This is a genomic window from Breoghania sp., from assembly GCF_963674635.1.
GTDB lineage: Bacteria > Pseudomonadota > Alphaproteobacteria > Rhizobiales > Stappiaceae > Breoghania.
In genome coordinates this window covers 4,226,371-4,341,713 of sequence record NZ_OY771475.1, presented here as the reverse complement: position 1 = coordinate 4,341,713, position 115,343 = coordinate 4,226,371, and the positions used below count along the sequence as shown (strand labels likewise).

The window sequence follows — 115,343 nt, the reverse complement described above, 5'->3', positions numbered from 1 at the left end:
CGTTCGGGCGCGCCGCCGCATTCTTGTCAGCGCCCTTGAGCGAAACTTCGCCCTCGTCGCTCACATCGGTGGCGGAGGAAAAATTGGCAATCCGCGGATCGCCTTCACCGGCCAGCCGATCGCTGGACGTGGCCACCTTGCCGGTGGCGAGTTTGGCGGCCGCCTGTTCATCGGTGCGCGGCATTGCGCCTTTCGGACGCATCAACACCGGCTCATCTGCCGGATCGCTGTCAGGCGCATCCCCAACGGCCGCTTCGCCATCGCCCTCACCAGCCTGCCCGCCGGCGATGCGTTGAACGGCCTTGGCGGCGGCGGCGCCGAGCGCGCTGTCATCAGCCTCAGCAGCATTTGCGCCGGCATTCGACGTCGTCGCACTGACATTTGCGCGCGTCGCCTTCAAGGAAATGAGCGCCTCGTCCAGAGCCTCATCGTCAACCGTGCCAGAACTTGCCGTCTCCATACCACCGACAAGACGCTTCTGCGCGCGGGCGGCCAGATCATCCCCGCCATCGGCCGCGGCAGCTTGCCGTCCATCGACAGCCGCCTGGTCACTAGCCGGGGTCGCTCCGGATGACTGGCGAACGGCATCCCCCTTGCGATCCGACAGGAGCGCACGCAGGGCCGCTTCCAGATCCGTTTCGCCATCCGTCGCGCCATTGGTTGCGGCGTTGGTCGCGGCTGCGACCTCATCCGCCGACAGCGCCGTCAGCGCGGCCTTCGCCTCGGCCTTGGCCGGACCGGCATTGCCCTGCGCGCCGTTCACAAGCGGTTTTTCGCCATCACCAACGGAACCTCCATCAGCGGCCTTCCCGCGGGCCGCGCGGTTCACAGAGGGAAAGAACGTCGGCAACTCCAGCTCGCCCTCGGCATCCGCCGCACCAGCCTTGCCGGCCGCGAGCGGATCGACACCCGCGCCGTCATCATCCGCCACAGTGACGATGCCAGCCTCACCCTCGACAGGGGCGGGAACGGTCACCTCGGGTGTCACGGCAAGCCCGGACGCAAGCGCCGCTGCCAGAACCTCATCCGAGGTCTCGCCTTCTGCCGGCTCCTCGCCGTCGTCAGCCACCTCGCCCGTCGCCGGATCGACAGCGACGTCAGCGGACTGAAGCACCGCCTGTACGAAAGCCGTTTCAGGCGTTGCCAGCCCCTCAGCCTCATCGCTCAGTTGCAGCGTGATCCCGAAGCCTGTAGCTGCGCTCTTTCCGGAATTGGCCGCCCCATCGGCTGCAATCGCCGCAGCCCCAGATTGGCCCGCATTGCCGGTGGCCGCGCCCTCATTCGACATCACGCCGGAAAGCTGGGCTGCGAATTGACCCGAGGCCGCCTGCGGATTGCCGCTTGCGGCTGCGCCAAACCCGGACACCCCCGCACTGGACGCAAAACCGCCCATGGCAGGATCGATCGACATCATGGTTTCAAATGTCAGCACGGCAACCTCACACTCCATCTCCGGTCGCAGCTGGCACGAACGGAATGACCTCCCCCCTTCAAGCAAGCCAGGGGCCAAACCGAAAATTGGCCGTTTTCTGCGGATTTGATGCGGGATGAAGCGGAAAATTCAAGCCGTGGAGGGGCAAACTTTTCCCAAGCAGGCAAAGCTTGCCGGGTACCTCAGGACCCAATTGGCGCGGCGGCTGACTTTGAGTATAGTGCGCCCAAACAAGCCGCCCCTATTGAGAAAACCCCGACTTTTCCTAAATAGACGGCATATGCGCACACTCGCGCCTGGAACGATCAGACGAGCGCCAGCACAGATCGCCAGCTGCGTCGCGCCGCCAAGAGGCGGCTTTCGTTAACCGGCCGAAAACCCATGGAGTGGCCACGGATGCTGAACAGCCTGGATCTTCCCGGCCGGCCAGAAGATACGCGCGTCGTCGTTGCAATGTCCGGCGGCGTCGACAGTTCGGTCGTTGCCGGCCTCCTCAAGCGACAGGGATATGACGTCGTCGGCGTAACGCTGCAGCTTTACGACCACGGCGAAGCGATCCACCGCAAGGGGGCGTGCTGCGCCGGTCAGGACATTCACGATGCCCGCCGCGTCGCCGAGACCATCGGAATCCCCCATTACGTGCTCGATTACGAGCAGCGCTTTCGCGAGGCCGTGATCGATCCCTTCGCCGCCAGCTATATCGCGGGCGAAACCCCGATCCCTTGCGTGGCCTGCAACCAGACGGTCAAGTTCCACGACCTGCTGGACACCGCCCGCGAACTGAATGCCGACGTTCTGGCGACCGGCCACTACGTGCGCACGCGCCTCTTCGATGGCCGCCGCGCCATGTTCCGTCCGGTCGACCTGGAGCGCGACCAGAGCTATTTCCTCTTCGCAACCACCCCGGAGCAGCTCGATTTTCTGCGCTTTCCGCTGGGCGGCATGACGAAGCCGGAAACCCGCGACCTTGCCCGCGAACTGGGGCTTGAGATCGCCGACAAGCATGACAGCCAGGACATCTGCTTCGTCCCGCAAGGCCGCTATACCGATCTCATCAACAAGCTGAAGCCGGGGGCTGCGGAAAAGGGCGAGATCGTTCACGTGGACGGGCGTGTGCTCGGGCATCACGATGGCATCATCAACTACACGATCGGCCAGCGCCGCGGCATCGGCGTTGCCGCGGGCGAGCCTCTCTATGTGGTCCACCTCGATGCCGAACGCAGCCGCGTGATTGTCGGTCCGCGCGAGGCGCTGATGACCCACCGCATTCACCTGCGCGACGTCAACTGGCTGGGCGACACGCCGCTTGAGACCCTGCCCGCGGAAGGCATCGAGATCTTCGCCAAGGTGCGCTCCACGCGCCCGCCGCGCGAGGCCCGCCTGCTGCGCGAAGGCGACGATATCGTGGTTGAGCTCGATGGCGGCGAACATGGCATCGCGCCGGGTCAGGCCTGCGTCTTTTATGACAGCGACGGCGATGCGGCGCGGGTGTTCGGCGGCGGCTGGATCGACCGGACAGAGCGCGCCCGCGAGGCGGAAGAAGCTCTTGCCGCCTTAACCGAGGAACCGGAGGTGACAGCGCACGGATGATGAGAAGCGAGACACTGCCCGACAGGCTCCGCAAATTGGGCCAGCGCCTGAAGCACACCATCGACGACCGCAATGGCGGGCTCGATGACGCCGCCATCCGCGCCGCCTATGCGCGCTGGGCCCCCATCTACGACATGGTGTTCCGTGCACCGCTTTACTGGGGCCGCCGCGCAGGCGTGAAGCGCGTCAACGAGTTTACCGGCTCGGTTCTGGAAGCCGGCGTTGGAACAGGCATGGCCCTGCCGCATTACGGCAAACACCTGAAGGTCACCGGCATCGACCTGTCGGAAGCCATGCTCGCCAAGGCGGAAAGCCGTGTGCGTGGCGGGGGGCTGGAAAATGTCGACGGCCTTCTGGCGATGGATGCGGGCAATCTCGCCTTTCCCGACGCCTCCTTCGACGTGGCCATCGCCATGTACGTGATCACCGTCGTGCCGGATCCGGTCAAGGTGATGAAGGAACTGGAGCGTGTCACCCGGCCGGGCGGCCACGTGATCCTGGTAAACCACTTTTCCGCCGAAGAGGGCCTGCGCGCCCGCGCCGAGACCTGGCTGGCGCGTTATGCGGACAAGGTGGGCTGGAACCCCGTCTTCGCGAAGGAACGCGTCCTTGGCCACACCAATCTGGTGCTGGAAGAAGACAGCAGCATCCCGCCCTTCGGTCTCTTCACGATGATGACCTTCAAGAAGCCCGAGCTTTGAGGCGGCACACATCCGGAGCCGGGCGGGACCGGCCCTGACGCCCCCTCCCCTTCCCGCCTCCATGCAGTGCCCCCCCAAAAAAGCTGCGGGAATGTCGCCTCTCGCCGGTTTCCGCCGCTCGTTTCCTTCCGCGCGGAAACGCAATTGCCGCAGGCTCTCTGCCTCGCAAGGGCGGTTTTCACGGGCCTGCTCATATAAGCATTGAGGCATGACCGCGCGGTCCCGGCGGGCATGTCGTGAACAACTTGCTTTCAATTCAACCCGACGCTTGACAGGCAAAGCGTGGCTCCCGTATATGCACCACACCGTCGGTTCACCCGGCGGCCACGACGCGCCCACCTCTTCTTTTCGAAGGCACAGCGGCGCTGGATGGCGGAGTAGCTCAGCTGGTTAGAGCAGCGGAATCATAATCCGCGTGTCGGGGGTTCAAGTCCCTCCTCCGCTACCAAATTTCTTCCTTACTCTGCATAATGAATTGCCCCATCGCGCGAATGCGATTTGCGATGCTCTCCGCGCCTCGTGCAGAGTCCAAACGAGCCATGCTCCGAACCTGTTCCGCTTCATACGCCCGTTGACGCGCGTGGAGATGTAGAACACCTTCCCGCCTGTGCCCGACACACGCAGGTGCAAGCCGGGCAGCAATTGGTCGAGCACCTCATACCGCTTGTTGACGGCAGGCGGCAGCGCATCGATGGTCTTGGGTGTCAGGCGTCGTTTCATGACGCAGAAATTAAGATCGAAAAATCCGCGTGTTAGGGTATGGTTTGGGGTGGTTTCGATTGGATTGGCTTTGAAAAAAATTATTGGAGGTGTCGTCTACGACACCGAGACGGCGGAAAATATCGCAACTGGTAGCCACAGGCATGAATTGTCGGATGCTTGGTGGCGGCTCTATCGCACATCTTCCGGAGTCTTTTTTGAGGTGGTTGCCGACCACGACGGGGTTGTCACTGAGTTTGTTCCGCTTACCGATATTCAGGCTCGTCGTTTTCTCGAAGTGAACGCGAACTCACTTGTGGAGAGATATTTTGGCCCCATGCCCGAGGCAAAACGTTCTTTGTTTTCTCGAAGAACTGTAATTTCCGCAATTGATGTTCTGGAAATTAAACTGACGAAAGCAGAAATAAGCTCGCTGTTTATAGATTTTGGGTCGGAAATATATCAACATCTCCCTGAATGCGGTAGTGCAAAAATTCGTATGGTGGAGCTTAAGAAGTTCATAGATCGAAATCCTCTTAGTCAGGTTGACGGGAATATAATTGAAAATGAGTTGGTCGAACGAGCTATTCGGCTTTTACCTGCACTGGAGCTGGAATATCCTTGGTTCTCCGTGCCACATTCGCGACCAGAATTTGACCGTTTGAGGCATGCATTGGGTCAAGATGGCTTCGTTATTTCCGACGGGGAGCTACGACGAGAATTGCCATCTGATGTTGGTTTGCCGGCAATCGAGGCGGACTTGGTGAGGCTCTTAGACAAGCACGGGCTGGTCGTCGCGAAGGGACACCTCGATCAGGCGCTAAAAAACCATGCCGCTGGCAATTGGGCGGCGGCCAACAGTCAGATCCGTTCCTTCATGGAAAGTTTGTTTGATGAACTCGCGGTCAAAAGCGACGGTGCTGCTGCGAGCAAGAAGCCCGGCCAAGAGCGCCGTAGCCACTTAGCCAATTTGTCCCCGCCATTACTTGATCGCGCCCTCAACGAATGGGGTGACAATGGAGTGGGGTTCATCAACGGCCTTATGGCGCGCTTGCATCCGCAGGGGTCTCATCCCGGCCTATCCGGTGAAGAAGACAGTACATTTAGGCTACATATAGTGCTTTTAACCGCGAATTTTTTTCTTCAGAGATTTGATCGCGAAGTACACTAAACAACTTCCAAATCACGAGAGAGGGGCAAATGAGCAAGTCCGATGGAGAAGGTGGTGCATTCCTTGCAATTCCCGGTTCCGTGACAGATTTTGCCAAAGGCTTGCGCGAGTTGGTTGCTTGCCTTCGTGAGTTGGCAGCATTGGTACAAGATGGCCACAAAGTCGTTTCTGGCGAGCTACGTTCTCACCGATCTAGGAGCGCGGCCAGAAATTTAGATGCACTCGCATTTTCACCTAAGGGTGCGCGTCAGTTTCTTGATCGAATAGCAGAAGGCAACGGAACTTCCGCGGACATTGAAGGTATCGACGCTGGGCTTAGTGTTACAGCAGATAGCGTTGAACGGAGTATGAGGGAACTTAGTGTATATCGTCAGGCGCTTCGTGAGACATGCGGTATGGTGGCTGCTGAAAAGCTCGATGAAATTATCTACGGCAAGTTTGGCAAGGAGGGCTTGCGGCGCTCGCTAGCGCTTATAGTAAGCCTTGGGCGAGGGCAAAAAATATTGCCACAAGAAGTTGTAATGAGAGCTGTTGAGGCCAAAGAAACAATCGTCAAGCTGAACGCCCAGATCGCGGAATTGCACGACTTGGTGCTGAATGTAGCGCAAGACAAGGGAGGCCGCCGTGCCGATGAAGCGTGAAGATGAAGAGACTAGCATATTCAATAGCCCTAAGCTTGATGACCTATGGCGCAAAAGTGATACTGCAGCGAAGCGCCTACAGAGGATTTCTGATGAGATGGCCAAGCGTGCCGAAAATTGGACTAGGTACGGAGTAGGAAATCGGGCAGCAGACAAAGAGCTATGGATTTTGCATGAGGACGCAATTGATAGAGTTATTCAACTAGGGGATGATCTAGAAAAGGCGGCAGTTGACGCGGGGATTTTGCGCCGCCCGGAGAAATGATTTCGGCTTGCATAATCACGCCATGTGGTCGTCGGCAATTGGGTTGCAATGGGGGGCATTTGCCGGTGGGCTTGAATGCGCCGCTTTGAAAGTCCTTGCAAAAGTTTGGCGACCCTTTTCTGAACACGTTCAATCGATCTGTGAAGCAACGCGGGTCGGACTGCGTCTAAATTATTGATATTTAAGGCTTTATCATAATCCGTGTGCCGGGGGTTCGCATCCTTCCTTCGCTACCAACTTCTTTCCCCAAAGAGACAGACCTGCATTCGAACGTGGTGCGCTACGTGCGACGACTATCGCGCACCATTAGCCTCCAACTGCCATGCAGTTTCCCAGTGGTGCAGCCAGCCCGTCATCGTGATGAAAGCCGGAAATTTCCATCATCCGGCGGTCCAAGCCTGGGGGGCAACGTCAGCTGCCTACGCAAGTGACCAGGCGAGCCTGAACTGCAACATTGGCGCCTGGGAAAAGGGCGGGACGATACAACCCGCGACCACGCAGGACATACCCGGGCCCCTGGGGCACATCGGGGTCGACTGGAACGAAGTCCATGATTTCGGAACGGGATCGGATTTCAGAAAGGGAAAGCCGAGGCCCGATCATGGGTTTGGATATCCGCCTCGCAAAAGCCGGGTTCCGTTGCCGCTTTTCGCAAGATGACTGTCTTCGGAATTCTCAGTTCAGATCTTTAAGCAGCCTGCCGTGTCGCCTGGTCTGCTCTATGACCTGCGAAAACGTGCGATATCCCCGTGACGACAGGATTGGCAGCATCCTGCAAAGCGCCTCGGCGGTGACCTGCGCATCGCCCAGAGCCGTGTGCCTTCTTTCTTCAGGCACCGTTATGCCGAGCCGCTCACAAAGAGCATCCAGCGTGTGCTTTTCGCCATCTCCGAACACAACGGCGGACAGGAGTACCGTGTCGAGGATCGGATGATCCCAATCCAGGCCGAGCGACTTGCCGTGCCGGTTCAAAAACGCCATGTCGAAGGGGGCATTATGGGCGACGATCACCGCGTCGCCTGCAAATTCGTGAAATCTGCACACGGCCGCAGCCGCATCCGGCGCATCTGCAACCATATCGTCGGTGATGCCGTGGACCCTGGTCGAGGCCGGCGGAATGCTGCGGCCCGGATTGATGTACATGTCGAGATATTCGCCTTCAATGACCTTCCCCTTGACCACACGAACGGCACCGATCTGGACCAGTTCGTCCTTATGCGGCGTCAATCCCGTGGTCTCCGTATCAAAGACGACGAAGGTCAGGTCCTCGATCGGCCTTGTCTCGATCTCGTGCTCTCCCTCGTGTTCGCTGAGGTCGAAATCGTAGATCAGCGGGCGTGCGGATTCCGGCGAAATGCGCGCTTGAGCCGCCTCGATCAGGATCATGTATCCGGACGCCTTGCTGAGGCGCTTCAAGCGGAGTTCGAAAGTCAGATCTCCCCGGGCACAACGAACCTTGACGATCGCCTCGGTGCGCTTTTCTGAAAGTTCCTGACAGGCAGCCCTGAGTTCCGCCTCATTGAAATACTCAAAGATGGACGCGTTCAGTCTTGGAACGCGCACCTGCCCCAGAACATCCGCAGCCTGCCCATCGTAGAGCACGATCCGATGAGCCGGGCTCACCAGCACGATGGCCACCGGAATCTCGGTCAGAAGAAGGGCCAGGTGCTCCCTTTCCGCCATCAGGTTGGCGATCTTCATCGCCAGAACGTCCTCGGCTTCGGCCGACACCTTGGACAGCTGCCCGGCTACGGCTTCAATTGCCGGAGACAGGTCGCCAAGATAACGCGCCTGATGCGTGTCCAGGCTGACATCGGCATCGGTGTGCGCACGCACCCGCAGCGCGGCTGCCATGCGCTCGATGGGCTTGGCGACGTTTTCGTCAAACAACAGCCAGACCCCTGCGGTGACCGCAAGAATACCGAAGCCCGACAGGACGCCGGCGAAGAGAAACCCCGCGCCCCTATCGGCTTCGCCGGCCCTGAAATAGCCCAGATAGAGCGATGCCGCGACTAGTCCCACACAGGCGGCGGCTACGCCTGCAAACAACAGAAAGATACGCAAACGCAAATTGAGCCCAAGCAGCATCATTTCGTACCGCAGATCGTGCCGGCAAGCGGATCGTCCGCCGCCACTTCAACCCAGTCTGCCCCCCGGATCTCGCCATTCGCCTCGAAGGTCGCCCCGTCATCGAGTATGGCGCGTCTGAGCCCCGCGCAGTCCGCCAGCACGCTCACATGGCTGACAGGTGACCAACGCCCGAAGAAAAAGACATCGGCGAGCTTCAGGCCCTGTTGCCCTGAATGATGTCGCACTGAGGCTGTATCGACAGCTGCGAACCGTTCAATGATCGGCCAAAGGTAGGTCCAGGGCCGGTATACCGCCCGCCCCTCAACGGTCTGTGCAACGACAAGGGTATCGGGCAAACCGCCGCTCGTTCGGGAATACCAGTCATATTCGTTGAAGATTGCGGTTGCGATCATCCCCAACCCGGCGGCAGCGAGTGCGAGCCAGCGGGGCAAACGCCCGCCGACCGCCCTGTTCACCAGCATCACCACTCCGGCCGCGGCGACCCCGGCAACAAGCGCCGCAATCAGCTCCATCAGCATTCAGCGTCTCCCGTGCCGGGGGCCGCAGTGATGTCCTCCCTGCCCTGCACTTCATGCTCCTTCTGGTTCACCCCAACACGCTCCGTCCGTGCCCGATTGCCGACTGCATTGTCTTGACGAGGACGAAAGCATCCCTGAGATGACTTCGCTCGAAGTCCGAGAGAGACGACGGCTGCAGAAAGTTGTCGGGCCGCAGCCCCTGCTTGATTTGCGCGGACTGGTGCAGCAGTCGGGTTTCGGCGATCAGATCGTAGGCATCAAGCAGATCACTCGCCCCCGATTGGCTCAGCTGCCCGGTTTCACGCGCTTCGATCAACCTCGCCCGGGTATTGACCGCACCGATCCTGCCCTGCAAGGCATGAATGCGAGCCAGATCGACAATCGGCACGACGCCCTGAAGCTTCATGTCCAGAGTGTTCTTGTGTTCTCCAGAGCGGATCGTCGCCAAACCGCGCAACAGGTTCAGAGGCGGAGCGTGCTTGAGCGAATTGCCGATCAGATGTGCCACGAAGATGGAATTTGCGCTTGCCGCCCTGAGCGTCGCTTCCTGCAGATCCTCAAACAGGGGCCGATGCCCCCCGATCGGGCGCAGGTCGAACATGACCGAACTCAGCATCTGCGCCTCGGGATCCGGTTTGTCGATCCAGCCCTGGAAATAGCCTTTCCAGACGCGGACCGGCTGACACCAGCGCGGATTGGTCGCCATCATGTCGCCCGGGCAAAAGACGTAGCCGCAGGAGTTCAGTCCTTCGGAAACGAACTTTGCAAGTTCTGCGAAATACCCCTCCCGGTCCGCGTCGCTCACCGTGTCGTCCAGAAACAGGCAATTGTCCTGATCGCTCACGCCGGTCTGCTCCTGCCGCCCCTGAGACCCACAGGCCAGCCAAAGGTAGGGCACCGGTGGCGGACCGAGTTCCTTCTCCGCGAGTGCCAGAAGGCGGCGCGTCGATGCGTCGGCAATGTCGGTGATCAGACGCGTGACCACGTCGTGCCGGGAGCCGCCGGCCACAAGCTGCACCAGCAATCCGGGTATTCCGGCGGTCACCTTCGCCATCTCGTCTGCCGAGCCCGCCTGAGCAATTTCGCTCACCAGACTTGCGGAACTGACGGCCTGGAAGCGGGTCAGATCGGACTGAGTGATCATGCCGACCGGCCGCCCTTTCTCAACGATCGGCAGATGTCCGATGCGGTGTTCCATCATCAGATGCAGCACATCCGACCCGAGAGCATTGGGCGCAAGCGTCACGGGATGAGAACTCATCACCGCTGCGACGGGGGTGTCAGGCGAAAGTCCTTCAGCCAGCACCTTTCCCGCAAGGTCCCGCGTCGTGACAATCCCAACAAGAACATCGGAAGGGTCCGTGACGCACAAAGAGGAGACGCGCCTGTCGCGCATGGTGCTGGCGACCTGCCGCACTGTCGCCTCGGGAGAGCAAGTAATTGGATCGGTTGCCATCAGCGTTTCCGCGAGGCTCGTCGCAATGTCGTTGGGACGCGCTTGCGACCGGTTCGATCGATCGAAAAAGCGGGCAAAGATCCGAAAATCCGCGATTAGGCTGTTCACGACTTCTCGCGGCAGCACCAGCAGGACGGTGCCCTTGTCCGCCCGTGCAGTTGTGACCGCCAGCCCGTTTTGAAAGAGCCCGCGTTCACCGAAGGAATTGCGTGGTCCGAGATGACTGACGGTGACGCCGTGGCCGTCCGCAACCTCGACCGACCCTTCAAAAATCAGAAACAGGCCCGGAAGTTCGTCGCCGTATTCATAGACAACGGTATCCTCATGGAAATCCAGCACGCCCAGTTTGCCGGCGAGTTCGGCCTGCTGCTCGGGCGGCAGTGTGTCATACGGATGGACGGTCGAAAGCAACCGGAGGATTTGCTCGAAACTCGGGAGCATGCTTCAGGCCCTGCTAAAACGAAGTGATCCTGCCCGGTCAAACCGGGCAGGACAGTTCATCCAGATGTTTCAGCCTCAGTGTTCCTGAGCAACACCTGCGCCGCGCGGGATACGGACGCTCGCGACGAGCTCCTTGATCGCTTGCGGCGTATCCTTGGTCATTCCGGCGACAACGTAGGCCACCGTAAAGTTGACCACGGCTCCGATTGCTCCGAACGACGTCGACTTGATCGTGCCGAGCAGCGGGTCTGCATCCGTGAAGCTGTTTGTGCCCGGAATGAAGAACCAGCCCTTGTGCAGGAAAATGTAGACAAGGGTAACGGTCAGGCCTGCCAGCATGCCCGCGACAGCGCCCGTGTTGTTGATGCGGGTCGAGAAGATTCCCATCATCAGCGCCGGGAAGATAGACGCCGCCGCCAGCCCGAAGGCGAGCGCCACTGTCTGTGCCGCAAAGCCTGGAGGATTGAGCCCCAGATAGGTGGCAACCGCGATGGCGACCGCCATGGCGATCCGGGCGGACAGGAGTTCGCCCTTTTCCGTGATACCCGGATTGATCGCGCCCTTGATAAGATCGTGGGACACGGCCGAAGAGATCGCCAGCAGCAGGCCTGCGGCGGTCGACAGCGCGGCGGCCAGCCCGCCCGCGGCGATCAGACCGATCACCCAACCGGGCAGGTTGGCGATTTCCGGGTTGGCCAGGACGAGGATGTCACGGTTGAAGTTGGTGAGCTCGTTGCCCTTCCAGCCGTTCTCCGCCGCCTTGGCCTGCATGGCCTCGGACTTGTCGTTGTAGTACTGGATCCGGCCGTCACCGTTCTTGTCTTCCCAGCCGAGGAGACCGGTCTGCTGCCAGGTTTCCATCCAGTCGTAGCGGGCGTCGTTCTCGATCATCTCGACGGAGACCGCTTCTCCGTTCGTGCCATTCGGCCACATCATGTCGGTGATGTTCAGACGCGCCATTGCACCGACCGCCGGGGCCGTGATGTAGAGCAGGGCGATGAAGACCAGCGCCCAGCCGGCGGACCAGCGAGCGTCGGACACCTTCGGCACCGTGAAGAAGCGCATGATCACATGCGGCAGGCCGGCGGTGCCGATCATCAGCGACAGGGTGAACAGCACCATGTCGAGAGTATCACCATGGTGAGCGGTATAGGAGGCAAAGCCGAGTTCGGTCACCACCTGATCGAGCTTGGCCAGCAGCGGTTCGCCGCTAGCCACGTCCGTTCCGAACAGACCGAGACCCGGGATCGGGTTACCGGTGAGCTGCAGCGAGATGAAAACCGCAGGGATCGTGTAGGCGGTGATCAGCACCACATACTGTGCGACCTGGGTGTAGGTCACGCCCTTCATGCCGCCGAACACCGCATAGGCGAACACCACACAGGCGCCAATCAGCAGGCCGGTGGTATTGTCGACTTCCAGGAAGCGACCGAAGGCGACGCCGACGCCGGTCATCTGGCCGATCACGTAGGTGGTCGAGGCAACGACCAGGCAAATGACGGCCACGATGCGGGCTGTCTGGCTGTAGAAGCGGTCGCCGATGAATTCGGAAACCGTGTATTTGCCAAACTTGCGCAGGTAGGGCGCGAGCAGCAGTGCCAGCAGCACAAAGCCGCCTGTCCAGCCCATGAGGTAGGTGGAGTTGTCATAACCGGTGAAGGCGATCAGGCCGGCCATGGAGATGAAGGAGGCCGCAGACATCCAGTCCGCGGCGGTCGCCATGCCGTTGAGGACTGGATTAACGCCCCGTCCGGCAGCATAGAATTCGGAAGTCGAGCCCGCGCGGGCCCAGATAGCAATACCGATGTAGAGCGCAAAAGAACCGCCCACGAACAGCAAATTGATTGTAAACTGATCCATCTGTCCCCAGCCCTTATTCTTCGTCCACGCCGTGTTCGCGGTCGAGCCTGTTCATGCGCCAGGCATAGAAGAAAATGATCGCCAGGAAGACCACGATCGATCCCTGCTGAGCGAACCAGAAGCCTAGATCGGTCCCGCCGACTGAAATACCGCTCAGGAGCGGGCGCAGCAGGATGCCGAATCCGAACGAGACCAACGCCCAGATGACGAGGCTGACCACGATGATGCGCATATTGGCCGACCAATAGGCGTTGTTTGATGAGTTTTCAGACATGTTGTCTCCTCCACTTGACACCGCCGGTCCAACAAACTGAACACGCCGGAGATCCGGTTCGTCCGAAAACGGCAGCTCCAAACAAACCCGTATCGGCATGACCTCTCGCCGGAGGAAAAGCTCAGGCCGAATGGAGACACACAGACGCGACCTGTCAGCCGGATGCCATTCTGGCACTCGTCCACGTCCTAGAGCGCGTTTTTCTCAACAGAGAAGAACCCCAACGGATTTCGTTCAGGTCGTGCAATTTTTCATCGAAACCGGCAGACGGACACTAGCATCAGCGACAATATGCGCAACGCTACTTAGGAAGTACACCCATGGTGCATACCTCCCCCTAAGGCATGCCCGTGAAACCAATGTGTCTTGGGAGCGAGGAGCAGCCATGCAGCGAGCATCGCCTCCGGTCCGCCCCCAGCTGCACCCGCACAGTTCATGTCGTTACGGCACCACAACTCATTGTCTTATCGAGAGCATTCTTGCAGTGCATTGCACAAGACTCGTACTTGACCTGGGAGCCCGATCGTCCGAAATTCAAGCCAACCGATACTTCAAATTCGACTACTTAAAAACTAGGAGCCTCATCAGATGTATGACAAGTCTCTTCCCGATGTGACGTTCCACACCCGCGTGCGCGACGACTCCATCGGCGGCTCGAACCCGTTCCGTTGGGAAGACAAGACCACTGCCGACTTCTTCGCCGGCAAGCGCGTCGTTCTGTTCTCCCTGCCGGGCGCGTTTACGCCGACCTGCTCGACCTACCAGCTTCCCGACTTCGAGAAGCTCTATCCCGAATTCAAGGCCGAGGGCATCGACGAGATCTATTGCATCGCCGTCAACGATACCTTCGTGATGAACGCTTGGAAGAAGGCACAGGGCATCGAGCATGTCGAGGTGATCCCGGACGGCTCCGGCGAGTTCACCCGCAAGATGGGCATGCTCGTGTGCAAGGACAATCTCGGCTTCGGCATGCGCTCCTGGCGCTATGCGGCCATCGTCAATGACGGCAAGGTCGAGCAGTGGTTCGTCGAGGAAGGCTACTCCGACAACTGCGAGACCGACCCCTATGGCGTCTCCTCCCCGCAAAACATCCTCGAGAAACTGCGCGCTGCCAACAATACGAAAGCTGCGTGAACCATCGCACGCACGGCCGGTCATATTCCTGAGCGGCCGAAGACGCCGTGACCGACACGAGAAAAGCCCCGGGCCTTCTGGTCCGGGGCTTTTCGTTTTCAATCACCGACATGCGGCATGGAAAGTTGGGCGACTGCCTCAGTTGCGGCGCGCGGCGTAGCAATCGGGGAGCACGCCATCGGCGTTCCGTCTCACTTTCCGAATTCGAACGAGATCCATCGAATTCACGCGCATCAACGTGCGGAGAAAAGTGCGCTTGCAACCGTCCCACACTCAGCCTGTGCATGGGGCCGCCTCGCACTGTCGGATCGCTCTTGCGAGATCAAGGACTTGTCGCTCACAAGCATCGAGCGACACAGTGTGATAGTAGATCATCAACCCGGGGCGGGGCGGCGTTTTCAAGTAGGATGAGGAAAGGGCGCGGACGAGAAGGCCAGATTCCTCTGCACGTTTGGCGATCGTGACATCATTGTGATCCTCGCGCAGAAACAAAGTGGCAAAGACTCCTTCACTCTTTTTGGTGATTTCGAGCTTGTCGGATAGATATTGCTCTGCTTCTTGGAAGAAAACGTTCCTCAGTCGTTCATAAGCTTTCCAAGTTCGGCGAATATAGGGGTCTATTTTTCCCTCCTTCAAAAATTCCTCAAGTACAAGCTGATTCAAAACAGATGTCTCGCGATCTATAAGACTTTTCAAGCGCGCAAATGCATCGACCATTGATTTTGGCAGAACTATGTAGCCAAGGCGCAACCCCGGAAAGAGTGTTCGGCTAAATGAACCCGTATACAAGACTTGTCCCGAATTGGATAAAGTGAATAGAGATGTTTCTGCGCAGCTCTGATCGATGGACTCACTTCCGTAATCGTCTTCGATGATCCAGGCCCCATTTCGCTCGGCCCAAGCCAATAGCTGCAGCCGCCTGTCCAAGCTCATTTTAACTCCGAGCGGATACTGAAAGGACGGCGTAATATAGACAGCCCGGGCGGGAGGTGCGCGCTCGACAATAAGTCCATGATCGTCGACCGGCACAGGAAGAATGTCGAGTTTCTGGAAGCGCAAAAGATCGACTACGTTATGGTAACAAGGGTCTTCCACGATAATTCTATCGCGCGCCTGCAAGAGAATGTTTATTGCCAGGTAGATCGCCTGTTGAGATCCAGACGTAATAATAACCTGTTCAGCGTCGCACAATATACCGCGGCGCTTTGCCAAATGATACGCAATTTGTTCACGCAGGGTCGGTTGTCCGAGTGGGTCCCCATATCCGAGCAGGCGGCTCGGAAACCTGCGGAGTGCATTTTTCGCAGCAAGGTTCCAATCCTTCCTGAATTTCTCGGTTTCAACCACAAGCGACGTGATCGGCGCACCACAGTCATGGTTGTCGCTGGACGTAGCGCTGGAACCACCACTCGCCTGTACGCTCTTCATAGCACCATGAAGGTGTGCCGGCCTCGGTGCGACGTAGGTCCCCGATCCTTGGACCCGGACCAGCAGGCCCTCTTGCACCAAGGCACTGTAGCTCTCCTCAACAGTGGTCCGTGAAACTCCATTATCCAATGCCAAGCTGCGGGCGGACGGCATCCTCTGGGTCGGAGACAGCCGCCCCTCGGTCAGAAGTGCGACCAACTGTGCTCTAAGCTGTTCGTGTAGCGGAACTGAATCTGACTTGTCGAAGCGGAAACGGAGTGAAGGTGCAAGACCGCGACGCTCAAAAGTGGTCATGTCAAAAACCTCAAGTATGGTTCTTACAAATTTTTTAAGTCGACATTAGCGTTTGCTCAAGCGGTTCCATTTTGGATTGAACATGTTGCAATCGATTGCTCAGTACCGACCAGTGACGGCCAAAAAGCTCACCGAATCGCGATACTGGGAAAATTTGAGTGAAGGTTACCGGAAACTGTTTGTGGTCGCCTCCGAAGTTCTTCCCTTTCGCGTAAATGAGTACGTCCTCGAAAAATTTATCGATTGGAGCGCTCCCGAAGACGACCCGATGTTTCGGCTGCTCTTTCCGCAGGAAGGCATGCTGTCAAAAAGCCAGTTTGACCGGATTGAGGCAGCGCAGAAGGCCACGTCAGCTGAGCTCCACGAAGCGGTGAGAGTTGTCCGGGGAGAGCTCAATCCGCATCCGGCAGGTCAAATGACGGACAATATCCCGACGCTCGGCGAAGATATTGTCGACGGAATACAGCATAAATACGCGGAAACGGCATTGTTCTTTCCCGGAGCCGGTCAGACCTGTCATGCTTATTGCAGTTTTTGCTTCCGTTGGCCTCAATTTGTCGGCGAGCCGGCGTGGAAAATACAAGCGCGCGAAGCAGAGCAAGCCGTGTCCTACCTTCGGCTGCACCCAGAGATTACCGACATTTTGATCACTGGTGGCGATCCGCTGATCATGAATTCTAAGAACCTGCGGCGGTATGTGGAACCTTTCTTAAGAGTCGACAGCCTCAAGACGATCCGGATTGGCTCCAAAGCTGTAACCTACTGGCCGCATCGCTTTCTCGCAGATGCGGATGCTGCCGAACTGCTGTCGTTATTTGAGGAGATTGTTGCTGCGGGGAAATCGCTGGCATTCATGGCTCATCTAACGCATTGGCGAGAACTTGAGCCGCCGGAGGTGAGGTCGGCTATATCTGCCATTCGCGCGACAGGTGCAACAATTCGCACACAGGCGCCTCTCCTGAAGCACGTCAATGACGATCCCGCAGTCTGGGCTAAACTCTGGACCGACTGCACCGCAATGGGAATCCACCCCTATTACATGTTTGTCGAGCGCGACACCGGACCCTGCGGTTATTTTCGCGTCCCGCTTTGGCGGGCCCATGAAGTCTACTCCACTGCGATATCGCGGGTATCTGGTTTGTCACGCACGGCGCGCGGACCGGTTATGTCATCGCATCCTGGCAAGGTGATGATTGACGGCATTGTTGAAGTGCATGGACAAAAAGCGCTCTCCCTGCGGTTTCTTCAAGCCCGCAATCCAAAATTTGTCGGCCGTGTATTCCTGGCAGAGTTTGATGAAACGGCGAGCTGGCTGGACGATTTAAGGCCTCTAAGCGGCGGCAAATTCTTTTTCGAGACGACAGAAACGTCAGTTGAACCTCTGGTGGTGCAACGGGCGGCACCAGAGAAAATTGCGGGAAGTGTTCATGCTTGACAAAGTTGTCGACAGCACGTGCGCTGAGTACGAATTTTCGAGAGCAGAAAAGCGCGATATTAAGGCGCTTGCGCAGAAATACGGCAGCCACGATTTTTATCGTGATCCTGCATGCGAGCACGAGGATTTCTGCGCCGATTTTGCGGCCGTCACGTCGGCAGAGCTCTACGAACTTCTGGCCTCGATGAGCGAAGGCCGGGGGCCAGATGTTCTCGTCCTCAAGGACGTGCCTATAGACACCCCCCTCCCCGATTTGGGCAGCCTGGACCAGAATGTAGGGGCGAAGGGACGTATCAGCGAAACGGTATTATCGGGCCTGACGGCGCTGATGAAAGCAAAACTGCAACGCGAGCCCAGTAGTCACCAACCGGACTTCCTCCAGCAGATTTATCCAGTCGATAAATTCGGAAGTGAATCCTCCGGCCGGGGGCGAGCCCCATTGCCCTTTCATGCCGAAAACGTATTTCTTCAGGCGCCACCAAGTTTCCTTGCGCTGCTCTGCTTGCAAGGGCAGAGCGGGGTTTTTACCGAATATCTGCCGGTTGCTGATGTTCTGGACAGGCTCACGCCCGCAAATCTGGAGCAACTGAAGGCGCCCATATACAGCGTTCGAAGTGGCGATGGATTTCAGGCTAGAGCGCTGGATGAAACGCCCGTGCTTGATGCCATCGCCAACGGTTGGACAATATCTCGAATATACGAAGAAGACCGTATTCAAACCCGCGATCCTGCAGGGCGCTCTGCGGTTCATGCGCTGAAGTCAGCGATTGTTGAGGCCAAAGCCTCATGCGTCCGCAGCGTTGAGATGACGTCAGGTACCGGGCTTTTGATCGCAAATGGTGTTGCTAAGGGCAGGTACGGCGGTGTGCTGCACGGCCGGAAAGGGCAGATCGCGCCCGAAACCCCGTCCACTCCAATTGGTGCGCGTCGCTGGCTGCAACGTGCCTGTATTGAAATCAAATATCTTTGAAGAGCTGAAATTCTCAGAATAGGCCTTTGCAAAAATGAGTATTAGTCCGATTTTTAAGAAAGACCTTTTGGCAATTGGTTGCGGGCCCTCAAATCTGAGCCTAATGGCTTTATGGGTAGGAGCCGGACAATCTGGGGCCACAATCCTCGACCGCTCTGCGAATTTTACATGGCACAGCGGAATGCAATTGCCTGGCGCCGAATTGCAGGTTTCTTTCTTAAAAGACCTTGTAACTCTCGCCGATCCGACAAGTCCATATTCTTTTCTTTCCTATTTGAAATCTACTGGCAGCATATACCGAACTCTTGTTGCAAGCAGATACTCAGTTAGCAGAAGAACTTTCGAAAAATATTACACATGGACCGTCAAAAAGCTCGCAGTCGCAAAATTTAACACCGAAGTGGTTGCGATCACCTTAGGGAGAGACGGGTTTCATGTGGAAACCAATTCAGGGCGATATATTGCGAACAATGTTTCGGTGGGCATCGGCAAGACGCCCTACGTCCCCAATTTCGACGATCCGGATCGCTCCCGATACCACTCCTCGAATTTCGCGGAACACGCGTCCGCAAGTTATGCAGGGCGCGCAATCTGCGTAGTTGGCGGAGGCCAATCAGCAGCAGAAATAGTTGAGTATCTGCTAAATCTTCCCGCTCCCCCCGCGACAATACATTGGATTTGCCGCCGTCCGATGCTGCTGCCACTGGACGATTCACCTTTTGTTAATGAAATTTACACCCCTGCCTTCGCCGAATATTTCTACAGTTTGCCTGAATCAGCTCGTGCGCAGCTCAACGAATCCCTGAAAATGACGAGCGATGGGATTTCGTCGCGGACGCTGGAGGGTCTCTACACGCGGCTTTATCGCAACAGTATCGAAACAGAGGATCACACAAGAGTTCACCTCAAATGCAGCTGCGATATTTTAAATGTTACAAAGCAAAGCGAAGGAAATCTCAAAGTTATAACTCGCAATAAACTGACTGATTATCGCGAGGAATTTAACTGCGACAGAGTTCTTTACGCCACGGGATACAGATACGAAACTCCGGCTTTTTTGGACGGCCTCGCAAGTTTGCTGACTTTTCTGCCCAGCGGCGAAATTTGCTTGAACGAAGATTTTTCCGCGCGTCTGAAAACGTCCACGAAGGCCCGCCTCTTCCTCCAAAACGCTGGTGTGAGCCAGTATGGCCTGGCTGATCAAAATCTCAGCTTGAGCGCATGGCGAAGTGCGAAGATCGTAAATTCCATCTTGGGCAGGGAACACTACACCCTTGATCAAGAAAGCGTCGCAACGAGCTTCCCTCTTAGCCAGCAAGGCGCGCCGCAGAGTCGAAAGTTTGCAGTATGACAGATCAAGCAATTTTCAAATCGGACCCTCAGAGAACTTTCATAATCCTGATAATAGAGAGAATATTTCACGCCATCTGCATGGGGTCCGCGGCACTTCTTCCCTTCTACTTCCTGGGAAACGGGTTGGATGAAGTCTATTTCGGATCAACATCTGCCATAAGTTCTGTTGTCGCGATAATTATTATATTGGTCTTGCCATATATAATGAAAAAAGTGCGTGTGGAGAAAATAGCCCTCGCAAGCGGGATCTTTTTTGTGTCGGGATACACGCTTTTGTTCTATGGAAATCAGCAGCCAGAGAGCCTAAAGATCCTCGGCTTTGTGTGCGTGCCGCTGATTTCGGCAGGCTGGGTTACGCACTTCACTTTGGGATCTATCAAAGTCTCAGCAGCGTCATCCGACACAACACGGCAGCAAAACTTCATGGTCTACGCTGCCTTCAGCACATTGGGCATCAGCTTGGGACCGATCGTGGGCAAGATGGTGCTGTCAGTTGACGATAGCTTCTCATACCTATTCGGCCTGCTAGTTGCCCTGTCTTTGATGGGGTTTATGGCATCGTTAACCACCGGCGGTTCGGCTGATGGTTTGTCCTCTCCGACAGCAAGCGAAACATCCCGGACAGTTAGCATCGGAAAAATTCTGCAGTCTCCGGCCTCGTTTTTCGTATTCATGGTTCTTCTGCAAAGCGCAATATTCACGATTATCATTAACTTCCAAGTCGTTTTCGGCGAGCAGAATGGACTGAGTTCTTCCGTATTCTTCACGTGCTGGGCAATTGGAATTATGGTGCCGCGCCTCGTATTGGGCGGCTGGATCGCCAAGCGAGACAATCGGATTGTCCTTCCCATCTTGACAGCGTGCCTCGGCATTTCCCTATTCGCCTTGGCTGCAGGGCCATCATCGAACCTTCTATATGGGATGGCCGCCGTCTCGTTGGGTGTTTTCTACGGCCTCTCCTATCCGATCGTTCAAGCTGAGACCGTAAAATATGCCACGGTTTCTACGCGAAGCTTCTTTTTGGTCGCTTTCAGCCTAGCGTATTTCATCTCGTATTACGTGACCCCGCTGGCGGCCGGCGTTCTCGTATCCGCCCATGGCTACAATCAGCTCTTTTTCATCGCGGGATTGATCGCCATGTCCATGGTGGTGGCCGAGTTTGGGTTTTATCGCTCGCGCTATTCAAAACAACGCACCTTATGACGAAGCATATTGCAATCATTGGTGGCGGTCGCGTTGGCGCCGCTATTGAGGCTGTCACCGCTCGATTGGGGGACTACCGGGCCATGGTCATCGACCGGGTGGACGCCCCCTATTGTGCGCAAAGAATGAACAGTGAAACGGAGCTATTTATCTCCGGTGATACTGAGAAAATAGCATCCGCGCTGAGCCGGTTCTTTTCCAACACTCCAGCCAAAAACTGTGCGGTTGTTTTCGCGCTTTCCCATGTGGAGGCCTATCCTCTGCTTGTCCCATTGGACCTGCGTCTCTCGCAGGGAATCCGTTTTTTGGTCGTGGGAAGACCCGCCGACATCGACCCGGCAGCTTTTGTCCGGCGACCTATCCATTTCGGAGCCGGGCTTGAGCCTGGCCTGACGGAAGCGCTGCTTCAGGTCCTGCACAAGAAGATGGGCGTGCCCGACCGCATCGAGACCTATTGCGGCGGCCTGCCTCGCACTCCCTCGCCCCCCGCCTGGCATGAAATGAATTTCGCCACGGAAAGCGCATTCATCAACCGAACAGGCCTCGCGCGCATCAATGGATGTGAAGTGAAGCGCCCTCGGTTTGACACCCGAGAGCAAGTGCTCTTTCCCGACTTTGGGGTCCTGGAATGCTACGATGACGCTTTGTTGCCTGAGACGTTGCGCGAGCCGAGCCTCAGCACTGTTCCGACCTTGCACCAACGGACGCTGCGCTGGCCGGGTTTTGCAGCATTCGCACTTTCCGACCTAAGTCCGGACGAAAAAGCAGCCGCCGTCACACCACGGGGCGAAGACGTCGTGTTGTTGGCTGCGCGAGCCCAGAAAGATCATCGGCAATGCGAGATTGTTGTGCGAACGGATCCCTGTTCGGGATTTTCAGCTATGGCATGGGCGACGGCACTCGGTTCCATCGCCGCTCTCGTTGCCGGAATGCGTATTGAACATCCGGCGCGATGTATTTTTCCGGCGGCGGATCGAAGCGATTTCGTCTTTTCTTGTTTTGAGGACATCGTCCGGCAACTTGGCCCCAACGGAAGCGGAACCAGCATTTGCTGGACCGGCAGTCACCCGACACAACGCATCCTTGAGGAGGGCAGTTGCCATGACTGATATCCTGCTAAATTCACGCCGTACTCGTCGTGAAACGTTTCATGCAAAACCGGACCCCACCCAAAGGGGGGCGACGAACCCATTTGAAGAACAAGACAAGGTTAGCGTGCGGCTCATCACCTATCCCGCAGGCTCAATCACCGAATACCACAATCACAACGATATAGAATTCTGGACGGTGATCTCGGGAAGTCTACGCATTTGGATGGACGATCATCAAATCGAATTGAATCAAGGAGACTCCATTCGCGTCGAGCCTTTGCAGTTTCATCGCATCGAGTCTCCCAGAGAAGACACCATCATGCATGCTGTTTGGTGGACAGATGCCGCCTATTTCGCCGATGCTGCGGAGCAATCGCTGGACGCGAACTTGGATGGCTGCAGCCCGGTGATCGTGCAGCCGCCGATGATTACTCCGAACGGCGAAATGCACCTTGGGCATGCCAGTGGGCCATTCCTTCAAGCTGATTTTGCGGCACGTGCATTGCGTTCAGCCGGCCGAGAGGTGCTGCACCTGCAAGGTTGCCAGGGGCATCTGCAATATCTACGGATCAATGCGGAAAAGCATGGCGGCGAGTTCTATGAAGTTGCAAGGCGATATACTGACAGTATCCGGGAATCGCTGGGGCGGCTCAACATAGATTTCGACCTGTTTCTGGAATGCGAACAACCCAAAACCTTCGATTCGATTTGCCACCGCCTGCTCTCACGCCTGGATGAAGCAAATTTGCTAGCCGAAATCGAACGTGACGCTCCCTTCGATGAGGAAATGCAGGAATTTCGCATCGAGGCATTGGCCAAGGGTGTCTGCCCCCATTGTCAAAGTGCCGGGGCAACATCCGAGTGCGAGAGTTGCGGTGCGACGGTCACAGACGCTGACCTCGGGGAGGTTACTGATTATCAAGGCAAACTTGTTGTCCGGCGAAAGCTGAAGCGGTTGTTTCTACGCACTGAGTTGCTGCGTGATGCCATACGGCAATATGCAGCTTCGGCACTTTTACCCACCCGAGCCCGACTTTACATCGAAAAGTGGTTGGCAGGCCCTTTGCCTGATGTTTGCCTCTCCAATCCGTACTCTGAAGGAATTGCGGTTGCTCGGCCTGGCTTCGAGGACCAGAAATATACAGACGTCCTGGAACGCGTCGTTCGCTACCTGTTTGCTTTGGAAACGTTTGGCGCGCGTCATTATGGCGTGTCTCGTTTCGAGGAACTTCGGCCTGAGCAGATTCCGACAACAGTCGCACTTTTTGGTGCGGATAATGCGTTCGGTCGTCTCGTTCTGTTCCCTGCCCTGATGATTGTCCTCGGGCTCGGCAAATCGGCGCCGCGCATGGTCGTCATGAATGAGTTCTTGCTGTTGAATGGCGAGAAATTCTCTACTTCCCGGAACCATGCTGTCTGGGTCAATGAGTTCATTGATGGGACAAATGCAGATCCATTCCGCTTCTACATTGCCCGCAATAGCCCCGTGGGGCAGCAGGTCGACTTCTTGCCACAGGAATTCGACCGCTGGCTTACAGATCATTGGCAGGGCCGGATTATTGGCACCCTTTCGGGAGCGCTGGCTTTTCTGCGGAAAAACATGACCTCTCGATCGATACCGATGCCGGGGGCTTGGAGCCGGGATGATGTGAACATGTACATGGCGACAAAGGCAGCCATGGCAGCAATTCGAAATAGCTTCGATTTGTCTGTTTTGGATTTCTCAGCCGCCGCCCGGCATGTGGAATCCCTGGTGGATGGGCTTTCCCGGTATCTTCATTCCGCACAAACGCGCTCGGACAAGATGTACGCTCACTCCGCGCCCCAGTTCCGAACAGAGGCACGTCTGGTTGCCGCGACTCTCGTGACTATTGGTGTAGCGATCGAACCCATCGCGCCGCGCTTCGGAAAGCATATACTATCGCAATTCCCGGGCACTTGGCGCATTGACACGTGGTTCCCGGCCGACTTCTTGACAACTGATTTGACGCTTGGTTCGACTGTAGAATAACTGGGCTGAGGCATCGCTGTACGATGCAGGCCGCGACGTTGAGCGCCTCAAATTCCTTTGGGCAACAAGTGTTTGTCTTGGCCAAAACCTGGGTAGATGCCGCGTTGACCGAATGACCGTGACGACCGATCTCCATGATGCGGAGACGCAGGCTGAGCTGCTGCACGCTGCTGAACTCACCGCCGTCTGGGTGCCGGACGAGGCGCAGGAGCGGTCCGAGATGCGGTGCGTTTAGGATGCGCGGTTTATGGCGGACAGGATTACAATAATGAATCCGCAAATCTGGCCGCACTTGGCTTGGTGGGGTCGCAGTTGGCATGGACTTGGAGTGCGGGCGGCAAACCCAGCAATAGCAAAGCGAACCCAAACCTGTTGACCATCGAGTGGGCTGCATGAATTGCAGCAGCTGAGCCGCGCGATTTCTCGGCGCTCCTCGCCGCAAGCCATCGGTCAAGCGTCCGGCCTCCGGCGGCGCAACTCTGACGCTCTAACTGTGGAGCCTCAAGAGGCTGTCCCCGGTCAGATTGAGGCGGCTGATTGGCGGCTTTGAGTTTAGGCTGCCATGAGGTCGGTGCCAATTGTGGCGGTGTAGCCAGACGGTTAAGACAGCCCCCCTGCATTCGGAGCCTCCCCTGCTGCTGCCCCAGGCCAAGAGGCTGCCCAAACCACTTATCTGAGGCCGATCAATAGATCCGGACGCCTCTTCGCGTCGAAGGGTCATCACCCATGATCAGATCATAGAAACCCATCTTCTTGCCTAAATAACGAGAGCCTTCTGAAGTGAGATGGTTGGAATCGGCATAGAGATAAACGTCTCCAACTGTGGCGTGGCACGTCGCCTGATCACATAAGGCTTTCTCCAACCGAACAACCTTCATACTCAACTCCAGAGATCTATATATTTTATCGATGTTGCCTTGGTACCTGACAACGTCTTCTATAGGCATGGAGCACTTTTCGATTTCCCCACCATAAGCTCGCGCCCGATAGAGACAACGCCCCACCGGCATGCCCGTCGCGGGCGGTGAGGTGAACAGAACGGGCTTCATCCCCTGGCGGCGGATCCAGTCGGCCGTTCGCATTAGCTTGTCACGTTCCTCTCCCCCGTCACTTGAAGCAGCAGGCTCGTCCGAGCCGGAATTGAATTTCGAGGTGTGCGAACTCAAACGCATGGCAAGCACAACGTGGGTGACGGAGGTCTGATTGGAGAGCCACGCCTTTACGCGCCGATTGAAGTCGCGGCATGACAAAGCATCGCTTGTTTCCGGGGCACTGGTGGGATTCGCATCCGGTGGGCAAGAGGGCTTGACCAACTGGATCAATGATACGTCCGGCTTGGAAGCCAGAATGCCGTCCACGAGTTGGCGCGCATGAGAATCTCCCCAAACGGCAATCACAGGCGCCTCACCGGTCTTACAGAACGAGTGCTCATCGACTTCACCATCGCAATGCTCACTTAACCCCGGCGACATTCGCAATCTGCGATCAAGCTCCACCATAATCGGGTTTCGAAACGGCAGCCCATGCTTGGCCTGAATGACGGTGAAACGCGCGCCGGCGATCAGCAGGATCGTAGCAGCGAGTGCCAAGCCTCCGACCTTGAGCGTCGTAGCGAATGCCTGCCGCCGGATCGGGCGTTCCAGAACCAGATAGGTGATCCAGGACAACGCAAGGGAAAAACCGATAAGAACACAGTAATCCCAGGTCGACAGGTTCTCTTGCCCGAACCGTATCCTCGAGAAGGCGAAGACGGGCAGGTGCCAGAGATAGAACGAGTAGCTGAGCAACCCGATGCCGACGAAGGGACGGCTCGCAAGCACGCGTCCAGCAAACGAGCGTTGATCGGCAAAGGCGATTACCAGCATCGCGCCGCCAACGGGAAGGACCGTCCAAAGGCTTGGATATCGAAATTCCTCGCCGAGCAGGAAGATGGACACAACAATGAGCAGGACGCCAGCCCCTGCCCCTATTTCTGCAACCCCGCGGGAAGCGCCCCCGGGCCTTACGCCCTTTGTCGCGAGAAAGGCCCCGGCGAGCAATTCCCACGCCCGGGTCGGCAACAGGTAATAGTTCAGCAGGGCATCTGTCCGGGACATGTACTCTGCGAATACGAGGCTGCTCACAAGAAGGATGAGTATGCTCGGCAGCAGGCGCGACCGCCACCAACGCCAGACAGCGAAAAGCAGCAGTGGAAACACCACGTAGAACTGCTCTTCAATGGCGAGGCTCCATGTATGGAGCAGCGGACGCAATTGCTCTGCTGCATCAAAATAGCCGCTGCCCGACAGATAGCGAATATTCGATCCGAACAGTGCGACCGCCACCACGTCTTTGGCGAACTCGCGCAACTGCAGCAACGACATCCACTGGTAGGCGAACACGAATGATGTCAGCAAAACCGCAAGGAGGGCGGGAATGATCCGGCGAATTCGCCTGTCATAGAACCTCAGAAGCGAAAACGAACCTTTGGAGAGATCGGCAAGCAAGATGCTCGTGATGAGATAGCCGCTGATCACAAAGAACACATCGACGCCGACGAAACCTCCCTTGAAGGGCACCAAGCCCGCGTGAAACAAGACGACGGGAACGACAGCCAGCGTCCGTAAGCCGTCGATTTCAGGGCGATAAGCCAGTTTCATCAGTAGAAATTCCAAGATTAGCAGATTCCGCGTTTTACGGAATTGCCATGCGATCTTCTACCCTTTGTGGAGGCTCCGGACGATATTTCAGTGCCTTCTTTAAAATGGGAAAGAGGCTGTCCTCCTGATCTGCTCTAGGGAAAATCGAATTGCGCGACATCTCTGGTCGTTCCACTCAGGCCAGAGCCTATTCCAAACTGAATTGATTCACGGGAGAAACGTCAGGCAGCGGCGCATCGCAGGGTTTTCAGAGATGAAACCGCGATTGCGTCGAGATTGCGAAAGTCTTCTCGATCTCCGTCAGTTGCACTCTATGAAGTGAGTGACGGCTTGCAGCCGCGTGGCGATGAGCTCGGGGGGAATCGCGGAGGAGGCGTTGGAAATTGCAGGCGCCACGCCATTCTGCATCAGGAAGAGCTTTGCGATCTCTCCACGAACGGCGAAGTTCACGTTCTGCGGAATATCGCCGATGTACTTAGACACCAGCTTCGCATCCAGTTTGGCCACAACGACGCCAATCAGCTCTCCGCGCGCATTCACGACGGGACCGCCGGAGTTGCCCGGTTGAATAGGTGCGGAGATCTGCATCTTTTTCGTGTCATCGAGCATGCCCTTCGCGCTTGTCACTGCGCCTCGGGTCACATTGAGGCCGCCCAGCAAGCCGGCGAGCGGGTAGCCGGCTACGGTTACGTCGGCATTGAGAGGCGCCGGCAGCGCAGCGAACCTGACGAAAGCCGTCGCGTCTCCACCTGCCACCTTCAGCAAGGCAAGGTCGAAGTCCTTGTCCGAGCCAACGAGTTTGGCGGGGGTTCCGTCAACGGTGATGTCGCGGCAATTTCTCACCACGTGATTGTTGGTCAGGATCATGCCGTTAGCGGTTACGGCAAAGCCTGTACCCGTCGTGCCGCGATCGGTCTCCGGAGGTGGCGCCGGAACATCGTCGCGGCCGAGTGGATTCTCGCGATGAACCTGCTTTTCTTTGCGTTTGACCTTCACACTTGAATCGAATGCACGGACCGCTTCTCCCAACTCGCCGTCCGCCGGAAGGCGTATCGGATGCCCCCGTCCCTTGGTTATGCTCCCGGCAACCGCCGCGAGAGTTGTCATATAAGACGCATGAATCGCTATCGAACTCCACCTCCCGTGACGTTGGTGATCGGATCGCAGATAGATTGAAACACCATCACGGTTTTTTCCGAACGAAATCATGAGATCTTTTTTTCGAATTTTATAGGTCGAGACAGGATGCATTCTAAGAATGCCTGCGTGAGCGGCACTCGTTTCATTTGTATTATCATTTGTTAGAAGGTATCTTATTTTCCATTCGAAAGAATCTATTGTTATCCCTCCATAGCCTCGCCCGGTTTTTTTCCGAATATGACGGAACAAGGAAGGAAATATTCAAATTTGGAAAGAACTTTCGTGTCCATCCTCCGGCTCTCAAAACGCTGTTCGTGAAAGAACCAAGTCCTGCCACGGCGAACCGGGGAATGTCGGAAGATATGGGTAAATCGTATTTCTCGACAAAACGGACCAAAGCCCGAGTGCTGGCCCGCCCCCATTTGCCATCGATCATCCCGTCGTATTCGCCGTGGAATGCGAGACCGGTTTGGAGAAAGCGGATCTCCGCGGATGTCAGTTCCCTCGGATCGAATGGCTCCTGCAACTCGTCGCGGGTCCAGGCATTAGCTCGAGTGACAACGAGTATCGTGGCAAAAACTATAGGAATGAACTTCAGAAAACGTCGTATCATCTCACCCGCCCTCCGACCAACCGTGATATCAAGGCAGGCCTGCCCTTTTCCGTGGACTGCTGTGGCAGTAGAGCCGGATCAAAGGATTGTTTCAACTGTCCATTTTGCGGCAGGCAGGCGCAGAAGCTGCGATTTCCGACGCATTGGCGAAAAATGCAAAAATGCCTATTGGACATGATGTCCTGTGGGGCTTAGGGCTGCGGCCCGCAGGGAGGACGCCGGGGGATATGAACGGCGATTGTATTTCCTGTTTGTGGATTGTTTCTTCCGTGGCCGGGACGGAGCGTGTCGATGACCGAAGCCCCGCCGTTCTTCCGGTAACTTGAAGACACAAGGAGCTGGTCTTGGGTCTCATGCGGCCTTGGGTATCGGTGCCATTTCCACGGCGAACTCGCTTGGCATCATAATGTCGAGCGACGAACGAGGTCTTTGCCGGTCCTCCTCCTTCAAGCTGCCGTCGCAGCTTTCGTGGAGGCCGTTCTGCATCGGTTTGCCGGGTGCGATGCAGTGTCAGTCGGCGTCGATTGCCCGGCAACACGCAATCCGGCAAGCAGATCTGCCGCCCTTCGCGACAGGCAGGTGGAACCGGGCGGATCGGCGCCCCAATCCGGCACCGCGGCGAGGAACGGGACGGCCCGAGCCTACTGACCGCATCCTGCCCCGCCACTGGCGCGACCGTCTTCGGCAGCGAGGAGCGTCGCGACGATCGAGCCGTCGAGGGCCTCATAGTCGGCAAGGCCGATGGTCTCGTAGAGCTCAGCTCGCGTCTGCATCTGCTCCAACATGGCTCGTGTGCTGCCATCCCGCTTCAAGGTGGCGTAGAGATCCGCCTGCGCCTTGTTGGCCACACGCAGGGACGAGACCGGCCAGATCACCATGGCAAAGCCCATTGCCTCGAATTCGTCGGCAGTGAAAAACGGCGTCCTGCCAAACTCCGTCATATTGGCGAGCAGGGGCACGCCGGGCAGTCGGGCGGCGAAGTCGCGAAACATCTCCGCCGACGTCAGAGCTTCGGGGAAGATCGCGTCGGCACCCGCCTCCATGTAGAGCTTGGCGCGGGCGACCGCCCCGTCGAGGCCTTCGCTGGCCGCCGCATCGGTGCGGGCGATGATGTAGAGATGACGGCGTGCTTTCGCCGCCGCGGCCACCTTTGCTGCCATATCCTGCGGTGCGGCGAGCTTCTTGTCGTTCAGATGACCGCATTTCTTGGGCAGCAACTGGTCCTCGATATGGACCGCACCGGCGCCTGCATCCTCAAAGGTGCGCACCATGTGCATGACGTTGAGCGCCTCGCCATAGCCGGTGTCACCATCGACCAGCAACGGCAGACCGCTTGCCCGCGCGATCTGCCGAATGAAAAAGGCAACCTCGTCGACGGTGATGATGCCGAGATCCGGCAGGCCCATCTGTGCGGTCATCGCCGCGCCGGAAAGATAGAGCCCCTGAAAACCGGTCGCCTTCGCCTGAAGGGCCGCCATGCCATTATGGGCACCCGGCAACCGCGCGATGCCGCCCGCGTCAACGAGCGCGCGAAAACGCGCACCCGCAGGCTCGTGGGCAAGATCAGATGAAACGAGATAGGGCATGGTCGCTCCTTCAAGCGGCTTTCGAACGCGGATCGCTTGTCCCGCGCCGATCGATCGGCACGAATTTGCGAAGCTCCGGTCCGGTGTAATTGGCGGAAGGACGAATGATCTTGTTGTCCTGGCGTTGTTCGATGACATGCGCAGCCCATCCCGCGGTACGGGCGATCACGAAGAGCGGCGTGAACATGGCCGTCGGCACGCCCATCATGTGATAGGAAACCGCGCTGAACCAATCGAGGTTGGCGAACATGTTCTTCGTCTCCGCCATCACCGCCTCGATCCGGTCGGCGATGGTGAACATGCGCATGGACCCGGCTTGCGCAGACAGATCCCGCGAGATCTCCTTGATCACCTCGTTGCGCGGATCGGCGATCGTATAGACCGGATGACCGAAACCGATGACGACCTCCCGGGCGGCCACCCGTTCCCGGATATCGGCCTCCGCCTCCTGTTCGTCGCGGTAGCGTTTCTGGATCTCGAAGGCCGCTTCATTCGCGCCGCCGTGTTTGGGGCCACGCAACGCGCCGATGGCCCCGGTAATGGCCGAATAGAGATCCGACCCGGTTCCGGCAATGGCGCGCGCGGTAAAGGTGGAGGCGTTGAATTCGTGCTCGGCATAAAGCACCAGCGACGCCTGCATCGCCGCCACATGTGACGACGCCGCAGGGCGACCGTGCAGCAGGTGCAGGAAATGGCCGCCGATCGTCTCGTCGTCGGTTTCAACCTCGATGCGGCGACCGTTCTGCGCATAGTGATGCCAATAGAGCAGCATCGAGCCCAGTGAGGCGAGCAGCCGGTCGGCGATATCGCGCGCGCCGGCCGGATTGTGGTCGACCGCTTCGGGCAACACGCAACCGAGCGCGGAGACGCCGGAACGCATGACATCCATCGGGTGGGTCGCCGCGGGCAACAGTTCCAGCGTGCGCCGAACGGCTGCGGGAAGACCGCGCAAGCCTTTCAGCTTCGTTTTGTAAGCGGCCAATTCCGCCGTGGTGGGCAGCTCCCCATGGACCAGCAGATGCGCAACCTCCTCGAATGCGCAATGGCGGGCGAGATCCAGAATGTCGTAGCCGCGATAGTGCAGGTCGTTGCCGCTACGCCCGACGGAACAAAGGGCCGTGTTGCCTGCGACGACGCCGGACAGGGCGACGGACTTCTTGGGCTTCGGTGTACTCATGACGCGCCTCCTCTCGCGATAAAAGTCATTGGGTAAAGTCGAATAGTCCGCTTGATGCAGCCGGGCCGAGCCGTTCAGGGGCAACCGTGACCGTAAGCCCGGCCAGTTCATCGGGGCGCAACGCGGTCAGCCGCTCCACGGTGGCGATAAAACGGTCCTGTTCGCTCGCCTCGACAATGCCTTCGGCGAGCGTGCGGAACTTGGCGACATAATCGGGGCGGGTGAACGGGCGGGCGCCAAGCGGATTGGCATCAGCAATCGCCAGTTCGTCCTCAAGCGTCGAGCCGTCCTTGAAGGTGACAACCACGCGACCGCCAAAGGCCTTGGTCTCCGGATCGCGGCTGTGATAGCGCTCGGTCCATACGGGCTCTTCCACGGTCGAGATCTTGTGCCAGAGGGCAACGGTCTCCGGGCGCTGGGCACGTTCCGGCGCATAGGAGCGCTCGTGATGCCAGCCACCGTCCTCAAGCGCCACGGCGAAGATGTACATGATCGAATGATCGAGCGTTTCACGACTGGCGGTCGGGTCGATCTTCTGAGGGTCGCCCGCGCCGGTTCCGATCACGTAGTGGGTGTGGTGGCTGGTGTGGATGACGATGCTCTCCACACCCGTGAACCCATTGGCCCGCTCGCGGATCTTCGGCCCCATGCGGCGGGCGAGATCGATCAGCGCCTGGCTCTGGTATTCGGCCGAGTATTCCTTCGTATACGTCTCCAGGATCGCCCGCTTGGCTTCGCCGGGTCCCGGCAACGGCACCGTGTAGTGCGCCTGCGGACCGCCGAGCAGCCATGCGATGAAGCCGTCCTCGCCCTCCCAGGCCGGAGACGGCGCACCTTCCCCGCGCATTGCCCGGTCGACGGCTTCCACCGCCATCTTGCCGGCAAAGGCCGGCGCATAGGCCTTCCAGCTCGAAATCTCGCCCTTGCGCGACTGGCGCGTGGTCGTCGTCACGTGAAGGGCTTGTTGCACCGCCTGGAAGATCACGTGCGTGTCCAGCCCCAGTGCCGTGCCGATACCGGCGGCAGCCGATGGTCCCAGATGGGCGATATGGTCGATCTTGTGTTCGTGCAGGCAAATGCCCTTCACCAGATCGACCTGAATTTCGTAGCCCGTCGCGATGCCGCGGGCCAGAGCTGCACCGTCGAGCCCGCAATGCTGGGCAACCGCGAGGATCGGCGGGATGTTGTCGCCGGGATGGGAGTAGTCGGCGGCAAGAAACGTATCGTGGAAATCGAGTTCGCGTACGGCCACGCCATTCGCCCACGCCGCCCATTCAGGGGAGATCCGCGCGTCCGGCGAAAGCCCGAACACGGTGGCGCCGGGCCTTGCCGGGTGCGCTTGCGCCTGCGCTCTTGCGCTGACAATCGGGTGACGGGCGAGAGAGGCGACCGCGACCGACGCATTGTCGATGATGCGATTGCCGATCATCTCCACGACATCGTCATCAAGGGGGACATCGTCGCTCGCCACGGATGCGATCTTCCAGGCGAGCTGATCCTCACGGGGGAGCATCTCTGCGGAACGGTAAGTGCGAACGGCATGTGGGATCACGGGTGGAGGTCCTCCTGTGGGCAAGCGTCGGGCTTGAAGTTGGCATCGGGGGCAAGGGGCGTTGGGCGTCCGTCGCGGTCGACAGCGACCATGACGAAATTTCCGCTTATGGCCGGATAGCGGGAGCCGTCGGCCAGATCCTCGGCGATAACGTCGACACAGACGGTCAATGACGTCCGTCCCTCCGCCGCCACACGCGCCCTGATATCAATCAGATGACCGAGCTTCACCGGCTTGCGAAAGTCGATGGCGTCGGATTTCGCCATCACGATGGTGCGCCTGGCACGACGTGAGGCGCAAACGAAAGCAGCCTTGCCCATCAGGTGCAGGGCATTGGCTCCATAAAGCGTGCCGTAGTGATTGGTCTGCTCAGGCAGCACCAGCTCAAGGAACTGGATTTCGCCCGACTGACTTTCGTCCGACCGGGCCTCGACAGCGGCAGCGTCCACCCGCTTGCTCCTTCGCGTTTGCTTGGTATGGCGAAGCTATAGCGGGGGCGGACGATCGGGGTAAATGACTGAAAATGAAACGAAATGCGAAGGGATAAGGCAAATCTGCGAAGCGTGCGAAGAGGGCGGAACAACGCGGGAGCGGCGCGCGGGAGATCGGTTTGCCACCACTTGCTTCGCTCCTGCCAAGCGCGGAGCGGGTAGGCTTTCATGTGCGCAAGCGTTTGTCCCCGACGGGAACCGCAACTCAGTCCATTGTCGCGCCATTGGCTGAATAGGGGGCGAAGCGCGTGCTGTCGCTATCGGCGACGATGGGCTTGCCGAACATCGGGAACGCGCGTTGCGGGCAGCCTTCGCGCGGGCAGATCTTGCATCCCGCCCCGATCGGGGTTGCCGCGCTGGGATTGTCGAGATCGAGCCCGTTGGAATAGACGAGCCGTCCCGCATGCTGGATGTCGCATCCAAGCGCCACGGCGAAGATCTTCTCCGGCGCGCCATAGCGCCCATACCCGCTCTTGACCGTACGCGTGATCCAAAGATAGCGCCGCCCGTCCGGCATTTCGGCAATCTGGGTCAGGATTTCGCCCGGTCGGTCGAAGGCGGAGTGCACCTTCCACAAGGGGCAGCTGCCACCGATCTTGGAGAAATGGAAGTCGGTCGCGGACTGGCGTTTGGAGATATTGCCCGCCCTGTCCACCCGCAGAAAAAAGAACGGTACGCCGCGTGTAGCCTGTTTCTGGAGGGTGCTCAGCCGGTGGCAGGTCGCCTCGAAACCGACGCCGAAATGACGGGAGAGCCAGGCGATGTCGTAGCCGTTCTCCTCCGCCGAGCGCCAGAACTTGCGATAAGGCATGATCAGGGCACCGGCGAAATAGTTCGCCAGTCCGATGCGGGCAAGCCTGCGGCTTTCGTCGTTGGAGAAGGCGCCGGTCTCCACCAGTCGGGAAATCTCCGGCGTTGCCTCCAGAAAGCCCAGTTGCGTCGCGATCTGGAAGGCGCGCTGTCCCTCCTGCAATTCGCGCGAGAGATAGAGGGTTTTCTCTCTGGCCTCGAAACGGCGCAGCCAACCCGCTTCCCCCGCCTCGCTCATCGTCACCGAAATCCCGTGCCGGTCGCGCAGGCGTCGCTCCAGTCCATCGCCCGCAGAGCCGATCACGAGCCCGGCGTTTTCAAACAGGGCCTCGGCCCTGTCATCCAGACCTTCAAAGAAGTTCCGGTTATCATAGAAGAAATCCCGCACCTCCTCGAAAGAGGTGCGCGTCGCGGTGACGGGGCCGTTTTCGCCGGAACCCAGAACTTGAGACTTGGCGAGTTCGTCGGCCTCGCGATAGTCGCGGTAGAGCTTCAGGAAGCGGCGCGCGACGGCAGGCATGTTGTCGACAAGATCTCGCAATTGGGAAGCGGGAACCCGTTCCTGGCTGGCATCGCCCTGAAACGCTTCGCGCAATTCGGCCAGCAGCCGGGCATCGCCTTCTTCGGAGAAGAACTGGATGTCGAGCCCAAACTCGGCATTGATCTTCAACAAGACCTGCACCGTCAGCGGGCGCTGGTTGCGCTCCAGCTGATTGAGATAACTCGGTGAGATTTCCAGCCGCTGCGCAAGTGCCGCTTGCGTCAGTCCTTGCTGCTCACGCAGTTGCCGGAGACGTCCTCCCAGGAAGGCCTTCTTCATTTCGATCCTTTGCAACCTTCGCAAAACGAAGGCAATTGCTTTGCAAATCTTGGCTTTTTCAGCCGTTTGCGAATTATGGATTGCGAATATTGTGTCGGCAAGCCGCATGACCAAGATCGGGAGGATCGCCATGAATGACAATGTGGAACCTCAACGCAAGGACCGGGGAGCCCGTTTGCGTTTTCCGCGCAATGGCGGGGCCTTGCGACATGCGGTGCAGGAAGACGCAAGGTTTCTTTATTTCTCGGCCGCCGACGGCGACAGCAGCTGGGCAAGCGCGCCGGGACAGAGCTTTCAGGGTCAGGAGGAGTGACAATAATGACCAGGACCTATCGTGAAATCCGTAACGATCTCATGCGCCGCTATCCGGAAGGGGAGATGCCGGGTGGTGTGTCGATCGACGACATCGTGCAGCTCAGGCTGCAGAACACCTTCGACACGCATCTCGACATCGCCCGGGAAATGGCGAAGGTGATGCGGAACGACATGGCAGCCTATGATGCGGATCCGAGCCGATTCACGCAGTCGCTGGGATGCTGGTCCGGCTTTCACGCCCAGCAGATGATCAAGGCGGTCAAGCGCCAGCGCGGCACCGCCAAGGGCGTCTATGTCTATCTGTCCGGCTGGATGGTGGCGGGCCTGCGCAACCGCTGGGGGCACCTGCCGGATCAGTCCATGCACGAGAAGACCGCGGTCGTGGATCTGGTGAAGGAAATCTACACCTCGCTGCGTCAGGCGGATGAGGTCGCCATGAACGACCTGTTCAAGGCTCTGAGTGCTGCGCGGGAGGCCGGCAACGCGCAGGCGGAAGCCGAAGCCATCGCGGCAATCGACGCGTTCGAGACCCATGTCGTGCCGATCATCGCCGATATCGATGCAGGCTTTGGCAACGAGCACGCCACCTATCTGCTGGCCAAGGAACTGATCAAGGCTGGGGCCTGCTGCCTTCAGATCGAAAATCAGGTCTCCGACGCCAAGCAGTGCGGTCATCAGGACGGCAAGGTCACGGTTCCGCGCGAGGATTTCATCGAGAAGCTGCGGGCCTGCCGATTGGCCTTTGAGGAACTGGGCGTGGAAGAGGGCGTCATCGTCGCGCGCACCGACAGCCTCGGTGCCGGGCTGACCCAGAAGGTGCCGGTCAGCCAGGGGGCGGGCGACCTTGCCTCCGACTACATCAAGTGGCTCAAGACCGAGCCGGTGACCGCCGATGCCCCGGCCCGCGACGGTGAGCTTCTGCTGGCGCAGGACGGCAAGACGGTGCGTCCGGTCAGGCTGGCAAACGGCCTCTTCGCCTTCAAGGAGAATACGGGCCGCGAACGGGTTATTGAGGACTGCATTGCCTCGCTCTCGCAAGGCGGCGCGGATCTTCTGTGGATCGAAACGGCAACTCCGGACGTTTCCGAAATCGCTTCGATGGTGGAGGAAATCCGCAAGGTCGTGCCAAACGCCAAGCTCACCTACAACAACTCGCCGTCCTTCAACTGGACGCTCAACCTGCGCAAGCAGGTGCGGGCGGACTGGATCGCGCAAGGCAAGATCGGCGAGGACGCCTATCCGGACGGGACCCGGCTCATGTCGCCGGAATTCGACGAGACCGATCTCGGGCGCGAGGCGGACGAGCGACTGCAGAACTTCCAGAGCGATATCGCCACGCGGGCGGGTGTCTTCCACAACCTCATCACCTTGCCGACCTTCCACCTGACGGCGAAGGGCATGGACGAACTCTCCAACGGCTATTTCGGCAAGGAGCGGATGCTGGCCTATGTGCGCAACGTGCAGCGCGAAGAGATCCGTCGCAGCGTCTCGGCGGTGAAGCACCAACATGAGGTTGGCTCCGATCTCGGCGACACCTTCAAGGAAATGGTCGGCGGCGAGCGCGCACTGAAGGCCGGAGGCGCCAAGAACACGATGAACCAGTTCGAGGCGGCCTAAGGCCACCTCACGGGGAACCAGTTCGAGGCGGCCTGAGGCCACCTCAGGGGGAACCAGTTCAAGGCGGCCTGAGCCACCGTGAGAAGGTTTCATCTGGCTGCGGGACGGGTGGCAGCATTCGCTCCCTCCCCCAATGGGAGAGCTGTCTTGTCGTCATGATCCGCCTTGAGCCGTGAAACGCTCGCGAGAGACCTGTCCGGGGTCTCTATTCTCGGATGAAGACGGCCCCGACCGGATGCGGTCGGGGCCGTTCATGTTCAAGCCTCTGTCGGCGATCGGCGCTTGATCCGCACCGGACACCCCCTCGCCTTATCCAGTCGGACATGCAGCCTTGAAATTGTGAGATAGCGACTGGATTACGCTGCTTTTCCTGTTCGCTGCGAGCTCCCCGCCCCCAAAGAGGCGGGGAGCATTTTCCATTGACCCAGATGCCGGGCTAGAGCAGGATCCCGATCCACTCTGCGAGGGGACGCAGCGTGTTGGGGGGAAAACAGTGAAGCAGGCGCGCAGAATCGACACCATGTGGGTTGCGATCATCGCCGCCTATATGCTTGTCGTGCAGTCGCTTGTGGGTGCTGTTGCACTGGGGCACGGGCCGGAAACCGTAGCCCTCGACTTTTTCGGCAATCCGATCTGCTCCAGCAATGCAGGACAAACTGCCCCCGCATCGGACAACGACCGCTCCAAGATTCCAGACTGCTGTCGCGGCGGCACATGCGTTGCCGGCCATGCATTGCCGGGTCGGATCGACACGGTCTCGATCTCCTTCGCTTTTCCGTCCCATATCGAGCGCCCGTTGATCGAAGCAACACTGCCGATCGTTCTCAGTCGCTCCTATTCTCCAGCGCAACCGCGCGCGCCACCTCTCCAGACCTGACGTTCCCCTCTGGGCGTCAAGGCGCCGGGGCAACGCTGCGCGTCGCCGCCGGCGCACAATCTCTGAAACCACACAATCCAACACCTGAACGCTCGGCTGGCTTTCCGCCGCCGAAACACGCGCGACCGTTTGGCCGAATGCGCGCGGCTGCGCGTCTCAACCGAACACTCTGGAGAAAACTCATGTCGAAGTCCCTCACTCTCGCCGGCGCCATGTTGGCTTTTGCAATCACCTCCGCCTCCGCCCATGTGACGCTTGAGCAGAGCGAAGCGCCGGTCGGCTCGACCTACAAGGCAACCTTCCGCTTGCCCCATGGCTGCAGCGGCAAGACGACGACCGCCGTACGCATTCAGATCCCGGAAGGCTTCGTCGCGGTCAAGCCGATGCCGAAGCCCGGCTGGACACTGGAAAAGACACACGGAAAGTACGAAAAGGCCTACGACTACTATCACGGTGCCAAGCTGACCGAGGGCGTGAAGGAAGTGTCCTGGAGCGGCGGCAATCTGCCCGACGACGAATATGACGAGTTCGTCCTGCGTGGCATGCTGACGGACGGCTTGCCGGCAGGCGAAACCTTCTATTTCCCGGTGGTCCAGGAATGCGTCGACGGCGCCGTCACCCGCTGGATCGAAACGCCGGCGAAGGGTGAGGCCGAGCCGGATCACCCGGCTCCGGGTCTGAAGCTGCTGGAAAAGGCCCACAGCCACCACTGATCGCGCAAAGCGGATCCGGCCAGCGCGAAAGCGCGTGTCGGATCCGCAGCCGAACACGGGCGCGGGCCACGTCTTCCCGCCCCCCCCCTTTTCACCGACATGAAGTGCCCTTAGGCGCCGCCACGCAACGCGGTTTTCTCCAGAGGCTTGCCCGCCATGGTCAATATTCTTCGCGGCCTTTTCCCGCTTGTGTCCGCGGCCTTGCTGCTGGTTGTCTTTGGATCCGTCAGCCCTGTTGCGCAGCAGGCGCATGCCCATGCCGCGCTGACCAGCACCGAGCCCGCGGATGCCGCCATTCTGAAGACGGCCCCAAAGCGATTTCTGCTTCAGTTCAACGAACCCGTCGCCCCGCTAGTACTGCGTCTGGTGGCACCGAGCGGTGCCTCAACGGAGCTTAAGCGCTCCACTTTACGAGATACGACGCTCGACATCGAGGCGCCGGCCAATCTCGCCGAGGGCACACATGTCCTGTCCTGGCGTGTCGTTTCACAGGACGGCCATCCCATTGGTGGCTCGTTGATCTTCTCCATCGGCACCCCCAGTGCGGGCGCTGTCGGGTCGCAAACAGCGCCGGACTGGTCGGTCCGGATCGGCTATTTGCTCGCGCGCGCCATGCTCTATGTCGGGCTCTTTCTCGGCATAGGCGGCCTCGCGGCCACGTCTTTCCTTTTCGCGGCTGGCACTCAACCCGCGCGGCTCTACACCCGCCTGTTGGTACTTGGCGCGACGGGCGGTGTCGTCTCGCTCGGATTTCAGGGCCTCGATGCACTCGGCGCGCCGCTCACCCAGATCGTCTCGCCCGCTCCCTGGCTGGCTGCCTTAAGCACGAGCCTGGCACCCGCCGTCGGCGTTGGGCTTGCGGCCTTAGCTCTGGCCGCCCTTGCTCGATCCCCTACATGCACAGCGATCGCCAAGGGCACGCTCGCGCGCCTCCTGATTACCGCGGCAGCCGTCGTCGCCTGCCTGTCGCTGACGTTGAGCGGCCACGCAGCGACGGCAGACCCCCAGGCGCTGATGCGGCTGGCGGTCTTTATCCATGCAGCGACGGTGCTGTCCTGGATCGGCGCCCTGCCGCCGCTCGGTCTCGCGCTTCGCAGGCGCGATCCGCAGGCATTGCCTGCGCTCGACCGGTTCTCGCGCGTCATTCCGGTCGCGCTCCTCCTCCTCTTTGCAGCGGGGCTTTTCATCGCCTGGGTTCAAGTGCAACAACCGTCCGCGCTGTGGGACACGGCCTATGGCCGGGTGCTGCTCGTCAAGCTGAGCCTCGTCGCTCTGCTGCTCATGTTTGCCGCCCATAACCGCTGGCGGCTCACCCAGCCCGTCCTGCGCGCGCAGCAAGCGCCAACACGTCGGCTGGTGCGCATGATCGCAATCGAGACCATGCTCGCTGTCTGCGTACTCTGCGTCGTGACCACATGGCGCTACACGCCGCCACCGCGATCCCTCTTGCAGCTGAAGGCGCCTCCCGTCTCACTCCATATCCATAGCGAGGCGGCGATGGCGACGCTATCGCTCGACCCAGGCCAGGTGGGGGAGACATCCGCATCAATCGAACTGCTCACAGGCGACTTCGCACCGCTCATGGCCGAGGAAGTCGACCTCGTGATGGCCTGCCCGCACGCCGGGATCGAGCCGTTCCGGCGTAAGGCCCAGCGGCAAGATGAGGCAATCTGGACGATCCCCGAACTGGCGATCCCCGTCGCCTGCAATTGGACCGTGCGGATCGAGATCCTGGTCTCTGCTTTCGAACTCCGGAAGCTCAAGGGCAGGATCGAGATTGACCGCGAGACCAAGCAACGGGCGTTCAGGTGAGCAGCCCCAAGCTTCGTCGATACCCTCGGACGACACTGCCTGCTGCCATTCGAACGCCCAGATGCCAGCATCCCGTTGCTGACGGGCTTGCGCTTGGGGGTGTAGAGCTTCAAGGACCCAGCCCAGTCCTGCAGGTGAACTGCGACCGCTGATCGGAATTGGCCAGAACCTTGCCATTCGGCTTTCGACGCCATACCGCCATGCGCCACGCCTGCAGCGCGATATCAGTGCCTGGCCAGCCTTACAGCGACCACCGATAACGATCGGAAGGACCATGCGCCGGGACGGTTCAGGCGGATGCGCGCAGGATGAGATCGCCGCGCAGCAGACAGCACAACGGCCCCTCGTCCCCCGTATCATCGAGACGGGCGATGAGCTTGTGCATGGCGGTGCGCGCGATCTCTTTGCAATTCTGCGCCACGGTTGTCAGCGGCGGACAGGTGTAGCGCGCAAGTGGATGATCGTCGTGACCGGCGATCCGGATGTCGGACCCTTCCGCGTGCCCGACCCGCAACCCCGCCTCCCAGGCCGCCAGCAACGCGCCGAAGGCCAGGCGATCATTGGCACAAAGGACGGTTCGTGGACGATTGTGCGAGGCGAGCGCAGCGGTCATCACCGCGTGTCCCACCCGTTCGAAGTTCCAGGTCGTTTCCTTCGGCAGGTCCAGGAATACCGGTTCGGCCCCCACCGCGCGCATGCCCGCGGCATAGGCGCGTCGGCGCGCGCCCGCGTTGCGATTAACCTCGGGCATCCCCAGGAAGGCCGGAGGCTCGCCGGAGCGGCACAGATAATCGACGATCAGGTTGAAGCTTTGCCCGTTTTCCGTCCCCACGAAGGGGGCGTCATGGTCGGGGCGACTGTCGACATAGACAAGCGGAATGCGCGCCTCCAGGCGGGCGAGTTCGGTGTTCGTCTCACCTGCCCCTATTGGCACGACGATCGCGCCGGCCACGTTCAGCGACTGAAGGCGTCCGATCGCCTCCGTCTCCCTCTCCCGCTGTCCGTTCGACGTCAGCACGAAAGAGAAATAGCCCGCCCGCTCGGCGATCTCCTCGATGCACCGGGTCAGTTCCATGTAGAACGGATCGGAATTGTCGGGAATGATGACCCCGAGCACGCGGGTCCGGCTGCGCTTGAGGTTGGAGGCCAGCAGGTTCGGCCGAAATCCGGATTGCTCGACCGCCGCCTCGATGCGCGCGCGCGTCTTGGCGCGCATCGAGACAGGGTCGTTGAAATATTTCGACACGGTCGGCCGGGACAGACCGACAAAGGCCGCGAATTCCTCCATCGTCCGGATACCGGTCCCCTCGTCGTCGCGATCCTTCGTGCTGTCGTCGCCCTCCAACCCTGTCAAACTCCCTCAGTCCCTGCAGGCAAAGATATAGTCGTCTACCAGATCCTCGACCGCAGCAAGAGCAAGTTCGCGCGCCTTCGGTGCGAGACGACCGGCACGAACGTCAGCATAGCGCGCGCCCAGATAGGCGCTGATCAGGGGTTCGGGGATCTCCACGCCGTCGAGCAGGGCGAACAACGCCCGTTCCGCTTCCTGCGCCGCCGGTGCGGGCCAGTAGTAGCGGATACGGTCCGAGTAGGAGAAGTGCCGCATCATGGCGCGTTCAGTCTCGTCGCCCTCGTAATAGCGATCCCAGTTGGCCGGATCGGCCAGCATGACCCCTTCCATGGCCTGGCGCAGTGTCTTTTCGCGCGCACCGGGAAACAGTTCCGAGGCGATGATGTCGAGACCGTAGAGCGCCTCGCGCCAACGGAAGGTAAGCCCGGGGCCGACCTTCAGGATGGCAAAGCCGTCGCGCACCAGCGCCCGCAGGTTCGCGCGCGTCTGATAGTCGGTGGAATGGGCCTCGAAAACCAGGCCGGACATATCGGCCAGCGCCGCGCTCAACGACTGCGCCTTGGCGCTGTCATAGTCGATCACATTGTGATTGCCGTATTCGACACCCGGCTGCACAACTAGGCCCACGACCCGCGAAAAGGCATCCGAAAGCCCGCGCGCGCCGAATGCGGCCTCGTGGATCTTGCGGGTCGTTTTCGCGGCCTCCGGATCGGTCAATTCCAGTTCGTCCAGCTCTTCCGTCGCCCCGCCGGGAACAGGAACCTCGGTGCCGATGATGTAGACCGGCGCAGGCACATCGCCGCCAGGCAGATTGGCCTCCGCGACCTCGGCCAGACGCGCCGCGCGCTCAGCCGTCTCATCGTCGCTCAGCGCCACCGGTTCGCCCTTGCAGCCCATGGAACAGTCCAGGTGCAGCTTGGTGAACCCCGCCGCCGCGAAGGCCGCGATCATCCCTTCCGCCTTTGCCATCGCCTCGTCCGCAGGCAGGGCCTTCCATGGGTTGGGGCCGAGATGGTCGCCAGCGAGAATGAGTCGGGAGCGGTCGAAACCCTCGCTATCCGCCAGTCCGAAAACGAGATCGCGATAGTCGGCCGGTGTCATGCCGGTATAGCCGCCATCCTGATTGACCTGGTTGCAGGTCGCCTCGACCAGCAAGGGCAGGCCGGTCGGCGTGGTCGCGCGCATGGCGGCGACCAGAACCTGCGGATGGGCCGTGCAGATCGAGGGGATGCCCGACGCGCCGTCGCGTCCGCGCCAGTCGGAAAGGTCGTGGAGAATGTTCGTCGGCATCGCTTACCTCGTACGGTCTTTCATGAATTGATCGAGTTCGGCACGGGTCGCCGCCCCCTCCATCGGCCCGACCTTCGTCACCGCATGCGCGCCCGCCGCATTGGCATAGGCGAGCGCCTCCTCCACCGAGTGTCCCATAAGCCACATCCCGACAAAGGCACCGCCGAAGCAGTCGCCCGCACCTGTCGGATCGATTTCCTCCACCTTGAGCGGCGCCACATCCGTGCGCCCGGTGGCGCAGAAGTGCGAGGCTCCCTTTGCCCCGCGCTTCACAACGATCTCCGGAATGCCCCGCGCCAGCAGGTCCTTCACCGCCCCATCCTCGTCCTGCGCTTCGGTGAAGAGGAAGATCTCGTCGCCCGAGGGCAGGAACACGTCCGTCTGCGCCAGAACCTCTCCAAGAGCGGAGCGCAGGCCCGGCGTATCCAGGATCTCCGGCCGCAGGTTCGGATCGAAGGAGAGCGTCCCGCCTTGCGCCTTGATCCGCGCAATCGCTGTCTTCAGCAGTTTCGAAAGCCCCGGGGAGCTGAGCGCCGTGCCCATCACGTGAATATGCGATGAGGTGTCGATCACCGCTTCCGCCTCTGCCGTCAGCTCCAGCTGGCCGCAGGCGGAATGTGCGATGTTGAACACGAAAGCGCGCGAGCCATCCTCGCGGTAGCGCACGAAGGCAGAGCCCGTCGGCGCGCCATCCTCGGCGATGGCGATGCCGGCGATGTTCACCCCGTCGGCCGAAAGCCGGTCGAGATTGACCCGCCCGAAATCGTCGGCCCCGACGCGCGAGATGATCGCCGCCCCCGCGCCGATACGGGCCGCCTGGTCGACAAAAATCGCAGGCGCTCCGGAGGGGAACGGCCCGATCAGCGGTTGCGCGGCGCGAAACCCGTCGCCTTTTGTCGTGGCAACGATCTCGACGAGAACCTCGCCGACGGTCAGAAGCTGCTTGTCAGCCATTGCTCAGACTTTCCGACGCTTGGAGCGCACGTCGAGCCAGACGGCGAATACGATAACAAGCCCCTTGACGATCAGCTGGTAGAAATAGGGAACGGACAGCATGTTCATGCCATTGTTGAGCGCGCCGATGATCAGCGCGCCGATCAGCGTTCCGATCATCGAGCCCGTTCCGCCGGACAGCGACGTGCCGCCCAGAACGGCAGCGGCGATGGCGTCGAGCTCGTAGCTCATTCCGGCGTTGGTCTGTGCCGAATAGAGGCGTGAGGACAACAAGATGCCGGAGATCGAGGCCATCAGACCGGAGATCATGAAGATCACAATCTTCATCCGGTCGACCTTGATGCCGGAATAAAGCGCCGCCTCGCGGTTGCCGCCGGTCAGATAGGTCTTGCGACCGAAGGTGGTCTTCGACAGCAGGATGTGGTTGGCGATGAACAGCGCCACCACGATCCAGATGATGATCGGCACGCCGAGGAAGCTGTTGGCGCCGATGGCGGTCCATGTCGGGTCCATGATCATCGCCGGAGCGCCATTCGTCGGCAGGCTCACCATGCCGCGGTAGATGCTCATCGTCGCAACGGTCACGATGAAGGATGGCAACAACAACCTGGCCGTCAGGAGCCCGTTCACGCCGCCCATCAGGATGCCGGACACCAACGTCAGCATCAGCGCCGGTGTGAAGCCCCACCCGAGCCCGATCACCTGTGCCCCCACCATACCGGCAACCGCGATGATGGAGCCGACGGAAAGGTCAATCTCGCCCAGCAGGATCACCCAGGTCATGCCGAAGGCCGCAATGGCGATCACCGCCACCTGCTGCAGGATGTTCATCAGGTTCGCCACCGACATGAAGCGCGGATTGGCGATGGAGAAGATCACACACAGCGCGACGAGCGCGAGGAAGATGCCGCCATATTGGCGCATCATGGTCTTGAGGGTGGCCATGGGATCGGCCTTGTAGACGGATGTCTCGGTCATTTCTTCTGTCCCGTAGCAAAACTCATGACGCTTTCCGGTGTCAGGTCGGCGCGCGGCATAATCGCCTGGACCCGCTTTCTGGACATGATCACCACACGATCCGACAAGCCGAGCACCTCGGGCAGATCGGAGGAGACCATGATGATCGCGGTGCCGTCTGCGGCCAGTTGCCGGATGATGCGGTAGATCTCGAACTTGGCGCCGACGTCGACGCCGCGTGTGGGCTCATCGAGGATCAGCACACGTGGCCGGGTCATCAGCCACTTGGCGAGCACGACCTTCTGCTGGTTTCCGCCAGACAGCGTACCGGCTGTCGTCTCGATGGAGGCGGCGCGTACGCCGAGCCGTGTGCTTTCCTCCTGCGCGCATTCTCCTTCGCGTTGCTGGTTCAAAAACCCGCCCGAAGAGACGCTGCCAAGCGCCGCCATTGTGATGTTGGCGCGCACGGCGTGGGCCAGCACAAGGCCCTCTTCCTTGCGGTTCTCGGTCACGAAGCCGATGCCCTGACGGATGGCGTCGGAAGGATCCTTCAGCGCCACCTCGTTGCCATCGAGCCGGATTGTGCCCTCATACCAGCGCATGCCGAACAGCGCCTTCATGACATCGGATCGGCCCGAACCGACGAGACCGAAGAATCCCAGGATCTCGCCCGGCTTGACCGAAAAGCTCACATCCTGAAAGACGCGTCCGCTGGAAATGTGCTCCACCTCCAGGATCGGTGCCACATCCTGCCCCGGTGCGTCGCCGACGCGCGGCGGATAGATCTCGTTTATCTGCCGCCCGACCATCAGCGCGATCAGTTCGTCGATGGAGGTCTTGTCCTTTTCCAGCGTCGCGACGTACTCGCCGTCGCGCATCACCGTGATGTCGTCGGACAGCCGCATGATCTCTTCCATGCGGTGCGAGATATAGATCACCGCCTTGCCCGCTTCCGTCAGCCGACCGACGATCCGGAACAGGATTTCCGCTTCCGCATCCGACAATGACGACGTCGGCTCGTCGAGGATCATGATATCGGCGTCGTGACTGAGCCCCTTGGCGATTTCGACCAGCTGGCGCTGGGCGATGGACAGATCACCGACACGGGCGCGCACATCGATCGGCAGACCCAGCTCACGCACCAGCGTCTCGGCCCGCTCCACCAGCTTGCGCTCGGAAATAAAACCGAAGCGGCTCGGCTCACGGGTCGCGAGAATGTTCTCCGCCACCGTAAGCGTGTTCACCAGGCTCAGCTCCTGAAACACGATCGCCAGACCGCGGGCCGCGGCCTCCTGCGGCGAGCGGGGCGCGAACGGCGCGCCACCCAGCAGGATCGTCCCCTCGGTGGCTGGCTGAACGCCCGCCAGGATCTTCATCAGCGTGGATTTGCCCGCACCGTTTTCGCCGAGAAGCGTGTGGACCCGCCCCCGACGCACGTCGAGCTCCATCCGCTTGATCGCCGTGATCGGTCCGAAGGTCTTCTTCACATCGCGCAGAGACAGCACGACGTCATTCGGGGTCTCGGCCACTCCGGGCACCCTCACATTGGTCTGATAACAAAAGCCCTCCGCGACCAGATACGCATATCCGGCGCGGAGGGCAAAAAGCTCCGGCGTGCCGTCTTACTTGCCGGTATAGACACCCGGCTCGATCGGCTGCTCGGCCGGAACGTCTTCGCCGTTCATCACCTTGATCGCGGTGTCGACGGCCTGCTTGCCCATTTCGCCCGGGAACTGCTGGATGACGCCGACCATGACGGGATCACTGTCGACCGCGTTGCGTGCCTCTTCCATGCCATCGAAGCCGATGACCTTCACCTTGTCCTGGAGGCCCTGGGACTTGACGGCGACGGCAGCTGCCAGCGCGGCATCGTCACCGAAGCCGAAGATGCCGGTGATGTCGGGATGCGCCTGCAGCATGTTCTGGGCAACCGCCAGCGCTTCGGCGCGCGTGATGCCGGTCTGCTGGGCGACGATCTCGATCTTCGGAGACTTCTCAAGCGCCTTCTTGAAGCCCTCGACGCGGGCGACCACGGACTGCACGGTCGGGTAGTCGATGATCGCGACCTTGCCCTCACCGCCCAGAACCTTGGACATCAGCTCGCCGGCCTTCACGCCACCGGCGTAGTTGTCCGTGCCGATGTAGGAAGTCACGTCGATGCCCTTGGCCGGCACATCGACCGTCAGCACCTTGATGCCCGCCTTCTGCGCCTTCATGATCGCCGGCAGCACGCCCTGGCTGTCGACCGGCGAGATCACGATCACATCCACACCCTTGACGATGAAGTCCTCGACATCGGCAAGCTGCTTGCTGAGATCCTGATTGGCGATGGAGACCTCCAGCGACACCTTCTTCTCCGCCGCTTCCGCCTTCATGGCATCGGCAAGCTCAATGTAGAACGGATGCTGCTGGGTCAGAAGCGACGCGCCGATCCCGTCGGCCCAGGCCGAAGTAGCGGCAAGAAGCGCAGCGCCAGAGATAAGAACGGACTTGAGAACGCGTGAAATGGACATCTGTCCTCCCTTCGCATTTGTGGACATGCGGCGAGATCATCACACGACCTCCCCTCGCATAATTTTCTCGCGATATCATTTTAATTTACTCGTGTAAAATTAATTGGGCAAACGCGCGACAAGATCGCGCGGGACTTGTCCACATCCCGGCGGCGGCAAGGCCGCCCAGAGGGGCGCGCCCACCTCCTCCCGGAACGCGCGGAGCAAGAGGCGCGTATCGGAGGCTTCCAAAGGCGGAGAAAAGACCGCCCATGTCAGGCAATTGAAACAGGAGTTGGCGCGGAATTCCGGGGCGTGCAGGCGCGGCCACCAGCGGGAAAACCCGCATTCATTCCCAGCCGATCAGACCCGAAGGTTCGCACATGATTTTCGGCGATCCCGGTCATCCGCCCAAAGCGTCACTTGCTTGACGCCAAAAGCACGGAATTGACCCGGATCGCCTCAATGTTCTAATCGCCAGCTTTCAAGAGCCGCCGCTGGTCGGCAGGCTCAGCTGTTGAGAAACTCATTCATCTTGTCATAGACAAAGGCGCACTCTTCAGGAACCAGATCTTCCAGGTTCATGAAAGTATGGATCATGCTCTCCATATTGACATGGTGCGCAGCAACGTTGGCGGCGATCAGCTTTTCACAATAGGCCTTGCCCTCGTCCCGCAAGGGGCAGAACTCCGCCGTCACAACGAAGGTCTCCGGGAGTTTTCTCGTGAAGTCCCCATAGAGCGGCGAGGCCGCCTTCCGGCATTCTCCATTCTTGAAGTAATTGTCGAAGTACCAGGCGACCTTGCCCGCCTGAAGCAGATAGCCGACCGCATTCTCCTCCATGGATTTGGTATCCATGGTGTAGTCAACACTGGGATAGATCAGGAACTGCTTCTTGATCTTGACGCTTGCGTCAAACTGGGCAAGCCCGGAAACGCTCCCGCACAACGCACCGCCACCTGAATCGCCAGCGATGGAAAGCTCACGCTTGAATTTCATTCCACGCGCGGCGAGCACGCCGAACGCTCCCTTGAGCGTGGCATAGGCGTCATTGACACCTGCGGGATAAGGGCATTCAGGCGCGAGCCGATATTCCGGCGCAATGACAATATGTCGTGTGGCCAGTGCGATCTTGCGGCAGATCGGATCATAAACCGTGACGCTGCCGGCCATACCTCCACCGCCGTGGTAGTAGATCAGGACCGGCAGTTCTTCTTCCGGTGCCGGGTTGTAGATGCGAACCGGGACCTGGTAGCCCTCCGCCGGAACGATGTCATCCTGAATGAGCGCGACCTCCGGGATCTTGGTGACATAGGTCGCGGTGAGGTTTGCCAGCCCCTCGCGAGCGTTCGTCGCATTGGGCTTGAATCCCGCTGCCACAAGCTTGGCAACCGTCGCGTTGAGTTCTTCCAGATAGCCTTTGAGCTTCGGGCTTACTTCACGCATCGTCTTGTCGCTCCCTTATGCTTGTTTTTCGGAAAGTTTCAGCTCTGCCTGCTTTTCGCTGGGCTCAGGCAAAAGGAAGCTGGCCACAAACAACGTCGAGGAAAACGCTATGGCGAAAACGGCTGAGAACATGACCGAACCGGTCGTATCCGCGATAACTCCGGAGATATACATCAAGATAGTCTCGATCAGATACGAGACGGACCAGAACATCGCGAACACGACTGAAATACGGCCCGGTGTCATTCCCGGCATTTCGTAGGGCAGCGTGAGAAGACTGGTCATCGGCACGAACATCAGAAACCCGGCAAGGAAGGCGCAGATATAGGCGATCGTTGCATTGCTCGTGAAAGCCATCGCAGCCGCAAACAGAGTCATGAACAATCCGGACCACCGGAGCACCGGAACGCGCAAGGTGAAGCGCTTGGCCGCAATGATGCCGACGATCGTCCCAACCATGCCGGCAGAGATCATGATCGAAGACAGGTATTTCGCCTCCGCCGCAAAATTCGGAACGAGCGGGAAGATCGCGAACACAGAGATATAGCAGAACAGGATACCGGAATAGGCAAAGGGAAGCAGCCAGTTGACCGGTTCCTTGACACCCTCCTTGAAGCCATAAGTCTCAGGCGCCTTGCCCTCGTCCTTGTTGCCGGACAGTGCGAAATCCTCCGACACAAGCATCCAGAGCACCAGCAGAACGAAACTTGCAGCGGAAATGCCGATGACGACATTCTGCCAGCCCCCCAGACGCGACAAGAGAGCGCCGGTGAAAAGAATGGCCAGCAGGTTCCCCATATTGAAGGCGGCCGCGTTGATACCATTCACGATCGGACGCTCGCCCGGCGTGAAGTAGTTCATGACCACCGGGTTCATGTAGACGATGATAAACGCGCCCCCGAAGCCCATGATCAGGCGGCTGAAGACATATAGCGGATAGTTCGTAGCAAACGCGCCCAGTATGCCAGCCACGATCAGAAGGGATGCGAAAGCGAAGGCTTTCTTGGGTCCAAGCTTCACCAAAAACCAGGCAGCGACCAGGTTCCCGATGATTTTCGCAATCGTGATCGCATTTGTCATCCAGGTAGCAGCAGCAATTCCATCAACCTGGTAAAAGGACATAATGTCCTTGGTCATCATATTTCCCGCGACCCATGACATTGCGAATAGCGCATATGTCATGAAGACCACGAATTCGATAATCGGCTTTCTGAGCATTGCTGGAACCTCTCTAAGCTAGATCTGTTTTTCTAGTTCCAGCAATGATTCTTATATGATTTGGAGCCTTTCCATTTTCCCGTTTTCAGGAAGATTAATTGACAGAAATACAATAATCATCAATGACCACGCTGATATTCGCGATATAGGCCCTAGCGGCGCCCCATGTCAAACGGCGCGCCATCCTTGTATATCCGCGGCAAACAGCGATCGCGGATGTCCGAACCGCGAGGAATATCCGGTGCTGCGCGCCGACATGACGCACAAGAAAGACCGGGATGGGCAAGCACTTTCTGTGCGCATCGCCTGAGCAACGCAAACATCCTCGCGGAAGCATTCCCCGCGAGGATATTGACGTTTTTCCGCGCGATCTGAGCGATGCGCCATTCCGAGCCTTCAGACGGCGGAAAGCCGCCTCAGATCCAGATCCTCGTCATAGTCGACACCTTCGAGGAAAAACCCGTTGAGCTTGAGGAATTCGCTTTTGTAGCCCTCGTAGTCGCCCAGTTCGCGGAAATTCTCCGGCGTCATGCGATCGACAATCTCACGGACCTTCTCCTGCACATCGGCGCGAAGTTCCCAATCATCGACCCGCACAAGACGGCTCTCGTCCGTCACAACCTTGCCGCCCCCGCTATAGACACGATCAGCATAGAGGCGCTGCATCTGCTCGATGCATCCCTCATGCAACCCCATCTCCTTCATCACCTTGAAAAGCGCCAGGATGTAGGGCGAAAAGGCGGGAATGAAGACGCTGGCCTTGGTCACCAGCGCCTTGCAGACAGCGACATGGGCTTGCCCGCCAATCGATTTCATCTTCGCATCGAGCTTGTCGGCCGTGGCATGCAGGTGCTGCTTGGCATGCCCCAAGGTTCCTTCATGATAAATGCGATAAGTGATCTCGGATCCGATGTAGGAATAAGCAAAAGTCTGGCAGCCTTCGCCAAGGACACCCTCTTCCATCAGGAAGGAAATCCACTCCTCCCAATCCTCGCCACCCATCACCTTGACGGTATCTTCGATCTCTTTCTCGCTGGCTGGCTCAAGCGTGGCCTCTTCGAGCCGGTCTTTTTCAAGATTGACGGTGTAGCCCTTCAGCGGCTCCCCGACAGTCTTGATCGAGGAGCGGATCAACGCCCCGCTTTCCGGATCGGGCCGGACACCCGTGGCAAGGGAATAGACCACCAGATCGACACTGCCGCCGAACTCGGTCTTGATGTAATCGACGACCTCACGGCGCATCTCCGTCGAAAAGGCATCTCCAACAAAGTTCCTGGCGATAAGCCCCTCTTCTTCCGCCTGACGAGAGAAATTGATCAGGTTGAACCAGCCTGCCGTCCCGACACCCTTGTCCGAAGGCCCGCGCTCGAATGCAACGCCGATGCTGTCGGCGCGCGCGCCGCCGAATGCCAGAGAAATGCGGGATGCCAGACCGAAACCGGATGAAGCCCCCAGAACAAGAACCTTCTTCGGCCCGTTCGCGATCTGCCTCGCCTGGCGAACATAGTTGATCTGGTCCTTGACCGCCTTGCCGCAGCCGACCGGATGGCAGGACTTGGCGACCTGCCCCTTGATGATAGGTTCGATAATCATGGTCTACTCTGATTTTGGGAGCTGATCGTCCAACTCGGGATGCTGGCCAGGAGAGCGCCAGCCGATCGGAACATGCCCTAGGAAGTTGCCGGCGGCCGTACCGTCGCGGTGCCTTCGATGACGACTTTGCCGTCCTGATTTTTGCTTGTGGTCTTCAGGTGAACGATTTTCTTTTGCATGTTTATTTCGATCACTTCGACTTCAGCCCGCACTGTATCGCCGATGAAGACAGGGGCGACGAACCGCAACGACTGGCCCAAGTAGATCGTGCCCGGGCCAGGCAATTGCATGCCCAGCACACAAGACGTCAGGCCAGCAACGAGGATGCCATGCGCTACGCGTTTGCCGAAAATACTCTTCTCCGCGGCGACATTGCTGACATGGACGGGGTTTGTATCGCCGCTTATCCCGCAGAACATTGCTATTTCGGCTTCACCAATGGTCTTCTCGAACCAGGCTATCTGGCCCACCTTCAACTCTTCCAGCGTGTAACTCATCGCAACCTCGCCAGTCGTCATGTATCGATGATCGGAATATGTTGCCCGACAAGTGGAGGAGAGGCGCAACAATCCCGTGTGAGACGTTTCAGCTGTTGACCGCCGGACGCAGAACCAGATTCAAAGCCTCGTTGCGGAACAGGCGGGCATCCATTTCCTGGAGTTCCGGACTAATCCTCGGCGTGAAATCCATCTGACCGAGCACATCTTTTTCCAGGTCTACACCTGGAGCGATCTCGGTAAGCTCAAGACCTTCTTCCCCCAGCCTGAATACTGCGCGCTCGGTGATATAGGTTACCGACTTGCCGGTCTTGCGGGCACGGTCACCAGAGAAGGTGATCTGCTGAACGGACGATAGAAACTTCCGGATTTTGCCATCCTGAAGAATGGTGAACGTGCCGTCCCCGGTTTCGAATTTCAGCCCACCGGCAGTGAAAGTGCCGCAGAAAAAGACCTCTTTGGCATTCTGGGTGATGTTGATGAAACCACCGCAGCCAGCGATCTTCGGCCCAAACCGGGAGACGTTGATATTGCCCCTCGCATCGGCCTCGGCGAGCCCGAGAAAAGCCAGATCGACCCCGCCTCCGTCATAGAAGTCAAACATCTGATCCTGGGTGATGATCGCATCGGGAAACGCGGAAGCGCCAAAGCTCAACCCACCGGCCGGGGTGCCACCGACAGCGCCCGGCTCGACCGTGGCGATCATCCGACCGGTCACCCCTTCCTCGTCGGTCACCTGCGCGATGACTTCAGGAACACCGATGCCGTAGTTGAGCACGGCCCCTTCGCGCAGCTCCAGCGCGGCCCGGCGGGCGATGACCTTCTTGGCATCGAGCTTGCGGACCGCCGACGCCTCGCAACCGCGCTCGCCGCGCCCGCAAAAGGCCGGATTGAAGAGTTCGGAGAAGGTCTGCATGTGATCCTCTCCGTCGGCGACGACCACGGCATCCACCAGAATGCCCGGAATTCGAACCTTTTGCGGGTCGAGGGCTCCGTGCTCAACGACCTGCTTGACCTGAACGATGACCTTGCCGCCCATGTTGGTCACCAGCTGCGCCGCAGCCAGATTCTCAAGGATGAGACACTCATCCTCCATCGTGATGTTGCCATGGGTATCGGCAGTGGTGCCGCGCAGCAGCGCCACGTTGGCATCGATCCGCTTGTAGAAGAGATACTCTTCGCCGGCGATCTCCATCACCGAAACCAGATCGTCTCTGGTGACCGAGTTGATCTTGCCGCCCTCAATGCGCGGGTCGACAAAGGTCCCGAGCCCGACATGCGTGAGCGTACCAGGCTTGCCGGCGGCGCTGTCGCGGATCATGTGGGCGATCACCCCTTGCGGGAAATTGTAGGCCTCGATTTCCTCGCGAACCGCCAGATCCTGCAATTTCGGGATAAGGCCCCAGTGACCTCCGATCGCACGCCGAACCATGCCGGGATGAGCGAAATGATTGTTCGCCCTGTCCTTGCCGTCGCCCTGCCCCGCAGTGAAGTACAAATCCAGATTCTTCGGAGATCCTGTCTTCAGAAAGCGGTTCTTGATCGCGATTTCGACCTTCTCCGGGACGACAGCTCCAATGAAACCTCCCAAGATAACCCGATCGTTATCTTCTATCAGCTCAGCCGCTTGCTCCGCGGTCAATATTCTTACTTGCATTGCTCGACCACTTATTGGAAGGCGCGCAATTTTGTTTCGAAAGCGCCTTTGTTTTTCAAAGCAATGCTAGGTACCTTCGCTTCACGAGGAAACAGACAAACATCCAAAATAGAATTCCGCAAACGGGACAATTGTCCCGCTGCAACAACAATTCCGCCCCCCCTCAGCTCTCCTCTTCATCGATCTCGCGGGTACGTCGGATCAGGAAATCCTTGAAATTGGTGCATGACAGCGGCATCTGGCGCCGCTGGCGGTAGTAGAGATTGAGCTCGAACTCCGCATCGAGATAATCGCCGAGGATGGCCACCAACCGGCCGTCGGCCAGTTCAGAACGCAGGATGTTGTGCGGCAGGTAGGCCACCCCACCTCCCTTCAGCGCCACTTCCTTGATGAATTCGCTGTCCTCAACCTCAACCGTCTGGGCGATGTTCACCGCCGAGTATTCGCCCCCCTCGTGGAACACCCACTTGTTGCCTCCAACCAGCGTACTGGCAAACAGACAGTTGTGACGGCCCAGATCCTCCGGCACGGTCGGCATGCCGTAGCGGCTGGCATATTCCGGCGAACAGCAGGCGACCAGCGGATAGCGCAGGAGCGAGCGGCGTATCAGAAGACTGTCTTTCTCCTGAAAGCCGTCATAGATCGCTTTGGCGCGGATAACGAAATCGACCTTCTCGACCATGTCGACCTCGTAGGCCGTCTCGATCACACGGAAATTCACCTGCGGATGCGCGAGCAGATATTCGCCGACGATGCGGCTCAGAAACCGCTTGGCATAGAGCGGGGTGGAGGCGATGACGATCGTTCCGCGCTCTTCCTGCCCGAAGCGCTGAAGCTCCGAGAAGATGTCCTCGATCTCCGCATTGACGCTATTGAAGCGGTTGTAGAGATGCTGCCCCGGCTCAGTCGCAACCACCTTGCGGGTCGAGCGCTTGAGAAGGCTAACCCCCAGCTTTTCCTCCAGCTCGATGATCCAGCGGCTCCCGGCACTGGGGGAAATGCCATAGAGGCGGGCGGCATCGGAAAAAGATCCGGTACGCACGACATTGAGAAAATAGACCATCTTGTCGAGCATGGCGCAATCTCTCCTGCGGGCAGGCAAATCGATAAATCTCCTGAGATTTCAGGAGCAACGACCGAAAAGGGGGAGCGCTGGCGGCAGAGATGAGGCGGGGAGGTTTGGGGCTCGCCAAGGCCATGAGGAACTTTTCTTCCCCCCCATGAGCCAGAGTGCGCACGAGGGCCAATCCCATTTCGGCATTTGTGTTTTGCTGACCCGTCTATAACCATCTGCCCCCCTTTCATGTCAATAATTCGAGCCGCGGCATGTGTGCACGTATAAACGCCGTGAGGCACAAAAATAGAAGATCGAATTATGTTAAAAGACAAAATCTGCATCGTAACCGGCGGAGCTCAGGGCATCGGGCGCTGTATCGCGGAGGTATTCGCGGCTGAGGGCGCGAAGAAGGTCTTTGCTTGCGACATGAACATGGACATAATGTCCGACTATGAAAACAGATTTTCGAACATCGAAGCCGTCGAACTCAACGTTTGCGACCGAGATGCAATTTCTGCGTTCGTCACCGATGTGAAGGACACGTACGGAAGAATCGACGTCCTGGTGAACAATGCCGGCATCACCCGTGACAATCTGCTTGCGAAAATGAGCGAGAAGGATTGGGACATGGTGGTCGACGTGAACCTCAAGGGCGTGTTCAACATGACCCAACACGTCTCGCCGGTCATGATCGAGAACGGCGCAGGCTCTATCATCACCATGTCCTCCGTCGTCGGCACGGACGGCAATATCGGCCAGACCAACTACGCCGCCACCAAGGCCGGCGTTATCGCGATGACCAAGAGTTGGGCCAAGGAGTTCTCCCGCAAGGGCGCCCAGGTGCGCGCCAACTGCGTTGCACCCGGCTTCATCAAGACACCGATGACCAAGGATCTGCCGGAAAAGGTCATTGCCTACATGGAAGGCAAGACCCCTCTCGGCCATATGGGCGAACCTGAAGACATCGCGCAGGCCGCGCTGTTCCTCGCCAGCGACCGTGCCCGTTTCATCACCGGCCAGTTGCTGAAGGTCGATGGCGGCCTGGTGATCTGAAGCGCCACCGCCAACAGCCGCCTTTCACATTGGAGGCGCGATCGACGCCGCGACAAGCGACGCTCCGGGCATGCTTTTGGGATCCCCGCCGCAAGGACCAGTCAACGGCTCCGAAGCCAATTGAAGATCCACCGAGATCCTCAATTGGCCAATCGGAAGCGGCGCTCCTCCAATCAGCAAAGCCCGGACCACGCGGCTGCCGCGGTACGGATCATGACGTGCCGACAGCAGCTCGCTGGTCAAACAATGGGCTGAGGCGGGATCTGGGGTATTTTCTGTCGTATCAACTGCCGGACCCGGTGGACCGCCGGAGACGGCTCAACCCCACGCAGATAAATCAGCGAATAGGGCACCACAGCCATGTCCCTTCCCGCGTCCAGGCAGCGAATGCGGCCGCCGAAAGCGTTTGGAGATGCGTAGAAATTGGCTGCGGATCGGGCGATCGGCGCGATCGCGTTGGTTTCGCAGATGATCGCAAGCGTCAAAAGCATCGATGACGTGCTCAGGATACGCTCCGGCGGCCGATAGCCGTTGCGCAGCAGATATGCCTCAACCGTTCGCCGCAGCAGCCCATCCTCCGGCTGCATCACCCAGTCATAAGCCAGACAATCCTCGACCGAAGGGTTCGGATGGCGGGAGAGCGGATGCTCCAGACGAGCAATGAGCGAGACGGGTTCGGGCCCGATTTCATTGAGTGCGACTGCGTGTGTTTCCATCCCGTCAGGCACCCGGCCGATATAGAAATCAAGATCACCGGCCAGCAGCGCATCGCCAAGCCTGTTGCTGGTGTCCACGAGCACCGAAAGCTCGATTTCGGGATAGGTCACGCGCAATTCGCGGATCACCGGCAACACCAGCTGCACGGCAGGCCCCGTCACGCTGCCGATACGCACCGCGCCGCGCTCTCCGCTTTCAATGGCGGCGATTTTCTGCTGCACCGCATCGAGACCGCGCAACGTCTGGCGCGCCTGCTCGGCCAACGCCTTGCCTGCCGCCGTCAGGGTCACACCGCGCGCATGGCGGTTATAAAGACGGGAGCCGACCGTCCTCTCCAGATCGGACAGCAGGCGCGAGGCGGCAGGCTGGGTCATCGCCACCTGCGTGGCAGCGCTGGAAACCTGGCGGGTTTCAGACAGGGCCAGCAACAGCCGCAGCTGCGACAGCCGTAGCCCGCGCCGGATCAACTCGTCGCGAGCGGCAAGACCGCCTTTTGCCGAAGATGCCGTGTCCATATGCGATATACCAAAACTAGTATAACAAAATCGATATTGCGTATTTGATTGTTATAGCCGGAAGGCGCAAAGTGCAACAATTACGGATTCCGGAGGGGAATCCCTGAATATGATCCTGCGGACCGCATCAACGGCGGAACCGACGGGACCGGGAGGAAAAAATGAATTTGACCAGACGCGCCTTCGGCGCGGCCGTTATTTCCATTGCGCTTGCTGCGCCTGCTATTGCGCAGGACAAGGGATATGTCGGCATCGCCATGCCCACCAAGTCGTCCGCCCGCTGGATCGACGACGGCAACAACATGGTGAAACAGTTCGAGGCGGCCGGTTACACCGCCGACCTGCAATATGCCGAAGACGACATCCCCAACCAGCTCGCCCAGATCGAGAACATGATCACCAAGGGCGTGGATGTGCTTGTCATCGCGGCGATCGACGGCACCACGCTGACAAGCGCGTTGGCCAATGCAGCGGCCGCCAATATCAAGATTGTCGCCTATGACCGGCTGATCCGCGACAGTGGCGATGTCGACTATTACGCCACATTCGACAATTTCAAGGTCGGCGTGCAACAGGCCGAAACGCTTGTGGCGGGACTGAAGGAACGGTTCCCCGACGCCCGCCCATGGAACGTGGAGCTGTTCGGCGGCAGCCCAGACGATAACAACGCCTACTTTTTCTACAACGGCGCCATGTCGGTGCTGCAGCCGCTGATCGACGAAGGCCAGGTCGCCATTCCCTCGGGACAACGTGGCATGGATACGGTCGGGACGCTGCGGTGGGACGGCTCGGTCGCGCAGGCGCGGATGGATAATCTGCTCTCCGCCTATTACACCGACCGAAAGGTCAACGGGGTGCTTTCACCCTATGACGGCCTTTCCATCGGCATCATCTCCTCGCTGCAGGGCGTCGGCTACGGCTCAGGCGACATGAAGATGCCGATCATCACCGGCCAGGATGCAGAGGTTCCCTCCGTCAAGGCGATCCTGCGCGGGGCGCAATACTCCACCATCTTCAAGGATACCCGAGAGCTCGCCCGCGTGACCATGGGCATGGTGGACGCCCTGCTCACCGGCGGCACACCGGAGATCAACGACACGAAGACCTATGACAATGGCGTCAAGGTCGTCCCCTCCTATCTGCTGGAACCGGTGCCGGTGACGGCGAAGAACTGGGAGAGCGTGCTGATCGAAAGCGGGTACTACACCCGAGACCAGATCCAGTAGTCCGCCGCCCATCCGCTGCCCCCCATTCCGCGCAGGCGTCCGCAAGGGCGTCCGCGCGGGACGAACCGGGTCGCAGGTCGTCGTTTCAGCTTCGGCTTCTTGAAATCGATCGACAGCCGCCTGGGCTGGGCGCCATGCGTTGCCCCGCCCGGATCCGGCGCGCCGGGGCCCGCCCCGGCTTGCGATGAGCCGCCATAGCCGACCGCGTGCGCCCGACTGTTTGCGCCCGACCGCTTGCGGCGGATCTCTTCGAAAAGACGCGAGACTGTGATGTCACCGATCCTCGAAATGCGAGAAATCACCAAGGAATTCCCGGGCGTCAAGGCGCTCGATCGGGTGACCCTGTCTGTTGACGAAGGCGAGATCCATGCCGTCGTCGGCGAGAACGGGGCGGGCAAGTCCACGCTCATGAAAGTGCTGTCCGGTGTCTATCCGCATGGCAGCTACGAGGGCGAGATCGTCTTTGACGGCGCCCCGCGCACCTTCCGCTCCATCCGCGACAGCGAAGATCTCGGGATCATCATCATTCATCAGGAGCTGGCTCTGATCCCGCTCCTGTCGGTGGCGGAGAACATCTTTCTCGGCAATGAGCGCGCCCATGGCGGCATTATCGACTGGCGCGAGACGCACGAGCGGGCCGTCGAGCTTCTGGCCCGCGTCGGCCTGAAGGAGAACCCGGAGACCATCGTCGAGCAACTCGGCCTCGGCAAGCAGCAGCTGGTCGAGATCGCCAAGGCGCTTTCGAAGAACGTTCGTCTCCTGATCCTCGACGAGCCGACCTCGTCGCTGAACGAGAGCGACAGCGAGAAGCTTCTGGATCTACTCGTCGACTTTCGCGCCAAGGGCATCACCTCGATCCTCATCTCGCACAAGCTGAACGAGGTCTCGAAGGTCGCCGACACGATCACCGTACTGCGCGACGGGGCGACGGTGGCGCGCATGGCATGTGCCGACGGTGTCGACGAGGACGAGATCATCCGCAACATGGTCGGCCGGTCGCTCCAGGACCGCTATCCGCCGCGCGGGCCGGGTGAGCCCGGCGAGATCGCGATGGAGGTCCGCAACTGGACCGCTTGCCACCCCCTCCACCCCGGACGGCGGGTGGTCGACGACGTCAGTTTCCATGTCCGCAAGGGCGAGGTCCTGGGCATAGCCGGGCTGATGGGGGCCGGGCGAACGGAACTCGCCATGAGCCTCTTCGGCCGGAGCTATGGCCGCGACATCTCCGGCGAGGTCGAGATCAACGGCCGGCCCGCCGACGTCTCCACGGTGCAGCGGGCCATCCGCTCCGGCATCGCCTATGCCACCGAAGACCGCAAGACCTATGGCGTCATCCTCGACGACACCATCCGGCGCAACGTGCCGCTCGCCAACCTCCCCGCGGTTGCTCGAAACGGCATCGTGGAGCGCCACCGGGAGGCGGAAGTGGCCGAAAGCTATCGCGACCGGCTGGCGATCAAGTCCGCCTCGGTCGAACAGGCCGTTGTCGACCTGTCGGGCGGCAACCAGCAGAAGGTCGTGCTCTCCAAGTGGCTCTTTGCTGATCCGGACATCCTGATCCTCGACGAGCCGACCCGGGGCATCGATGTCGGCGCGAAATTCGAGATCTACACCGTAATCCGCGACCTCGCCGCCCAGGGCAAGGCGATCATCGTGATCTCGTCGGAACTGCCGGAACTGCTGGGGATTTCAGACCGCATCTACGTGATGAGCGAAGGCCGGTTCGTGGGTGAGATGCCAGCGGCCGAAGCGAGCCAGGAGAAGATCATGGCAAGGATTGTCCGTTCCGCAGCGGAGACGGGAGCACAGGCATGAGCGACACGACAACCCCCATCCGCCTGTCGAGCGCCAGATCAGGCGAGAGCGCAGCCGCCCCCAGGTCGGGCTGGCATTTCCTCAAAGGTCACCTTCGCGAATACGGCATCCTCATCGCGCTGGTCGTCATCATGGCCTTCTTTCAGGTCGCGACCGACGGGATCCTTCTGAAGCCCGTGAACCTGACCAATCTCATCTTGCAGAACTCCTACATCGTCATCATGGCGGTGGGCATGCTGCTGGTGATCGTGTGCGGGCACATCGACCTTTCCGTCGGCTCCGTGCTGGGCTTCATCGGGGCGCTGGCGGCGGTGATGATCGTGCAGTGGGACATGCCGTGGCCGGTAGCGAGCCTTCTGTGCCTGGGCGCGGGCGCGCTGATCGGCATGGCCCAGGGCTTCTGGGTCGCCTATTTCCGCATTCCTTCCTTCATCGTCACGCTTGCCGGCATGCTGGTCTTCAAGGGGTTGACGCTGTGGCTTCTCGCCGGTCAGTCCGTCGGCCCCTTCCCGCCCCATTTCAGGCTCATCGCCTCCGGCTTCGTACCCGACATCTTCGCTGGCGAGCACCTGAACCTGTTTTCGCTTCTCATCGGCATCGCGGTGGCCGGCCTGCTGCTGTGGCTCGCCATGCGCACCCGCGCCCAGCAACGCAGCGTCGGTGCGGAGGTCGAGCCCTTCGCCTTCTTCGCCGCGCGAAACCTGCTGATCTTCGCAGCCCTCGTCTACATGTCATGGCTCATGGCGGGGTTTCGCGGACTGCCAAACGTCTTCGTCGTCATGGCGCTCTTGATCGCGATCTACGCCTTCCTGACCAACCGCACGACCTTTGGCCGCCGCATCTATGCCATTGGCGGCAACGAGAAGGCGGCGTCCCTATCGGGCATCAACTCCAAGCGCCTGACTTTCCTGACATTCGCCAACATGGGCATGCTGGCCGCGCTCGCGGGGCTTGTCTTTGCCGCCCGCCTCAACACGGCAACGCCGAAGGCCGGTGTCGCCTTCGAGCTCGATGTGATCGCGGCCGTCTTCATCGGGGGCGCCTCCATGTCCGGCGGTGTCGGTACGGTCGTCGGCGCCGTGGTGGGCGCCTTCATCATGGGGGTCATGAACAACGGCATGTCGATCCTCGGCATCGGCATCGACTGGCAGCAGGTCATCAAGGGGCTCGTCTTGCTGGCCGCGGTGATCTTCGACGTCCTGAACAAGCAGAAGGGGTGAAGCCATGCTGCTGTCCCAATACTCTCGGGCGGATGGAACTCCGCAGATCGTCGTTCGCGAGGGAACAGAAGCCTATGAGGTGAAAACCGACCTGTGCCTCTACGCGCTCGCGCGCGACTGCATCGATACGGGCCAGCCGCTGCGCGAGCGGATCGCCGCGCTCGGCGTCCGCGACGCGGTGGACATCGAGGCGCTTTACGCATCCGGCAGACTTCTGCCGCCGGTGACCCATCCCGACCCTGCGCATCTCCACATGACCGGCACCGGGCTCACGCATCTGGGATCGGCGTCTACGCGTGCGGAAATGCACAAGGCAGCGCAAGAGCACGAGACCGACAGCATGCGGATGTTCCGGCTGGGTGTGGAGGGCGGCAAGCCTGCGAACGGTGCGGCCGGGGTGCAGCCGGAATGGTTCTACAAGGGCAACGGTTTCTCGCTCGCAGCTCCTGGCGCCCCGCTGGAAGCGCCCGAATTCGCCGAGGACGGCGGCGAGGAGCCGGAAATCGCCGGGATCTATCTCATCGCGCCGGATGGAACGCCGGTGCGGCTGGGCTGGGCGCTGGCAAACGAGTTTTCCGATCACGTCATGGAACGGCGCAACTACCTCTATCTCGCCCATTCCAAACTGCGCCCCGCGGCCATCGGCCCGGAACTCTTGATCGGCGAGCTGCCGCAAAGTGTCGAGGGCCTCTCGCGCGTCAGGCGGGGCGACGAGACGATCTTCGAACAGCCGTTCCTTTCGGGCGAGGCCAACATGAACCATTCGCTGGCGAACCTGGAACACCACCATTTCAAGTACCGGCTGTTCCGCCAGCCGGGCGACGTGCACATCCACATGTTCGGAACGGCAACGCTCTCCTTCGCCGCAGGGATCACCCCGCGCGACGGCGACGTTTTCGAGATCGAGGCGGGTCCCTTTGGCCTGCCCCTGCGCAATCCCCTGTCCTTCACGCCGCTCGCAAGTCCCGAGCCGCGCATCGAAATCCGCACGCTGTGAGTGACCCGATGCCTTTTCAACCGGCGGCATGGCCCCGCAAACTCAGATCGCAGGAATGGTACGGCGGCACGTCGCGCGACAACATCTATCATCGCGGCTGGCTGAAGAACCAGGGCTACCCGCACGACCTGTTCGACGGCAGGCCGGTGATCGGCCTGCTCAACACCTGGTCGGAACTGACGCCCTGCAACGGCCATCTGCACGAGCTGGCGCAGAAGGTGAAGGCAGGCGTCTGGGAGGCTGGCGGATTTCCGCTGGAGGTGCCGGTTTTCTCGGCCTCGGAGAACACGTTCCGTCCGACCGCCATGATGTACCGCAACCTCGCCGCCATGGCGGTGGAAGAAACGATGCGCGCCCAGCCGATTGACGGGGCGGTTCTGCTGGTGGGGTGTGACAAGACCACGCCGTCGCTGCTGATGGGTGCGGCCTCCACCGACATCCCCTCCATCGTCGTCTCAGGCGGCCCGATGTTGAACGGCTGGTTCCGGGGCGAGCGGATCGGATCAGGCACGGCGCTGTGGCAGATGTCGGAGGACATAAAGGCGGGCAAGATCAGTCGGGCGGATTTCCTGGAGGCCGAACAGGCGATGAACCGGTCTTCGGGCACCTGCAACACCATGGGCACGGCCTCCTCCATGGCCTCCATGGCCGAGGCATTGGGAATGGCGCTGTCCGGCAATGCCGCCATTCCCGCCGTCGATGCCCGCCGACGCGTGATGGCGCAAATGACGGGACGGCGCATCGTGCAAATGGTCAAGGACGACCTCAAGCCCTCCGATATTCTCACCAGGCAGGCGTTTGAAAACGCGATCCGCACCAATGGCGCGATCGGCGGCTCAACCAATGCGGTGATCCACCTTCTGGCGCTTGCCGGCAGGGCCGAGGTGCCGCTGACGCTCGACGACTGGGACCGCCTCGGTCGCGACGTGCCGACCATCGTCAACCTGATGCCGTCGGGCGACTATCTGATGGAGGAGTTCTTCTATGCCGGTGGCCTGCCCGTCGTCTTGAAGCGCCTCGGCGAGGCCGGGATGCTCAATCGCGAGGCGCTAACGGTGTCGGGCAAATCCATCTGGGAAGAGGTCAAGGATGCGGAGAACCGGAACGAGGATGTGATCCGACCGGCGGAGCGGGTGCTGACCTCGTCGGGCGGGATCGCCGTGCTGAAGGGAAATCTGGCGCCGGATGGCGCGGTGATCAAGCCTTCTGCCGCCTCCCCCCACCTGATGAAACACCGCGGCCGCGCCGTCGTGTTCGAGGATATCGACGCCTACAAGGCGCAGATCGACGACGAGGCTCTCGACATTGACGAGACCTGCGTGATGGTTCTCAGGAACTGCGGTCCGAAGGGATATCCGGGCATGTCGGAAGTCGGCAACATGGGCCTGCCGCCCAAGGTGCTGAGAAAGGGCATCACCGACATGGTGCGCATATCCGATGCGCGCATGTCCGGCACCGCCTATGGCACGGTGATCCTGCATGTATCGCCGGAAGCGGCAGCGGGCGGGCCGCTCGCCATCGTGCGCACCGGCGACATGATCGAGATCGACGTGGAAGCCCGCTCCATCCACCTCGATCTGTCATCCGACGAGATCGCCACGCGCCTGGCCCAATGGCGCGCGCCGGAGGGACCGCCAGCCCAAGGCGGCTACACCCGCCTTTATTACGACAGCGTCGAAGGTGCCGACACGGGTGCCGATTTCATCTTTCTCAAGGGCCGCCGAGGCCGGGAGGTACCACGTGACAGCCACTAGCATCGCGCTTGTCGGCATAGGCAAGATCGCCCGCGACCAGCACGTCCCCGCGCTGGCCGCCTCGCCCGCCTTCGAACTGGCGGCGACCGTCAGCCGATCCGGCGGCGTGGAGGGCGTGGAGAATTTCAACAGCGTCGAGGCGCTCGTCCGCGACCGTCCGGATATCCGCGTCCTCAGCTTCTGCACACCACCGCAGGTCCGTTATCCGGGAGCGCGCGCGGCCCTTGAGGCGGGCTGTCACGTTATGCTGGAAAAGCCGCCAGGCGCCAGCCTGTCGGAAGTGCATGCGCTTGAGGCGCTGGCATCCGACAAGGGCCTGACACTCTTCGCCACATGGCATTCCCGTCACGCGGCCTCGGTCGCGCAGGCAAAAGAGTGGCTCGCCGACAAGGCGGTGAAATCGGTCAGGATCGACTGGAAGGAAGACACCCGCGTGTGGCATCCGGGACAGCGCTGGATCTGGCAGGCAGGCGGGCTCGGCGTCTTCGATCCGGCGATCAACGCCTTTTCGATCCTGACGGAGATACTGCCGGTGCCGGTTCATGTGAGCGGCGCGGAACTGCGGTTTCCGGGCAACTGCGAGACGCCGATCGCGGGAGAGGTGCGCATGGATGGCCCCTGCGGACCGCTGGTCATCGCCGATCTCGACTTTCTCCACGAGGGCGATCCGTTCTGGCGCCAGACCTTCGAGACCGATGGTGGCACGCTCACGCTCGACCAGGGCGGCGCAATCATGGAGATCGACGGGGCAAGGCATGCCGGGGAGGATTGGAAGAAGCCCGGCATCCACGGCGAATATGACGGGCTCTATGCCAAACTCGCCAACCTTCTGAAAGCCGGGGCCTCGGAGGTGGACCTTCGTCCGATGACGCTGGTCGCCGACGCCTTCACACTCGGCCGCCGCCTCGATGCCCCGGACTTCTTCGATCCCGCGCTCCAGGAGACTTGATATGCTGGACAATATCCAACTCAGCGGAAAGCACCTGATCGCAGGCCAATGGGTCGAGGGCGGGACGGAGTTCAAATCGGATCCCGTGACCGGCTCTGCGCGAACGGTCTGTTCGGGCGGTGCGACCGAAATCGACAGGGCGGTCAGGGCTGCGGAACAGGCCTTCGCCACATATGGTTGGAGTGAGCGGGAAACCCGCGCCCGCTTCCTTGAGACCATCGCAGACGAAATCGAGGCCCGGGGCGCCGCCTTGACCGCCCTTGGCGCAAACGAGACCGGCCTGCCGAAAGCGCGTCTGGAGGGCGAGCGGGCCCGCACCACCGGCCAGCTCCGGATGTTCGCAGCCCACATCCGCAAGGGCGACTATCTCGACAGACGCCATGATGTGGCGCTGCCCGACCGCCAACCGCTGCCGCGCCCCGATTTGCGGTTGATCCAGCGCCCTCTCGGCGCCGTCGCGGTATTCGGCGCGTCGAACTTTCCGCTCGCCTTTTCCACGGCGGGCGGCGACACGGCAGCCGCGCTCGCTGCCGGTTGCCCGGTTGTCTACAAGGGACATCCCGCCCACCCGGCCACGGGCGAGTTGGTGGCACGTGCCATCGAAGCGGCGATCGAAGCCCTTTCGTTGCCCGCAGGCACGTTCGGTTTCGTTCAGTCCAACACAAATGAAGCCGGCGAGGCACTCGTGCGCCATCCGTTGATCCGCGCGGTCGGCTTCACCGGGTCCTTTCATGGCGGCAAGGCCCTGTTCGATATTGCCATGTCCCGACCGGAGCCCATCCCGTTCTACGGAGAGCTCGGATCGATCAACCCGGTCTTCGTCTTTCCTGCCGCACTGGCGGCGCGTGGCAGGGAAATCGGCGCCGGTTGGGCCGGGTCGCTCACCATGGGTGTCGGTCAGTTCTGTACCAATCCCGGCATTGTCGTGCTGCCGCAGGGCCCGGATGGCGATGCCTTCCGAGACGCTGCGCTGCGCGCGCTTGACGAAATCGCGCCGCAGCCGATGCTGACCCAAGGGGTCGCAAGAGGATACGCAGACGCCGTTGCCCGCGTTGCCGCAACCGCGCGCCGCTTGACCGAGGCCAAGGTGCCCCCTGCCCGTTGTGGCGCGCCGGTCGTCTTCGAGGTCACGGACACCGAATGGCTGGCAACCCCGGACCTCGCACAGGAGATGTTCGGTCCGGCTGCGATCCTCGTGCGCACCGCGTCACCCGAAACGATGATGCGCGTGGCGAAATCCTTCTCCGGCCAGCTTACGGCAACGGTGCAGATGGACGCAGAGGACACCGAGCAAGCGCGTAATCTGATGCCGGTTTTGGAACGAATGGCGGGACGGATCCTTGCCAACGGGTTCCCGACGGGCGTCGAGGTGGCCGACGCCATGGTGCATGGCGGCCCGTTCCCGGCCTCGACCAATTTCGGTGCGACGTCGGTCGGCAGCCTTGGCATCCGCCGTTTTCTGCGGCCGATTTCGTTTCAGAACCTCCCCGAGGCCCTCTTGCCCGCCGATTTGCGAGACGTCTGAGGAACCGTCTTCGGGGAAGGAATACCGGCGGCGGATGGTCCGTTGCCGGCGGACAGGGCGTGAGGAGGAGAAGCGCCCGAGATCCCAGGGAGGAAATAGCATGAAAACCATTTTGACAGCGGTCGCGCTTGCGGCCTTCGGCGCGTCAGCCGCCTTCGCTCAGACCGTGGGCTTTTCGCAGATCGGATCGGAATCGGGCTGGCGCGCGGCTGAGACGACCCTTACAAAACAGCAGGCCGAGGAGCGCGGGATCACCCTGAAGTTCTCCGACGCTCAACAAAAGCAGGAAAACCAGATCGCAGCCATTCGCTCGTTCATTGCGCAGGGCGTGGATGCGATCCTTCTTGCCCCCGTTGTGGCAACGGGCTGGGACAGCGTGCTGAAAGAAGCCAAGGAGGCGGAGATCCCCGTCATCCTGCTCGACCGGCAGGTAAACAGCGACAAATCGCTCTATCTGACGGCGGTCGGATCGGATCTCGTGCATGAAGGCGAAGTCGCAGGCCAATGGCTGGTCGACCATGTCGCGGGCAAGGAATGCCGTGTCGTGGAATTGCAAGGCACCACAGGATCATCGCCGGCGATCGACCGGAAGACCGGGTTTCAGAACGCCATTGCGGGTCACGACAACATCGAGATCGTGCGCAGTCAGACCGGCGACTTCACCCGCGCGCAGGGCAAGGAAGTCATGGAATCCTTCCTGCAGGCTGAAGGCGGCGGGCAGAACATTTGCGCGCTCTACGCCCACAATGACGACATGGCCGTCGGCGCCATTCAGGCCATCAAGGAAGCCGGTCTCAAGCCGGGCGAAGACATTCTGATCGTCTCGATCGACGCCGTGCCGGACATCTTCAAGGCAATCGCGGCGGGCGAGGCCAACGCGACAGTCGAACTGACGCCGAACATGGCCGGCCCAGCCTTCGACGTGCTCAAGGCCTACATGGATGACGGAACCACGCCTCCGAAGTTCATTCAGACCGAGTCGAAGCTCTACACCCGGGCCAACGATCCCGAAGGTGAGTACGAGCGTCGCAAGAACCTCGGTTACTGACACCGGCATGATCGGCGCGGCGCCTTTTCAACGCCGCGCCGACAAGGACAATCCCACACGAAGCGGACAGTTCCGAGATGCTCCTGACCATTCGCTCACTGACCAAGACTTTCCCCGGCACCACGGCGCTTGACGCGGTCGATTTCGACCTGGCGGCTGGCGAGATCCATGCGCTTTTGGGGGAGAACGGCGCGGGCAAGTCCACCCTCATCAAGTGCCTGACCGGAGCCTACAGCCGTGACAAGGGCGAGATCTGTCTGGAGGATCGGCCGATTTCGCCCCGCTCAACCTCAAAAGCGCAGGAGCTGGGCATCGCGACAGTCTTCCAGGAGGTGAACCTGCTGCCAAATCTCACCGTTGCGCAGAACCTCACCTTCGGGCGAGAGCCGACCCGTTTCGGCATGGTCGATACACGGGCCCAGCGGCGGCAGGCGGAAGCGATACTGGAGGGCTACGCGATGGACATAGATGTCTCGCGCAACCTTTCCGACTATTCCGTCGCGGTCCGTCAGATCATTGCCATCGCCCGTGCCGTCGCATTGTCGGGCAAGGTTCTGATCCTTGACGAGCCGACCGCAAGCCTGGATGCGCGCGAGGTAGAAACCTTGTTCGACGTCGTCCGCGGGCTACGGGATCGCGGGCTTGGCATCATCTTCGTCTCGCACTTCCTCGATCAGGTTTTCGCATTGACCGACCGCGTCACCGTTCTGCGCAACGGCCGAAAGGTGGCGAGCGAGCGCACCTGCGATCTCGACCGGATCCGGTTGATCGAGCACATGCTGGGTCATGCGCTGGAAGAGGAAGTCGTGAAACATGGCAAGACCCATGTGAGCGCGGGGCGCAAGCCTGAGCTCCTGCGGTTCAGGAATTATGGTCGCCGCGGACACATCGAGCCTTTCGAATTATCGATCGCAAGGGGAGAGGTGCTCGGCCTTGCCGGTCTGCTGGGCTCAGGGCGGACCGAAAGCGCGGAGCTTCTCTTCGGTGTGGTGGAGGCCCAGGGCGGCACGGCACGGGACGAAAGCGGGCCGTTCGATCTCTCCTCGCCACGCGCGGCCATTGCCGCAGGCTTCGGCTATGCACCGGAAGAGCGCAAGGAAGACGGCATCGTCGCAGATCTTTCGGTGCGCGAGAACATTGCTCTCGCGTTACAGGCCCGCCGAGGCTGGTTCCGCCGTCTTTCGAAATCCGAACAGACCCGGCTGGCGCAAGACTATATCGCCCGCCTCGACATTCGCACCTCGGGACCGGAGCAAGCCGTTGGCGAACTTTCCGGCGGAAACCAGCAGAAAGTCGTCCTCGCACGTTGGCTTGCCATGAACCCGCGCTTCCTCATTCTCGATGAGCCGACACGCGGCATCGATGTGGGCGCGCATGCCGAAATCCTGCGGCTGATCCAGCAGATGACCGCCGACGGCATGTCTGTCCTCATTATCTCCTCCGAGCTCGATGAGCTCATCGCCATATCGGACCGGGTCATTGTGGTCCGCGATCGTCGGCATGTGGCGGAGCTGACGGGACAGGAGATTTCCTCAGACACCATCGTTCGTGCCATCGCCGCTCGGGAGGCCGAAGGGCAGGACATCGGGGAGGAAGCCGCATGATGACCACCTTGCGTCGGATCCTGCCTCAGCTTGTCACCCTGGCTGCGCTCGTGGCCCTCGTGACCCTGTTCTTTCCCGATTTTCTCAAGATCGAGATCGTGGACGGACGCTTTGTCGGACCGGTGATGGATGTCCTGAAGCGCGGTGCGCAGGTCGGGCTTCTCACCGTCGGCATGACCCTGGTCATCGCGACGCGGGGCATCGACCTGAGTGTCGGCACGGTCATGGCGATTGCCGGTGCCGTCGCCGCCTGGTCGATCACACATGGCGCGACACTCGGCGAAACGTTGGCGCTGGCCCTGCTGGCGGGGGGCGCCGCAGGGCTTTGGAACGGCTGTCTCGTCGCTTTCGTAGGGATCCAGCCGATTGTGGCCACCCTGATCCTGATGACCTCCGGCCGCGGCATCGCCCAACTTGTGACAGAGGGACGGATCCTCACCTTTTCCAACGAAGGTCTGGCGTTCTTCGGGTCCGGCAATCTGCTCGGCATCCCCACGCCTGCGGTGATCTGGTTCGCGACGGCGCTCGGCCTCGCCCTTCTCATGCGGCGCACGGCCCTGGGCCTGTTGATCGAAGCGGTCGGCGTGAACCGGTCCGCATCTGCGCTTGCCGGCGTCAATTCCACAATCCTGCTGATCGCGGTTTACGTTGCCTCGGGCCTGTGCGCAGGCCTCGCAGGCATCATTTCGGCGGCCGACATCCGCGGTGCGGACGCCAACAACGCCGGCCTCTGGCTGGAACTCGATGCGATCCTGGCGGTGGTGATCGGCGGCAACTCGCTGCTGGGCGGGCGCTTTTCCATTGCCGCCTCCCTGCTCGGCGCCCTCATCATCCAGACCATCGACACCGGCATCCTGCTGGCGGGTTTCCCTTCCGAATACAACCTCGTCATCAAGGCCGGGCTGGTGCTCATCATTCTTGTGCTGCAAAGCCCGAACCTCGCGCATCAATGGCATGGCCTGAAGGGGGCAATCCGAGACCGACGCGCAGAGCTTCCCCTATCCGTGAAGGCACCCGGACAATGAACCCGCGCCTCTATCCTCTCATTGCGACGATCGCGATTTTCCTGATCGCATGGGCCATATGCGTGATGCAGTTCCCCTACATGCTCTCCACACGCGTGATCGGCAACCTGCTGACGGACAACGCCTATCTCGGCATCGTCGCAGTCGGCATGACGATCGTGATCCTCTCTGGAGGGATCGACCTTTCCGTCGGCTCCGTCATCGCCTTCTCCGGTGTTTTCATTGCCGTGATGCTGCGCGACACGAGCCTTCATCCCGTGATCGTCTTCATGTTGCTGCTCGCTGTCACAACCGGTTTCGGCGCGGCCATGGGCGGTCTTATCCACGCGCTCGCCATGCCGCCTTTCATCGTGACACTGGCCGGAATGTTCCTCCTCAGAGGGCTGGCCTACATCCTGACCATCGATTCCGTTCCTATCGATCACGCCTTTTATGGCTCCCTCGATAGCGCCTACTGGCTGATGCCCGGAAAAGGCCGGCTTACCCTGATCGGCGCAGCAATGCTGGTTGCGGTTGCGCTCGGCATGATCGTGGCCCATCGCACCCGCTTCGGCGCATCCGTGCTCGCACTTGGCGGGGGCGATGCAACGGCACGATTGATGGGCGTTCGCGTCGGACGCACGACAGTCGCGATCTACGCTTTTTCAGGCTTCATGGCCGGGCTTTCGGGGATCGTCTTCTCGATCTACACCAAGTCCGGCTACCCGCTTGCCACTGTGGGAACGGAACTGACCGCGATTGCGGCCGTCGTCATCGGCGGGACCCTCCTGACGGGTGGAGCGGGCTTCGTTTTCGGTACGCTGATCGGTGTGCTGACCATGGGGCTGATCCAGACCTACATCGTCTTTGACGGCACATTGTCGAGCTGGTGGACCAAGATCATCATCGGCCTGTTGTTGCTGGCGTTCATTCTGCTCCAGAAGAGCCTTCTGCGCCTTTCCACCATCGGCGGATCATCGGTAGCGAGGCAGTGACATGACGGAGGTTTTTGACGATCGCCCCTGCGAACTGGGCGAGGGCGCCTTCTGGCACCCGGAGCGGCGGCAGTTCTTCTGGTTCGACATCCTGGGACGCAAGCTGTTATCTCGCACCGCGGAGGGCCCTGTAAGCTGGGATATGGGCGAACACGCCTCCGCAGCCGGGTGGATCGACCGGGATGGTCTCATCGTCGCAAGCGAGACGGGGCTTTATCGGTTCGACATCCCGACCGGCGAGCGCACACGCCTGGCCGCACTGGAAGAAGACCGTCCTCAGAACCGCTCCAATGACGGGCGCGCCGATCCGATGGGAGGCTTCTGGATCGGCACGATGGCGAAAGAGGCCGAGCCGGAAGCCGGCGCGATCTACCGCTTCCATGGCGGCAAGATCCACCGGCTTTTCGACGGGATTTCCATTCCGAACGCGATCTGTTTCACCCCGGACGGACGACGGGCCTACTATGCGGACACGGCGCGCCGCAAAATCTGGACCGTGGCACTCGATGCGGCGGGCTGGCCATCCGGCAGTCCGCAGATTTTCGTCGATCTGCGAGAGGAAGGGCTGAACCCTGACGGTGCCGTGATCGACGCGCAGGGCGCGCTATGGAATGCGCAGTGGGGCGCAGGCCGTGTCGCCCGCTACCTCCCCGATGGTCGGCTCGACCGCACGATTGACATCCCCGCGCGCAACGCCTCCTGCCCCTGCTTCGGCGGCACCGCGTTTAACCGTCTCCATGTCACATCGGCGCGGGAAGGATTGACGGATCCAAAGCCGGACGACGGTCGCACCTTCATCCTTGATCCGGGCGTGAAGGGATGCGCCGAACCGCGCGTGACCCTCTGATGGACCGCGATATCTTCGGTGTCCTTCCCGACGGGCGGGAGGTGGAGCGCATCCGGCTTACAGCCGGAAAGCTTGAAGCGTCGGTTCTGACCTGGGGTGCAACCGTGCAGGATCTGCGCCTGGCCGGACGGCCCATGGTCATCGGCGCAGATCACCTTGATGCCTACCTTGGCGACCTGCTCTATGCAGGCGCAATCGTCGGTCGCTTTGCCAATCGGATCGCGGGGGCGCGGTTCAACCTGGACAACACCACCTTTCACACCGACCCGAACTTCCGAGCGCGCCACACCCTTCACGGCGGACACGGCGGCACAGGCGAGCAGCTGTGGAGACTGGATCGCGCAACGACCGATCAGGTGCGCCTGAGCCTGTGTCTGCCCGATGGGCATATGGGCTTCCCGGGTGAGCTGACCGTCGCCGCCACTTATTCTGTGGAACCGCCAGCAACTCTGCGCATCCGGATCGAAGCGCGCACGACGCGCGCCACGCCATGCAGCTTCGCCCATCACGGCTATTTCACCCTTGATGGGAGCGGCGACATCAAACGTCATCGCCTGACTGTCGCGGCGGACCATTACCTGCCCGTGGACCAGGACCTGATCCCGACGGGGCAGATCGCCAGTGTAGAGGGCACCGCCTTCGACTTTCGCAAGCCGCGCGAGATCGGAAGCTTCGGTTACGACCATAATTTCTGTCTGAACGACAGCGACGGGACATTGCGCGACGTCGCTCTGCTTGAAAGCCCCGAAAGCGGCATCTCGCTTGCCGTATCGACCACGGAGCCCGGACTGCAGATCTATGATGGGGGGCATCTGGAAGGAGCGCGCGCCTACGCAGGAACCCCGCTCAAGGCCTGCCCAGGTCTGGCTATGGAAACCCAGGCTTGGCCCGACAGCCCGAACCAGCACCAGTTTCCGCCCTGCATCCTGCGCCCGGGGGCTGTCTACAGAACCGAGACATCCTACCGGTTTTGAAGGCGCGTCCGCGGGAGCGAACGGGCGCTCCGGATCACGACGACGCCTTGCCGGGCGGGAACATCGCCTTTCGCCATCGACACCATCGTCAGACTATCGAGCGCCGTTCATCTGTCCATGGGAACTGCCATGAGACGAATGGCGAGCCGCTCGTCTCTGGTTCTCGATTGCGCGAAACAAAAAACCCCGGCGCCATCGGCACCGGGGTTCGCTTTTTCCTTGAGGACAGACTGCAGCCTGTCCACTCGCTCAGAACTTGAAGATCAGGCGCGCCGAGCCGGAGTTTTCGGTGGCGTCCTCGCCAAACTGGCCGGTGTAGTCCAGGCCAAGCGTGGCGTTGTCGGAAACGTCCACCGCGAGCCCCGCGCCCACAACGGCGACATCCTCAGCGATCGGCGCTCCTTCCACCGTGAAGGTCGAGCCACCCGCCAGGCGGTTGGTCGAGGTCGGCGTCGTGTCGCCGAAGGCGTGACGCCAGCCGGCCATCGTCGTGATCCGCGCGGAACGCCCGTCACCATATGTGAACCCGGTCACCGCACGAAGCCCCAGCGTCGTGAAGGTCACGTCGTTGGTCGAGCCGTCGATCGTCAGCGCCGAGGCGCCGCCCGCCTCCGTGTAGCCGTCCGTGTCCGTGGAGACATAGTTCAGCCCCGCAAACGGCTCCAGCTGCAACCACCTGTTCTGGCCGAGCGTGCTCGGGTCGAACAGGTCGAAAACGTAGCCGATCTCGCCGAAGACCTGCGCCGTGCCGGCATTGGTGGAACCTTCGATGTGTTCGGAAACCGCGCCGACCACGACGTTGCGGGTCGTGTCGATGTCGTGCCAGATGTAGCCTGCGCCGCCCGACAGGCGGAAACCGCCCAGCTGCGTGCCTGCGTAGATGCCGACCTGATAGCTGTTGGCATCGCTCGACGAGCCCAGCGCATCGACATCGTAGTTCGACGACTGGTAGCCGAGATAGGCGCCGACGCGGGCCATGCCGACCTGGGTATCGGCACCGAACATGGCGCCGACGGTCGAGCGGTCGACGCTTGCGGTGTTCGCGGTCGCGTCGATGGACCCGATCGAGCCATAGGCCCGCATCCACACCGAATAGGCCTCGCCGCCCAGACCGGCCGCATCGCCGTGGGTTGCGACCGCGATGCCGGGCGCAGGCGCCCCGCCCGCGTCGAAGGCCTGGTTGATACGGTTGACGACGGTGGCACCGGCGACATTGGCGTTTTGCGTCATCGTCCCCTGCATCGAAGCCGTCTGCTCGCCCGAGAGCTGGTTGTAGGCGTTGCGGGCCTGCCCTTCCGACATCCCCGTAATCTCGTGAACCAGCGGATTGGAGCTCGGCGCTCCCTCAAGCGACCGCGACACGGACCGTTGGTTCGGCGTCACCGCCACGCCCGACAGGGCCACGTCGTTACGCGTCAGCGTCACGCCGACCGTCTTGTCCGTGTAGCTCAGCGCCGCGTCGAGATACGCGTAATCCTCGTCGATCGTATCGAACTTGCCGGTCCGCCCGCCATCGGCAGTGAGGATCGTATAGGTGGAGCTGTTGGGCGCGGTGCCGGTCGCGACAATCTTCACAGTTCCCGACAGATTGGCCGTGCCCGTCACATGAACCTGGGAGGCGACATCCTTATCGAAATCGACCCCAGTGGCGAGGCTGCCGTCACTTGCGATTACAAGGTCACCATCGATCGTCAGGGTTCCCAGGCTGTTTCTCAACCCCGCGCCAGCGACCAATCCTCTGCTGCCGACCGTAACGTTGCCGATCACCGTGCCGGAACCCGTGAGGCCGGCCACGCCATCCGACGCGCTCACCTGGAAGCTTGTATCGGCGCTGCCGAGCGATCCCATGACGTAGAGGCCACCACGAGAAACCCTCACATCGCCGCCAAAGCCGGAATTGTCGCCGGTCAGGACAAGAAAACCGTCCCCCACCTTTTCCAGGGTCGGCACCGACCTGGCCGACGGGACCAAAGCAATGCCGCCGCTTGAGACGGACAGAACCGATCCAATCGTGACGGTGGCTCCACTATCGACGTTGATATAGCCGGTGGAGCCGGCATGCGGGGCAATTTCCAGCGTGCCTCCGGTCAACTCATAACCGTCGGTCTTGAACTGCAGCGTATCAAAGGCCTGCGTGCCGTCCACGGTCACCGTACCGGCCGTGCCGGAGAAAACCGCGACGGAGCCGACATAGGACCCGTTGATCTCCGCCTCGCCGGGCTTGCCTGTCCAGTTGGTGCCGGCACGCGACCATGTGCCCGAACCGCCGTCGACCGTGCCGTTGCCGGTCGCATCCGCGCCATCCCAGAACTGCAGCATCTGGCCGTCGGCCAGCACCACCATGTTGACCTGGCCATTGATGCCGGTTTGCAAGGTGCCGATGGCACCGCTGACACCGGTGACATTGACCGCGCCGTAGGCGCCCGAGAGCGTGCCACCATACTGGTAGAGCTGGTAATAGCCGGCGGACCCGGCCGTTGCATTGAGCGTGCCGCCAAGCTTCAGGTCGCCGCCGACCTTGACGAGATCGTTCGACGCTCCGCCGACGACGCCGGCCTGGCCGAGTTCGAACGTGGACGTGGAACCGCTGTCCAGCGTGAGATTGCCGTTGATCGTCAGCGTGCCGGGGCTGTTGCCCGCCGACAGGGTGGTGCCGGAGGAGAGCTGGACATCCCCGCCGATCGTGCCGGAGCCGCCGAGGGTGCCATTGACAATTTCCAGCGAACCGGTGAAGCCGGAGCCGTCTCCGTTGACGAGAAGCGTGCCGCCGAACTGATACAACTCGCCACTGCCGGAGAGATCCCCCGAAAGCGTAAGGGTCTTGCCGTCCGTAATTGCCAGGCTGGAACGCGCGCCGGACGCTACGTCGATGGCGTTGGTAAGGGTCGTTGACCCGGTGACCCCCAGCGTGCCGGTGCCGCCAAAAGCGAGGTCGCCGCTACCCAGATTGTCCCGGCTCGCAATCGACAGAGAACCTGCGGAAATCGTCGTGGTGCCGCTGTAGGTGTTGGTGCCGGAAAGAATGAGCTGGCCGCCTCCGCGCTTGATCAGATTGCCCATACCTCCGATGTCGCCGTCTGCCTTAAGCCACGTGCCGTCGACATTGATCGTGCCGGAGCCGCCGTCCACCAGAACGATGTTGTTATCGACAAGGACGGCCTCGCTTGCGTCCAGATAGAGCGTAGCGTCGTCCAACCTCAACGCACCGGCGCCCAGGTTGCTATCGCTCTCGATCACCAACGTGCCGCCGCGGACAGTGGTCGTGCCGCTATAGGTGTTGGTGCCGCTCAGCACCACGACGTGATCGCCGGCAATTTCCAGATCGCCGCTGCCGGAGATCGTGTTGTCGAGCGTGAAATCAGCATCCGTTTCGAGCGACAACGCCCCGGAAATGTCGATGCCGCCGACGAGGGTGCCGCCGGACTGAAGTGTCAGCGTGTTGTTGCCCCCGGTGAATTCGAGCGCGTAGCCACGCGTCGAGCCATCGCCCGACAGGCCGCCGAAAATCTTGCCGGAATTGGTGACCGTCAGGTCGGAGCCCTTGATGCCGCTGCCGCCCGCACCAAACGCCCCACCGGAACCGCCCACACCGCCAACAATAATTGCGCCAGCCTCGTTGACCACAGTCACACCGGAGGCCGTGGTGTACAGGCCGACGCCGCCGTCGCCGCCACCGCCCGCAGCACCGCCTGGGGAGGCGCCGGAACCGCCTTGACCGCCCGTGCCGCCCGTTATCGTCGCGCTGTTGGTGATCGTTGCAGCGCTATCCACAACAACGCCGTAACCGCCCTCGCCGCCGCCGCCGCCCCCGCCGCCGCCCGCGTCGGAAACTGAGCCGCCGTTTTCGCCATCGCCGCCGTCACCGCCCGACACATCGCTCGAAATGCTTGTCGCGGATCCAACCGACTGACCGTGCGTCCCGCCGGTTCCGCCAGCCCCACCTGCGCCTCCATTTCCATCTGTATGGGGACCGCCGGCTCCGCCAGCCAGACCTCCGGCCCCGCCACCACCTCCACCGCCGGCGCCGTCGTTCAAAAAGCTTCCGGGAGCCGCGCTGCCGCCGCCGCCAGCATTGCCGACTTCGCCGCCGGTCCCGCCAACGCCACCGGCCGAACCATAGCCCACCCCGCCTTGTCCGCCATTACCGCCCGCGGCATAGGCCGCGCCGCCGGCCGCGAGCGTGACGACGAGCGCGGTGGTGAGCAGAAGCTGCGCGCGCCGGCGTCCGTGCGATGATCCCGGCGCCCGGCTTCCACCGCCCGCCGCCCCAGTTTCACCCTCGCCCAAATGCCAAATTCCGCGCATGTTTCTTGCCCCTCAAGCCAATCAGAATCACAGACTGGCGATCCGGCGCACCGTTGGCGGAAGCACTCGAATAGACCATCTGCAAGCTGACCTTGATTAGAGAGCTTTAAATGCGCTGTCAAAATGGAACGGACAACCTAACGTTGATAGAATATCCGTCATAATAATAGCGTCTTATTCATGTATATATCCGTTAATATCATATAATATTATGCGAGATTGATATCCATCAATATGATTATACATTTATCGCTGGTTTCTTTTGGAATTATCATTTCAATAAGTTTCGTATTCCGGTGACCGCAAGGAAGTTCCGCTAACAGCTAAGCCGCAGGTTGGGAAACGACAACTTCCGACAATCCGATTGTTGCCGGAATGACGCAAATGTATATTTAAATCATAAATATGGCGCACGCCCTCCACAGGGCACGGCAGCGGGAAAGCCTCGCAAATAATCTGCGCATTAATTCGGTTTTCCGGCCAACCGTGGTTTTTCAGCACCACACGAGCCCCGTGTCTGCCCCAAACCTCCTCGCGACGCAACGCGCGAATTTCGTTCAATGGCCGACTGCGCAAGAAGTCGATCGATATGCGTGAGAACGTCCATAACGTTTCGGCCCACGCAGGCCCGCCACGGCCCATGTTCGAAGCGACTGTCATTGATCAATGATCCCGGTATTCACCTCCCGCTTCCAACGGGCATTTTGATCAGCCGACCACTTGGATCGCTCCCGACAGTCATGACGAGCGGAAAAGACGGACAGAAAGAAACCCTCCCCTTGCGGCAGGCGCGCCATAGGCGTTTGATAGTTATGCTGAGTCTCAGTTTTCTCAACGTGAGTAACCCGAGGGCGCATCGGCAATGCCCACATTGGCTTTGAGTGGATTGGCTTTAAGTGGAAAGGTCGTGGCGATCCGCGGCGCGGTGGTGGACATCGCCTTTGCCGGAGGTGGTCTGCCGGCCATCAATGACGCGCTGATCATCGAGAACCCGGATCGCGGAGCCGTGCTCGTCGAGGTTCAGGCCCACCTCGATGGTCAAACGGTGCGCAGCATTGCCTTGCAGGCGACGGCGGGGCTCAGGCGGGGCGATGATGTAACCCGCTGTGGCCACCCGCTTGAGGTTCCCGTCGGCACCGCGGTTCTCGGGCGGCTTCTCAACGTGGCGGGCGAAGTCGGCGACGCGCTTGAGCCGCTGGCGGAGAAGACGCCGAAACTTCCGATCCATCGTTCTCCACCGGACTTCAGCGCCGAGGATGGACGAACGGATCTCTTTCGCACGGGCATCAAGATCATCGATCTGCTGACCCCTCTGGCGCGCGGCGGCAAGGCCGCGATGTTCGGCGGCGCAGGCGTGGGCAAGACCGTTCTGGTGATGGAACTGATCCACGCAATGGTCGCGGGTTACGAGGGCATTTCGGTTTTCGCGGGCGTTGGCGAACGCTCGCGCGAGGGCCACGAGATGCTGAGCGACATGCGCGAAAGCGCGGTGCTGGAGCGCACCGTGCTCGTCTACGGGCAGATGAACGAGCCGCCCGGCGCGCGCTGGCGGGTGCCGATGACGGCGCTGACGATTGCGGAGTCCTTTCGAGATGACGAGCATCGCGACGTGCTCCTTCTCATGGACAACGTCTTTCGCTTCGTTCAGGCGGGTTCGGAGGTGTCCGGGCTTTTGGGCCGGATGCCGAGCCGGGTGGGCTACCAGCCGACGCTGGCGAGCGAGGTCGCGGCCCTTCAGGAGCGTATCGCCTCCGCCAACGGCCATTCGATCACCGCCATCGAGGCAGTCTATGTGCCCGCCGACGATTTCACCGATCCGGCGGTAACCACCATCGCCGGCCACGTGGATTCCATGGTCGTGCTGTCACGCGCCATGGCCGCAGATGGCATGTATCCCGCCATTGATCCGATCGCGTCGTCCTCCATCCTGCTCGATCCGCTGGTCGTGGGCGAGGAACATGAGCGCGTGGCCAACGAAGTCCGCCGCACCATCGAGCACTACCGCGAATTGCAGGACGTAATCTCGCTTCTCGGCATGGAGGAGCTGGGACAGGAGGACCGGCTTCTGGTGGAGCGCGCCCGTCGGCTGCAACGGTTCCTGACCCAGCCTTTCACGGTGACGGAGGCCTTCACGGGGATTTCCGGTTGCTCGGTGCCGCTTGAAGACACGCTGGAAGGCTGCAGGGCGATCCTTTCCGGCGAGACCGACGACTGGGACGAAAGCTCGCTCTACATGATCGGCACTCTGGAGGAGGCCCGCGCGAAGGAAGAGGCCGCGCGCAAGAAGGGGGCGGCCGAATGAGCGAAGGCCTTCACCTCACCATCACCACCGCGATGGAGGTGCTCGTCGACGCAACGGGCGTCGCCTCCGTGCGGGCGGAAGATGAAAGCGGCGGGTTCGGGATCCTGCCGGGCCACACCGAGTTTCTGACCGTGCTCCCCGCGTCCGTGATGCGATGGCGGGACGAACGTGGCGCGCTCCACTTCTGCGCCTTGCGTGGCGGGATGCTGACGGTGCGCGGCGGATACGATGTCTCGGTTGCCTGTCGTCAGGGGCTTCTGGGAGACGACCTTCACGAGCTGGAAGCGGAAGTGGAGAAACTGCGCGCCGAAGAGAAGGATGCAGCGCGCAATGCGCGGGCCGCCGACATGCGGCTTCACGCCCAGGCTGTGCGTCAGCTCATGCGCTACCTGCGGCCCGGCGATACGGGAAGCTTCGATCACCCGCCCTCCATCGTTGCCGACGCCAGGCAGGACGGGGGCGAGCCATGATCCTGAAAGATCGCGACCACATGGCCGAGGCCGCACGGCGCACGGCGACACGCGAGGAGATGAGCCGAAGGGCGCCCGAACCCTCGCTTGGCAACCGGCTCGGTCAGATCGGCATTCTCGGCTGGGCCATCGTCATGCCGATGCTCATCGGCATTTTCCTGGGGCGCATGGCCGATCGCGGCTTTTCGACCGGCATCTTCTTCACCGCGCCTGCAATCCTGATCGGGGCGGCCATCGGCTTCTACTCGGCCTGGAAATGGATGCACCGCCAATGATGCCTTTTCTCACCTCTCTCCAGACCCTTCCTCCCCTTGCAGGCGGTTTTTTCGGCCTGCTGATGGGCCTTGCGGCGGGGGTACTCCACTTCGCCAGCCTGAAGCGGGTGGCCGAACTTTATACCGGTGGCGGGCCGATCGGGCGCACGCTCGCCCTGCATATCGCCCGCTTCGCGCTGATCGTCGCGGTTCTGGTCCTGCTGGCGCTCATCGGTGCGCTGCCGCTTCTGTCAGGCGCGCTGGGCATCCTCATTGCGCGCGCGCTCGTCCTGCGTTTCACGAAAGAGCCCGCCTGATGGAAAGCCCGCTTGTCCTTGAACCGCTCTTCCATGTGGGGCCGGTGCCGATCACTGCGCCGGTGGTGGTCACGTGGTTCCTGATGCTGGGGCTGGCTTTAGCCTGCAGGCTCGCCACGCGGCGGCTCAGCCTCCTGCCCGGCAAGGTGCAGACCGTGCTGGAGCTTTTCGTCACCACCATCGACGGCCAGATCCGCGAGACGATGCAGCGCGCGCCCGGCCCCTATCGCACATTGATCGGCTCGATCTTTCTCTATGTGCTGCTGGCGAACTGGTCCTCGCTCATTCCCGGCATAGAGCCGCCGACCGCGCATCTGGAAACAGACGCTGCCCTCGCCCTCATCGTTTTCGCCGCAACCATCTGGTTCGGCATCTCCACCCGCGGGCTGAAGGGCTATCTCTCCACCTTTGCCGAGCCTTCATGGGTGATGATCCCGCTCAACCTGGTGGAACAGATCACCCGCACCTTCTCGCTGATCGTGCGCCTTTTCGGCAACGTGATGAGCGGCGTCTTCGTGATCGGCATCATCCTCTCCCTTGCGGGCCTTCTCGTCCCCATCCCGCTGATGGCTCTCGATCTGCTGACCGGCGCGGTACAGGCCTACATCTTCGCGGTGCTCGCCACCGTCTTCATTGGAGCCGCGGCCGGGGAGGCTCCCGATCAATCCTCTCACAAGGAAAGCCCAAGCCCATGACGGAAAATCTCATCCAGATCGTCAGCATCCTCGCCGCGGCCATCGCCGTCAGTTTCGGGGCCATCGGGCCGGCGCTTGCCGAAGGAAAGGCGGTCGCCGCAGCCATGGACGCCATCGCCCGCCAGCCGGAAGCCGCGGGCACGCTCTCGCGCACACTGTTCGTCGGTCTCGCCATGATCGAGACCATGGCGATCTACACGCTGGTGATTGCGCTTCTGGTGCTCTTCGCCAATCCCTTCGTCCAATAGAAACGGTCCCGGCCATGCAACTGGACTGGTGGACACTGCTGCTTCAGACGGTCAACGTCCTGATCCTTTTGTGGATCTTGTCGCATTTCCTGTTCCGGCCGGTCGCAAGGATCATCGCCGAGCGTCAGGCGGCTGCACAAGCCGAGTTCCAGCGTGCGAAAGACGAGCATGCCAAGGCGGAGGCCGAGCGCGAGACGCTGCGAAAGCTGGCGCAAGAGACAGCATCCAAACGGGCGGACATCCTGTCCCGCGCCGAAGAGGAGGCGAAAGCGCAAAAGAAAGCCCTTCTGGAGGATGCACGCGCGCAAGCCGACGCGGCGCTCGAAGCCACACGTGGCGAACTGGAGCGCATGCGCGACGCGCAAGCGCGGGCACTGTCGGACGCCGCGGGTGCGCTTGCAACCGACATCGCGGCCCGGTTGCTCGACCGGCTTCCCGACGAAGCGCGCATCTCCGGCTTCATCGAGGGGCTTGCGGACGCCGTCATCGACCTGCCGGAGAGCACCCGCAAGGGGATCGGCATGACCGGCCCGGTGCCGATCCGCACCGCACGGGACCTGACCGCTCAGGAAGCCACGCTCCTCAAGGAACGTCTTGCACAGGCTGTCGGACATCCGCTCGACATCACCATCACCGCGGACACGAGCCTTCTGGCGGGCCTCGAACTCGATGCGCCCAAGGCCATCGTGCGCAATCATCTGCGGGCAGATCTCGACCGCATCCGGCAGGAGTTGGACGCACATGAGTGAGCAACAGCCGCTTGCAGACTGGCTCGACAGGAGCCGTACGCGACTGCGCCGCGCCAATCTCGGCCCCGACGCGCAAGCCATCGGGCGTGTGGTGCATCTGGCTGATGGCATCGCGCGGATCTCCGGCCTGCCAGACGCCCCGCTGGGCGCGCTCGTTCGTTTTGAAAACGGCCATTCAGGTTTCGTGCAGGCGCTCGATCGCGACACGCTCGATGCGGTCATGCTGGATGACGCAGGCGCGGTATCAGCGGGAAGCCGCGTCGTCGACACCGGCGAGGTGTTGCGGGTGCCGGTGGGCGAGGAACTCCTGGGCCGTGTCGTGGACCCGCTGGGACGCCCCCTCGATCAGGGGGCTGAACTGGAAGATCTGGAACGCCACCCGGTCGAGCGGCCTGCGCCTTCGATCATCGCGCGCGACAAGGTTTCCCATCCGGTGGAAACGGGTGTTCTGGTGATCGACAGTCTGTTTGCGCTGGGACGCGGCCAGCGCGAACTGATCCTCGGCGACCGTGCCACCGGCAAGACCGCGCTGGCGGTGGATGCGATCATCAACCAGAAAACCAGCGACGTCGTCTGCGTCTATGTGGCTGTGGGTCAGCGCACCACCGCCGTGGAACGGGTGATTGCAGCGGTACGTGAACATGGCGCACCGGAGCGTTGCATTTTCGTTATTGGCAACGCGGCCGCCGCACCGGGCCTTCAGTGGCTGGCGCCTTTTTCGGGCATGACAATGGCGGAGTACTTCCGCGACAGGGGTCAGCACGCCCTCATCGTGATCGACGACCTCACCCGCCACGCCGCCACCCACCGGGAGCTTTCGTTGCTCACCCGCGAGCCTCCCGGTCGCGAAGCCTATCCGGGCGATATCTTCTATCTTCATGCGCGGCTTCTGGAACGTGCGGCCAAGCTCGCCGAGACGGAAGGCGGCGGCTCGCTGACGGCACTGCCCATTGCGGAAACCGATGCAGGCAATCTTTCCGCCTATATCCCGACCAATCTCATCTCGATCACGGATGGACAGATTGCCCTCAGCACACGCCTTTTCGCAGCCGGTCAGCGCCCCGCCGTGGATGTGGGCCTGAGCGTCAGCCGTGTGGGCGGCAAGGCGCAGAGCCCGGCGCTTCGCAAGGTGTCAGGCCGTATCCGTCTGGAATATGCCCAGTTTCAGGAACTTGAAATGTTCACCCGTTTCGGTGGCATCACCAATCCGCGCGTCCAGAGCCAGATCGCGCGCGGCGAACGTATCCGGTCACTCCTGACCCAGCCGCGTTTCGCGAGTTTGCGCGGCGTCGATCAGGTAGCCCTGTTGAGCGCGCTAGGCGAGGGAACGTTCGACACCATTCCTGTCTCCGGCCTTGGTCCGCTCCGCAAGGCCTTGCCCGGATGGCTGGATGCCCATGCGCCGGAAATCGTCGCAAAGATAGGCAAGGACGGCACGCTGGACGAGGCCCAACACGCCCGGCTTTCCGCTCTCGTTGCCGATCTCGCCCGCACGATCCTGCCGCAAGGATCGACCGGCAGCGAAGGCGCGTCCCCATGACCGGAAGATTGGCCCAGGTCGAGGCGCGGATCGAGACCGTCGGCAAGCTCTCCACGGTCATCAATGCCATGCGCAGCATCGCAGCCGCGCGCGCGCAGGAGGCACGTACGCATCTCGACAGCATTCGCGCCTATGCCGAGACCATCGGCGCAGGCATCGGGCAGGCCCTTGCCTGCCTCCCGCAAGATGGCGGCCCGCCGGTCCACCACGGTGGCGACGGGCGGGAGGCCCTCATCGTCCTGTGCGCGGAGCAGGGTTTTGCGGGCGCCTTCAGCCGCAAGACGCTTGATGCCGCGGGGGCCCGGCAGCATCGCGCGAAGAATGAGAACCAGGAGTTGCTCATTGTCGGCACGCGCGGCATGAGCGCGGCAGAAGAAGACGGGCTGACAATTCAATGGTGCAGCCCGATGATCTCTCACCCCTCGCAGACGGGCGCGCTGGCGGACCGCATCACCGAAGCCATCTATGAACGCCTCGCCTCCGGCGACATCTCGCAGGTCTCCATTGTCCATACGGTGCCGGGTCTGAGCGCAACGCAGCAGATCCTCAAGAAACGCCTGGTGCCCTTCGACTTTTCGCGATTTACCGTCGCACACACGTCCATCGAACCGCGTCTGACGCTGCCGCCGGATCGGCTGTTCGCACAACTGGCGCAGGAATATGTCTTTGCGGAATTGAGCGAGGCAGTGATGCTCTCTTTCGCGGCGGAGAACGAGGCTCGCATGCGCGCCATGCTTGCCGCCCATGACAATGTCACAGAAACGCTGCAAGACCTCATCGGCACGTCGCGCCGCCTCAGACAGGACGAGATTACAAACGAAATCATCGAGCTTGCCTCCGCAGGCACGCAATCGCGTCCTGTCTGAGCCGCGCTTGCCTTGCAGGCTCCTTGTGGCCCGCCTTCACCGATCTGCGCCGTTCCAAGCATCAAACGCAGCCCGGTCTCATCAAGTGACCGCATGAGACAATGCCATGCTCCGCACATTGCAAGTTCATGCGTCGCCCACCTCCCTTTCGCCGGTTTCTCAACCAGCTATCGGGCGAAAGGACGGGGATCCGGCAAACTATGGCTGCCCAGAGCGCACACATTATGGTATTCGGCGACTTTGAAAGATGGTGACCATGACGCCGAGTACCGACTCCTCCCCCGATTCCCTGATCTCTGCCATACATCCGGCCCTTGCTTCCGCCCTTGAGACAAAGGGCTACAGTCAGCTGACCCCGGTGCAGCTGGAGATGACGAACGAAGCCTATCGTGATGCCGATCTGCTGGTCTCTGCCCAGACAGGATCGGGAAAGACGGTCGCCTTCGGCATCGCAATCGCGCCGACACTGCTGGGATCCGCTGAACGCTTTGACGCGCCGGATGCGCCGCTGGGCCTGATCATTGCCCCGACGCGCGAACTTGCCATTCAGGTTCAGCGGGAACTGGAGTGGGTTTATGCGGCAACGCAGATAAGGATCGCCACCTGCGTGGGCGGCATGGACATCCGCAACGAACGCCGGGCGCTCGAACGTGGCGCGCATCTTGTCGTCGGAACGCCCGGGCGCTTGCGCGACCACATCACACGGCGCGCGCTCGATCTCAGCGCCATTCGCGCGGTAGTGCTGGATGAAGCCGACGAAATGCTGGATCTCGGCTTCCGCGATGACCTAGAATTCATCCTCGGCTCAGCGCCGAAAGAGCGCCGGACCCTGCTGTTTTCCGCAACCGTCCCGCGCGGCATCGCCGAACTGGCCAAGACGTTCCAGCACGATGCGCTGCGCGTTGCGACAACCACAACCACCGAACAGCATGCCGACATCGACTATCAGCTGATGCTGGTGCGCCGCGATGAGCGCGAACACGCCATCATCAACACCTTGCTGGATACCGACAGCAAGAGCGCGCTGGTGTTCTGCCACACGCGCGAGGCGGTCCGCCACCTCACCGCGCGCCTCGTCAATCGGGGCTTCTCGGCGGTTTCGCTTTCGGGCGAGATGGCGCAAGCGGCGCGCTCCAATGCACTGCAATCCATGCGCGACGGACGCTCACGCGTCTGCGTGGCGACCGATGTCGCAGCGCGCGGCATCGATCTCCCGAACCTCGACCTCGTGGTCCATGCCGACTTGCCGAGCAACCCGGAAACCCTGCTGCATCGTTCCGGACGGACGGGCCGCGCAGGCCGCAAGGGCATTTCCGTGCTCATCGTCCCCGAACACCGGCGCGGCGCAGCCCACCGTGTGCTCACGCTGGCAAAGCTGACGGCCACCGTGCGTTCGGCGCCCGGCATTGCGGAAATCGAGGAACGCTACCGCAGACGGATACTCGATAAGGCGGCCTCCGCGACGGATCCCGACGCTTCGGAGGCGGATTTCGTGGCCGAGCTGCTGGACCGGGTTGGGCCGCAACGCCTCGCTGCGGCCTTCCTTCGCCAGCAACTGGCCATGCACCCGGTTCCTGAGGAAATCTCGCCGCTCCCCCCCGAGGCCTTGCAGCTCAGAAGCCCGAGTCGCACACGGCGGGACAGAGAGGAACGCGGGAAACCCCGCGAGCCGCGCGGCCCGGACATGCAGGACGGCGTCTGGTTCACCATCTCGCTCGGCCGCAAACAGCGCGCCGATCCGAAGTTCCTGCTGCCGATGATCTGCAACGCGGGCGGCGTGACAAAACGGGATGTCGGCGCGATCCGGATCGACGATACCGAAACCCGTTTCGAGATTTCCGCCGAAAAAGCGGCCAGCTATGCCTGGCAAATCGAGCAGGCTGGCAGCCTTGAGAGGGGCATCCGGATCACACCGGCGGGCGACGCACACGGAAAGCCGAGGCCAGCGAAGCCGAAATTCAAGCCGAACGGCAAGCCGCCCCGCAAACAGCGCACGGCCGAGGCCGATCACGGCAAACCGGCAAAACACAAGAAACACAAGCCGAAGCGCCCCGCCTGATCGGGGCAACCCGCTATAGCGCAGCGTGAACATGCTCGCGGCGCATGCGAGGAAATCGACCGCGCGGGCGCGCGGTCTTTCCCCCTGACCTGATGTGCAGAGGGATCACCGGCTCCGCGGTGGGGCCCTTTCCAGCGGGTGCTGCAAGACACTCTTGCGCCTCCCCTGTCGCAAAATCGGATCGCGGACGCTCGAACACAAGTTGACCCGGCACTGCGCTTTTGTGCCGGCGGGCGCATGGCCCCCACTCGCGGCCCTGCCCCGCAGAGCGGGATTCTCGACCCCGCTTGAGGGTGATGATTCCACCGCCCAATTTGTATGCATTCACCGGTCACTAATTAGGCAAATAATCTGTGCCGGCAAAGCTGGTTGCAGGTTGCCCCCTGGATCGAATTGGAAAATGCCTTTCATTCCCATGATGATGGCTCCCAGTGGCATGACATTCCGTTTGGTGACCGGCGGATCTCCTACACCGTGAAAACCGCTAAATTCTACGGCTTGCACCCAAAAGAAGCGAAGCCAATAATGAGACCAATGTTGATTGGTTCAACGGGTTTCACCATGTCCGACAAGAGTCGGCCGGTCCAACGCAACTCCAATGTTGCTCTGGAACGGGCGCGGATAATCGTCGACCAGCTCGAAGCGGAAAAGCGCGAGCAATTGCCGACGGAACGGGAGCTGGCCGAGCAGATCGGCGTCGGCCGCCGCGCCGTGCGACGCGCGCTTGAGGTTCTAGAAGCAGAAGGCCGTATCTGGCGCAGGCAAGGGGCTGGGACCTTTATCGGCACGGCGCCGGACCGGCCCGACGTCGACGTGCGGGATCTCGCCCAGCAGACCAACATTCTGGAAGTGATGGAAGTTCGCCTGCGCATCGAGCCGGTCCTGGCCCAGCTCGCGGCCCTGCGCGCCACTCCACAGGAAGTCGCCAAGCTGCGGGAGGCCAATAACAAGCTCGTCGAGGCGGCGGATTCCGATGCACGCGAACTGTGGGACAGTGCCCTGCACCGCACCATCGCCCGCATGGCCGGAAACCGGCTGTTCCTGGCCCTCTTCGACGTCATCGACCGGGTTCGCCAGGACGAGAACTGGCGCCACATGCGCGCGGCGGTCCGCACCATGGAAACGATGCGACAGGCCACCCGCCAGCATGACGATCTGGTCGAAGCCATTGCACAGCGCGATCCTTTGGCCGCGGAACGCGCCATGCGCCAACATCTCATGTTTCTGCAGGAAATCTTTGTTATGCCGCACGACGAGGTCGAACGTGATGACGCCTAGCGCGGAGCCAAGTCGCTCTCCCGATCTGGGGGCCGCTCCCGAACCCGACGCCCCCCTTCTGGACGTGCAAAATCTTGCCATCCGCTTCCGGGGAGCGCCCGCCAACGTGGTCGATGGCGTATCCTTCAAGATCAATCCCGGCGAGACCCTGTGCGTCGTCGGCGAAAGCGGTTGCGGCAAGTCGGTGACGGCCCTGTCATTGATGGGCCTGCTGCCAATGCCGCCCGCCGAAATCGTCGGCGGAAAGGCGATGTTCAAGGGGCGCGATCTTCTGCGTCTGCCCCGGCGCGAGATCAATGGCATCCGCGGCGACCAGATGTCGATGATCTTCCAGGAACCGATGACCTCACTCAACCCGGCCTACCGGATCGGCGATCAGATCGCCGAGATCGTGCTGAGCCACCGCAAGGTCTCCCATGCCCAGGCCCGCGCGCGGGCACTGGAAATGCTGGACCGGGTGAGAATTCCGGCCGCGGCCAAGCGGCTGAACGACTATCCGCATCAATTGTCCGGCGGCATGCGCCAGCGCGTCATGATCGCCATGGCGCTGGCCAACGATCCCGCACTGCTGATCGCCGACGAACCCACGACCGCACTCGATGTCACGATCCAGGCGCAGATCCTCGACCTCATCCGCACCTTGCAGGAGGAAACCGGCACCTCGCTGATGCTCATCACGCATGATCTCGGCGTCGTGGCGCAGATCGCCGACCGGGTGGCGGTGATGTATGCGGGACGGATCGTCGAACAAGGCAGTGTCGCCCAGATCTTCGAAGATCCGCAGCACCCCTACACACTCGGCCTGATGAGTTCGATCCCCTCCCTGGGCGAGCGCACCGGTCGGCTGACGACGATCTCAGGCATGGTTCCCACCTTCGACACGATGCCCGCCGGGTGCAGGTTCGCGCCCCGCTGCCCCTTCGCCGACAAGGCTTGCGCGGCAGCCGTGCCCCCTCTCGTGGAAATCGAAAAGGGACACGCGGCGGCCTGCATTCGCGCACCGCTGGAGACGACCTTCGCGGAGGCGGGCGAATGACCGACACGGTTGATCACAACACACCCTACATCCTGGAAACCCGCGACGTGGTCCGCCACTTCGACGCCGGCGGCCCGCTTTTCGGCGCCCGACAGGTCGTGCGCGCCGTTGACGGGGTCACACTCGGCGTGAAACCGGGCGAGACCCTGTCCATCGTGGGCGAGAGCGGCTGCGGAAAGTCCACACTCGCTCGGCTTCTGGTCCGGCTGCTGCAACCGACAAACGGCGCTGTGCTCTATCAGGGCCGTGACATCAGCGATCTGTCGGAAAGCGAGATGCGGCACCTCAGGCGCGACCTTCAGTTCGTGTTCCAGGATCCGTTTTCCTCGCTCAACCCGCGAATGACAGTGGGCGCGATCGTAGAGGAGCCAATGCGCGTGCACGGGCTCGGCGACAAGGCGCAGCGTCGGCGTAAGGTGGGCGAGCTGCTCGCCCGTGTCGGGCTCAGGGCGGAGTTTGCCGACCGCTATCCGCACGAATTCTCCGGCGGCCAGCGCCAGCGCATCGGCATCGCACGGGCTCTGGCCTGCGGCCCGAAGGTCGTGATCGGCGACGAACCGGTCTCCGCCCTCGACGTCTCCGTTCAGGCCCAGGTGATCAATCTTCTGGAAGACCTGAAGGAAGAATTCGATCTCACGCTGGTTCTGATTGCGCACGATCTGGCTGTCATCCGGCATATGAGCGATCGGGTCGCGGTCATGTATCTCGGTCAGGTGGTGGAACTTGCGCAAACCGATGCGCTCTATGATGCGCCGTTGCATCCCTACACCCAGGCATTGATGCAGGCGATCCCCATCCCCTCACCGAGCGCGCAACCGATGAATGGCGGACTCACGGGTGACGTCCCCTCCCCGATCGCGCCCCCCTCGGGATGCCGCTTCCACACGCGTTGTCCCATGGCAGACGCCATGTGCTCTGAAAAGGAACCTCTTCTCAACTCTGTCGGCGATGGACGGTTCGTGGCCTGTCACCATTGGAAGGCTGCGGCCGAAAAGGTCACGCCGCGCGAGACCGAGCCGGAACGCTCGCCTGCCGCCAAACGCCGGTTCACGCTTTATCGAAACCATAGCCTGGGGCGCCAAACCGCCCAACCTGCCCCATCTTCCAAAACTCTCACCCGCCACGAAGGAGAGACAACGCATGAATAGAAAGCTTCTTGCCGGACTGATGCTCGGCGTCGGCCTGTCGGTCACCCCGGTACTCGCCGCTGACCTCCGCATTGCACTGAATTCCGATGCCGACGTTCTCGATCCCGATCAGTCTCGCACGTTCGTCGGTCGCATTGTCTACACCTCGCTGTGCGACAAGCTGATCGACATCACGCCGGAACTGAAGATGATCCCGCAGCTCGCGACCGCCTGGTCGTGGAGCGATGACGGCAAGACGCTAACGATGGAATTGCGCCAGGGCGTGACCTTCCACGATGGCGAGCCGTTCAACGCCGAAGCGGTTGCCTATAACATCGAACGCTCGATGACACTGCCGGAATCGAAGCGTAAATCCGAGTTTGCTTCCGTCGAGAAGACCGAAGTGACCGGTGAATACGAGATCAAGTTCCACCTGAAGAACCCCGATGCGACCCTGCTGGCCCAGCTCGCAGATCGCGGCGGCATGATGATCTCGCCCAAGGCCGCGAAAGCCGAAGGCGTCGATTTCGGAGCCAACCCGGTCTGCTCCGGCCCGTTCAAGTTCAAGGAACGCGTCGCCCAGGATCGCATTTCTCTGGTGAAGTTCGACGAGTACTGGAACGCAGACAAGATCCATTTCGACAGCGTCACCTTCCTGCCGATCCCGGATACGACCGTGCGCCTTGCCAACCTTCGCTCCGGTGACATCGACATGCTGGAACGTCTGGCGGCAACCGATCTGAGCGCGGCCAAGGCCGACAGCAAGCTGAAGGTCGAGGCCGCCACGTCGCTCGGCTATCAGGGCCTCACCCTCAATGTCGGCAATGGCGAAAGGGCCAAGACCCCGCTCGGTGAGAGCAAGCTCGTGCGTCAGGCGCTGTCCTTGTCGATCGACCGTGATGCCCTGAACCAGGTTGTCTTCGAAGGCGCCTTCCAGCCGGGCAACCAGCAGGTCTCGCCTGCAAGCCCCTGGTACAACAAGGACATCCCCGTCCCCGCACGTGACGTGGAAAAGGCGAAGGCCCTTCTGAAGGAAGCCGGCTACGACCGTGTCGAGATCGAATACTCGGTCCCAAACAACCCGGTCCAGATGCAGATCGCGCAGGTCGTTCAGGCGATGGCGGCAGAAGCAAATATCGACATCAAGATCGTCTCCAAGGAATTCGCCAAGCTGATCAACGACGATACCTCGGGTGACTTCGAGGCAAGCCAGATCGGCTGGTCCGGCCGCATCGATCCGGATGGCAACATCCATGCCTTCACTGTCTGTGGCGCCGGGATGAACGATTCCGGGTACTGCAATCCGGAAATCGACGAGCTGCTGAACGCCGCTCGCTCCGCCCCGGACGACGCCAGCCGCAAGGCCCTTTACGACAAGGCGACCACGATCCTCGATAAGGACCTGCCCATCGTCTACTTCTATCACGTGAAGTGGATCTGGGCGCTGTCGAACAAGATCGAGGGCTTCAAGCCCTATCCCGACGGAATGATCCGTCTGGAGGACGTCAAGTTCGCCGACTGATCGTCTGAACCGGTCCTGCGACCGGCACGCATTCCGTCCGGGACGCCGCTCAAGCGTCCCGGACCACTTTTTCCCGAATGCTCGCGGAACCCGCCATGCTGTCTTATATCGCCCGACGCCTCGCCGTCATCGTTCCGACACTGATCCTCGTCTCGATCTTCATCTTCACCCTGCAGAAGATCCTGCCGGGCGATCCTGCGCTCGCGCTTGCGGGCGAAGAACGAGATCCGGCGGCGCTGGAGTTCATCCGCGAGAAATACCATCTCAACGATCCCATCTATCAGCAGTATTTCGCCTGGGCCGCAGCGGCCCTGAAGGGTGATCTCGGCATCTCGCTGCGCACCAACGAACCGGTCACCCAGCTGATCGGCGCGAAGCTGCCCGTCACGATCCAGCTTGCAATCATGGCTATGATCATCGCCTTCCTGGTCGGGGTGCCGGCTGGCGTCATCTCGGCGGTCAAGAAGGGCACCTTTGTCGACTATCTCGCCAATATGGTCGCCCTGTCTGGACTGTCGATCCCGAATTTCTGGCTCGGCATCATGCTCATCCTGCTGGTGTCCGTGCAGTTGGGCTGGCTGCCCGCCTCCGGCTTTGAATCCATTTTCGTGGACCCGGTGCGCTCCCTGCAGACGATGATCATGCCCGCTTTCGTGCTCGGCACCTCGCTTGCCGCAACATTGATGCGCCATACGCGCTCCGCCATGCTTGGCGTGTTGAAGGCCGACTATGTGCGCACCGCCCGTTCCAAGGGCGTTTCCGAACACGCCGTCATCATCAAGCACGCCTTTCGCAACGCGCTTTTGCCGATCGTGACCCTGAGCGCGGTCCTGTTCGGCCAGTTGTTGGCGGGCGCCGTGCTCACCGAGCAGATCTTCACCATTCCCGGCTTCGGCAAGCTGATCGTCGATGCTGTCTTCACCCGTGACTACGCCGTCGTGCAAGGCGTCGTCCTGTGCACCGCAATCGGATTTCTCGGCATGAACCTGCTCGCCGATATCGCCTACTTCCTGCTCAATCCGCGCATGAGGAGCATGCTGTGAGTGCCGCCCTCGATACGGTCGAAACCGAAGCCCTGCCACCGCGCTCGGAAAACCGCGCCTGGAAGAAACTGAAGCGGAACCGCAGCGCGCTGGTCGGACTGGTTCTGGTCTCTTTCTTCATCATCATCGCGCTTGCCGCGCCGCTTCTGCCAGTGCCGGATCCGACCGCGACGAGCTGGACCGCCGTGCGCAAGGCGCCCTCGGCCGCACACTGGCTCGGGACGGACGAGATCGGTCGCGATATCCTCTCGCGCATGATCTGGGGGGCCCGCGCCTCGCTCATGGCGGGCGTCGTCTCCGTCGTCATCGCGGTGCTGATCGGCGTGCCGCTGGGACTTCTCGCCGGCTATTTCGGCAGGTGGGTCGACCAGATCATCTCGCGCATCGCCGATGCGCTGCTGGCGACCCCGTTCCTGATCCTGGCCATTGCGCTTGCCGCCTTCCTTGGCCCAAGCCTCACCAATGCGATGATCGCCATCGGCCTGTCGGCCATGCCGATCTTCATCCGCCTCACACGCGGTCAGGTGCTGAGCGTGAAGACCGAGGATTTCGTGGAAGGTGCGCGCGCCGTCGGGCTCGGCAACACGGCCATCATAACGCGCTACATCCTGCCAAACGTGTTTGCCCCCATTCTGGTGCAGGCAACCCTCACCGTTGCCACCGCGATCATCGCCGAGGCGAGCCTGTCCTTCCTCGGCCTCGGCCAGCAGCCGCCTGCACCCAGCTGGGGCTCCATGCTCAACGTCGCCAAGAACTTCCTCACCCAGGCCCCGTGGATGGCCTGGTGGCCGGGCGCGGCGATCTTCTTCGTCGTGCTGGGCTTCAACCTGCTCGGCGACGGTCTGCGCGACGCGCTCGATCCGCGCGAAGGCTGATCACCAAAAAAGTCAAAAACAACAAGGGGCCAACCATGTCGATGTTCACCACGAGACCCGAGATCCAGGGCACGTTCGGGGTTGTTACCTCAACCCACTGGATCGCCTCAGCCGTCGGCATGCGGATGTTGGAACTTGGCGGCAACGCCTTTGATGCGGCGGTCGCCACCGGCCTGGTCCTGCAGGTGGTGGAGCCGCATCTGAACGGCCCGGCAGGCGATCTGCCGGTGGTCCTCCACAGTGCCGCGACCGGCAGGACGGACGTGATCTGCGGTCAGGGATCCGCACCGGCGGGCGCCACGATCGAACACTATCGCAGCGAAGGCCTGTCGCTCATTCCCGGCGATGGGCTTCTGGCAACGGTCATCCCCGGCGCTTTCGATGCCTGGATGCTGATGCTGCGCGATTACGGAACGCTTCCGCTGCGCACGGTCCTGGAACCGGCGATCCACTATGCCGAGGCCGGTCACCCGATCCTGCCGCGCGTCTCCGCAACGATTGCGGGTCTGGCCGATTTCTTCGGGCAGGAATGGCCGACCTCGCATGCGACCTGGCTTCCCGGCGGCAACGTGCCTGAAGCGCGCGCCCTGTTCCGCAATCCCGTTTTGGCCCAGACCTGGACACGTCTCCTCGCGCAAGCGGAAACCCGTCAGGGCCGCGAGGCCCAGATCGAGGGCGCACGCGATTGTTTCTATCGCGGTTTCATCGCCGAGAGCATCGTCAACTTCCTGAAGGATGCGGAGGTACGTGACGGCAGCGGCGAAAAGCACAAGGGCGTTTTGAGCGGCGACGATCTGGCCTCATGGCAGGCGACGGTCGAGACGCCCCTGACCTATGACTATCACGACTGGACCCTCGCCAAGACCGGCCCGTGGGGACAGGGCCCGGTGCTGTTGCAGTCGCTGGCGCTGCTCAAGGGCTTCGATATTGCCAAGCTCGATCCGACGGGCCCCGAATTCGTTCATCTGGTCACGGAGGCAATGAAGCTCGCCTATGCGGACCGCGAAGCCTATTACGGCGATCCAGCCTTCATCGACGTTCCGATGGAGCATCTCCTGTCCGATGCCTATAACGACGCGCGACGCAAACTGATCGGCGATAAGGCCGCCTTCGATCTGGTGCCGGGTGTGGTGCCCGGTTTCGAAGATCAGGTGAAGGCGATGATGGCCGTCATCGACAAGGCGGGCATCTCGCCCACGGGCGTCTACGAGCCGACCATGGCGCATCTGTCTGAAAAGCGCGGCGACACGGTGCATCTCGATGTCATCGACCGCTGGGGCAACATGGTGGCGGCAACGCCGTCGGGCGGCTGGCTGCAATCCTCGCCGATCATTCCCGACCTCGGCTTCTGCCTCAATTCGCGCGCGCAGATGTTCTGGCTGGAGCCCGGCCTGCCCGGCTCGCTGATGCCCGGCAAACGTCCGCGCACCACCCTGACACCCTCCATCGCCTTCCATGAGGGACGCCCGACACTGGCCTTCGGCACACCGGGCGGCGACCAGCAGGACCAATGGCAGCTCTCGCTGTTCCTGCGGCTTGCCCATCACGGGCTCAATCTGCAGGAAGCGATCGATCTCCCGCTCTTCCACACGACCCACTTCCCCGGTTCGTTCTATCCGCGCCAGCGCCAGCCAGGCCATCTGATGGTCGAGGAAAGCATCGGCGCGGAAACGCTGGCTGCGCTGCGCGAACGCGGACACAAGGTGGAAGCGGCACCGGAATGGTCGATCGGCAGACTGACCGCGGCCAAACGCGAGCCGGATGGCTTGCTGAAGGCAGGCGCGACCCCGCGGCTGATGCAGGCCTACGCCATCGGGCGCTGAGCGGAAGGCGGGAGACGTTTCCGCAACCGCCGCCCTGTCGGGCTGGAGCCTTCGCTCAGAAGCATGGGCAACAGGGACATTTTGGATTGTCCTTCAACCGGAATGAACGATAGCGTTCGCTCCGAGCGCATGTCTGCGCCCGGTCAACCCGGCTTCCGCCTTCAAGAGGATCATCGATGAAAGCCATCATGTACGAGGTCTTTGGGCAAGAACCCAAGGTGGTCACCGTCGATGATCCGGCCCCTCCCGCGCATGGGGTTGTCGTCAAGGTGGAAGCAACCGGCGTCTGCCGTAGCGACTGGCATGGCTGGAAGGGGCATGACCCCGACATCGTGCTGCCGCATGTGCCCGGCCATGAACTTGCCGGCATCATCTGCGCCGTGGGACGGGACGTGACCCGCTGGAAGGCGGGGGATCGGGTGACGGTGCCCTTCGTGTGCGGCTGCGGGGCCTGTCCCGAATGCCATACGGGCCATCAGCAGGTCTGCGAGAACCAGTTTCAACCCGGCTTCACGCATTGGGGCTCGTTTGCGGAATATGTCGCGATCCATTTCGCAGACCTCAATCTTGTCGCCCTGCCCGAGAACATGAGCTTCACGACGGCCGCCAGCCTCGGGTGCCGGTTCGTCACCTCGTTCCGGGCGGTGGTCGATCAGGGCAAGGTCAGTGCGGGCCAATGGGTGGCCGTGCATGGATGCGGGGGTGTCGGCCTGTCCGCCGTGATGATCGCCGCGGCCGCCGGAGCCAACGTGGTGGGCATCGATATCGCGCAGGACAAGCTGGCGCTTGCGCAGGAACTCGGCGCTGTGGCAACCGTGAACAGCGCCACTGTCGCCGATGTGCCGGAGGCCGTGATGGAAATCACCCGCGGCGGCGCCCATGTCTCCATCGATGCGCTGGGCCACCCGGAAACCTGTTTCAATTCCATCAAGAACCTGCGCAGGCGGGGCAAGCATGTGCAGGTCGGCCTGATGCTCGCCGATCAGGCCCGCCCCCAGGTGCCCATGGACAGGATCATCGGCTGGGAACTGGAAATCCTCGGCAGTCACGGGATCCAGGCTCATCGCTACGATGCGATCTTCGACATGGTCCGCTCCGGCAAGCTCGACCCCGCGCGCCTTGTCGGGTCCCGGATCAGTCTTGAAGACGCGCCACGAGCATTGATGGACATGGCAAGCTTCCAGTCGATCGGCGCGACGGTCATCACGCAGCTGTGAAATCCGCGCAAGGCAGAAGGCTGATCTGTCACGATGACGCAGCCAATCCGTCATCGTGATGGATGACGCGCGCCCCGTGGCCGATCAATAATCGTTTGCCGAGTGAAGGAGAAACGCGATGGCAATGAAGCGGGGATATCGCCAGCTTGTCGAAGAGGCGGAAGCAGAGATCACCACCCTGTCGGTGAAAGAAGCGATGGCGTTGCTGGGGCAGGAAGACACGGTCTTTGTGGATCTGCGCGATGTTCGCGAGCAAGCGCAGCAAGGGAAGATGCCCGGTGCCTTTCATGCACCGCGCGGGCTGCTCGAATTCTGGGTCGATCCTGAAAGCCCCTATCATCACGATTTCTTTGCGCAATCGAAGCGCTTCGTCTTCTTCTGCAATGAAGGATGGCGCTCGGCGCTGGCGACCAAAGCCGTTCAGGACATGGGGCTTGAAAACGTGGCCCATATTGCCGGCGGGTTCACCGCCTGGCAGGCAGCGGGTGGCCCTCTCGATCTGTCCGGCCTGTGAACCGAAGCCAACATTTGCACAGCCACTTTGAAGAAAAGCGGAAGCTGCCAGACAGCGCCTCAGGTTTGACGCCCCGATGGTGGCACAGGCCTAGTCCACAGGCAGCCCGCTCGGCACCGTTTCAGGACGCCCAAGTGGACGCTTGAGTGCCGTTTCGCCGGTCAGTGCATTCAGGAATGCGACGAGATCGGAGATTTCGTCATCCGTGGCGTGGGGCAGACCGATATCGATCCGGGACAGGATCCGATCATTCTCGATCTTATTCTCGCGCAGCGCGAAATCGCCGGAGGCAAGCCAGGCGACCGGCGGCAGGATCGCCATGCCGCCACTCCACCCGGCATTGCTTTCGCGCGGCTGGAAATGATGGCGCACCATCGCCTCCAGCGTCGGCATGGCGCCATTGTGCCCATAGGGCGGGGTCAGCGCGACATTGCGCAGGAACGGCACGCGGAACCGGTAAGCATCCTCCGGCGCATCCGACACGGCCATGCGCCCCACATCGCGGGCGATCGGATCATTCAGCAAGGTCCGTCCCGGCCCGAACGGCGGAAGCGCCAACGCCCGGAAGCTCTGGTCCGACATCAGCGGCCCCGAATGGCAGGAGGAACAGCCAGCCTTGCCGTAAAACAGTGTCATCCCGCGCAGTTGCGCATCATCAAGGGCCGTCTCGTCCCCCTCTAGATACTTGTCGAACGGGCTGTCGAAATTCCGGTATTCGGTGCCTTCGAAGGCGGCGATGGCATTCGCGATCTCGACAATCGTGATGTCGGAGGCATCTTCCACAGTGTCGAAGGCCTCCACGAACATGCGAACATAGGCGTCAATGCCACGAATGCGTTCCACGACCAGCGGCCAGACATAATGCGCGCCTTCATAGGCGGCCCCGCCGATCGGGTTCTCGCCGGGCTGGCCCGCCATCTCTATCTCCGAGGCCATCGGGAACAGAGCTTGCGCCGCCAGCAGCGAATTCAGGCCCTTGGGCAGGAAGATCCAGGCAGGCGTCCTGAACCCGTTGCCAAAATCGTCAGAAACCTCGACCCGACCGTCGTGAAACATGAACCGGACATCCTTGTGTCCCAGGTTCCACAAGCCCGGCGCATTGCGCGGAACACGCTCAAGGATCCTGTCGGCGCCATCGCCCCCCGTACGCTCCTCCCCAAGCCCGGCCCCGCCCTCGCCAATACCAAGGCTCACGCCGTCCGCACCATTGAATTTCTGATGATGACAGGTGGCGCACTCGATATTGCGATTGCCGGAGAGGATCTTGTCATAAAACAGCAACTGCCCGAGCTTCACCTGCGCCGGCTCGAACTGGATGAAATCGTCAAGCGTCAGCGGATCCGGCAGCTCAACGGCCCCGGCTGGCGTGACAAGGGCAAGGCAAATCAGGCAGGCGTGCAATTTCGCTCGAAGGGAAAACACCCGGCACCTCTCGTTTGAAATCAGTTTCCCGTCACTTGCGGGCAATGCGATAGCTGGCACCAGCCGCAATGGGGCCGGTGATTTCAGTGGTCCCGCCATTGGCCCAATGGACCGTCAGGCGGGTGACTTCTTGGGCATCGCCAAGACCGAAATGGACCACCGGCGCATCGAATGACATGAAGCCGCCGCCCGATTGCAGCTCGCGCATCATCCGTGTGCCATCCGGCAACTCAGCCACAACCCGCGCCCCCAGCCCGTGGCTGTTGCCCGCGCCGTCGCGCAACTCCACCTCGATGGCATTGCCGGACTGCACCCCGTTGACGAACAGCGACACCGGACCGTTGACCGGCTGGGTGATGATGTCGAGATCGCCGTCATGGTCGATATCGAAGGCAACGGCACTGGCGGTCATCAGATAGTCTTCCAGCCCGAATGGCCCGGAGGCTTCGCGAAATGTCCCGTCGCCCATATTGCGATAGAACAGATTGGACGGGCTGACCTCATTCGGCACCCAGGTGCCATTGACGACATAAACGTCCTGCAAGCCGTCATTGTCGAAATCCGCGATCTTCGTATCCCAGGACCAGCCGCCAATCTCCAGCCCCTCGGCCACGGCCGTATCGCTATAGGCCGCCCCGTTGCGCGTCAGCAGCACATTCGTGCGCATGATCTGGGGGATCGTGGTGTCGAAATCCGCCTGCTGCGGCAGGGCCCACGGCTTGAAATGAATATCGCAAAAGGCGCGCGTGGTTTTCTGGTCGGGCGGGATCAACGCGCAGATCGTCGGATCCTCCTTCTGGATCGCCAGATCCTTCACCAGCATCGCCTTGCACTCGTCCTGCAACGCGCCTTGAAGCTCCTGACACTTCTCCGCATAGGTCGGGTGGAACCGGTTGCCGGACTTGTACCAGGTCTTGATGCCCATGTTGCGAACGCACACGGCCCTGGATGCGGCGTCCTTGATGCCATCGCAGTATTTCGACAAAGGCTGCATCTTCAGCCGCTCCGACACCAGCGCCGAGCGTCCGGCAATCTGGGCGTAGAACACCTCCGGCACGCCATCATTGTGCAGATCCGCCGTCTTGATCGCCATCGTGGTGGTGGTTGTGTGCGGGATCAGTTTGTCGTCCCGGGTGATGGCTTTGAACCCGCCCTTCCCGTCGCCGAGATAGACGTAATCCGGGATTTCGAAATCATTTCCCACCAGCAGATCGGCAGTGCCGTTCAGATCGATATCGCTGAACAGAATGACCAGCGTTTCGCCCGGCAGCCCCGGCAATTCGGCGAAATGGCTGCCATCCAGCACGCCGTTTTCGTTGAAGATCACCCGGTTGCGCGATTCCTCGCCCGGAATCCGCCGATACCAGCCGGCCGCCCAGTTGCCGATGGCTGCATCCAGATCGCCGTCGCGGTCGATATCGGCAAAGCTCAGCGAGATCGACAGCATCGCATCGTCGCGATTGGCGACCCGCTGTGGCTCTTCGACGAGGAAGGTGCCCTGCCGGTTGTAAACAACGTAATTGCCGGTCTGATACGTGGCCAGAAACAGATCGAGCCAGCCGTCATTGTCGATATCGACCAGGGCTGCATTGAAGACATCAAGGTCGGCCAGCGGCCCGATGTCGCTCTGCGAGCGGGCAAACCCGCCCTTGCCGTCGTTTTCGTAGATATAGAGGCCACGCTCGGTGGAGGCGATAGCCAGATCGAGATCGCCATCATGGTCGATATCGCCGGTGGTCAGACTGCGCCCCTCCCAGAAGGGTGGCCACATGTCTTTCATCGACAGCTCCACCGGCTTGTCGATGCCATGCGTCCATGCCTCGACGCGCTGGAAGACCGTCTCATGGGCGGGCGAGCGCGGCGCGAAGGGACGCGAGGTCATGGTGACCGGGCGATCGGATACGATTTCCGCCGCTTCGGCGATGTCAGGCAGCAGCAGGCGTTGCGACACTGCCGGAAGGATACCAACCAGCACCAGTGCAAGGCCCACGTGCCAAACGGCATGTCGTGCGAAAGATCCGGTCATTACTCCCCCCTTGCGGACAGCGCCAGATCCGGAAGGGCGCCGCGCGCATACTCGGCAATGAAGTGATCGCCCGTCAACTGAACAAACGTTTCAACTGCCCTTCACCACCTGAGCACGGCGGCTGTGCCCCTTTGCTCTTGCCGCGCCGCGCGCGCGCCGGACACTCCGCTTTTCGCCACCGTAACGGCCAAGGTTTCGTGCTCTGGTTGGACCACCGCACATCTCCAAGTTGACAGCCGGCGCCGCCAATCCGACATAGAAACCACGCCAGTGCGAGGGGACCCGACATGGACAAGCCGTCCCATATCAACGACTCCACCTTCGATTTTCTGTTGCAGAGCTTCTCGTCGCAGGGCGACACCCCCATGCCGGCGGTGATCTGGCGCGCGGATCTCGTCAAGAACGAGATCGACTTCCTCAACGATCACGTCATTCCCGGCCTTGAGGACGGGGTCGGCCAGCTTCTTCAAGACGCGGCAGTCGCGGCAAAGATGCTTGCCGCAGACGACCGATCCGTCTTCGAGCGCTTCCAGAAGCGATTGCACCAGAACCAGCCGGTGTCGGAGATCCTGCGCGCACGCGGGCGAGACGGCGTCATGCGCTGGCTTTACATTCTGGGCTCGCCTGATCCGGAAAGAAGCTTCTGCTATGTCGGGCTCCTTGCCGATTGCACCTCGCTCGCCGATGCCATTCTCAGGCGCGGATCGCATGCGGGACTGGCGGAACATCTGGAGCTGTTTTCCAATCCCGTCTTCATGGTTCACGTCGGCAGCCGCGAGGTGGTGGCCACCAATGGTGCGGCCCGAAAACGCCTCGCGATAGATCCGGGCGGCAGGAGCATCTCGCTGGATGAACTCCTGGGCGCCAACACGGAAACCTACTTGCGCGACATCTATGAGCGTCTGCTCTTCGATCTGAGCTGGAATGGGCTTGTCGAAATCCGCACCACGACCGGCGACACGCTGACCTGCACCGCCCGCGTGCGCGCCTATGATCGCGACGGCCGACATCTCCTGTGGTTCTCGCTGACGCCCCGCGTCCAAGCCCCTCCCGCCGACGCCTACCGGCGCCCGGCTCTGCCAAAGGAATGCGAACGTCGCCTCGCCGTCGCCGCCAGCCTGGATGATCTGTTGAACGTCATCATGGATTGTCAGCCGGAAACGGGCCGGGTCGACGCCGCGCTTCTGTCGCAGATCTTCATATCGCGGGGCCAGGTGGTGGTTACCGGCGTCGGAGCGCCCTTCCACGATCTGCACGAGCACCACACCCACTCCTATGTCGGCTCGATCGCAGAAAATATCGATCTCTACAATCTCGACCACCTGATCGTCTCCGACACCTCAAAGAGCATCAAGCCGATCGACTGGGCGTTGTTCATTCCGCGCGGCATCCGCTCCTATTGCGCCGTGCCCTTCTATTACGAACAGGTGCTGCGCGACGTCATGATCTTCTGTTCGACAGCCCCCAATGCCTTCGCGCCCGATGATGTCCTGCCCTATCTCGTGCTGGCCGAGAGCATCTGGCCTCACCTGTCGCGCATTGTCGGAGACCTGACCCAACAGACGACCCCGCACTGATCGACAAGCCTCGCGCAACCGGGCAAGCCCGCACGAATGGCGCAACGGGCCTTTGTTGCAACGGCAGCGGCTTTTCCGTCAGGGCATGATTTGGGGCATTCCGGTTGTCGAGAACCGGCTCTGCGACAATCTGGTCCAACATTGGATGCGCAGGAACTACTTGGGATTAATCCTTATATATCCGCGCCTTACGCTACCTCCCCCCCTAAAGTTGAATTTTGCGTTTGAACTGGCCCGACCAGTTTGCAATTCAACGTTGCGGCACGCGCAATCCATGGTCTAGCCGTTAATAAACAAGCCCGGCACGGCCCCGATCATCGGGAAATTGGTTGGACCAGGAGGGCGACAGCGATGGCACATCCGTGTCTCGACAGTCTGCTGAGCGTCATCGACACGCTGCACCTGAAGGAAGGCGACAGACTACCGAGCGAGCGCAGTCTCGCCGAGCAGCTGTCTGTCAGCCGCAACACGGTCCGTGAGACACTCATCTCACTTGCCGCGGCCGGTCACATCGAAATCCGCGGACGCAGTGGCTGCTATCTGCGCACCGCATCGACCATCACCTGGGAATCCCTGCGCAAGAACGGTTCACCGACTGCCGCGCTTGAAGCTCTCGGCTTCATGGCCCCACAACTGGCAGCTTGTGCCGCCGAACGCTGCACGCCGGAAACCGCGCAGGCCCTACAGGATCTGACGGCCCGCCTCGGCCGCGCGCTCGTGCACCGCGACGGAACCCTGGCGGCTCAGATCTTTATGTACTTCATAAACATCCTCGTCGAGCTCACGGGCAATCCGTATATCGCTCTCCTGTTGCGCGAGCTCGATGGCAACGACCGACTGCGCACGACACTCGGCCGGCTGGATCAGCCCCGTATCGATGTCTTCTTCCCGATCCACGTGGGCCTTCTTCAGGCGATCAAGGAGCATGACCGCGAACGCGCACGGGCGCTGGCCATCAACTATCTGGATGCGTTCTCGGATCTGCTCGGCTTCGCCTCGAAGGCATCGCCCGGTGCCAGGAGCAAGAGCCAATGAACAGACGCGAGTTTCTCTTCGGACGTCACGGCGCCGATCACGGCCACCCGTCCGGCATGAGCGAACAGGATGAACGTGACGATCGGGACCGTCTGTTTCTCGCGGCAATGGCTGCGGGTGTGGATCCGGCCACGATCGCCCCTGAACGACTGTACGAGTTGTTCCACACCGAAAAAGGGAGCGCCGCGAGTTTGAGAGAATGAAAGACTGAAAGGAAGAGAGAGGTGCGGGGGCCGGACCGGCAAGTCGTTCCCCCGCACCGGACAATCCACAATATAGGAGGGTTGATCCATGAAAGTGGACAATCGAACCGTAAGCTACCTTGAGAGCCGCAAGCTCGTCAAACGCTGGCCAGGCCCTGTCCCGGCAATTGTCAACATGCTGATTATAGGGGCCTTTTTCTATGCCACCTGGTGGGTCTTCCAGGATCCGCGCGGCATCATGCGGATGTACACGCCCTATGTCGGCTACATGGTTTGCCGGTGGCTGCTGATCCTCTTTATCTGGGTCGCCTATATCTTCGACTTCTGGCCCTTCAAGCGCACCTGGCTCAACAAGACACATCCCCTGATCAAGGGAACCGTCCTGACCGCGGTCAGCGTCGCGGCCATGGTGCTGCTCATCAAGGGGTTCTTCATCGAGATCCTCGGCAAGCTGGGCATCGCCTACTTCAACTCCGAAAGCCTGATGGCGATGGGGCTCACCGACTTCTACTCGATCGAGTATTCGGCGGAAGCCATCATGATGTTCGCCGCCATCGCTTCATGGCTGTCGCCTAGCTGGGTTGTCGCCTGCGAGAACGCCCCCTGGCAGAACCTCCCCCAGCCGGCCCGCGGCATCACCATCGCGACCGTCACCTTCTTCCTGTCGATGGTCGTCTATCTGGTGACGATGCACTCGCACATGGCGATCCTGTTCTATCCCTGGCAGCAATACACCGCCATCACGCCACCCTACTGGGAGAATTTCGCCAACACGGTTTCGGGCAACTTCCACATCGCCTGGATCATGTGCTGCACGGTGGTTGTGTGGGTCTATGAGAGCATCTGGCAACGCTATCCCTTCAACCTGATCCAGAACGACGTCCTGCGTCGCACCGCCTCCTTCTTCGGCATCATCCTCGTCGCCCTGTGCATGTGCTTCTTCCTCTACTACGCACAGGATCTCGTCTGGGGCGAAACGATCCGCGGGACACGGCGTGAAATGGCACCCGACTGGCGCTGGCTCCATGTCGGCGAAACCGCGATCTTCTGGCTCGTGGGCGTGCTGTTCCTATCGTTCTATTGCGACAACTGGCCGACCAAGTTCAGCCGTCCGGTGAACGTCTTCCTGCGCACGGTCATCAGCCTGGCGATCGGCGCGGCCATCTACATCGTCTACTACAAGACGGCGCACCTCTTCCTGGGCACCCAGAAGGGTTTCTCCCATCCCCAGCAGTTCCCGATGATCCCGACCATCTGGCTGATCAACATCTTCCTGATCAACATGTGGTTCATGGACGGATGGCCGGGCTGGAAGGCCGTTCCCAAGACAGCCGAAGAGATTGAGGAAACCCAGGAGGAAGTCGTTGCCCGCGACGTCCGCTGGACGCCGAGCTTCGGCAAGGGCCTCATCGCAGGCGTTGCCGGTGGCGTCGCCGCCTATGTCGCCGTCATCACCATCCTTCCCTGGATCGGCCAGACCGTGACGATCATCAAATAGGGTTCGCGAGGTACATCATCATGACCGAACAACACACTCCGACCCGGCGCGATTTCGTCAAAGGCGCCGCTACCGGGGCCATCGGCGGAGCTCTGTTGGGCATGGGGGCCTATTCCTACTCGCCCATGGCCTATAGCCGGATGCCCAAGGTAACCCGCCAGCAAGCAGACTTCGGCGCATGCCGAAGCGTCAAGGTGACGTCGATCTCCGAGACAAGCTGGTTCAACAACGCCCATCTCGTCGGCGACATCCACGCCGCGGGCGGCCTGCTGGTCGACCAGTACTCGATCAACTGGCCACCATTCGGCAACGGCAAGGGTGTCGCCAAGGGATCCTACGAGGATGGCATCAACTCCATCCGCAAGATGATCCCCGGCGACCTCGAAGAGGCCTGGGCCACGCAGGAGAAGCTGTCGCTACATCCGGACAATCCGGGCGGCTACTCGTGCCTCATCGAGGTGGAGGATCTGGATGGCTCCAAGCACAAGTATCTGCTGGACGCCGGTTGGTCCTACACGTGGATGGATCAGAGCTTCAAGCGCGAAGCCATCGACCAGATGCTTGCCGCCAACGAGATCGAAGCCCTGATCCTGAGCCACGAGCACTTCGACCACTTCTTCGGCTTCCCGGTGGTCATGAAATACAACAACACCATCCCGACCTACGCCCATGACGGCTTCTACAAGGAGGGCATGCAGTACATCAAGGACAGCGGCTACAAGGGCGATCTCAAGGTCATCGAAAAGGAACTGACCCAGATCCGCCCGGGAATGATGGCGATCAAGTTCAACGTGCCCATCATCACCCGCGTCTACGGCGAGGTCTCGCTGGCCTTCAATGTGAAGGACAAGGGTCTGGTTCTGATCTCCGGATGCAATCACCAGGGCATCCTGCAAATGACCAGCACTGCCTATCAGAAGCTGAAATACGACAATGACCGCTTCTACGGCATCTATGGCGGGCTCCACATCTCGCCATTCGAAGACTGGGACCCGAAATATGACGACCTCGTCATTTCGCTCGGCAAGTGGGACTTCGAGAAAGTCGGCTGCAACCACTGCACCGGCCACCTGACGGCGAAGAAATTCGTCGAGGCCGGCTACCCGGTGGTCAAGGGCACGGCCCGGTTCCGGACCTCCTCGCCCGACTATCTCGGAAATGGCGACACCATCATCTTCTAGGTGCCAGCCTTTGCCGATAGGGGTCGCGCCTTCGGGCGCGGCCCTCCCCCCTTCCCCCTCTTGCGGAGGCCTGCCATGACCGCCACCTCGCCCTTCTCACGTCTTTTCGGCCCCCCGGGTCCACGCGGCCTCACCCCGGACGCCCTGGCGAGCCTGCCGCGAACCTGGATGACCGCAGCCTGCATGAACGCCCGGTTTCGCCGAACCGAAGGCTGGCTTGGCCTTTGCCAATGCGACAGTGATCCGCGCGCCTTCACCTGCCGCCTGGAAAAGCACGCCGGTGTTTTCGGCCTGATCCCGACAAGCCTCGATGCCGAAGGCTCGCCCCGCATCATCGACTACGCGATCTGCTATTTTCCCTCAGCGGACGATCCGTGGCTGGACCACTTCGCGCTTCATTCCGCGATCCTTGCCGGCACCCCCGACACGCAGACGCGCCTTCGCGACTTTCCAGCCCATGACGATCTCCAAGCCGCCTTTGCCATTGCCCGGCTGCGGGTTGGCGTTACGCCAGATGGTGAGGGCATAGGCCTGTCCCTGACCGGAGAACGTCACCGTCGCGTCCTGGTGGAGGCAGGCATTCCCGCCCCCGGCGGCGGCTGGCTCGTCCCCCCCGACGGCGCGGATGAAAACCTGCCCGCCTTTGCGCTGGCGCGCGATCTCCTTGCCACCCTTGCTGCCGGATTGCGGGTCGCGACCGCGGCTGCCCCCACCTTCACGGCAGGTTTCGAAACCCCATCGACCGTCTATCAACTCGGGCTCGACGGCACACTCCACACCCTGCCCGCGCCTGATGCCTCACGCGACACCGATTGCCTCATATGGGGCGCGATTTCCGGCCTCAAACCGGTATTGATACCGCTAGACGCCGCCATGCGCGCCCAAGGGACGGATCTCGACATCTACCGCAGGGACCCGATTTCCATGGCGCCGGTGCGCGACCGCCCCGAAACCGAAAACGACCGACCGGGACTGACGCTTCTGTCCGGGTTTCTCGGATCGGGCAAGACGACCTTCCTCAACCAGTTCATCGAATACCACACCGGTCACAACGAACTCGTCACCGTGATCCAGAACGAGCTTGGGGAAACGGGCGTCGATGCGATGCTGCTGGAAGGCGACGACTCCGTGATCGAAGTGGATGCGGGGTGCGTCTGCTGCACTCTGTCGGGCGCGCTCGAACCTGCCATCCGGGCACTGCGCGACCGCTACCGCCCGGATGTCATCGTGCTTGAGACCACCGGGCTCGCCAACCCTCTCAACATGGTGGAGGAACTGAAGGACCTCGATCACCTCATCCGTCTCGATGCGGTTGTCAGCATCGTCGATGCCAGCCGCTTCCACGAAACCCTTGCCACCTCCGACATCGCCGCCGGTCAGATAGCCGCCGCGGACACGCTGATCCTCAACAAGTGCGACCTCGCCGACGAGGCAACGCTCGCCGCGATCCACGAGGAGCTTGCAAGGGTGAACCCTGAGGCCCGCGTCATCGAGGCCTGCCAGGGCCGGGTCAATCCGAAGCTGCTCGAAACCGGGTTCAAGCGACTTCTTGCCGAGCCGGAGGAGGTGGCCACGGACGACGCGCCCTGCTGTTGCGGCCACGCGCACGACAAGCCGGCGCACGACGCGCATCACGAACACGCGCACGGCCATTGCTGTGGCCAATGCGGGGGACAATGCGAGGACGCGCCCGACCATCAGGAGCATCACGACCATCATGACGATCACGGCCATCATGAGGATCATGGCCATCATGAGCAGCATGCGCATTCCGATCACGCGTCCCATCTCGGCGAGGGCTTTGGATATCTGAAGCTCGAACTGCCCGAGGCGGTCGATGGCGACGTGCTGACCCGCCTGCTGGTCGATTGCCCGAAATCCGTCGAACGGATCAAGGGCGTTGTCCGGCTTGTTGGGGATCCCGATCTCAGGATCCTGCAATTCGTGCCCGGACATGCCGAATTCGTCATGCCGGAGCGCGCCATCACCGAGCCGCCCTTCCTGATCGTCATTGGCAGGGGGGTGGACAGTCCGGAGCAAAGCGCCCACTGGGCCCAACTGACAGAGAAGCGGCCTCATGCAACTCATTGAAGAGGGCGGCTTCGTCATGTGGCCGCTGATCGCGATTTCCGTCCTGGTCATCGCGGTCATTCTCGACAGGCTTCTGGTGTTCACCACACAGCCGCTGGTCGATCCGGACCTGGAAGCCCGGCTCATCGCGGCCGGACGCGGCGAGGCCACCCAAGAGACGCTTGCAACCGCGATTGAACTGCGCCCGACCCTTCGCCCCCTTCTTGAGGCCCTGTTTGCCAAAGGGGCGAAGGCAACGCGGGAAGGACTGGCGACCATCGCGATCGAGGAGATCATCCGCGGGCTTGACCGGCGCGTCGGGGTTCTCGGCATGGCGGCGCGCGTGGCGCCTCTGCTCGGTCTTCTCGGTACGGTGATCGGCATGATCCAGACCTTCTCGCGGCTCTCCGCCGCAAGCGGCGCCATCGACATGACCATGCTGGCCGACGGCATCTGGCAGGCTCTGTTGACGACGGCGACCGGGCTCGTGATCGCCATTCCCGCCGTCATCGCCCATGGCGGCTTCCTGCGCCGGGAGGAGCATGTAAACTTCGCCCTCGCCCGCCTCGCCAATCGCGTGCTGATGGCCGAGGGCTCGCCCGGGGAACGAGCGGCATGATCGAGCTGAAACGCAAGGACCGGCAGGCTGGGATCCCCGACGTCACGCCGATCCTGGACGTCGTCTTCATTCTGCTGATCTTCTTCGTCATTGCCGCCGCCTTCACCACACACGGCGTGGAGATGAACCTGCCCAATTCGAAACAGGCGCGCACCTTTGCCGGGCGCTCCCTGGAAGTGGTGCTCTCCGCCGACGGCCAACTCATGGCAGATAGCGAAGCGGTGGATATGCGCGAACTGGGCTTCAAGGTGCGTCTGGCCAAAGAGACGCCGGGAGGCATGCAGATCGTGCTCAAGGCCGACAAGAATGCCTCGGTCGGCATGTTCCTGAGCGCGATCGGGACGATCCGCGACAATGGGGGAGATCATCTCGTGATCGCCACCCGTCCCGCCCAGGCCGCAGCCAGATTGCCGGAGATGCAGCCATGACGGATGGCGAACGCATCGCTGCGGCGATCGCCATTTCGCTCGCCCTTCACTGGCTGTTCCTCAAGGGCATTGCGCCCCCATCGCTTGAGACCGGTTCAAGCGACACGATCGTCGTCGATTTCGCCCCTCCCGATGCCGCCATTGCCCTGGCCGCGCCCTTGACGCTTGAGGAGGCGGGACCACCGCAGGAAAGCCGGGAGACCCGGGCCGACCGTCGCCGCAAGGTGCTCGCCGCCTATCTGGAAGCCGTTTCCGATGCCATCCACGCCCGACGCATGACGGCGGTCGGCAGCTCCGGCATCGGCAATGTGGGCTTTGCCCTGACAATCGACGGAAGCGGCAACTTCGCCGATGTGCAGCTTCTGCAAAGTTCCGGCAACCCGGCGCTGGACCGGGACGCGCAACGCGCGGTGCTGTCTGCCAGCGGAGCCGTTCCCCGCCCCCCCTTGCTCGGCTCCGGGCCGCTCCGCATCCGGCTTCGCGTGAAATATCAATACGGGCTCTAGTGCCGCGGCCGGGGCAAGGGTTGTCTCAAACAGGCCGGGAGCTGCCTCCCGATCCAAGGTAATCGTTCAAGCGGCGTCCGGTCGGCGCGAAAGCCGACCGGACGCCGTTTTCAGACAGACAAGATCAGATTTCATGCTTTCGAGGGAGCCCCTTGAGCCGCATGAACCGAGCGGATGTCAGTCCGTTTCCTCGGCATCGCCACCGATGGTAACCAGCTTCGAGCTGTAGGTCTTCTCACCGAGACGTTCGATCAGATCGAGCTGAAGCTCAAGCCAGGCCTTGTGCCCTTCCTCGTCGAGGACGATCTCTTCAAACAGGGCCTTGGTGCCGATATCGCCGACCTCATAAGCTTCCCGCGCAGCCTTGGTGTAGACCGCGATTGCGTTCTCCTCATCGGCCAGATCTGCCTTGAGCAGGTCCACCAGACTGTCGTGAAGCACAGGTGTCTTTTCGAAGGCGATCTCCGGAACGCCTTTGAGGAAGAGGACCCGTGCAATAAAGCGATCGGAATGTCCCCATTCCTCTTGCATCTCTTCCCGCATCTGCGCCGCAAGTTTCGAAAGGCCCCAGTCGTCAAGCCTTTGAGCATTGAGCTGATACTGATGCGCTGCGGCCATCTCCATTTGCAGCGCCTTGTTCAGGTTTTTGATTGTTGTGTCATTCGACATGCAAGCACCTCTTGTCGCTAAAGAAATCCGAACGGAAAACGCTAGACCCGGCGAACACCGCGCTAAAGGGCCAGTCCCATGAAAGGCAATATGTCGCACGATATCGGATCGCAGCGACATGCGATTTCTTCAAGGGGCCCCTCAGACATGCGGGATTTCCGTCGCCAACATGCGAGCAAACCTCCGCATGGGGAAAACCGTCCCTCCGCCTCTCAGATCATACGCAAGATGAAGGCGGCCGTGGGATTCGGCTCCTTAAGGGACGATCCGGGAAAAGCCAGCCTCAAGGTGACGGGGTAACCCGCCATCGAATCCGCCCCGAAACCATGCCTGGGAATTGGCACAGAGGCGCGGCACCTCGGAGCACGGCCCAGGGGCCGTTTATCCTGCATGGATGGAGGTGCGTTGTTCCTGCCGGAATGCGCCCGGCGTCAGCCCTTCCCACCTCTTGAAGGCGCGCGTGAAGGCGCTCTGTTCGGAAAACCCGGTGAGGAAGGCGATCTCGGAGAGGGAATAGCCGGTTTCCTTCACCAGTTCCTGCGCCAATTCGCGCTGCGCCACACTGACCAGCTTCAGATAGTTGCGCCCTCCTTCGGCCAACCGACGCTGCAAGGTGCGGGTTCCCATGCCGAGGCGCGCTGCGACATCGGCAAGTTGCGGCACCCCGTCGCTGAGCATCGAGGCGATCTCCTCGATCACCTGCCTCGCCAGCCGGTCCTGCTCCGTGACCGAGGGCGGCAACATCTGCTCCAGATGATCGGAGAAGAATTTCCAGATCCCGGCATCGCCCACCGGATTGGGCCGATCGACGTCCTCAAGCGAGAACTGCATCTTGTCGACCTCGGCACCAAACTCCGGCTCTATGCCGAAATGTTCGGCAAGACTGGCAGTCCCTCCCTCGCGCCGATGCGCGAACTCAACCAGCACAGGTGTCAGGTCAGAGCCGCTCGCCTCCCGGCAAAGCGTGAGGAACGTCGCAAGCGCCGCTTCGTTCGACAGGAAGTTCCCCAGCCGGACCGGCTCCGGACGACGATGCGTCCAGCAATAGATGTCTTCGTTTTCCTCGACTGAGAAGTCGGATGCCTTGTTGTAGAGGCGCGCATAGCGCCCCATGCGCTTGAACCCGTGCCGAAGCGTCGGCGCGGATTTCAGCGCCAGCCCGACCGCGCCGAACTCCTCGCACCGCATATTCGCGCAGACCCGCATGTGAAAGCGCAGCTCGGGCCATTCGCTCTCGGCGATGATCTCCAACAGCTGAAAATAATCTTCCGCACGCACACGCATATCCGGAAGTCTGGCTTCCTCCTCCGTCAGGCCGACAGACGCATAAAGCGCCGCTTTGTCCGGCAGATTATGCGCCACATCGATCTGCTTGCGCACGAACATCGCGGAGATATCCGTCACATCCGCTTCCCCCCCGAAAAAGCGATGGAATCGCAATCGCCGCATGCCCACTCACGCGACTGTGAGCATTGAGCCCCGCTTTGTCACGCAGCGTCAAGCCCTTGTCAGCGGCGGTCAATACCACATGCCGCGCCTCGCAGTATCCAGGTCTCGTTCAGAAACAAACGGAGCGGATCACCGGTCACACGGGCTCTCCAGGCAAAGCCACAGTGAAATCCGCCTGAATGGCGCGAAACGAGGAAAATCACCATGGGACTGAAACAGCAGGCTCTCAAGATCAGCATGACGGTCGCCGGCGCCGGGCTCGGCGCGGGACTGACCATCGTCGCCGGCGCGCTCATCCTGGGCCTTGGAGCCAGCCAGGCTCCTGCGCAGGACAAGGAGGCGCGTGCCGCAACCGCAACCATGCCGCCGATCAATGACGGCCTGCCGATGCCGGGCTTCGAGATCACCCGCGGCAACACGGCACTCGTCATCACCGACCCGCAAAACGACTTCCTGTCCCCCAAAGGCGTGACCTGGGGCGTCGTCGGTCAGAGCATCACCTCAAACGGCACGGTCGACAATCTCGCCGCGCTCTTCGATGTCGCCAAGCGTACCGACATGCCGGTCTTCGTCTCGCCGCACTATTACTACGAGCACGATCACAAGTGGCACTTCGAGGGCGCACTTGAGCGCCTGATGCACAGTATCGGCATGTTCGACCGCCCGGACGCGCTGAGCCTTGAAGGCTTCGAAGGATCGGGTGCGGACTGGCTGGAGCGCTACAAGCCCTACATCAACGACGGCAAGACCGTGGTGACAAGCCCGCACAAGATCTACGGCCCCGACAGCAACGATCTGGCGCTGCAGCTGCGCAAGGCCGGGATCGACAAGGTGATCCTGGGCGGCATGTCCTCAAATCTCTGCACGGAATCGCACATGCGGTCCCTGATCGAGGCGGGCTTCGAAGTCATGGTGGTGACCGACGCCACCGCCGGTGCGATCACCGAGCATTATGACGGCTATGCCGCGTCGCTGACGAATTTCCGCATGATCGCCAGCGCAATCGACAACACCGAAAACACCGTGCGCGCCATCGAGGCTGCCCACGGCATGTGACCCCCGGCGCTTTCCCGGCGCCCCCGGCCAACCACAGGATAAGGCCTGCGACCTTGCACGCCGCAGGAGGCCCCCGCCTCGGGTCGCGACCCTCCCGGCTGAAATCCTGTGGTTGGCCCCCTTTTTTTTCCACGCTGAGCCTGTGTCGGTGCGCCTGCGGGCCACCGCCATGATCGACCAACGGCCCACACCGAAACGGGCCACCTGCTAAAACCTGAAAGAGGACCCTGACATGACCTTGAAGACCGGTATCAAACTCGCATCCGTTCTCGTACTGGCAAGCCTTGCGGCCGCCCCGGCCTTTGCCGAGGACGAGTACAACGTCACCAACGGCTACACGCTGGACGGCGCGCCGCTTGCGCTGCACGGCATGGACAGCGTGGCACTTGCAACGTTGAACGCCGCCACCCCGGGCGTTGCATCCCACACCGTCGTCCATGATGGCGTGGCCTACTATTTCTCGTCCGAAATCAGCGCGGAAAAGTTCGCGGCCGAACCACAACGCTACATGCCCCAGTATGGCGGCTTCTGCGCCTTTGCGGTCGCGCTTGGCAAGAAGCTGGTCGGCGATCCGCGCTATGCCGACATCGTCGACGGCAAGCTCTATCTCTTCGTCAACGCCGCGGTCTTGGAGAAATACAAGCAGGACCCGGAAGGCACCTTGAGCAAGGCAGCCGAAACCTGGCCCTCCATCCGCCATGCCGCAGTCGGCAGCCTTTGACAACGCGATGGTCGGCAGGTCTCCTGCCGACCATCGTGCGGAACGCGGAGCAGGACGCCGTCACGGACATCCTCGAACTCTGCACAGATCTTGCGAACCTTGTGATATACCACCCTGCGAAATGAGGACAAATCATCGGAGTGGCAGCGTATGAGCTTGTGGGCTGATTTTCAGAACAACACCGGTCGACTAATTCACAAGCCGAAGCACTACCTTCCCATCTACGAAAGACACCTTGCCCGGTTCGTGAACCAGACCGTAACGCTTTTCGAGATTGGCTGCGGCCACGGCGGCTCCGTTGCCATGTGGAAACGATTTCTCGGCCCCAACGCGCGTATTGTCGGCATCGACATCCGCGAGGAATGCAGCGCCTTTGAAGAAGATCAGGTCTTCATCCGCATCGGGAGCCAGGCCGACACCCGATTCCTGGGCAAGCTGGTGTCTGAATTCGGCCAGCCGGACATCGTCATCGACGACGGCAGTCACCAGATGAGCCACATCCGCGCAACATTCGATTTCCTCTACCCGAAAACCAACCAGCGCGGCGTCTACATCGTCGAGGACCTGAACTTCGCCTACAATCCCAATCTGGGCGGAGGTTATCGCGAGCCACGTTCCTTCATCGAATACAGCAAGGAGCTGATCGACCGTCTGCATGCCAGATACACGGAAGAGGTCGCCGAAGACGAGTTCACTCGCACGACCCTGTCGATGCATGTCTACGATTCAATGATCATTTTCGAGCGCGGCCGACACGATACGACTGTCCACCAGCACCGAGGCCGACAGCCGTCCAAATAGCGTCAGGAAGCCCCATCCGCCGGAACCATCCCGAATGCTCGGCCCGTGAGCGCGCCCCGTCGGCTTTGTGATCCGATATCCGATCCCGGATCGCATCCGCAATTTTCTTGTAGCCATGCCGATTGAGATGCTCTTCGGCAACGACATCCTCTCGCTCGATGAGAGTATCGATGTCGATCGCATGGACCTGATCGTTTCGCGCGGCATAGGCATCACAGAAACTGTTATACGCGGCGCGACCCGCTTCACCGAACGGGGCGGTGCTGTAGAACGTGTTCTGTTTCAGAAGAAAGACCGGTGAGCCTTGCTTTTTGCGCTTCATGATGGTCTTGAGCATGCGCTCCAGTATCTTCACCCGCGCCTTTGTGCTGATTTTCACCTCCCGGATCTTGCCGGTTTCGAACAACTCGGGCCGGTTTGTCTGAAGCCACGCGAAGTTCGGCATTATCTGGCGCAACAAAAGCCCGTCAGCCGTCTCGATATAATGACCCAGGAGGACCCCACCCAGCGACAGCAACAGAGCATCTGCAGAAACGAGATCCTTGTGTAGAGCAAGATATTCCGTCTCACGCCATACGGGGAGATTGTTGAGGATCGCCGAACGGTGCACCTGTTTCGCGTCGCTCAAAATGAGCCCCGGGCAGTCGGAACGGATCATCAGATCGTCGCGGGCATAATTCACATACTCCGCCACATTCGGCCCGAAAAACGCGCTTAACTGAAGCAATTCGCAAGAACCGAGCAGGAGGAGGCGATCTTCCTGCGCACAAATCCCCACTCCATCTGCCCCAGTGTCGTCGGAGACCTGAATCCAGTCAATCGAGGGGCATGCCGACAAGTCGCCGGAAACTGGCCCCACGATCGTGA

At 61.1% G+C, this 115,343-nt stretch carries 96 protein-coding genes, 1 tRNA gene and 2 pseudogenes (2 of these 99 only partly in view); 64 read left to right on the top strand and 35 right to left on the bottom strand.

Annotated elements, in window-relative coordinates; genetic code table 11:
- Window positions 1-1,432: the 5' portion of a flagellar hook-length control protein FliK gene (locus ABGM93_RS18775; RefSeq protein ID WP_321502062.1), read on the bottom strand. It extends 665 nt beyond the left edge of the window; 1,432 of the gene's 2,097 nt are visible here — the first part of the coding sequence; it begins with the start codon at window positions 1,430-1,432; its stop codon lies off the left edge, out of view.
- Window positions 1,433-1,831: 399 nt separating this feature from the next.
- Here ABGM93_RS18775 and mnmA point away from each other — a divergent pair, with 399 nt between their 5' ends.
- From mnmA to ABGM93_RS18745, 6 genes are all read left to right on the top strand, one after another.
- Entirely contained in the window at window positions 1,832-3,022 is a 1,191-nt protein-coding gene (gene mnmA / locus ABGM93_RS18770) for a tRNA 2-thiouridine(34) synthase MnmA (protein WP_321506001.1), read from the top strand.
- Window positions 3,019-3,723: a class I SAM-dependent methyltransferase gene (locus ABGM93_RS18765; RefSeq protein ID WP_321502058.1), complete on the top strand. Its 705-nt coding sequence runs from the start codon at window positions 3,019-3,021 to the stop codon at window positions 3,721-3,723. Before mnmA ends, ABGM93_RS18765 begins: the two co-directional genes overlap by 4 nt.
- A 371-nt stretch (window positions 3,724-4,094) precedes the next feature.
- A tRNA-Met gene (locus ABGM93_RS18760) sits at window positions 4,095-4,171 on the top strand.
- 270 nt (window positions 4,172-4,441) lie between these two features.
- Window positions 4,442-5,593: a hypothetical protein gene (locus ABGM93_RS18755; RefSeq protein ID WP_321502055.1), complete on the top strand. Its 1,152-nt coding sequence runs from the start codon at window positions 4,442-4,444 to the stop codon at window positions 5,591-5,593.
- A gap of 29 nt (window positions 5,594-5,622) precedes the next feature.
- Window positions 5,623-6,234, top strand: coding sequence for a hypothetical protein (locus ABGM93_RS18750; RefSeq protein ID WP_321502054.1), 612 nt, complete (start codon window positions 5,623-5,625; stop codon window positions 6,232-6,234).
- Complete coding sequence (locus tag ABGM93_RS18745) at window positions 6,224-6,499, top strand: hypothetical protein (protein WP_321502053.1); 276 nt, start codon at window positions 6,224-6,226, stop codon at window positions 6,497-6,499. The genes ABGM93_RS18750 and ABGM93_RS18745 overlap by 11 nt, the downstream gene beginning before the upstream one ends.
- A 675-nt stretch (window positions 6,500-7,174) precedes the next feature.
- On the opposite strand, the gene ABGM93_RS18740 is transcribed toward ABGM93_RS18745, so the two are convergent.
- From ABGM93_RS18740 to ABGM93_RS18720, 5 genes are all read right to left on the bottom strand, one after another.
- Complete coding sequence (locus tag ABGM93_RS18740; RefSeq protein WP_321502052.1) at window positions 7,175-8,590, bottom strand: exonuclease domain-containing protein; 1,416 nt, start codon at window positions 8,588-8,590, stop codon at window positions 7,175-7,177.
- Window positions 8,587-9,108 (bottom strand): hypothetical protein, encoded by a 522-nt coding sequence (locus ABGM93_RS18735; protein ID WP_321502051.1) that lies wholly within the window; start codon window positions 9,106-9,108, stop codon window positions 8,587-8,589. The genes ABGM93_RS18740 and ABGM93_RS18735 overlap by 4 nt, the downstream gene beginning before the upstream one ends.
- Before the next feature lie 67 nt (window positions 9,109-9,175).
- Entirely contained in the window at window positions 9,176-11,005 is a 1,830-nt protein-coding gene (locus ABGM93_RS18730; protein WP_321502050.1) for a DUF294 nucleotidyltransferase-like domain-containing protein, read from the bottom strand.
- Between the two features lie 75 nt (window positions 11,006-11,080).
- A complete protein-coding gene (locus tag ABGM93_RS18725; protein WP_321502049.1) occupies window positions 11,081-12,865 on the bottom strand; it encodes a sodium:solute symporter family protein in 1,785 nt (594 codons plus the stop codon).
- Window positions 12,866-12,878: 13 nt separating this feature from the next.
- Entirely contained in the window at window positions 12,879-13,139 is a 261-nt protein-coding gene (locus ABGM93_RS18720; RefSeq protein ID WP_321502047.1) for a DUF4212 domain-containing protein, read from the bottom strand.
- Between the two features lie 588 nt (window positions 13,140-13,727).
- Here ABGM93_RS18720 and ABGM93_RS18715 point away from each other — a divergent pair.
- A complete protein-coding gene (locus ABGM93_RS18715; RefSeq protein WP_321502045.1) occupies window positions 13,728-14,273 on the top strand; it encodes a peroxiredoxin in 546 nt (181 codons plus the stop codon).
- Window positions 14,274-14,546: 273 nt separating this feature from the next.
- On the opposite strand, the gene ABGM93_RS18710 is transcribed toward ABGM93_RS18715, so the two are convergent.
- A complete protein-coding gene (locus tag ABGM93_RS18710; protein WP_321502043.1) occupies window positions 14,547-15,995 on the bottom strand; it encodes a PLP-dependent aminotransferase family protein in 1,449 nt (482 codons plus the stop codon).
- Window positions 15,996-16,077: 82 nt separating this feature from the next.
- Between ABGM93_RS18710 and ABGM93_RS18705 the strand changes: the two genes are divergently transcribed.
- The 7 genes from ABGM93_RS18705 (at window position 16,078) to ABGM93_RS18675 (ending at window position 24,293) form a co-directional block, all read left to right on the top strand.
- Window positions 16,078-17,430 carry a lysine 2,3-aminomutase gene (locus ABGM93_RS18705; RefSeq protein ID WP_321502041.1) on the top strand — a complete coding sequence of 451 codons (1,353 nt, stop codon included), beginning with the start codon at window positions 16,078-16,080 and terminating at the stop codon, window positions 17,428-17,430.
- Window positions 17,423-18,400 carry a hypothetical protein gene (locus ABGM93_RS18700; protein WP_321502038.1) on the top strand — a complete coding sequence of 326 codons (978 nt, stop codon included), beginning with the start codon at window positions 17,423-17,425 and terminating at the stop codon, window positions 18,398-18,400. Before ABGM93_RS18705 ends, ABGM93_RS18700 begins: the two co-directional genes overlap by 8 nt.
- Window positions 18,401-18,434: 34 nt before the next feature.
- Window positions 18,435-19,751, top strand: coding sequence for a SidA/IucD/PvdA family monooxygenase (locus tag ABGM93_RS18695; protein WP_321502036.1), 1,317 nt, complete (start codon window positions 18,435-18,437; stop codon window positions 19,749-19,751).
- Between the two features lie 125 nt (window positions 19,752-19,876).
- Window positions 19,877-20,956 carry an MFS transporter gene (locus tag ABGM93_RS18690; RefSeq protein ID WP_321502034.1) on the top strand — a complete coding sequence of 360 codons (1,080 nt, stop codon included), beginning with the start codon at window positions 19,877-19,879 and terminating at the stop codon, window positions 20,954-20,956.
- Window positions 20,953-22,065: a hypothetical protein gene (locus ABGM93_RS18685; RefSeq protein ID WP_321502032.1), complete on the top strand. Its 1,113-nt coding sequence runs from the start codon at window positions 20,953-20,955 to the stop codon at window positions 22,063-22,065. The genes ABGM93_RS18690 and ABGM93_RS18685 overlap by 4 nt, the downstream gene beginning before the upstream one ends.
- Window positions 22,058-24,058 (top strand): class I tRNA ligase family protein, encoded by a 2,001-nt coding sequence (locus tag ABGM93_RS18680; RefSeq protein WP_321502030.1) that lies wholly within the window; start codon window positions 22,058-22,060, stop codon window positions 24,056-24,058. The genes ABGM93_RS18685 and ABGM93_RS18680 overlap by 8 nt, the downstream gene beginning before the upstream one ends.
- 112 nt (window positions 24,059-24,170) lie before the next feature.
- Window positions 24,171-24,293, top strand: a complete 123-nt coding sequence (locus ABGM93_RS18675; RefSeq protein WP_321502028.1) for a hypothetical protein — start codon at window positions 24,171-24,173, stop codon at window positions 24,291-24,293.
- Between the two features lie 252 nt (window positions 24,294-24,545).
- On the opposite strand, the pseudogene ABGM93_RS18670 reads toward ABGM93_RS18675, so the two are convergent.
- The 9 genes and pseudogenes from ABGM93_RS18670 to ABGM93_RS18630 form a co-directional block, all read right to left on the bottom strand.
- Window positions 24,546-24,662, bottom strand: a pseudogene (locus tag ABGM93_RS18670) (IS481 family transposase); the annotation flags it as partial.
- A 79-nt stretch (window positions 24,663-24,741) separates the two neighbouring features.
- A complete protein-coding gene (locus ABGM93_RS18665) occupies window positions 24,742-26,697 on the bottom strand; it encodes an acyltransferase family protein (protein WP_321502026.1) in 1,956 nt (651 codons plus the stop codon).
- Between the two features lie 300 nt (window positions 26,698-26,997).
- A complete protein-coding gene (locus tag ABGM93_RS18660; RefSeq protein WP_321502024.1) occupies window positions 26,998-27,948 on the bottom strand; it encodes a serine protease in 951 nt (316 codons plus the stop codon).
- An 853-nt stretch (window positions 27,949-28,801) separates the two neighbouring features.
- Window positions 28,802-28,966 (bottom strand): annotated as a pseudogene (locus tag ABGM93_RS18655) (integrase core domain-containing protein); the annotation flags it as partial.
- 125 nt (window positions 28,967-29,091) lie between these two features.
- The gene (gene prpB / locus ABGM93_RS18650; protein WP_321502022.1) at window positions 29,092-30,036 is read right to left on the bottom strand and encodes a methylisocitrate lyase; all 945 of its coding nucleotides are present in this window, start codon (window positions 30,034-30,036) and stop codon (window positions 29,092-29,094) included.
- Between the two features lie 10 nt (window positions 30,037-30,046).
- Window positions 30,047-31,213, bottom strand: coding sequence for a 2-methylcitrate synthase (gene prpC / locus ABGM93_RS18645; RefSeq protein ID WP_321502020.1), 1,167 nt, complete (start codon window positions 31,211-31,213; stop codon window positions 30,047-30,049).
- Between the two features lie 25 nt (window positions 31,214-31,238).
- Window positions 31,239-32,765, bottom strand: a complete 1,527-nt coding sequence (locus ABGM93_RS18640; protein WP_321502018.1) for an MmgE/PrpD family protein — start codon at window positions 32,763-32,765, stop codon at window positions 31,239-31,241.
- The gene (locus ABGM93_RS18635; RefSeq protein ID WP_321334926.1) at window positions 32,762-33,214 is read right to left on the bottom strand and encodes an acyl-CoA thioesterase; all 453 of its coding nucleotides are present in this window, start codon (window positions 33,212-33,214) and stop codon (window positions 32,762-32,764) included. The genes ABGM93_RS18640 and ABGM93_RS18635 overlap by 4 nt, the downstream gene beginning before the upstream one ends.
- Window positions 33,215-33,461: 247 nt before the next feature.
- A complete protein-coding gene (locus tag ABGM93_RS18630; RefSeq protein ID WP_321502015.1) occupies window positions 33,462-34,886 on the bottom strand; it encodes a short-chain fatty acyl-CoA regulator family protein in 1,425 nt (474 codons plus the stop codon).
- A gap of 106 nt (window positions 34,887-34,992) precedes the next feature.
- On the opposite strand from ABGM93_RS18630, the gene ABGM93_RS18625 reads away from it, so the two are divergent.
- The 5 genes from ABGM93_RS18625 to ABGM93_RS18605 all read left to right on the top strand — a co-directional run bounded on the left by ABGM93_RS18625 (window position 34,993) and on the right by ABGM93_RS18605 (window position 40,220).
- Window positions 34,993-35,199, top strand: a complete 207-nt coding sequence (locus ABGM93_RS18625) for a hypothetical protein (RefSeq protein WP_321334930.1) — start codon at window positions 34,993-34,995, stop codon at window positions 35,197-35,199.
- A gap of 5 nt (window positions 35,200-35,204) precedes the next feature.
- Complete coding sequence (locus ABGM93_RS18620; RefSeq protein ID WP_321502013.1) at window positions 35,205-36,818, top strand: isocitrate lyase; 1,614 nt, start codon at window positions 35,205-35,207, stop codon at window positions 36,816-36,818.
- Between the two features lie 493 nt (window positions 36,819-37,311).
- Entirely contained in the window at window positions 37,312-37,695 is a 384-nt protein-coding gene (locus tag ABGM93_RS18615) for a hypothetical protein (RefSeq protein ID WP_321502011.1), read from the top strand.
- 182 nt (window positions 37,696-37,877) lie between these two features.
- On the top strand, window positions 37,878-38,408 hold the full coding sequence (locus ABGM93_RS18610) for a YcnI family protein (RefSeq protein WP_321502009.1): 531 nt from the start codon (window positions 37,878-37,880) through the stop codon (window positions 38,406-38,408).
- Between the two features lie 156 nt (window positions 38,409-38,564).
- On the top strand, window positions 38,565-40,220 hold the full coding sequence (locus ABGM93_RS18605; RefSeq protein ID WP_321502007.1) for a CopD family protein: 1,656 nt from the start codon (window positions 38,565-38,567) through the stop codon (window positions 40,218-40,220).
- A gap of 289 nt (window positions 40,221-40,509) precedes the next feature.
- Here the strand turns inward: ABGM93_RS18605 and ABGM93_RS18600 are convergent, their stop codons facing one another.
- The 12 genes from ABGM93_RS18600 to ABGM93_RS18545 form a co-directional block, all read right to left on the bottom strand.
- Window positions 40,510-41,574, bottom strand: coding sequence for a LacI family DNA-binding transcriptional regulator (locus tag ABGM93_RS18600; protein ID WP_321502005.1), 1,065 nt, complete (start codon window positions 41,572-41,574; stop codon window positions 40,510-40,512).
- A 6-nt stretch (window positions 41,575-41,580) separates the two neighbouring features.
- On the bottom strand, window positions 41,581-42,861 hold the full coding sequence (locus ABGM93_RS18595; RefSeq protein WP_321502003.1) for a D-tagatose-bisphosphate aldolase, class II, non-catalytic subunit: 1,281 nt from the start codon (window positions 42,859-42,861) through the stop codon (window positions 41,581-41,583).
- A 3-nt stretch (window positions 42,862-42,864) separates the two neighbouring features.
- Window positions 42,865-43,815 carry a sugar kinase gene (locus ABGM93_RS18590; RefSeq protein WP_321502001.1) on the bottom strand — a complete coding sequence of 317 codons (951 nt, stop codon included), beginning with the start codon at window positions 43,813-43,815 and terminating at the stop codon, window positions 42,865-42,867.
- A gap of 3 nt (window positions 43,816-43,818) precedes the next feature.
- Window positions 43,819-44,793 carry an ABC transporter permease gene (locus ABGM93_RS18585; protein WP_321501999.1) on the bottom strand — a complete coding sequence of 325 codons (975 nt, stop codon included), beginning with the start codon at window positions 44,791-44,793 and terminating at the stop codon, window positions 43,819-43,821.
- The gene (locus tag ABGM93_RS18580; RefSeq protein ID WP_321501997.1) at window positions 44,790-46,301 is read right to left on the bottom strand and encodes a sugar ABC transporter ATP-binding protein; all 1,512 of its coding nucleotides are present in this window, start codon (window positions 46,299-46,301) and stop codon (window positions 44,790-44,792) included. The genes ABGM93_RS18585 and ABGM93_RS18580 overlap by 4 nt, the downstream gene beginning before the upstream one ends.
- Before the next feature lie 93 nt (window positions 46,302-46,394).
- Window positions 46,395-47,285, bottom strand: a complete 891-nt coding sequence (locus ABGM93_RS18575) for a substrate-binding domain-containing protein (protein WP_319775366.1) — start codon at window positions 47,283-47,285, stop codon at window positions 46,395-46,397.
- A gap of 489 nt (window positions 47,286-47,774) precedes the next feature.
- The gene (locus ABGM93_RS18570; RefSeq protein ID WP_321501995.1) at window positions 47,775-48,710 is read right to left on the bottom strand and encodes an alpha/beta hydrolase; all 936 of its coding nucleotides are present in this window, start codon (window positions 48,708-48,710) and stop codon (window positions 47,775-47,777) included.
- A 15-nt stretch (window positions 48,711-48,725) separates the two neighbouring features.
- Window positions 48,726-49,928 (bottom strand): MFS transporter, encoded by a 1,203-nt coding sequence (locus tag ABGM93_RS18565; RefSeq protein WP_321501993.1) that lies wholly within the window; start codon window positions 49,926-49,928, stop codon window positions 48,726-48,728.
- 396 nt (window positions 49,929-50,324) lie between these two features.
- Window positions 50,325-51,521, bottom strand: coding sequence for an enoyl-ACP reductase FabV (gene fabV, locus ABGM93_RS18560; RefSeq protein ID WP_321501990.1), 1,197 nt, complete (start codon window positions 51,519-51,521; stop codon window positions 50,325-50,327).
- A gap of 77 nt (window positions 51,522-51,598) precedes the next feature.
- Window positions 51,599-52,018 carry a MaoC family dehydratase gene (locus tag ABGM93_RS18555; RefSeq protein ID WP_321501988.1) on the bottom strand — a complete coding sequence of 140 codons (420 nt, stop codon included), beginning with the start codon at window positions 52,016-52,018 and terminating at the stop codon, window positions 51,599-51,601.
- An 88-nt stretch (window positions 52,019-52,106) separates the two neighbouring features.
- Window positions 52,107-53,609 carry a CoA-transferase gene (locus ABGM93_RS18550; RefSeq protein ID WP_321501986.1) on the bottom strand — a complete coding sequence of 501 codons (1,503 nt, stop codon included), beginning with the start codon at window positions 53,607-53,609 and terminating at the stop codon, window positions 52,107-52,109.
- 229 nt (window positions 53,610-53,838) lie between these two features.
- Window positions 53,839-54,750 (bottom strand): LysR family transcriptional regulator, encoded by a 912-nt coding sequence (locus tag ABGM93_RS18545; protein WP_321501984.1) that lies wholly within the window; start codon window positions 54,748-54,750, stop codon window positions 53,839-53,841.
- A gap of 300 nt (window positions 54,751-55,050) precedes the next feature.
- Between ABGM93_RS18545 and ABGM93_RS18540 the strand changes: the two genes are divergently transcribed.
- A complete protein-coding gene (locus ABGM93_RS18540; RefSeq protein ID WP_321501982.1) occupies window positions 55,051-55,785 on the top strand; it encodes a beta-ketoacyl-ACP reductase in 735 nt (244 codons plus the stop codon).
- A 239-nt stretch (window positions 55,786-56,024) separates the two neighbouring features.
- On the opposite strand, the gene ABGM93_RS18535 is transcribed toward ABGM93_RS18540, so the two are convergent.
- The gene (locus ABGM93_RS18535; protein WP_321501980.1) at window positions 56,025-57,017 is read right to left on the bottom strand and encodes a LysR substrate-binding domain-containing protein; all 993 of its coding nucleotides are present in this window, start codon (window positions 57,015-57,017) and stop codon (window positions 56,025-56,027) included.
- A 161-nt stretch (window positions 57,018-57,178) separates the two neighbouring features.
- Between ABGM93_RS18535 and chvE the strand changes: the two genes are divergently transcribed.
- The 13 genes from chvE (at window position 57,179) to ABGM93_RS18470 (ending at window position 72,975) form a co-directional block, all read left to right on the top strand.
- Window positions 57,179-58,243, top strand: a complete 1,065-nt coding sequence (chvE, locus tag ABGM93_RS18530) for a multiple monosaccharide ABC transporter substrate-binding protein (RefSeq protein WP_321501978.1) — start codon at window positions 57,179-57,181, stop codon at window positions 58,241-58,243.
- A gap of 270 nt (window positions 58,244-58,513) precedes the next feature.
- On the top strand, window positions 58,514-60,058 hold the full coding sequence (mmsA, locus tag ABGM93_RS18525) for a multiple monosaccharide ABC transporter ATP-binding protein (protein ID WP_321501975.1): 1,545 nt from the start codon (window positions 58,514-58,516) through the stop codon (window positions 60,056-60,058).
- The gene (gene mmsB, locus ABGM93_RS18520; RefSeq protein WP_321501973.1) at window positions 60,055-61,278 is read left to right on the top strand and encodes a multiple monosaccharide ABC transporter permease; all 1,224 of its coding nucleotides are present in this window, start codon (window positions 60,055-60,057) and stop codon (window positions 61,276-61,278) included. Before mmsA ends, mmsB begins: the two co-directional genes overlap by 4 nt.
- A gap of 4 nt (window positions 61,279-61,282) precedes the next feature.
- A complete protein-coding gene (gene araD1 / locus ABGM93_RS18515; RefSeq protein ID WP_321501971.1) occupies window positions 61,283-62,275 on the top strand; it encodes an AraD1 family protein in 993 nt (330 codons plus the stop codon).
- An 8-nt stretch (window positions 62,276-62,283) separates the two neighbouring features.
- On the top strand, window positions 62,284-64,029 hold the full coding sequence (araD, locus tag ABGM93_RS18510) for an L-arabinonate dehydratase (protein WP_321501969.1): 1,746 nt from the start codon (window positions 62,284-62,286) through the stop codon (window positions 64,027-64,029).
- Complete coding sequence (locus ABGM93_RS18505) at window positions 64,016-64,978, top strand: Gfo/Idh/MocA family oxidoreductase (protein WP_321501967.1); 963 nt, start codon at window positions 64,016-64,018, stop codon at window positions 64,976-64,978. Before araD ends, ABGM93_RS18505 begins: the two co-directional genes overlap by 14 nt.
- Before the next feature lies 1 nt (window position 64,979).
- Window positions 64,980-66,503, top strand: coding sequence for an aldehyde dehydrogenase (NADP(+)) (locus ABGM93_RS18500; RefSeq protein WP_321501965.1), 1,524 nt, complete (start codon window positions 64,980-64,982; stop codon window positions 66,501-66,503).
- A gap of 100 nt (window positions 66,504-66,603) precedes the next feature.
- Window positions 66,604-67,551, top strand: a complete 948-nt coding sequence (gene ytfQ / locus ABGM93_RS18495; protein WP_321501963.1) for a galactofuranose ABC transporter, galactofuranose-binding protein YtfQ — start codon at window positions 66,604-66,606, stop codon at window positions 67,549-67,551.
- Window positions 67,552-67,628: 77 nt separating this feature from the next.
- Window positions 67,629-69,155 carry a sugar ABC transporter ATP-binding protein gene (locus tag ABGM93_RS18490; RefSeq protein ID WP_321501961.1) on the top strand — a complete coding sequence of 509 codons (1,527 nt, stop codon included), beginning with the start codon at window positions 67,629-67,631 and terminating at the stop codon, window positions 69,153-69,155.
- Window positions 69,152-70,180, top strand: coding sequence for an ABC transporter permease (locus ABGM93_RS18485; RefSeq protein ID WP_321501959.1), 1,029 nt, complete (start codon window positions 69,152-69,154; stop codon window positions 70,178-70,180). The genes ABGM93_RS18490 and ABGM93_RS18485 overlap by 4 nt, the downstream gene beginning before the upstream one ends.
- On the top strand, window positions 70,177-71,154 hold the full coding sequence (yjfF, locus tag ABGM93_RS18480) for a galactofuranose ABC transporter, permease protein YjfF (RefSeq protein WP_321333233.1): 978 nt from the start codon (window positions 70,177-70,179) through the stop codon (window positions 71,152-71,154). The genes ABGM93_RS18485 and yjfF overlap by 4 nt, the downstream gene beginning before the upstream one ends.
- Window position 71,155: 1 nt before the next feature.
- Window positions 71,156-72,001 (top strand): SMP-30/gluconolactonase/LRE family protein, encoded by an 846-nt coding sequence (locus tag ABGM93_RS18475; RefSeq protein WP_321501957.1) that lies wholly within the window; start codon window positions 71,156-71,158, stop codon window positions 71,999-72,001.
- On the top strand, window positions 72,001-72,975 hold the full coding sequence (locus ABGM93_RS18470) for an aldose epimerase family protein (RefSeq protein ID WP_321501955.1): 975 nt from the start codon (window positions 72,001-72,003) through the stop codon (window positions 72,973-72,975). The genes ABGM93_RS18475 and ABGM93_RS18470 overlap by 1 nt, the downstream gene beginning before the upstream one ends.
- Before the next feature lie 249 nt (window positions 72,976-73,224).
- Here the strand turns inward: ABGM93_RS18470 and ABGM93_RS18465 are convergent, their stop codons facing one another.
- Window positions 73,225-77,280: an autotransporter domain-containing protein gene (locus ABGM93_RS18465; RefSeq protein ID WP_321501953.1), complete on the bottom strand. Its 4,056-nt coding sequence runs from the start codon at window positions 77,278-77,280 to the stop codon at window positions 73,225-73,227.
- Window positions 77,281-78,142: 862 nt separating this feature from the next.
- On the opposite strand from ABGM93_RS18465, the gene atpD reads away from it, so the two are divergent.
- The 19 genes from atpD to ABGM93_RS18370 all read left to right on the top strand — a co-directional run bounded on the left by atpD (window position 78,143) and on the right by ABGM93_RS18370 (window position 97,215).
- The gene (gene atpD, locus ABGM93_RS18460) at window positions 78,143-79,582 is read left to right on the top strand and encodes a F0F1 ATP synthase subunit beta (protein ID WP_321501951.1); all 1,440 of its coding nucleotides are present in this window, start codon (window positions 78,143-78,145) and stop codon (window positions 79,580-79,582) included.
- On the top strand, window positions 79,579-80,052 hold the full coding sequence (locus ABGM93_RS18455; RefSeq protein ID WP_319775349.1) for a F0F1 ATP synthase subunit epsilon: 474 nt from the start codon (window positions 79,579-79,581) through the stop codon (window positions 80,050-80,052). Before atpD ends, ABGM93_RS18455 begins: the two co-directional genes overlap by 4 nt.
- Window positions 80,049-80,327 (top strand): AtpZ/AtpI family protein, encoded by a 279-nt coding sequence (locus tag ABGM93_RS18450; RefSeq protein WP_321501948.1) that lies wholly within the window; start codon window positions 80,049-80,051, stop codon window positions 80,325-80,327. The genes ABGM93_RS18455 and ABGM93_RS18450 overlap by 4 nt, the downstream gene beginning before the upstream one ends.
- Window positions 80,324-80,623 carry an ATP synthase subunit I gene (locus ABGM93_RS18445; protein ID WP_321501946.1) on the top strand — a complete coding sequence of 100 codons (300 nt, stop codon included), beginning with the start codon at window positions 80,324-80,326 and terminating at the stop codon, window positions 80,621-80,623. The genes ABGM93_RS18450 and ABGM93_RS18445 overlap by 4 nt, the downstream gene beginning before the upstream one ends.
- Window positions 80,623-81,318, top strand: coding sequence for a F0F1 ATP synthase subunit A (locus ABGM93_RS18440; protein WP_321501944.1), 696 nt, complete (start codon window positions 80,623-80,625; stop codon window positions 81,316-81,318). Before ABGM93_RS18445 ends, ABGM93_RS18440 begins: the two co-directional genes overlap by 1 nt.
- Window positions 81,315-81,566: a F0F1 ATP synthase subunit C gene (locus ABGM93_RS18435; protein WP_321333249.1), complete on the top strand. Its 252-nt coding sequence runs from the start codon at window positions 81,315-81,317 to the stop codon at window positions 81,564-81,566. Before ABGM93_RS18440 ends, ABGM93_RS18435 begins: the two co-directional genes overlap by 4 nt.
- A gap of 14 nt (window positions 81,567-81,580) precedes the next feature.
- A complete protein-coding gene (locus ABGM93_RS18430) occupies window positions 81,581-82,315 on the top strand; it encodes a F0F1 ATP synthase subunit delta (RefSeq protein ID WP_321501942.1) in 735 nt (244 codons plus the stop codon).
- Window positions 82,308-83,855 carry a F0F1 ATP synthase subunit alpha gene (locus tag ABGM93_RS18425; protein ID WP_321501939.1) on the top strand — a complete coding sequence of 516 codons (1,548 nt, stop codon included), beginning with the start codon at window positions 82,308-82,310 and terminating at the stop codon, window positions 83,853-83,855. The genes ABGM93_RS18430 and ABGM93_RS18425 overlap by 8 nt, the downstream gene beginning before the upstream one ends.
- Complete coding sequence (locus tag ABGM93_RS18420) at window positions 83,852-84,721, top strand: F0F1 ATP synthase subunit gamma (RefSeq protein WP_321501937.1); 870 nt, start codon at window positions 83,852-83,854, stop codon at window positions 84,719-84,721. Before ABGM93_RS18425 ends, ABGM93_RS18420 begins: the two co-directional genes overlap by 4 nt.
- A gap of 256 nt (window positions 84,722-84,977) precedes the next feature.
- Entirely contained in the window at window positions 84,978-86,780 is a 1,803-nt protein-coding gene (locus ABGM93_RS18415) for a DEAD/DEAH box helicase (protein WP_321501936.1), read from the top strand.
- 369 nt (window positions 86,781-87,149) lie between these two features.
- A complete protein-coding gene (locus ABGM93_RS18410) occupies window positions 87,150-88,058 on the top strand; it encodes an FCD domain-containing protein (protein WP_321501934.1) in 909 nt (302 codons plus the stop codon).
- A complete protein-coding gene (locus ABGM93_RS18405; RefSeq protein WP_319775329.1) occupies window positions 88,048-89,094 on the top strand; it encodes an ABC transporter ATP-binding protein in 1,047 nt (348 codons plus the stop codon). The genes ABGM93_RS18410 and ABGM93_RS18405 overlap by 11 nt, the downstream gene beginning before the upstream one ends.
- Complete coding sequence (locus tag ABGM93_RS18400; protein ID WP_321501932.1) at window positions 89,091-90,242, top strand: dipeptide ABC transporter ATP-binding protein; 1,152 nt, start codon at window positions 89,091-89,093, stop codon at window positions 90,240-90,242. Before ABGM93_RS18405 ends, ABGM93_RS18400 begins: the two co-directional genes overlap by 4 nt.
- 19 nt (window positions 90,243-90,261) lie before the next feature.
- Complete coding sequence (locus ABGM93_RS18395; protein WP_321506000.1) at window positions 90,262-91,743, top strand: ABC transporter substrate-binding protein; 1,482 nt, start codon at window positions 90,262-90,264, stop codon at window positions 91,741-91,743.
- 95 nt (window positions 91,744-91,838) lie between these two features.
- Window positions 91,839-92,786: an ABC transporter permease gene (locus ABGM93_RS18390; RefSeq protein WP_319775326.1), complete on the top strand. Its 948-nt coding sequence runs from the start codon at window positions 91,839-91,841 to the stop codon at window positions 92,784-92,786.
- Entirely contained in the window at window positions 92,783-93,661 is an 879-nt protein-coding gene (locus ABGM93_RS18385) for an ABC transporter permease (protein ID WP_321333273.1), read from the top strand. Before ABGM93_RS18390 ends, ABGM93_RS18385 begins: the two co-directional genes overlap by 4 nt.
- A gap of 35 nt (window positions 93,662-93,696) precedes the next feature.
- The gene (locus tag ABGM93_RS18380; protein WP_321501930.1) at window positions 93,697-95,484 is read left to right on the top strand and encodes a gamma-glutamyltransferase family protein; all 1,788 of its coding nucleotides are present in this window, start codon (window positions 93,697-93,699) and stop codon (window positions 95,482-95,484) included.
- 176 nt (window positions 95,485-95,660) lie between these two features.
- Window positions 95,661-96,701 carry a zinc-dependent alcohol dehydrogenase family protein gene (locus tag ABGM93_RS18375; protein ID WP_321501928.1) on the top strand — a complete coding sequence of 347 codons (1,041 nt, stop codon included), beginning with the start codon at window positions 95,661-95,663 and terminating at the stop codon, window positions 96,699-96,701.
- 124 nt (window positions 96,702-96,825) lie between these two features.
- Window positions 96,826-97,215, top strand: a complete 390-nt coding sequence (locus ABGM93_RS18370) for a rhodanese-like domain-containing protein (RefSeq protein WP_319775718.1) — start codon at window positions 96,826-96,828, stop codon at window positions 97,213-97,215.
- 90 nt (window positions 97,216-97,305) lie between these two features.
- Here the strand turns inward: ABGM93_RS18370 and ABGM93_RS18365 are convergent, their stop codons facing one another.
- Entirely contained in the window at window positions 97,306-98,637 is a 1,332-nt protein-coding gene (locus ABGM93_RS18365) for a cytochrome c peroxidase (RefSeq protein ID WP_321501926.1), read from the bottom strand.
- A gap of 31 nt (window positions 98,638-98,668) precedes the next feature.
- Window positions 98,669-100,663 (bottom strand): CRTAC1 family protein, encoded by a 1,995-nt coding sequence (locus ABGM93_RS18360; protein ID WP_321501924.1) that lies wholly within the window; start codon window positions 100,661-100,663, stop codon window positions 98,669-98,671.
- A 287-nt stretch (window positions 100,664-100,950) separates the two neighbouring features.
- Here ABGM93_RS18360 and ABGM93_RS18355 point away from each other — a divergent pair, with 287 nt between their 5' ends.
- From ABGM93_RS18355 to ABGM93_RS18315, 9 genes are all read left to right on the top strand, one after another.
- Window positions 100,951-102,240: a hypothetical protein gene (locus tag ABGM93_RS18355; RefSeq protein WP_321501922.1), complete on the top strand. Its 1,290-nt coding sequence runs from the start codon at window positions 100,951-100,953 to the stop codon at window positions 102,238-102,240.
- A gap of 351 nt (window positions 102,241-102,591) precedes the next feature.
- Window positions 102,592-103,275, top strand: coding sequence for a GntR family transcriptional regulator (locus ABGM93_RS18350; protein WP_321501919.1), 684 nt, complete (start codon window positions 102,592-102,594; stop codon window positions 103,273-103,275).
- Window positions 103,272-103,478, top strand: coding sequence for a hypothetical protein (locus ABGM93_RS18345; protein ID WP_321501917.1), 207 nt, complete (start codon window positions 103,272-103,274; stop codon window positions 103,476-103,478). The genes ABGM93_RS18350 and ABGM93_RS18345 overlap by 4 nt, the downstream gene beginning before the upstream one ends.
- 88 nt (window positions 103,479-103,566) lie before the next feature.
- Window positions 103,567-104,976, top strand: a complete 1,410-nt coding sequence (locus tag ABGM93_RS18340; RefSeq protein ID WP_319775318.1) for a hypothetical protein — start codon at window positions 103,567-103,569, stop codon at window positions 104,974-104,976.
- Between the two features lie 20 nt (window positions 104,977-104,996).
- Window positions 104,997-106,157 (top strand): MBL fold metallo-hydrolase, encoded by a 1,161-nt coding sequence (locus ABGM93_RS18335; protein ID WP_319775317.1) that lies wholly within the window; start codon window positions 104,997-104,999, stop codon window positions 106,155-106,157.
- Between the two features lie 75 nt (window positions 106,158-106,232).
- Window positions 106,233-108,248, top strand: coding sequence for a CobW family GTP-binding protein (locus tag ABGM93_RS18330; RefSeq protein ID WP_321501915.1), 2,016 nt, complete (start codon window positions 106,233-106,235; stop codon window positions 108,246-108,248).
- A complete protein-coding gene (locus ABGM93_RS18325; protein WP_319775315.1) occupies window positions 108,235-108,846 on the top strand; it encodes a MotA/TolQ/ExbB proton channel family protein in 612 nt (203 codons plus the stop codon). Before ABGM93_RS18330 ends, ABGM93_RS18325 begins: the two co-directional genes overlap by 14 nt.
- A complete protein-coding gene (locus tag ABGM93_RS18320) occupies window positions 108,843-109,274 on the top strand; it encodes a biopolymer transporter ExbD (RefSeq protein WP_321501912.1) in 432 nt (143 codons plus the stop codon). The genes ABGM93_RS18325 and ABGM93_RS18320 overlap by 4 nt, the downstream gene beginning before the upstream one ends.
- Entirely contained in the window at window positions 109,271-109,780 is a 510-nt protein-coding gene (locus ABGM93_RS18315; protein WP_321501910.1) for a TonB family protein, read from the top strand. Before ABGM93_RS18320 ends, ABGM93_RS18315 begins: the two co-directional genes overlap by 4 nt.
- Window positions 109,781-109,957: 177 nt before the next feature.
- On the opposite strand, the gene ABGM93_RS18310 is transcribed toward ABGM93_RS18315, so the two are convergent.
- Window positions 109,958-110,449: a bacterioferritin gene (locus ABGM93_RS18310; RefSeq protein WP_321333296.1), complete on the bottom strand. Its 492-nt coding sequence runs from the start codon at window positions 110,447-110,449 to the stop codon at window positions 109,958-109,960.
- A gap of 381 nt (window positions 110,450-110,830) precedes the next feature.
- Window positions 110,831-111,853 (bottom strand): AraC family transcriptional regulator ligand-binding domain-containing protein, encoded by a 1,023-nt coding sequence (locus tag ABGM93_RS18305; protein WP_321501908.1) that lies wholly within the window; start codon window positions 111,851-111,853, stop codon window positions 110,831-110,833.
- A 249-nt stretch (window positions 111,854-112,102) separates the two neighbouring features.
- Between ABGM93_RS18305 and ABGM93_RS18300 the strand changes: the two genes are divergently transcribed.
- From ABGM93_RS18300 to ABGM93_RS18290, 3 genes are all read left to right on the top strand, one after another.
- Window positions 112,103-112,954, top strand: coding sequence for a cysteine hydrolase (locus ABGM93_RS18300; protein ID WP_321501907.1), 852 nt, complete (start codon window positions 112,103-112,105; stop codon window positions 112,952-112,954).
- 232 nt (window positions 112,955-113,186) lie between these two features.
- On the top strand, window positions 113,187-113,675 hold the full coding sequence (locus ABGM93_RS18295) for a YHS domain-containing (seleno)protein (protein WP_321501906.1): 489 nt from the start codon (window positions 113,187-113,189) through the stop codon (window positions 113,673-113,675).
- Between the two features lie 150 nt (window positions 113,676-113,825).
- Window positions 113,826-114,476, top strand: coding sequence for a class I SAM-dependent methyltransferase (locus ABGM93_RS18290; protein ID WP_321501904.1), 651 nt, complete (start codon window positions 113,826-113,828; stop codon window positions 114,474-114,476).
- Here ABGM93_RS18290 and ABGM93_RS18285 read toward each other — a convergent pair.
- Window positions 114,409-115,343, bottom strand: partial view of an HAD-IIIC family phosphatase gene (locus tag ABGM93_RS18285; protein ID WP_321501902.1) — the 3' portion only. 868 nt of this gene lie beyond the right edge of the window; the window shows 935 of its 1,803 coding nt (coding positions 869-1,803); its start codon lies off the right edge, out of view; the stop codon is at window positions 114,409-114,411. The genes ABGM93_RS18290 and ABGM93_RS18285 overlap by 68 nt on opposite strands.

What these genes read in the sequence shown, in the direction of transcription:
- ABGM93_RS18765 (WP_321502058.1), top strand. Translation starts at nt 3,019, where the DNA reads ATGATGAGAAGCGAGACACTGCCCGACAGGCTCCGCAAATTGGGCCAG.
- ABGM93_RS18755 (WP_321502055.1), top strand. Translation starts at nt 4,442, where the DNA reads ATGACGCAGAAATTAAGATCGAAAAATCCGCGTGTTAGGGTATGGTTT.
- ABGM93_RS18750 (WP_321502054.1), top strand. Translation starts at nt 5,623, where the DNA reads ATGAGCAAGTCCGATGGAGAAGGTGGTGCATTCCTTGCAATTCCCGGT.
- ABGM93_RS18745 (WP_321502053.1), top strand. Translation starts at nt 6,224, where the DNA reads ATGAAGCGTGAAGATGAAGAGACTAGCATATTCAATAGCCCTAAGCTT.
- ABGM93_RS18740 (WP_321502052.1), bottom strand. Translation starts at nt 8,590, where the DNA reads ATGATGCTGCTTGGGCTCAATTTGCGTTTGCGTATCTTTCTGTTGTTT.
- ABGM93_RS18735 (WP_321502051.1), bottom strand. Translation starts at nt 9,108, where the DNA reads ATGCTGATGGAGCTGATTGCGGCGCTTGTTGCCGGGGTCGCCGCGGCC.
- ABGM93_RS18730 (WP_321502050.1), bottom strand. Translation starts at nt 11,005, where the DNA reads ATGCTCCCGAGTTTCGAGCAAATCCTCCGGTTGCTTTCGACCGTCCAT.
- ABGM93_RS18725 (WP_321502049.1), bottom strand. Translation starts at nt 12,865, where the DNA reads ATGGATCAGTTTACAATCAATTTGCTGTTCGTGGGCGGTTCTTTTGCG.
- ABGM93_RS18720 (WP_321502047.1), bottom strand. Translation starts at nt 13,139, where the DNA reads ATGTCTGAAAACTCATCAAACAACGCCTATTGGTCGGCCAATATGCGC.
- ABGM93_RS18715 (WP_321502045.1), top strand. Translation starts at nt 13,728, where the DNA reads ATGTATGACAAGTCTCTTCCCGATGTGACGTTCCACACCCGCGTGCGC.
- ABGM93_RS18710 (WP_321502043.1), bottom strand. Translation starts at nt 15,995, where the DNA reads ATGACCACTTTTGAGCGTCGCGGTCTTGCACCTTCACTCCGTTTCCGC.
- ABGM93_RS18705 (WP_321502041.1), top strand. Translation starts at nt 16,078, where the DNA reads ATGTTGCAATCGATTGCTCAGTACCGACCAGTGACGGCCAAAAAGCTC.
- ABGM93_RS18700 (WP_321502038.1), top strand. Translation starts at nt 17,423, where the DNA reads ATGCTTGACAAAGTTGTCGACAGCACGTGCGCTGAGTACGAATTTTCG.
- ABGM93_RS18695 (WP_321502036.1), top strand. Translation starts at nt 18,435, where the DNA reads ATGAGTATTAGTCCGATTTTTAAGAAAGACCTTTTGGCAATTGGTTGC.
- ABGM93_RS18685 (WP_321502032.1), top strand. Translation starts at nt 20,953, where the DNA reads ATGACGAAGCATATTGCAATCATTGGTGGCGGTCGCGTTGGCGCCGCT.
- ABGM93_RS18680 (WP_321502030.1), top strand. Translation starts at nt 22,058, where the DNA reads ATGACTGATATCCTGCTAAATTCACGCCGTACTCGTCGTGAAACGTTT.
- ABGM93_RS18675 (WP_321502028.1), top strand. Translation starts at nt 24,171, where the DNA reads ATGACCGTGACGACCGATCTCCATGATGCGGAGACGCAGGCTGAGCTG.
- ABGM93_RS18665 (WP_321502026.1), bottom strand. Translation starts at nt 26,697, where the DNA reads ATGAAACTGGCTTATCGCCCTGAAATCGACGGCTTACGGACGCTGGCT.
- ABGM93_RS18660 (WP_321502024.1), bottom strand. Translation starts at nt 27,948, where the DNA reads ATGCATCCTGTCTCGACCTATAAAATTCGAAAAAAAGATCTCATGATT.
- prpB (WP_321502022.1), bottom strand. Translation starts at nt 30,036, where the DNA reads ATGCCCTATCTCGTTTCATCTGATCTTGCCCACGAGCCTGCGGGTGCG.
- prpC (WP_321502020.1), bottom strand. Translation starts at nt 31,213, where the DNA reads ATGAGTACACCGAAGCCCAAGAAGTCCGTCGCCCTGTCCGGCGTCGTC.
- ABGM93_RS18630 (WP_321502015.1), bottom strand. Translation starts at nt 34,886, where the DNA reads ATGAAGAAGGCCTTCCTGGGAGGACGTCTCCGGCAACTGCGTGAGCAG.
- ABGM93_RS18625 (WP_321334930.1), top strand. Translation starts at nt 34,993, where the DNA reads ATGACCAAGATCGGGAGGATCGCCATGAATGACAATGTGGAACCTCAA.
- ABGM93_RS18620 (WP_321502013.1), top strand. Translation starts at nt 35,205, where the DNA reads ATGACCAGGACCTATCGTGAAATCCGTAACGATCTCATGCGCCGCTAT.
- ABGM93_RS18610 (WP_321502009.1), top strand. Translation starts at nt 37,878, where the DNA reads ATGTCGAAGTCCCTCACTCTCGCCGGCGCCATGTTGGCTTTTGCAATC.
- ABGM93_RS18605 (WP_321502007.1), top strand. Translation starts at nt 38,565, where the DNA reads ATGGTCAATATTCTTCGCGGCCTTTTCCCGCTTGTGTCCGCGGCCTTG.
- ABGM93_RS18595 (WP_321502003.1), bottom strand. Translation starts at nt 42,861, where the DNA reads ATGCCGACGAACATTCTCCACGACCTTTCCGACTGGCGCGGACGCGAC.
- ABGM93_RS18590 (WP_321502001.1), bottom strand. Translation starts at nt 43,815, where the DNA reads ATGGCTGACAAGCAGCTTCTGACCGTCGGCGAGGTTCTCGTCGAGATC.
- ABGM93_RS18585 (WP_321501999.1), bottom strand. Translation starts at nt 44,793, where the DNA reads ATGACCGAGACATCCGTCTACAAGGCCGATCCCATGGCCACCCTCAAG.
- ABGM93_RS18575 (WP_319775366.1), bottom strand. Translation starts at nt 47,285, where the DNA reads ATGTCCATTTCACGCGTTCTCAAGTCCGTTCTTATCTCTGGCGCTGCG.
- ABGM93_RS18570 (WP_321501995.1), bottom strand. Translation starts at nt 48,710, where the DNA reads ATGCGTGAAGTAAGCCCGAAGCTCAAAGGCTATCTGGAAGAACTCAAC.
- ABGM93_RS18565 (WP_321501993.1), bottom strand. Translation starts at nt 49,928, where the DNA reads ATGCTCAGAAAGCCGATTATCGAATTCGTGGTCTTCATGACATATGCG.
- fabV (WP_321501990.1), bottom strand. Translation starts at nt 51,521, where the DNA reads ATGATTATCGAACCTATCATCAAGGGGCAGGTCGCCAAGTCCTGCCAT.
- ABGM93_RS18555 (WP_321501988.1), bottom strand. Translation starts at nt 52,018, where the DNA reads ATGAGTTACACGCTGGAAGAGTTGAAGGTGGGCCAGATAGCCTGGTTC.
- ABGM93_RS18545 (WP_321501984.1), bottom strand. Translation starts at nt 54,750, where the DNA reads ATGCTCGACAAGATGGTCTATTTTCTCAATGTCGTGCGTACCGGATCT.
- ABGM93_RS18540 (WP_321501982.1), top strand. Translation starts at nt 55,051, where the DNA reads ATGTTAAAAGACAAAATCTGCATCGTAACCGGCGGAGCTCAGGGCATC.
- ABGM93_RS18535 (WP_321501980.1), bottom strand. Translation starts at nt 57,017, where the DNA reads ATGGACACGGCATCTTCGGCAAAAGGCGGTCTTGCCGCTCGCGACGAG.
- chvE (WP_321501978.1), top strand. Translation starts at nt 57,179, where the DNA reads ATGAATTTGACCAGACGCGCCTTCGGCGCGGCCGTTATTTCCATTGCG.
- mmsA (WP_321501975.1), top strand. Translation starts at nt 58,514, where the DNA reads ATGTCACCGATCCTCGAAATGCGAGAAATCACCAAGGAATTCCCGGGC.
- mmsB (WP_321501973.1), top strand. Translation starts at nt 60,055, where the DNA reads ATGAGCGACACGACAACCCCCATCCGCCTGTCGAGCGCCAGATCAGGC.
- araD1 (WP_321501971.1), top strand. Translation starts at nt 61,283, where the DNA reads ATGCTGCTGTCCCAATACTCTCGGGCGGATGGAACTCCGCAGATCGTC.
- araD (WP_321501969.1), top strand. Translation starts at nt 62,284, where the DNA reads ATGCCTTTTCAACCGGCGGCATGGCCCCGCAAACTCAGATCGCAGGAA.
- ABGM93_RS18500 (WP_321501965.1), top strand. Translation starts at nt 64,980, where the DNA reads ATGCTGGACAATATCCAACTCAGCGGAAAGCACCTGATCGCAGGCCAA.
- ytfQ (WP_321501963.1), top strand. Translation starts at nt 66,604, where the DNA reads ATGAAAACCATTTTGACAGCGGTCGCGCTTGCGGCCTTCGGCGCGTCA.
- ABGM93_RS18490 (WP_321501961.1), top strand. Translation starts at nt 67,629, where the DNA reads ATGCTCCTGACCATTCGCTCACTGACCAAGACTTTCCCCGGCACCACG.
- ABGM93_RS18485 (WP_321501959.1), top strand. Translation starts at nt 69,152, where the DNA reads ATGATGACCACCTTGCGTCGGATCCTGCCTCAGCTTGTCACCCTGGCT.
- yjfF (WP_321333233.1), top strand. Translation starts at nt 70,177, where the DNA reads ATGAACCCGCGCCTCTATCCTCTCATTGCGACGATCGCGATTTTCCTG.
- ABGM93_RS18475 (WP_321501957.1), top strand. Translation starts at nt 71,156, where the DNA reads ATGACGGAGGTTTTTGACGATCGCCCCTGCGAACTGGGCGAGGGCGCC.
- ABGM93_RS18470 (WP_321501955.1), top strand. Translation starts at nt 72,001, where the DNA reads ATGGACCGCGATATCTTCGGTGTCCTTCCCGACGGGCGGGAGGTGGAG.
- ABGM93_RS18465 (WP_321501953.1), bottom strand. Translation starts at nt 77,280, where the DNA reads ATGCGCGGAATTTGGCATTTGGGCGAGGGTGAAACTGGGGCGGCGGGC.
- atpD (WP_321501951.1), top strand. Translation starts at nt 78,143, where the DNA reads ATGCCCACATTGGCTTTGAGTGGATTGGCTTTAAGTGGAAAGGTCGTG.
- ABGM93_RS18455 (WP_319775349.1), top strand. Translation starts at nt 79,579, where the DNA reads ATGAGCGAAGGCCTTCACCTCACCATCACCACCGCGATGGAGGTGCTC.
- ABGM93_RS18450 (WP_321501948.1), top strand. Translation starts at nt 80,049, where the DNA reads ATGATCCTGAAAGATCGCGACCACATGGCCGAGGCCGCACGGCGCACG.
- ABGM93_RS18445 (WP_321501946.1), top strand. Translation starts at nt 80,324, where the DNA reads ATGATGCCTTTTCTCACCTCTCTCCAGACCCTTCCTCCCCTTGCAGGC.
- ABGM93_RS18440 (WP_321501944.1), top strand. Translation starts at nt 80,623, where the DNA reads ATGGAAAGCCCGCTTGTCCTTGAACCGCTCTTCCATGTGGGGCCGGTG.
- ABGM93_RS18435 (WP_321333249.1), top strand. Translation starts at nt 81,315, where the DNA reads ATGACGGAAAATCTCATCCAGATCGTCAGCATCCTCGCCGCGGCCATC.
- ABGM93_RS18430 (WP_321501942.1), top strand. Translation starts at nt 81,581, where the DNA reads ATGCAACTGGACTGGTGGACACTGCTGCTTCAGACGGTCAACGTCCTG.
- ABGM93_RS18425 (WP_321501939.1), top strand. Translation starts at nt 82,308, where the DNA reads ATGAGTGAGCAACAGCCGCTTGCAGACTGGCTCGACAGGAGCCGTACG.
- ABGM93_RS18420 (WP_321501937.1), top strand. Translation starts at nt 83,852, where the DNA reads ATGACCGGAAGATTGGCCCAGGTCGAGGCGCGGATCGAGACCGTCGGC.
- ABGM93_RS18415 (WP_321501936.1), top strand. Translation starts at nt 84,978, where the DNA reads ATGACGCCGAGTACCGACTCCTCCCCCGATTCCCTGATCTCTGCCATA.
- ABGM93_RS18405 (WP_319775329.1), top strand. Translation starts at nt 88,048, where the DNA reads ATGACGCCTAGCGCGGAGCCAAGTCGCTCTCCCGATCTGGGGGCCGCT.
- ABGM93_RS18400 (WP_321501932.1), top strand. Translation starts at nt 89,091, where the DNA reads ATGACCGACACGGTTGATCACAACACACCCTACATCCTGGAAACCCGC.
- ABGM93_RS18395 (WP_321506000.1), top strand. Translation starts at nt 90,262, where the DNA reads ATGCTCGGCGTCGGCCTGTCGGTCACCCCGGTACTCGCCGCTGACCTC.
- ABGM93_RS18390 (WP_319775326.1), top strand. Translation starts at nt 91,839, where the DNA reads ATGCTGTCTTATATCGCCCGACGCCTCGCCGTCATCGTTCCGACACTG.
- ABGM93_RS18380 (WP_321501930.1), top strand. Translation starts at nt 93,697, where the DNA reads ATGTCGATGTTCACCACGAGACCCGAGATCCAGGGCACGTTCGGGGTT.
- ABGM93_RS18375 (WP_321501928.1), top strand. Translation starts at nt 95,661, where the DNA reads ATGAAAGCCATCATGTACGAGGTCTTTGGGCAAGAACCCAAGGTGGTC.
- ABGM93_RS18370 (WP_319775718.1), top strand. Translation starts at nt 96,826, where the DNA reads ATGAAGCGGGGATATCGCCAGCTTGTCGAAGAGGCGGAAGCAGAGATC.
- ABGM93_RS18360 (WP_321501924.1), bottom strand. Translation starts at nt 100,663, where the DNA reads ATGACCGGATCTTTCGCACGACATGCCGTTTGGCACGTGGGCCTTGCA.
- ABGM93_RS18355 (WP_321501922.1), top strand. Translation starts at nt 100,951, where the DNA reads ATGGACAAGCCGTCCCATATCAACGACTCCACCTTCGATTTTCTGTTG.
- ABGM93_RS18350 (WP_321501919.1), top strand. Translation starts at nt 102,592, where the DNA reads ATGGCACATCCGTGTCTCGACAGTCTGCTGAGCGTCATCGACACGCTG.
- ABGM93_RS18345 (WP_321501917.1), top strand. Translation starts at nt 103,272, where the DNA reads ATGAACAGACGCGAGTTTCTCTTCGGACGTCACGGCGCCGATCACGGC.
- ABGM93_RS18340 (WP_319775318.1), top strand. Translation starts at nt 103,567, where the DNA reads ATGAAAGTGGACAATCGAACCGTAAGCTACCTTGAGAGCCGCAAGCTC.
- ABGM93_RS18335 (WP_319775317.1), top strand. Translation starts at nt 104,997, where the DNA reads ATGACCGAACAACACACTCCGACCCGGCGCGATTTCGTCAAAGGCGCC.
- ABGM93_RS18330 (WP_321501915.1), top strand. Translation starts at nt 106,233, where the DNA reads ATGACCGCCACCTCGCCCTTCTCACGTCTTTTCGGCCCCCCGGGTCCA.
- ABGM93_RS18325 (WP_319775315.1), top strand. Translation starts at nt 108,235, where the DNA reads ATGCAACTCATTGAAGAGGGCGGCTTCGTCATGTGGCCGCTGATCGCG.
- ABGM93_RS18320 (WP_321501912.1), top strand. Translation starts at nt 108,843, where the DNA reads ATGATCGAGCTGAAACGCAAGGACCGGCAGGCTGGGATCCCCGACGTC.
- ABGM93_RS18315 (WP_321501910.1), top strand. Translation starts at nt 109,271, where the DNA reads ATGACGGATGGCGAACGCATCGCTGCGGCGATCGCCATTTCGCTCGCC.
- ABGM93_RS18310 (WP_321333296.1), bottom strand. Translation starts at nt 110,449, where the DNA reads ATGTCGAATGACACAACAATCAAAAACCTGAACAAGGCGCTGCAAATG.
- ABGM93_RS18300 (WP_321501907.1), top strand. Translation starts at nt 112,103, where the DNA reads ATGGGACTGAAACAGCAGGCTCTCAAGATCAGCATGACGGTCGCCGGC.
- ABGM93_RS18295 (WP_321501906.1), top strand. Translation starts at nt 113,187, where the DNA reads ATGACCTTGAAGACCGGTATCAAACTCGCATCCGTTCTCGTACTGGCA.
- ABGM93_RS18290 (WP_321501904.1), top strand. Translation starts at nt 113,826, where the DNA reads ATGAGCTTGTGGGCTGATTTTCAGAACAACACCGGTCGACTAATTCAC.